The 105111-nt window shown below is 42.6% G+C and carries 91 protein-coding genes and 2 tRNA genes; 42 read left to right on the plus strand and 51 right to left on the minus strand.

The window, feature by feature from the left end; genetic code table 11:
* The first annotated feature begins 12 nt into the window (after positions 1–12).
* The 5 genes from M8998_RS15705 (at position 13) to M8998_RS15725 (ending at position 5256) form a co-directional block, all read left to right on the plus strand.
* The gene (locus tag M8998_RS15705; protein ID WP_249994542.1) at positions 13–984 is read left to right on the plus strand and encodes a polyprenyl synthetase family protein; all 972 of its coding nucleotides are present in this window, start codon (positions 13–15) and stop codon (positions 982–984) included.
* A gap of 2 nt (positions 985–986) precedes the next feature.
* Entirely contained in the window at positions 987–2051 is a 1065-nt protein-coding gene (locus tag M8998_RS15710; protein WP_249994552.1) for a TerC family protein, read from the plus strand.
* 63 nt (positions 2052–2114) lie between these two features.
* Complete coding sequence (locus M8998_RS15715; protein ID WP_249994555.1) at positions 2115–3299, plus strand: C1 family peptidase; 1185 nt, start codon at positions 2115–2117, stop codon at positions 3297–3299.
* 381 nt (positions 3300–3680) lie between these two features.
* Positions 3681–4766, plus strand: coding sequence for a hypothetical protein (locus M8998_RS15720; RefSeq protein ID WP_249994557.1), 1086 nt, complete (start codon positions 3681–3683; stop codon positions 4764–4766).
* A gap of 1 nt (position 4767) precedes the next feature.
* Positions 4768–5256, plus strand: a complete 489-nt coding sequence (locus M8998_RS15725) for a type II toxin-antitoxin system death-on-curing family toxin (protein WP_249994559.1) — start codon at positions 4768–4770, stop codon at positions 5254–5256.
* A gap of 157 nt (positions 5257–5413) precedes the next feature.
* Here M8998_RS15725 and M8998_RS15730 read toward each other — a convergent pair whose 3' ends face one another.
* Positions 5414–7564, minus strand: coding sequence for a prolyl oligopeptidase family serine peptidase (locus tag M8998_RS15730; protein WP_249995001.1), 2151 nt, complete (start codon positions 7562–7564; stop codon positions 5414–5416).
* A gap of 68 nt (positions 7565–7632) precedes the next feature.
* Between M8998_RS15730 and M8998_RS15735 the strand changes: the two genes are divergently transcribed.
* The 6 genes from M8998_RS15735 to M8998_RS15760 all read left to right on the plus strand — a co-directional run bounded on the left by M8998_RS15735 (position 7633) and on the right by M8998_RS15760 (position 11932).
* Positions 7633–8385, plus strand: a complete 753-nt coding sequence (locus M8998_RS15735; RefSeq protein ID WP_249994562.1) for a UDP-2,3-diacylglucosamine diphosphatase — start codon at positions 7633–7635, stop codon at positions 8383–8385.
* 171 nt (positions 8386–8556) lie between these two features.
* A complete protein-coding gene (prfA, locus tag M8998_RS15740; protein WP_249994564.1) occupies positions 8557–9630 on the plus strand; it encodes a peptide chain release factor 1 in 1074 nt (357 codons plus the stop codon).
* 72 nt (positions 9631–9702) lie between these two features.
* A tRNA-Asp gene (locus tag M8998_RS15745) sits at positions 9703–9779 on the plus strand.
* A gap of 24 nt (positions 9780–9803) precedes the next feature.
* Positions 9804–9877 (plus strand) — tRNA-Asp (locus tag M8998_RS15750).
* Between the two features lie 309 nt (positions 9878–10186).
* Entirely contained in the window at positions 10187–10780 is a 594-nt protein-coding gene (locus M8998_RS15755; protein ID WP_249994566.1) for an RNA polymerase sigma factor, read from the plus strand.
* 72 nt (positions 10781–10852) lie between these two features.
* Complete coding sequence (locus M8998_RS15760) at positions 10853–11932, plus strand: S1C family serine protease (RefSeq protein WP_249994569.1); 1080 nt, start codon at positions 10853–10855, stop codon at positions 11930–11932.
* Positions 11933–12034: 102 nt separating this feature from the next.
* Here M8998_RS15760 and M8998_RS15765 read toward each other — a convergent pair whose 3' ends face one another.
* From M8998_RS15765 to M8998_RS15775, 3 genes are all read right to left on the minus strand, one after another.
* The gene (locus M8998_RS15765; protein ID WP_249994572.1) at positions 12035–12670 is read right to left on the minus strand and encodes a peroxiredoxin; all 636 of its coding nucleotides are present in this window, start codon (positions 12668–12670) and stop codon (positions 12035–12037) included.
* 96 nt (positions 12671–12766) lie between these two features.
* Entirely contained in the window at positions 12767–14260 is a 1494-nt protein-coding gene (locus M8998_RS15770) for a PH domain-containing protein (RefSeq protein ID WP_249994575.1), read from the minus strand.
* Positions 14253–14798 carry a PH domain-containing protein gene (locus M8998_RS15775; RefSeq protein WP_249994578.1) on the minus strand — a complete coding sequence of 182 codons (546 nt, stop codon included), beginning with the start codon at positions 14796–14798 and terminating at the stop codon, positions 14253–14255. The genes M8998_RS15770 and M8998_RS15775 overlap by 8 nt, the downstream gene beginning before the upstream one ends.
* 141 nt (positions 14799–14939) lie before the next feature.
* Between M8998_RS15775 and M8998_RS15780 the strand changes: the two genes are divergently transcribed.
* Positions 14940–16076, plus strand: coding sequence for an acyl-CoA dehydrogenase (locus M8998_RS15780; RefSeq protein ID WP_249995008.1), 1137 nt, complete (start codon positions 14940–14942; stop codon positions 16074–16076).
* Positions 16077–16134: 58 nt separating this feature from the next.
* Here M8998_RS15780 and M8998_RS15785 read toward each other — a convergent pair whose 3' ends face one another.
* Complete coding sequence (locus M8998_RS15785; RefSeq protein ID WP_249994581.1) at positions 16135–16533, minus strand: hypothetical protein; 399 nt, start codon at positions 16531–16533, stop codon at positions 16135–16137.
* A gap of 182 nt (positions 16534–16715) precedes the next feature.
* Positions 16716–17750, minus strand: coding sequence for a glutamate 5-kinase (gene proB / locus M8998_RS15790; protein ID WP_249994584.1), 1035 nt, complete (start codon positions 17748–17750; stop codon positions 16716–16718).
* A gap of 113 nt (positions 17751–17863) precedes the next feature.
* Between proB and M8998_RS15795 the strand changes: the two genes are divergently transcribed.
* Entirely contained in the window at positions 17864–20872 is a 3009-nt protein-coding gene (locus tag M8998_RS15795) for a protein O-mannosyl-transferase family (protein WP_249994586.1), read from the plus strand.
* Positions 20873–21028: 156 nt separating this feature from the next.
* On the opposite strand, the gene M8998_RS15800 is transcribed toward M8998_RS15795, so the two are convergent.
* Complete coding sequence (locus tag M8998_RS15800; RefSeq protein WP_249994588.1) at positions 21029–22699, minus strand: glutamine--tRNA ligase/YqeY domain fusion protein; 1671 nt, start codon at positions 22697–22699, stop codon at positions 21029–21031.
* A 69-nt stretch (positions 22700–22768) separates the two neighbouring features.
* On the minus strand, positions 22769–22942 hold the full coding sequence (locus M8998_RS15805; RefSeq protein ID WP_249994590.1) for a hypothetical protein: 174 nt from the start codon (positions 22940–22942) through the stop codon (positions 22769–22771).
* A gap of 184 nt (positions 22943–23126) precedes the next feature.
* Between M8998_RS15805 and M8998_RS15810 the strand changes: the two genes are divergently transcribed.
* Complete coding sequence (locus M8998_RS15810) at positions 23127–24410, plus strand: sugar MFS transporter (protein WP_249994592.1); 1284 nt, start codon at positions 23127–23129, stop codon at positions 24408–24410.
* A 176-nt stretch (positions 24411–24586) separates the two neighbouring features.
* On the plus strand, positions 24587–25843 hold the full coding sequence (locus M8998_RS15815; RefSeq protein WP_249994594.1) for a hypothetical protein: 1257 nt from the start codon (positions 24587–24589) through the stop codon (positions 25841–25843).
* A gap of 91 nt (positions 25844–25934) precedes the next feature.
* Here M8998_RS15815 and M8998_RS15820 read toward each other — a convergent pair whose 3' ends face one another.
* Positions 25935–26582 carry a carbonic anhydrase gene (locus M8998_RS15820; RefSeq protein ID WP_249994596.1) on the minus strand — a complete coding sequence of 216 codons (648 nt, stop codon included), beginning with the start codon at positions 26580–26582 and terminating at the stop codon, positions 25935–25937.
* Between the two features lie 375 nt (positions 26583–26957).
* Here M8998_RS15820 and M8998_RS15825 point away from each other — a divergent pair, with 375 nt between their 5' ends.
* Positions 26958–27872, plus strand: coding sequence for a sugar phosphate nucleotidyltransferase (locus tag M8998_RS15825; protein ID WP_249994599.1), 915 nt, complete (start codon positions 26958–26960; stop codon positions 27870–27872).
* A 5-nt stretch (positions 27873–27877) separates the two neighbouring features.
* On the opposite strand, the gene M8998_RS15830 is transcribed toward M8998_RS15825, so the two are convergent.
* Positions 27878–29158 carry a replication-associated recombination protein A gene (locus tag M8998_RS15830; RefSeq protein WP_249994601.1) on the minus strand — a complete coding sequence of 427 codons (1281 nt, stop codon included), beginning with the start codon at positions 29156–29158 and terminating at the stop codon, positions 27878–27880.
* A 132-nt stretch (positions 29159–29290) separates the two neighbouring features.
* On the opposite strand from M8998_RS15830, the gene M8998_RS15835 reads away from it, so the two are divergent.
* Positions 29291–30373 (plus strand): tetratricopeptide repeat protein, encoded by a 1083-nt coding sequence (locus tag M8998_RS15835; protein WP_249994603.1) that lies wholly within the window; start codon positions 29291–29293, stop codon positions 30371–30373.
* 123 nt (positions 30374–30496) lie between these two features.
* Here M8998_RS15835 and M8998_RS15840 read toward each other — a convergent pair whose 3' ends face one another.
* From M8998_RS15840 to pgi, 3 genes are all read right to left on the minus strand, one after another.
* Entirely contained in the window at positions 30497–32611 is a 2115-nt protein-coding gene (locus tag M8998_RS15840) for a carboxy terminal-processing peptidase (protein ID WP_249994605.1), read from the minus strand.
* Positions 32612–32905: 294 nt separating this feature from the next.
* Positions 32906–34513 (minus strand): M20/M25/M40 family metallo-hydrolase, encoded by a 1608-nt coding sequence (locus M8998_RS15845; RefSeq protein ID WP_249994607.1) that lies wholly within the window; start codon positions 34511–34513, stop codon positions 32906–32908.
* A gap of 121 nt (positions 34514–34634) precedes the next feature.
* Positions 34635–36281 (minus strand): glucose-6-phosphate isomerase, encoded by a 1647-nt coding sequence (gene pgi, locus M8998_RS15850; RefSeq protein WP_249994609.1) that lies wholly within the window; start codon positions 36279–36281, stop codon positions 34635–34637.
* Between the two features lie 145 nt (positions 36282–36426).
* Between pgi and prfB the strand changes: the two genes are divergently transcribed.
* A protein-coding gene (gene prfB, locus M8998_RS15855) for a peptide chain release factor 2 (RefSeq protein WP_249994612.1) occupies positions 36427–37510 on the plus strand; the annotation gives its coding sequence in 2 pieces (ribosomal slippage) (positions 36427–36486 and positions 36488–37510; 1083 coding nt in all).
* 309 nt (positions 37511–37819) lie between these two features.
* Here prfB and M8998_RS15860 read toward each other — a convergent pair.
* Entirely contained in the window at positions 37820–37984 is a 165-nt protein-coding gene (locus M8998_RS15860) for an ATP-binding cassette domain-containing protein (RefSeq protein ID WP_249994614.1), read from the minus strand.
* A gap of 448 nt (positions 37985–38432) precedes the next feature.
* Between M8998_RS15860 and M8998_RS15865 the strand changes: the two genes are divergently transcribed.
* Genes M8998_RS15865 through M8998_RS15875 form a run of 3 tightly spaced genes read left to right on the plus strand, consistent with a single transcriptional unit; the run spans position 38433 to position 41259 of the window.
* Positions 38433–39299 carry a TauD/TfdA dioxygenase family protein gene (locus M8998_RS15865; protein ID WP_249994616.1) on the plus strand — a complete coding sequence of 289 codons (867 nt, stop codon included), beginning with the start codon at positions 38433–38435 and terminating at the stop codon, positions 39297–39299.
* 45 nt (positions 39300–39344) lie between these two features.
* The gene (locus M8998_RS15870) at positions 39345–40352 is read left to right on the plus strand and encodes a hypothetical protein (RefSeq protein ID WP_249994619.1); all 1008 of its coding nucleotides are present in this window, start codon (positions 39345–39347) and stop codon (positions 40350–40352) included.
* A 1-nt stretch (position 40353) separates the two neighbouring features.
* A complete protein-coding gene (locus tag M8998_RS15875) occupies positions 40354–41259 on the plus strand; it encodes a DMT family transporter (protein WP_249994622.1) in 906 nt (301 codons plus the stop codon).
* Positions 41260–41433: 174 nt separating this feature from the next.
* Here M8998_RS15875 and M8998_RS15880 read toward each other — a convergent pair whose 3' ends face one another.
* The 5 genes from M8998_RS15880 to M8998_RS15900 all read right to left on the minus strand — a co-directional run bounded on the left by M8998_RS15880 (position 41434) and on the right by M8998_RS15900 (position 47940).
* Positions 41434–43218, minus strand: coding sequence for an acyl-CoA dehydrogenase FadE (locus M8998_RS15880; protein WP_249994626.1), 1785 nt, complete (start codon positions 43216–43218; stop codon positions 41434–41436).
* Positions 43219–43245: 27 nt separating this feature from the next.
* Complete coding sequence (locus M8998_RS15885; RefSeq protein ID WP_249994630.1) at positions 43246–44421, minus strand: acetyl-CoA C-acyltransferase; 1176 nt, start codon at positions 44419–44421, stop codon at positions 43246–43248.
* A 146-nt stretch (positions 44422–44567) separates the two neighbouring features.
* Positions 44568–44927, minus strand: coding sequence for a four helix bundle protein (locus tag M8998_RS15890; protein ID WP_249994634.1), 360 nt, complete (start codon positions 44925–44927; stop codon positions 44568–44570).
* A gap of 76 nt (positions 44928–45003) precedes the next feature.
* Complete coding sequence (locus tag M8998_RS15895; RefSeq protein WP_249994642.1) at positions 45004–47430, minus strand: 3-hydroxyacyl-CoA dehydrogenase/enoyl-CoA hydratase family protein; 2427 nt, start codon at positions 47428–47430, stop codon at positions 45004–45006.
* A 54-nt stretch (positions 47431–47484) separates the two neighbouring features.
* Positions 47485–47940 (minus strand): MarR family winged helix-turn-helix transcriptional regulator, encoded by a 456-nt coding sequence (locus tag M8998_RS15900; RefSeq protein WP_249994659.1) that lies wholly within the window; start codon positions 47938–47940, stop codon positions 47485–47487.
* A 148-nt stretch (positions 47941–48088) separates the two neighbouring features.
* Here M8998_RS15900 and M8998_RS15905 point away from each other — a divergent pair, with 148 nt between their 5' ends.
* Complete coding sequence (locus M8998_RS15905) at positions 48089–49051, plus strand: isopenicillin N synthase family dioxygenase (protein ID WP_249994668.1); 963 nt, start codon at positions 48089–48091, stop codon at positions 49049–49051.
* A 486-nt stretch (positions 49052–49537) separates the two neighbouring features.
* Here M8998_RS15905 and M8998_RS15910 read toward each other — a convergent pair whose 3' ends face one another.
* Both M8998_RS15910 and M8998_RS15915 read right to left on the minus strand, forming a co-directional pair.
* Positions 49538–49903, minus strand: coding sequence for an MmcQ/YjbR family DNA-binding protein (locus tag M8998_RS15910; RefSeq protein ID WP_249994679.1), 366 nt, complete (start codon positions 49901–49903; stop codon positions 49538–49540).
* A gap of 41 nt (positions 49904–49944) precedes the next feature.
* Positions 49945–50496, minus strand: coding sequence for a thioredoxin family protein (locus M8998_RS15915; RefSeq protein WP_249994689.1), 552 nt, complete (start codon positions 50494–50496; stop codon positions 49945–49947).
* Positions 50497–50733: 237 nt separating this feature from the next.
* On the opposite strand from M8998_RS15915, the gene dnaK reads away from it, so the two are divergent.
* The 3 genes from dnaK (at position 50734) to M8998_RS15930 (ending at position 54954) form a co-directional block, all read left to right on the plus strand.
* Positions 50734–52638 carry a molecular chaperone DnaK gene (gene dnaK, locus M8998_RS15920; protein WP_249994699.1) on the plus strand — a complete coding sequence of 635 codons (1905 nt, stop codon included), beginning with the start codon at positions 50734–50736 and terminating at the stop codon, positions 52636–52638.
* Between the two features lie 166 nt (positions 52639–52804).
* Positions 52805–53512: a hypothetical protein gene (locus tag M8998_RS15925; RefSeq protein WP_249994709.1), complete on the plus strand. Its 708-nt coding sequence runs from the start codon at positions 52805–52807 to the stop codon at positions 53510–53512.
* 299 nt (positions 53513–53811) lie between these two features.
* Entirely contained in the window at positions 53812–54954 is a 1143-nt protein-coding gene (locus M8998_RS15930) for a BamA/TamA family outer membrane protein (RefSeq protein WP_249994721.1), read from the plus strand.
* Positions 54955–54988: 34 nt separating this feature from the next.
* On the opposite strand, the gene M8998_RS15935 is transcribed toward M8998_RS15930, so the two are convergent.
* From M8998_RS15935 to M8998_RS15975, 9 genes are all read right to left on the minus strand, one after another.
* Positions 54989–56050, minus strand: a complete 1062-nt coding sequence (locus M8998_RS15935; protein ID WP_249994725.1) for an AI-2E family transporter — start codon at positions 56048–56050, stop codon at positions 54989–54991.
* Positions 56047–56280 (minus strand): 4a-hydroxytetrahydrobiopterin dehydratase, encoded by a 234-nt coding sequence (locus M8998_RS15940; protein WP_249994739.1) that lies wholly within the window; start codon positions 56278–56280, stop codon positions 56047–56049. The genes M8998_RS15935 and M8998_RS15940 overlap by 4 nt, the downstream gene beginning before the upstream one ends.
* Before the next feature lie 85 nt (positions 56281–56365).
* The gene (locus M8998_RS15945) at positions 56366–56926 is read right to left on the minus strand and encodes a biliverdin-producing heme oxygenase (RefSeq protein WP_249994749.1); all 561 of its coding nucleotides are present in this window, start codon (positions 56924–56926) and stop codon (positions 56366–56368) included.
* Positions 56927–57363: 437 nt separating this feature from the next.
* Complete coding sequence (locus tag M8998_RS15950) at positions 57364–58317, minus strand: endonuclease/exonuclease/phosphatase family protein (RefSeq protein ID WP_249994759.1); 954 nt, start codon at positions 58315–58317, stop codon at positions 57364–57366.
* 6 nt (positions 58318–58323) lie between these two features.
* The gene (locus M8998_RS15955) at positions 58324–60639 is read right to left on the minus strand and encodes a GH92 family glycosyl hydrolase (protein ID WP_284040585.1); all 2316 of its coding nucleotides are present in this window, start codon (positions 60637–60639) and stop codon (positions 58324–58326) included.
* Positions 60640–60771: 132 nt separating this feature from the next.
* Positions 60772–61869, minus strand: coding sequence for a hypothetical protein (locus tag M8998_RS15960; RefSeq protein ID WP_249994764.1), 1098 nt, complete (start codon positions 61867–61869; stop codon positions 60772–60774).
* Positions 61870–61936: 67 nt separating this feature from the next.
* Positions 61937–62425, minus strand: coding sequence for a 6,7-dimethyl-8-ribityllumazine synthase (gene ribH / locus M8998_RS15965; RefSeq protein ID WP_249994770.1), 489 nt, complete (start codon positions 62423–62425; stop codon positions 61937–61939).
* Between the two features lie 63 nt (positions 62426–62488).
* Positions 62489–63160 (minus strand): tetratricopeptide repeat protein, encoded by a 672-nt coding sequence (locus M8998_RS15970; protein ID WP_249994776.1) that lies wholly within the window; start codon positions 63158–63160, stop codon positions 62489–62491.
* Positions 63161–63240: 80 nt separating this feature from the next.
* Complete coding sequence (locus M8998_RS15975) at positions 63241–65169, minus strand: polysaccharide biosynthesis protein (protein ID WP_249994782.1); 1929 nt, start codon at positions 65167–65169, stop codon at positions 63241–63243.
* A gap of 82 nt (positions 65170–65251) precedes the next feature.
* Between M8998_RS15975 and M8998_RS15980 the strand changes: the two genes are divergently transcribed.
* Together M8998_RS15980 and M8998_RS15985 are read left to right on the plus strand one after the other, a co-directional pair.
* Positions 65252–66463: an alanine dehydrogenase gene (locus M8998_RS15980; RefSeq protein WP_249994788.1), complete on the plus strand. Its 1212-nt coding sequence runs from the start codon at positions 65252–65254 to the stop codon at positions 66461–66463.
* Between the two features lie 71 nt (positions 66464–66534).
* Positions 66535–67044, plus strand: a complete 510-nt coding sequence (locus M8998_RS15985; RefSeq protein WP_249994792.1) for a TlpA family protein disulfide reductase — start codon at positions 66535–66537, stop codon at positions 67042–67044.
* A 2-nt stretch (positions 67045–67046) separates the two neighbouring features.
* Here M8998_RS15985 and M8998_RS15990 read toward each other — a convergent pair whose 3' ends face one another.
* Entirely contained in the window at positions 67047–68063 is a 1017-nt protein-coding gene (locus tag M8998_RS15990; protein ID WP_249994794.1) for a LacI family DNA-binding transcriptional regulator, read from the minus strand.
* A 50-nt stretch (positions 68064–68113) separates the two neighbouring features.
* Between M8998_RS15990 and M8998_RS15995 the strand changes: the two genes are divergently transcribed.
* Complete coding sequence (locus M8998_RS15995) at positions 68114–69646, plus strand: xylulokinase (RefSeq protein ID WP_349665667.1); 1533 nt, start codon at positions 68114–68116, stop codon at positions 69644–69646.
* Entirely contained in the window at positions 69643–70971 is a 1329-nt protein-coding gene (xylA, locus tag M8998_RS16000) for a xylose isomerase (protein ID WP_249994797.1), read from the plus strand. Before M8998_RS15995 ends, xylA begins: the two co-directional genes overlap by 4 nt.
* 77 nt (positions 70972–71048) lie before the next feature.
* Here the strand turns inward: xylA and secG are convergent, their stop codons facing one another.
* From secG to miaB, 5 genes are read right to left on the minus strand one after another with little or no spacing between them, the layout of a single operon-like run.
* A complete protein-coding gene (secG, locus tag M8998_RS16005) occupies positions 71049–71420 on the minus strand; it encodes a preprotein translocase subunit SecG (RefSeq protein WP_249994799.1) in 372 nt (123 codons plus the stop codon).
* A gap of 12 nt (positions 71421–71432) precedes the next feature.
* Positions 71433–72452, minus strand: coding sequence for a tetratricopeptide repeat protein (locus tag M8998_RS16010; RefSeq protein ID WP_249994801.1), 1020 nt, complete (start codon positions 72450–72452; stop codon positions 71433–71435).
* Between the two features lie 12 nt (positions 72453–72464).
* Positions 72465–72992: an LptE family protein gene (locus M8998_RS16015; protein WP_249994803.1), complete on the minus strand. Its 528-nt coding sequence runs from the start codon at positions 72990–72992 to the stop codon at positions 72465–72467.
* 10 nt (positions 72993–73002) lie between these two features.
* A complete protein-coding gene (locus M8998_RS16020) occupies positions 73003–74286 on the minus strand; it encodes a sigma-54 interaction domain-containing protein (RefSeq protein WP_249994805.1) in 1284 nt (427 codons plus the stop codon).
* A gap of 27 nt (positions 74287–74313) precedes the next feature.
* The gene (gene miaB, locus M8998_RS16025) at positions 74314–75747 is read right to left on the minus strand and encodes a tRNA (N6-isopentenyl adenosine(37)-C2)-methylthiotransferase MiaB (RefSeq protein ID WP_249994807.1); all 1434 of its coding nucleotides are present in this window, start codon (positions 75745–75747) and stop codon (positions 74314–74316) included.
* 120 nt (positions 75748–75867) lie between these two features.
* Here miaB and M8998_RS16030 point away from each other — a divergent pair, with 120 nt between their 5' ends.
* The gene (locus M8998_RS16030) at positions 75868–76710 is read left to right on the plus strand and encodes a DUF2911 domain-containing protein (RefSeq protein ID WP_249994809.1); all 843 of its coding nucleotides are present in this window, start codon (positions 75868–75870) and stop codon (positions 76708–76710) included.
* 100 nt (positions 76711–76810) lie between these two features.
* Here the strand turns inward: M8998_RS16030 and cdaA are convergent, their stop codons facing one another.
* Positions 76811–77605 (minus strand): diadenylate cyclase CdaA, encoded by a 795-nt coding sequence (gene cdaA, locus M8998_RS16035; protein ID WP_249994810.1) that lies wholly within the window; start codon positions 77603–77605, stop codon positions 76811–76813.
* Positions 77606–77716: 111 nt separating this feature from the next.
* Between cdaA and M8998_RS16040 the strand changes: the two genes are divergently transcribed.
* On the plus strand, positions 77717–78436 hold the full coding sequence (locus M8998_RS16040; protein WP_249994812.1) for a pyridoxine 5'-phosphate synthase: 720 nt from the start codon (positions 77717–77719) through the stop codon (positions 78434–78436).
* Between the two features lie 92 nt (positions 78437–78528).
* Here M8998_RS16040 and lepB read toward each other — a convergent pair whose 3' ends face one another.
* From lepB to M8998_RS16065, 5 genes are read right to left on the minus strand one after another with little or no spacing between them, the layout of a single operon-like run.
* Entirely contained in the window at positions 78529–79977 is a 1449-nt protein-coding gene (gene lepB / locus M8998_RS16045; RefSeq protein ID WP_249994816.1) for a signal peptidase I, read from the minus strand.
* 5 nt (positions 79978–79982) lie between these two features.
* On the minus strand, positions 79983–80726 hold the full coding sequence (gene dapB, locus M8998_RS16050; protein WP_249994826.1) for a 4-hydroxy-tetrahydrodipicolinate reductase: 744 nt from the start codon (positions 80724–80726) through the stop codon (positions 79983–79985).
* Between the two features lie 25 nt (positions 80727–80751).
* Positions 80752–81498, minus strand: a complete 747-nt coding sequence (locus M8998_RS16055; RefSeq protein WP_249994834.1) for a DUF5683 domain-containing protein — start codon at positions 81496–81498, stop codon at positions 80752–80754.
* 4 nt (positions 81499–81502) lie between these two features.
* The gene (locus tag M8998_RS16060) at positions 81503–82438 is read right to left on the minus strand and encodes a ParB/RepB/Spo0J family partition protein (RefSeq protein ID WP_249994842.1); all 936 of its coding nucleotides are present in this window, start codon (positions 82436–82438) and stop codon (positions 81503–81505) included.
* Between the two features lie 6 nt (positions 82439–82444).
* Positions 82445–83245: a ParA family protein gene (locus M8998_RS16065; RefSeq protein ID WP_249994849.1), complete on the minus strand. Its 801-nt coding sequence runs from the start codon at positions 83243–83245 to the stop codon at positions 82445–82447.
* 219 nt (positions 83246–83464) lie between these two features.
* On the opposite strand from M8998_RS16065, the gene M8998_RS16070 reads away from it, so the two are divergent.
* Positions 83465–83986 carry an NADPH-dependent FMN reductase gene (locus M8998_RS16070; RefSeq protein ID WP_249994855.1) on the plus strand — a complete coding sequence of 174 codons (522 nt, stop codon included), beginning with the start codon at positions 83465–83467 and terminating at the stop codon, positions 83984–83986.
* On the opposite strand, the gene M8998_RS16075 is transcribed toward M8998_RS16070, so the two are convergent.
* Together M8998_RS16075 and M8998_RS16080 are read right to left on the minus strand one after the other, a co-directional pair.
* Positions 83981–84811: a UDP-2,3-diacylglucosamine diphosphatase gene (locus M8998_RS16075; RefSeq protein WP_249994861.1), complete on the minus strand. Its 831-nt coding sequence runs from the start codon at positions 84809–84811 to the stop codon at positions 83981–83983. The genes M8998_RS16070 and M8998_RS16075 overlap by 6 nt on opposite strands.
* A gap of 61 nt (positions 84812–84872) precedes the next feature.
* A complete protein-coding gene (locus M8998_RS16080; RefSeq protein WP_249994867.1) occupies positions 84873–85409 on the minus strand; it encodes a 3'-5' exonuclease in 537 nt (178 codons plus the stop codon).
* Between the two features lie 167 nt (positions 85410–85576).
* On the opposite strand from M8998_RS16080, the gene M8998_RS16085 reads away from it, so the two are divergent.
* The 7 genes from M8998_RS16085 to M8998_RS16115 all read left to right on the plus strand — a co-directional run bounded on the left by M8998_RS16085 (position 85577) and on the right by M8998_RS16115 (position 92444).
* Positions 85577–85936 (plus strand): DUF8478 family putative metalloprotein, encoded by a 360-nt coding sequence (locus tag M8998_RS16085; protein WP_249994875.1) that lies wholly within the window; start codon positions 85577–85579, stop codon positions 85934–85936.
* A gap of 152 nt (positions 85937–86088) precedes the next feature.
* On the plus strand, positions 86089–88449 hold the full coding sequence (locus M8998_RS16090) for a TonB-dependent receptor (protein ID WP_249994880.1): 2361 nt from the start codon (positions 86089–86091) through the stop codon (positions 88447–88449).
* Positions 88450–88455: 6 nt separating this feature from the next.
* Positions 88456–88938: a thioredoxin family protein gene (locus M8998_RS16095; protein WP_249994893.1), complete on the plus strand. Its 483-nt coding sequence runs from the start codon at positions 88456–88458 to the stop codon at positions 88936–88938.
* Between the two features lie 69 nt (positions 88939–89007).
* Positions 89008–90414 carry a 23S rRNA (uracil(1939)-C(5))-methyltransferase RlmD gene (gene rlmD / locus M8998_RS16100; protein WP_249994900.1) on the plus strand — a complete coding sequence of 469 codons (1407 nt, stop codon included), beginning with the start codon at positions 89008–89010 and terminating at the stop codon, positions 90412–90414.
* A gap of 4 nt (positions 90415–90418) precedes the next feature.
* On the plus strand, positions 90419–90817 hold the full coding sequence (locus tag M8998_RS16105; RefSeq protein ID WP_249994905.1) for a hypothetical protein: 399 nt from the start codon (positions 90419–90421) through the stop codon (positions 90815–90817).
* Between the two features lie 110 nt (positions 90818–90927).
* On the plus strand, positions 90928–91647 hold the full coding sequence (locus M8998_RS16110) for a peptidase associated/transthyretin-like domain-containing protein (protein WP_249994911.1): 720 nt from the start codon (positions 90928–90930) through the stop codon (positions 91645–91647).
* A 104-nt stretch (positions 91648–91751) separates the two neighbouring features.
* Positions 91752–92444, plus strand: coding sequence for a YiaD family glycine zipper/OmpA-like lipoprotein (locus M8998_RS16115; RefSeq protein WP_249994916.1), 693 nt, complete (start codon positions 91752–91754; stop codon positions 92442–92444).
* Between the two features lie 84 nt (positions 92445–92528).
* Here M8998_RS16115 and M8998_RS16120 read toward each other — a convergent pair whose 3' ends face one another.
* Entirely contained in the window at positions 92529–93416 is an 888-nt protein-coding gene (locus M8998_RS16120) for a hypothetical protein (RefSeq protein WP_249994923.1), read from the minus strand.
* Positions 93417–93552: 136 nt separating this feature from the next.
* Positions 93553–95358, minus strand: a complete 1806-nt coding sequence (gene typA, locus M8998_RS16125; protein WP_249994948.1) for a translational GTPase TypA — start codon at positions 95356–95358, stop codon at positions 93553–93555.
* Positions 95359–95507: 149 nt separating this feature from the next.
* Between typA and M8998_RS16130 the strand changes: the two genes are divergently transcribed.
* Entirely contained in the window at positions 95508–96134 is a 627-nt protein-coding gene (locus tag M8998_RS16130; protein WP_249994956.1) for an SGNH/GDSL hydrolase family protein, read from the plus strand.
* Between the two features lie 136 nt (positions 96135–96270).
* On the opposite strand, the gene kbl is transcribed toward M8998_RS16130, so the two are convergent.
* From kbl to M8998_RS16145, 3 genes are all read right to left on the minus strand, one after another.
* Complete coding sequence (gene kbl / locus M8998_RS16135) at positions 96271–97461, minus strand: glycine C-acetyltransferase (protein WP_249994961.1); 1191 nt, start codon at positions 97459–97461, stop codon at positions 96271–96273.
* A gap of 142 nt (positions 97462–97603) precedes the next feature.
* Positions 97604–98014 (minus strand): DUF2147 domain-containing protein, encoded by a 411-nt coding sequence (locus M8998_RS16140; RefSeq protein WP_249994963.1) that lies wholly within the window; start codon positions 98012–98014, stop codon positions 97604–97606.
* Between the two features lie 101 nt (positions 98015–98115).
* Positions 98116–98790: a hypothetical protein gene (locus tag M8998_RS16145; RefSeq protein ID WP_249994969.1), complete on the minus strand. Its 675-nt coding sequence runs from the start codon at positions 98788–98790 to the stop codon at positions 98116–98118.
* 148 nt (positions 98791–98938) lie between these two features.
* Between M8998_RS16145 and M8998_RS16150 the strand changes: the two genes are divergently transcribed.
* A complete protein-coding gene (locus M8998_RS16150; protein WP_249994974.1) occupies positions 98939–99289 on the plus strand; it encodes a phage holin family protein in 351 nt (116 codons plus the stop codon).
* Between the two features lie 143 nt (positions 99290–99432).
* Here the strand turns inward: M8998_RS16150 and M8998_RS16155 are convergent, their stop codons facing one another.
* Positions 99433–100944, minus strand: a complete 1512-nt coding sequence (locus M8998_RS16155) for a SusD/RagB family nutrient-binding outer membrane lipoprotein (protein WP_249994981.1) — start codon at positions 100942–100944, stop codon at positions 99433–99435.
* Between the two features lie 11 nt (positions 100945–100955).
* Entirely contained in the window at positions 100956–104015 is a 3060-nt protein-coding gene (locus M8998_RS16160; RefSeq protein WP_249994988.1) for a SusC/RagA family TonB-linked outer membrane protein, read from the minus strand.
* Positions 104016–104110: 95 nt separating this feature from the next.
* On the opposite strand from M8998_RS16160, the gene M8998_RS16165 reads away from it, so the two are divergent.
* Complete coding sequence (locus M8998_RS16165) at positions 104111–104959, plus strand: helix-turn-helix domain-containing protein (protein ID WP_249994995.1); 849 nt, start codon at positions 104111–104113, stop codon at positions 104957–104959.
* Positions 104960–105111: the final 152 nt, after the last annotated feature.

Consider the following 105111-nt stretch of genomic DNA (forward strand, 5'->3'; position numbering starts at 1 on the left):
TAGAACCTATTCATGCTTACACTTGACGTAATACAAGAACCCATTTCTGAACATCTCAAACGCTTCGAAAAAACATTCAAAGCATCCATGCAAAGTTCGGTACCATTGTTGGATCGGGTTACACAATATATCCTGAAAAGGAAAGGAAAACAAATGCGGCCTATGTTCGTTTTTCTATCTGCAGGACTCACAGGTAGTATTACAGAATCGACTTACAGAGGAGCATCTTTGGTAGAACTATTGCATACCGCTTCTCTGGTACACGATGATGTCGTTGACAACGCCTATGAACGCAGAGGATTTTTTTCTGTGAATGCACTTTGGAAAAACAAGGTTGCCGTATTGGTCGGCGACTTTTTACTATCTAAAGGAATGTCCCTGTCGGTTAAGCATGATGAGCTCAATTTGCTCAAGATTATGTCTGATGCCGTAGAGGAGATGAGTGAAGGTGAGTTACTCCAAATCGAGAAAGCGCGCAAACTGGACATTAAAGAGCCGATTTACTTTGAAATTATTCGAAAAAAGACGGCCTCTCTGATTGCATCCTGTTGTGCCTGCGGAGCATCTTCTACAGACGCTTCTGAAGAGACCATCAAAAGATTGCATTTGTTTGGTGAGAAGGTTGGCATTGCCTTTCAGATAAAAGATGATCTTTTTGATTTTGGAATAGACGATGTGGGTAAGCCGGTCGGCAATGATGTGCGAGAGAAGAAAATGACGCTTCCGCTGATCTTAGCTTTACAGGGTGCAGATCAGAAAGAAAAACGCCGCATCATTAACTTAGTAAAAAACCACAATGAAGACCGTGAGAAGATTGCGGAGGTGGTCCAATTTGTGCGGAGCAGTAACGGGTTGGAGATGGCTACCGAGCGTATGCTACAGTATCAACAAGAAGCGTTTGATATTTTGGCAGAATTTCCAGATAGCGTCTACAAAACGGGGCTGGAGCAATTAGTGCGATACACGACAGAACGTAACAAATAAATATGAGCCACGAATTGCTATTTTTTGGAGGATTTATACTTTTTATTATCCTCATGTTAGCCATAGATCTAGGTTTATTCGCGAAGGACAACAAACCGATCAGCCTGCAATCTGCTACCATCATGAGTTTGGTATGGATCACATTCGCTTTGGGTTTTGGCCTCATTCTCTATTTCTGGGGGCACGAGCTACATAGTATTACTGACTTTGCTTCGCTAAAAGAGGTCATTAATCGACACTCGCATAATATCGAAGTGATCGAGAATAACTTCGATCAGAGTATTGCATTATACAATCGCAACCTGAGTTTAGAGTACTTAACAGGCTATGTGGTGGAGTATGCACTTTCCGTAGATAATATCTTCGTGATGGTGCTCTTATTTTCTTCTTTCGGCATTCCGGAAAAATATTACCACAAGATCTTAGTTTGGGGTATTATCGGCGCTATTCTTTTACGCTGTATATTTATTTTTATTGGCGCAGCACTTATTGCCAAATTTGGATGGATACTATACCTCTTTGGTGCATTCTTGGTTTACACAGGAATCATGATGTACATCAAGCGGAACGAAGAGGAAGAAGTGGATCCTAAAAGCCATCCGGTGGTGAAATTCGCTTCCAAATACTTTAAAGTCACTCACGAAACGGAAAGCGGCAATTTCTTCGACATCAAAAATGGGGTACGGTATATGACTCCATTGTTCTTAGTATTGCTTGTAATCGAATTTACGGATTTGATCTTTGCTGTAGACTCCATTCCTGCGATTTTTTCGGTAACGCAAGATCCGTACATCGTGTTCTTTTCGAACATATTCGCTGTATTAGGATTACGTTCTATGTTTTTCCTGTTGGTCAATATCATTCACAAGTTTCATTACCTCAAAGTGGGATTGGCTTTCCTATTGGTTTTTATCGGTGTAAAGATGTTGCTACACGACTGGCTGCATAGTTGGGGATTCGAAACGATTCATTCCTTAATCGTCATTATAGGTATTCTAGCTGTCAGCATTATAGCTTCATTAGTATTTCCGAAAAAAGTCGAAGGCAATCCGATGAGCAGGCCATAAAACAGGTTTATAGTTTCGTTCATAATGTATAAATTCGTGCTTATTACTAAACACGACTAAACCATGAACGTAAACAAATCGATTGTTCTGTCGCTAGGCCTATTTATAGGCACATTAGGCGTTCAGGCACAAGACAATCTGATCAATTCCATTAAAGGCAATGCCAGTGAGAATAGCAAAGCTGGATTTCAATTTACTGAGGTCATCAACCTGGAAAATACGCCGATCAGAGATCAAGGATCAACAGGCACCTGCTGGTCTTACTCTGGAAATTCATTTTTGGAATCCGAGATGCTCCGTATGGGCAAGCCTCCAGTTGAGATCTCCCAGATTTATACTGCTCGCCAAACCTATATAGAAAAAGCAAAGAATTACGTCCGCCTGCACGGCGATCAAGCGCAGGGTGAAGGTGGTCAGGTACACGATGTGTTGACCATTTTCAAAAAGTACGGCGCCGTTCCTCAGGAAGTGTATAGCGGATTACAAGAAGGCCAGACACGCAACAATTTCGGCGATATGACTCCGATCCTGCACAACATGGCCGAGAATGTCGCAAAATCTAAAAAGCCAAGTCCCAACTGGATAGAAGCGTATACCGGCATCTTGGATGCTTATTTAGGAAAAGTACCAGAAAACTTCAACTATCAGGGTAAAAACTATACTCCACGGACTTTCGCTGATCAGGTCATCGGCATCAAACCTGCAGATTACGTAGCGATATCTTCCTTCGAAGCCTATCCTTATTATGAGTCTTTCGTGTTGCTTATTCCAGACAACTGGTCTTTCGAGAGTTTTCATAATGTTCAGATCAACGATATGACGGATATCATCGATCACGCGTTAAGCAAAGGTTATACGATTGCGTGGGCGACCGATGTGTCGGAGAAAAGCTTTAGCTGGCGCAATGGTGTGGCTTACGTTCCAGAAAAAGCGGTGGAAAAAATGACAACGGCGGAGCAGGCAGATATGTTTAACGGTCCAAAGACAGAGCCTACCATCACACCAGCACAACGTCAGGCCGCATTCGACGACTACTCTACCACAGACGATCACGGTATGCACATCGTTGGCTCGGTGAAAGATCAAAATGGCAAGGAATACTACACCGTGAAAAACTCTTGGGGCGAGTCTAACGACTACAAAGGTTATATGTACGTTACTAAAGAGTTTGTACGTTATAAAACCATTTCTTTATTGTTGCACAAAGATGGATTAGCGAAGGATATGAAGAAAAAGCTCAGCATCTAAGCTTCGTTAAAAGAAGACTTGCGAACAACAAAGGGCTGGATAGTTTTGACTATCTGGCCCTTGTTCATTAATAAATACTGATCCGACAGTTAAAAATAAACCTCCCGCGAAGGCCAAATGGACTCTAAGAACTTTCCATTGAAAGGGTATAGGTGGTAATATGCCTCTTCTAGCGACTGACTATCTGGAAATGCCATAAGCTGGAAACCGACTACTATTTCATGTCAATAATTCGTGGAGGGTATATACTTATTACTACCCACACTTAAATAAACTCACTTCTTCGTAACAATCCTAAATATCGAAAACAGAGTCGAGCCTGTACTTGGCTACTGAAAAAATCTAAAATAAAACTCCAACTAAAATATCGTAATTTTAGATATGCTGAAGGATTTAACAAACTCTGATTTAGATAGAAAAAACATATTAAACAACCACGTTGCTATACAGGAATTATATCAGCACATAGGTTTTTTTGGATTTAAGCACGACGGTAAGTTTAGATTTACTAAACTACAGGTTGCAGAGTATTTTGAGGTGGACATTCGCACTGTTGAAAGACTTGTAGAAAATCACAAGGAAGAGGTAGTAGAAAGTGGCTATGAAATTTACACCGGATTTAAGTTAAAAGACTTCAAGGATAGAATTGTCGCCTTCATTCAAAAAGTAAATGAGGGCAGCTATGTTCCCGACATACATGTCGGGAACATGATAAAATCATTTGAAAATGAACTAGATAGCTTATCAAGAACTCCACAATTAGCTGTTTTTACCTATAAATCATTCCTAAATATCGGCATGCTTTTGATCGGGTCGGAAAAGGCTCAAAATCTTCGTTCTACCATGTTGGATGTAGTCATCGATGTATTAAATCAAAAACTAGGTGGGAAAACAAAATTCATCAATCAAAGGGAAGAGGAGTATTTATCTAGTGCGATTAGAGAATACAACTATCGGCAAGAATTTACCAATGCCCTAGACGCTTATATTACAGATAACAAATTCAAATATGCACAACTAACAGATAAGATCTACAAAAGCATATTTAACGAAAATGCAAAGGAATATCGACAGGTCTTGAGACTAAATGCAAAAGAAAGTGTCCGGAACACGATGTACTCAGAAGTACTTGATTTAGTAGCAGCTTACGAAAATGGTTTCTCCAAATTTTTGAAAAACGAGTATGAACAGCTTGGGAAAAAACTAAGTCTTTCCGAAGCACATATAATATACTCAAAATATGAGCAAATCACAGAGGCCACTTTAATGCCGCTAAGGGAAAAAGCGAGAAGTTTGATGGCAAGCAGAGATCTAGCCTTTAGAGATTCATTACATGAGAAACTGAAGGAATACATTAATGAAGTCAGTTCAGATGATTACGATAAGTTTTTAGGGGATCGGAGTATGGATTTGGAACAACGCTTAGAGGAAAACAAAGATGTATTCAGGAGATTAAAAGAAAGGTAATATGGCATTCCATTTTTTCAGAGCTAATGATGCTATAAAAATTCATGACAAAATCATCGAGATATCGGGAGGCAGAGCTGGAATTAAAGATTATGGAAATATTGACAGCCCTTTAGTTCACATTCAAAATGACGATTATTATCCAACTTTTGAGAAGAAACTAACACATCTAATTTTTGCATTTAATAAGTTTCACGCTTTTAATGATGGAAATAAAAGGACGTCGATCGCCATGGGAGCTTTCTTTCTTGAAGTAAATGGGTTAGACGTTATCGTAAATAAGTTCATTATTGAAATGGAGAATATTGCTGTAGCCATAGCTGACAACGCTATTGGAAAGGATCTGCTTTCAGAAATAGTCTCCTCTTTATTAAATGAGGAAGACTACAATGAACAACTAAAACTGAAAATAGTTAATGCACTTAAACTCATGGGGCCTGATAATAAACACGTCAATTTAGGAGAATATTTTTCTGATGACATCTATTAAAACAAAGTAACCTTATCTCTATGAGAAAAAGTTAATGTATCCCAGCTAATTTATCGCACCCCAGCTCACCCCAGAATAAAAACGAAAAAAAGTCGGACGATATTCATCGTCCGACTTTTCTGTTTAAGAGCCCGCTACGCGGGCTTCGACAAATAATTTACTTAATCTCCTTAAAAGGCAAGTTCATATTCTGAAACATAAATGCCCATTTATCTACCTGCTCGGCAATTACCATTTCGGTCGACTTTCCGGCGCCGTGACCGGCTTTGGTTTCAATACGGATTAAGACCGGATTATCTCCGGTGTTGTACTGCTGCAAACGCGCGGCAAACTTAAAGGAATGTGCTGGCACTACACGGTCGTCGTGATCTGCGGTCATCACCATCGTAGCCGGATAAGCCGTATTGGCTTTCAAGGCATGGTATGGAGAGTATTTATGCAGGTACGAAAACATCTCTTCGCTATCTTCAGCAGTACCATAATCGAATGCCCAACCAGCACCAGCGGTAAATTTATTGTAGCGTAACATATCCAACACGCCTACCGCCGGAAATGCCACTTTGAATAATTCTGGACGTTGCGTCATCGCCGCACCAACTAAAAGACCCCCGTTGGAACCTCCCGCAATTGCCAGACGATCCGACGAAGTGAATTTCTCATTCACTAGGTATTCTGCTGCCGCAATAAAATCGTCAAATACATTTTGCTTTTGCAATTTAGTGCCTGCCAAGTGCCATTTCTCGCCATATTCACCGCCACCACGAAGGTTAGCCACGGCGAATATCCCGCCTTGCTCCAACAATAAGATATTGCTAGTGCTGAATGATGGTGTTAGACTAATATTAAAACCACCGTATCCATACAATAAGGTCGGGTTGGTACCGTCTAGCTTCAGACCTTTCTTATGCGTAATGATCATCGGCACTTTCGTGCCATCTTTCGAGGTATAAAAGACCTGCTTTGACTCATATTTGTCCGCATCAAACAATACGCCTGAGCGTCTGTATTCTTCAGATGTTCCTTCCGTGATATTGTACTTAAAGATGGTCCCTGGATCCACGTACGAAGTGAAAGAATAATATAAGGTTTTATCCTCTTCTTTGGCTCCAAATCCCGACGCCGTACCTACTCCAGGTAGATCAATCTCTCTTTCCAACTTGCCGTTGCGATCAAATTGCTTAACTAGCGAGGTCGCATCTTTTAGATAGTTAGCAAAGATTTTTCCACCTCCGGTGGATGGTTGTAACACCTGTTCGGTTTCTGGAATCAGATCTTTCCACGCTGTCGTCCCCGGATTGGAAAAATCTGCGGATACCACACGGCCATTCGGTGCATTCAGCTCCGTGTAGATAAATAGCTTAGTGCCATCGTTATCGATCAGCGAGTGATTTTTGTCCATATTATCTACAATTGCGACAAACTTAGCCGAAGGATTGGTAAGATCTTTAATATACAATGCATTGCCAGACGTAGTATTGGCTGCACTAGCAATCAGATAACGATTATCTTCCGTAACTCCTGCACCAATATACCGGCGCGGAAAGGTAGATCCGCCTAAGATCAATTCATCATCTGTTTGCGGGGTGTTCAGCTTATGAAAAAATAATTTATGCTGATCAGTCATAGCAGACAGTGCTGACCCATCTTTCGGTTTATCGTAACTGCTGTAGTAGAAGCCATCATTGCCTTTCCAAGAGAGGCCGGAAAACTTAACATTGATCAACGTATCCCCTACTACGGATTTATCAGCCGCGTTCAATGTGATCACTTTACGCCAGTCGGATCCACCTTCAGAAATCTGGTAAGCTACCAATGAACCGTCCTTGCTGAAGCTTACACCTGCCAATGAGGTGGTGCCATCTGCCGAAAATTTGTTCGGATCCAAGAACACCTCTTCTTTATCCTTGTCGCCTTTTTTACGATAAAGTACATATTGATTTTGCAGACCGTCGTTTTTATAAAAGTAGGTAAACTCTCCTTCTTCAAACGGTGCTGTCACCTTTTCGAAATCCCACAATTTCTGTAACCGCTCACGCATGGCTTCGCGAAACGGGATCTGACTTAAGTAGTCATTCGTCACTTCATTTTCTGCCGCCACCCATGCTTTTGTTTTGTCGGATAAATCATCTTCCAACCACCGGTACGGATCTTCTACCGTCGTACCAAAATAGAGATCTTTCTGATCTGCTTTTTCCGTTTGAGGATAGGGCTTCAATGTAATGCTCTCTGCGGGAGCGATCTCCTTAGATTCATTACAGGCTACGAAAGCTATTGAAACTATTAAATAACCAAATCTTTTATTTACCATCATGTTCTATCTGTTTCTACAAAAAATAAATATTCTAACATAATATAAAATTAGGTAATTTCGTCGATATGTCTACGAAAACGACGGTGTATTTTGCTTCAGACTTTCATTTGGGAGCCCATCCGCTTTCCGCATCTAAGCTGCGGGAAAAGCACATTGTCTCTTGGCTTGATCACATTAAGCAGGATGCGAAAGCACTCTATCTAATGGGCGATATCTTTGATTTCTGGTTTGAGTACAAGACCGTAGTACCGAAGGGATACATACGTTTTCTGGGCAAGTTAGCAGAATTAGCCGACCTAGGCATTCCCATCATCTTTTTTAAAGGCAACCATGATATGTGGATGTTTGACTATCTGAAAGAAGAATTAAACGCAACGATCATTGACGATGAACAGGTTCTGGAACTAGATGGAAAACAATTTTACCTGCACCACGGAGACGGATTGGGGCCTGGCGATCGGAAGTATAAATTTCTGAAGAAAATATTCCGAAGCCCTTTATGCCAATGGCTATTTGCCCGACTCCACCCTAACTTAGGGGTCGGCATTGCGACATCTTGGTCAAAGCACAGTCGGTTGTCAAGCGGAGAAAATGCTGCATTTCTAGGCGAGGATCAAGAATGGCTGTACCAATACGCATCATCTGTAGAGGCTAGTAAGCATTACGATTATTATATTTTCGGACATCGTCACCTGCCTTATGATCTGCCGATCAAAGATCTTAGCCGAATTATCAATCTTGGTGAGTGGGTGAATTACGAAACATATGCCTCCTGGAACGGTCAGGAATTGAAGCTTCAGAGCTGGAAAGACCAATAACTCCTACGCGATAATTGGTCGCTTATCCGGCCTTTAAATATCTCCAATCACACGTTAAAGCAAAGTTTTTTAAGTACTTTTGTGCACTTTTACAATACGTTCGCACGAGCGAGCCATGGCTCCTGTAGCTAGGCATCACGTTGCTGAACCCTATACAATAGGACATACATTATGTTAGAGAAATTACAAGCAATAAAAGAGCGCTGGGAAAGTGTTGAGGCCGAACTTAGCAGCCCAGATATCATTAGCGATATGAAACGTTTCGCTAAATTGAATAAGGAATATAAAGATCTTTCGAAAATCGTAGAACAATACCATATCTATAAGAACATCGTTAGTAATATCGATGCCAACAAAGATATTCTTGCCAATGAAAAAGATCAGGAACTGCGGGAGATGGCCAAGGAAGAAATGGACACCTTGTGGACCCAAAGAGAAGAAAAAGAAGAAGAGATTCGCTTAATGCTGATCCCGAAAGACCCAGAAGATGCGAAAAATGCTATTCTAGAGATTCGTGGTGGTAGCGGTGGTGATGAGGCCGCACTTTTTGCGGGAGACTTATACCGCATGTACACCCGCTACTTTGAAACTAAAGGCTGGAGAAATGAGGTCATGGATGTAACCGAAGGCACTTCTGGAGGCTATAAAGAGGTGGTGTTGAAGGTTATCGGTGAGGATGCTTATGGGCAACTAAAATATGAATCTGGCGTACACCGTGTACAGCGAGTACCAGATACTGAAACACAAGGCCGTGTGCATACATCCGCTGCCTCAGTAGCCGTACTTCCGGAAGCGGAAGAAGTCGATGTGGAGATCAACCCGGCTGACGTGGAATTGCAAACTTCTCGTTCTGGTGGTGCTGGTGGACAGAACGTCAACAAAGTGGAAACGAAGGTACAGCTAACCCACAAACCTTCCGGTATTGTGGTGGTTTGTCAGGTAGAGCGTTCACAGTTGGCCAACCGAGAGCTGGCTATGGAAATGCTACGAAATAAGCTGTATGAATTGGAAGTACAAAAGAAACATGGCGACGTTGCTGCTAAACGAAAAACAATGGTATCTACCGGAGACCGTTCGGCAAAAATTCGCACCTACAATTATCCACAGGGTAGAGTCACTGAGCACCGCATAGGCCTGACTATGTATAACTTGCCTGCGGTAATGGATGGCGCCATTCAAGATATTATCGATGCCTTGCAGTTTGCAGAAAATGCAGAAAAGATGAAGGAAGGTACCGTAGAGTAGCTTTTTTGAAAAAAGTACTAGCGGATATAGAAATAAACACTATATTTGCACACCTTCTAAAAGAGGGGAAATGGTCTGGTAGTTCAGCTGGTTAGAATACATGCCTGTCACGCATGGGGTCGCGGGTTCGAGTCCCGTCCAGACCGCCATTATTCTCAAGTACTTTTTTATTAGGTCTGGTAGTTCAGCTGGTTAGAATACATGCCTGTCACGCATGGGGTCGCGGGTTCGAGTCCCGTCCAGACCGCGATTGTAAAAAGGTCTTCATCTTGTTAGATGAAGACCTTTTTTGGTTTAAGGCTTTTTTTAGGATTTGCTGGCTGTTAGTAGCTTTGAAACAAATGCCATAAAATAACGTTTAAAGTCCTAGATGGATCGACATTACCGCATGTGCTAGATGAATTAAGCATCAAAAAATAAGCTCATTGTCAATCACATAGCGAAAAGAAAAACAGAAGGAGATGCATTTCATAAAAAATCTACTACGTTTGACATTATTTTTATAAATTAAGTTCATATCAACGGGTTACTATTGAGGCTAACAACGTATTAATAGGTGAGTAATATTAGAAACATATTGCCAAAAGAGATCGACGATCTATCTCTCCTGAAAGGCATAGCCAATCGGGATAATCGGGTGATTTTGCAACTTTATAAGTTGCATTACCCTTATGTAGAGCGGATGATCCTGAATAACAACGGATCGAAAGACCAAGCAAAAGATGTCTTTCAGGAAGCGGTTATGGTGTTATACGATAAGGTTACCGGACAAGGCTTTGTATTAGAGAGCAAGCTGAAAACATTTCTCTATGCAGTAAGTCGCAGGCTGTGGCTGAAGCAGTTGAGCAAAAAATCGAACAACCATTACTCAATTGAGCAAGATGGATTCGAAGAAAGCCTAGATCTAAATGAAGATCTACAGTTGCATGAAGATCAGGAACGGCAGTTTGAGAAAATGGAAAGTGCTCTTCAAATTTTGGGAGAACCTTGTCAAAGTATATTAACGGATTTTTATCTCCGGAGTAAGTCGATGCAAGACATTTGCGAAAAATTTGGGTATACCAATACAGATAATGCAAAAACCCAAAAATATAAGTGCCTGCAAAGACTAAAAAAATTATTTTTCAGCGGAAACCCGCACGATGCCTAGCTCCCATTATAGCAATGCATTCGGGCGATTCTGACTGAATGTTGTGTTATAGACCTTCAAAAAAATTGGAAGATGGGAAAATGGACCCTACAAGAATTTCTGGAACAAGCTGACAGATACCTAGCCAACGAGCTCAGTACGGAGGAGCGTGCTACGTTCGATCAATTCCGCCACGAGAATCCTCTTTTTGAGGAGAAGTTTGCGCAGCATCAAGTGCTGATTAGTGAGATAGAGCAGTATCAGCGACGAGCAGAATTTAAGGATACATTAGAAGAGGTATTCGACCAAGACTATCGCAGTACTACGGTTGTTACCAGATTGTGGAATGTACTTCGCATCAATGGTGTAGCTGCTGCAGTGGTAGCGATCTTATCCTCACTAGCGACTTTGTACAGCACCGGATATTTTTCTACCATCAAGAGAACAACCTCGGATTACAGTGCATTGCGTCGCGAGGTAAATAACGTGAAGCGTAATGTCAATGCACAGCATACTGCCATCAAAAACATTAATAATAACCAAAGTGAGCAACCTGCAATACATTATGGTGCAACTGGGTTTTTATTGAACAAGAATGGTTATGTAGTTACTAATTATCACGTAGTGAATGGAGCCGATTCTGTGCATTTGCAAAACCGCCAGGGCCAATCCTATAAAGCAGACATCATCTATAAGGATATGTCAAAAGATTTAGCTATTCTGCACATCAGCGACAGCGAATTCACGCCGAATAAAAATGTTCCCTACTCGTTTAGACGTCAGAATTTGGATTTGGGCGATGACATCTTCACCATCGGATACCCACGCGATGAAGCGGTATACGGAGAGGGTTACTTAAGCTCTGCTACCGGTTATGCCGGCGACACCTTGGCGTATCAAATCTCTATTCCTGTAAACCCAGGAAATAGTGGCGGACCAGTATTCGACCATTATGGAAATATCATTGGAATTATCTCCGGAAAACAAAAGGGCATAGATGGTGCAGGGTTTGCGATCAAGACAGAAGCTTTAATGAATGCCCTTAAAGAGATTCCTGCAGATGTATTAAGAGGTGACGTAGATTTGAGCGAAAAGAATTCCATGAGCAGCTTAAGTCGTACCGAACAAATTAAACGATTACAGGACTTTATCTATATCGTGAAGGTGTACTAAAATCTTGTCGTAGTTTAAATAAACCCAAAAGGCATGGCATCATTGATACCATGCCTTTTGGGTTTATTTGCCCGACCTATTCTTTAAAATTCAACTAGTCGCCTAGATATTTGGCTGAGGCGTCGTGCGTAAATAGGGCTTTATCTCCTTGTGTCCTTTTGGAAACTTAGCTGGAATATCTTCCGTTTTGATAGCCGGTACGACAATCACGTCTTCTCCATGTTTCCAATCTGCTGGTGTAGCTACTGAGTACTCCGCCGTAAGCTGTAGTGAATCAATCACACGCAGGATTTCCTGAAAATTTCTTCCAGTAGAAGCCGGATAAGTCAACGTCAATTTCACCTTATGGTCTGGTCCAATAACGAATACCGATCGTACGGTAGCGGTTGCCGACGCATTAGGATGAATCATATCGTACAATTCTGCGATCTTACGATCCTTATCTGCAATTACCGGAAAATCTACTGTGGTATTTTGCGTCTCATTGATATCCTTAATCCACTCGTGATGATCTTCTACAGAATCAACACTCAAGGCTAAAACCTTCACGTTACGTGCCTCAAACTCTTGCTTTAGCTGTGCAGTACGTCCTAGCTCTGTAGTACATACTGGGGTGTAATCGGAAGGATGGGAATACAAAACAACCCAACTATCTTTTGTATAATCGTAAAAATCAATTTCTCCAACAGTCGTTTGTGCCTGAAAATTAGGGGCATCATCGCCCAATCTTAAACTCATATCTTAAACTCCTTTCTTTGTGAACATTTCAATATCTACTAATATACTAGATATTATAATCATAACAAAGCAGACTGCGGAGTGTTTTGTCAAAAATTACTCTCTTTCAACACAATACAATAATTGATTGGATAAATCGACCAAATCTTGGCGATCGAAATGACGAAAAACAACCTCTCCAGAAGCCGTACTAATATGCAAATTAGCCGTTTGTGGAAGTCGTTGCCACAACGTTTGCGATACGGTAATTGCTACTACCCGATCAATCGGCAGAACTACCTGCTTTCGATCCCAAACACCATCTTCCTTGACCAGGCAGTCTGGGAATATTTTAAATGTATAAGAGCGATAATAAATGATATTATATAGGCTCAATAGCATAAAAAACAAGCAAATCCCCCATAATCCAACAGCTGCCCCATCTTTGTAATACCAAAATAATGCGGTAGCCAATGCAATTAGCGTGAGCTTCACCATCCGACTGATGAACATTCCTATTTTGGGCTTTTTCCTCTGCTGTGCAGCTTCAGATAGTGATCTACCGAAGACCAACTGCCACACGGCTTCTCTCGCTGATGTGTTTATTCCAGGAATATGAATAGTGCCTTGCTCTCTTTGCTGAGGATCGGTATTGACCTGATGAAGCGACAACACACCCACGTCCATTAATCGCAAAATACGGTTTTGCACAAAGGTCATCATCTGGATCTTCTTTCGGTTAAAAATAACCTGTTGTAGCTGAAACAGTCCATAATTCATCATAAAGTCTCCTTTACTATTCTTTTTGAGAGAAAAGCTGAAGTAGCCAAAGAAGTATTTAACCAGATTGATGAGGATTGGGATCAATAGAATAACAGCGAAAATGAGCAATAGCTGCCCAATAAAATTCATCCATTGAGACTGGTAGTCTTGGTAATATCCCTCGTAATCTAGCTTAGGGATGAAATCACGAAAGGCATCAAACAAACCGATGATAAAGGTGAAGAACAGCAGCAGCCCCTGTTTATAATTAGTAAATAAACTCACCAACAGGATAGACACATTTGGAATCCGGAACAATAGTTCATCCACCACAGGATCGTGTTGTACCGAACCGTCTACACTCTCCGTTTCCGATAGATTTTTGGCCACCAAATAATCGCGCAGTGCTAACGCTGTCGGCTCACTCAGCGCATACAAATGTACTTCTTTCTCTTTGCTTCCGGCCGAGTCGATTTCTAGACTATACAAATCCAGTGCTTGCTGTATCACGTTTTGGCGCACATTAACCTGTAGAATATTTTCAAATTTTAATACCACCTTACTCTTATTGAGCAGCCCGCTACTCAATACAAAAGTCTGTGACTCCTCATCCACATAAAATATAAAATTACGATGTCGAAAATAGGAGTATACAAAATGTAGCGTAACCAACCCACCCAAAATTGCCCAGAATTGCCAGGTAAGGAAAAGATGCCCGCTCTTTAGGGCGATAAACACCAAGGGAAGCGCCAGAGAGCGCAAAATCCTTCCAAAAGAAAGCAAACCTTCGACAATAAACCCTCCCGCATCTAATCGGTTGGGTTTTGAAAAATCGATTGACTTATGCATCTTTCAGGGAAGATTGTTGGTCAATAGTGGATACCCGTTCCGACAGGTGTTGCTGCAAGGCCAATGCATGTTGATTGTCCAAACCTGCAATATGCATGTCTTTTCCTGCGCCAGCGGTAAAAAGCTCGACGGATACTAAACCAAGTAATCTGCCAATAACGGAAGTTTTCACTTTGATGTGCTGAATATGCTTGATAGGAATGACTACCGTGTACTGGGAGAAGACGCCTGCTCGGTATAAAACATCATGCTGACGAATGGCATAACCACGACGCCGAAAAGAGATCAGGTTGAAAACCAAATATACACCGCATAATAACGTCAAAAAAATCGAAGTACCGATCCAAACCTGCTTGTCCATACTTCCTTCGTCTGAGGTGACGACCACAATGGCTAAAATAGCCAAGGCCAGTAACCAAATAAGCACGGTATTGGTCACGATCAAGAAACGATACTTTTTGGAGATGTTATAAAACGATACCGTTTCCCATTGAGGAAGCATGTCTAAATCTATTGGGTCATTTTCAAAACTTTTCATACAGGTGCTTGCTGGGTCTTTAGATAGTAATGATATCCAAAAAATAGGAAAATCCACTACATTAATAAATAAAAAGACCGTCATTTATTATGCTAGCATAATAAATTAATTTATATTTGGGTAACCAAGGTATACGATATGATGAACTTTAAGTTATCCGAAGAGCATAGTATGATCAGGGAAGCAGCTCGTGAATTTGCCCAAGAGTTGAAGATTGGCGTGATCGAACGGGATGAGAAAGCTCTTTTTCCACATGAATTCATGAAAAAAATGGCAGATTTAGGTTTTATGGGACTCATGGTGCCAGAAGCGTACGGCGGAGCGGGGTTAGATACGCTAGCTTATGTATTGGTGCTGGAAGAGATTGCAAAAATTGACGCTTCAGCTGCCGTAATCTTATCCGCACATAATTCCCTCGTTTTGTGGGGGCTAAATGAATACGGAACAGAAGAACAAAAGGAGAAATACTTGCGACCTTTGGCGACTGGTGAAAAACTAGGGGCCTTTGCCTTATCAGAACCAGAGGCAGGATCCGATGCTTCATCACAACACACTACAGCGGAAGATAAAGGCGATCACTATCTTTTGAATGGCACGAAAAATTGGATTACAAATGGTGGGAATGCAGATATATATCTGGTGATTGCACAAACGGATGCTGCTTTAGGACATCGCGGAATCAATGTATTGATTGTAGAGAAAGGAACACCGGGGTTTAGTATTGGTCCAAAAGAGAACAAATTAGGCATCCGTAGTTCGGATACGCATTCTTTGATGTTCTCAGACGCAAAAGTACCTAAGGAAAACCGCATCGGAGAAGATGGATTCGGATTTAAATTTGCCATGAAAACTCTGGATGGAGGACGGATCGGCATCGCTGCACAAGCCCTAGGCATAGCGGCTGGCGCATACGATCTGGCATTGGCTTATTCACAAGAACGCAAAACCTTTGGCAAGCCTATCAGTAACCATCAGGCAATACAATTCAAGTTGGCCGATATGGAGGTAGAAATCGAGGCGGCGCGCTTGCTAACTTACAAAGCGGCATGGACCAAAGATGAAGGCCTGCCTTACGGTAAAGAAGCTGCGATTGCAAAACTGCACAGCTCAGAGGTGGCGATGAAGCACACCGTTGAAGCAATACAGATCCATGGTGGATATGGCTATGTGAAGGAATACCACGTGGAACGACTAATGCGAGACGCGAAGATTACCCAGATTTACGAAGGCACCTCAGAGATACAGCGACTGGTGATTGCGCGGGAAATTTTGAAGTAAAGAATCTTTAGCTACAGTCAAATAAAAATCTACATTGTCAGACTTTCCAATCCACTATTTAGCCATGCTTCAGCGTGGCGTCAATCTTGGCTAAGTGATCGAAATCTTCGAAGGAGAAACTTCCTGTTTTGGCGGCATGATACTCCAGTAAACCCTTTGCTTTTTCCAACAAAGATTTATCAGTAGTTAGCAATCCGTCGTACATAAGCAGTAATGCTAACGGCCGAACCTGTTCTGATTGTAAGGTTTCATCGGTATAAGCTTTCAATCCAGTAATATCCAGGGATTGAAAGTAATCCCGTCCTTTGCCAAAATAAGTGATATATCCCTCAGCAACTTCCTCATCTTTATCAGAAGTGGATAAGCCACTCTCCCACTTTTCCACGACCAAACGCAGAAATTTTCCCATTTCATTGATCCAGTTCAGGATCGTATCTTTCTCTACTCGTATTCCCATTGTTATTATTTAAACGCCATGATTCCAGAACCAATAAGGTCTTCCCTCAGGCATATTTACACTAACTGTTGATCTCACTGCAATCCAAATTATTTCATTGTTTTGCCATGTAAATATAGTATTAAACGCGCTATTCTTCACAATAGATAAGCAACTGCATCATGTAGAAAAATAGGCCTTATCTACAATAACACAATATCGTCCGCATGTGCAACTTCCAGGTTCTTCTTTCCAGCCTGCATCCGAAGCTCCGACGAATCAATACGGGCTTTGGCAACCGCATGAACGACCTGTTGCTCATCGACCAGCTGGAAAATTTCTCCAGAAACAAAATCTCCGATAATCTGCCGAACACCTACGGCCAACAGGCTCTTTCTCGCCTTTAGTGCTTCGATCGCACCTGCGTCTACCTCCAACTTTCCCGAAATCAAACTTCCGGAAGCCATCCATTTGTGGCGTGATGATATCCGTTTGCCCTGCGCGCGGCATACGGTGCCCGTTTCGCCTTGAATCGCCTTCAGAAGGCCATCTTCTGTCTTCATACTAAAGATAACGGATTCTATGCCCATCTGGCTGGCCAACCGTGCAAAGTTGAGCTTCGACGTCATTCCTCCCAGACCTACGGCCGACTTATCTTTGCGGGCCAACCCGAGTACTGCGCTATCAATTTGCACAATCTCGGGCACCACGTTTCCCTGCGCATCCAACACACCTGGAACAGAGGTACTAAAAAGCAATTTCTCGGCACCAAAGCCCACCGCAATTAATGTTGCCAGTTCATCATTATCTGAAAACTTCAATTCCTGATTGCTGATCACATCATTCTCATTAGCGATCGGTATTATTTGGTTACGCCAAAGCGTTTCATAGGTGTTTTTCAATTGCAAAAACTGATCGCGATTGGCAAAATGCTGCCGCTCGCACAGACTTTGCGCCAGCGCAATTTGGAAAGGCTTAAAATAAGTGGCATAGGTCTGCAACAAGCGCGGGTTACCTATGGCCGCGGCAGCCTTCCGCTCGGAGAGCGTACCACGATAATGGGGCAGAAATCGCTTTCCGGCTGCCACTGCTCCCGACGACACGAGCACCATATTATAGTGTTGTTGCAATTTGCTGGCTTGCCGGGCAATTTCCAGAATGATGCGTTCATCTACGTCTCCCTGCTGGTCAGTGACCGCAGCAGAGCCAAACTTAATAACCAGTATGGGCTTCTTCATAACAAAGGTAAATTAGGGTAAATTTCTTGTTAACGCAAGTTTGTTAAGATTTGTTAATCATCCGGTTAGCCTGCAAATAATTCCTACTTTTAGAACGATTAAATTGCCTTATTATGAATTACAACAAATGGAACAACCTGACAGGGTGGGTGTGTGGCCTACTGGCGACGCTAGTGTATATATTCACCGCGGATCGCACCACCAGCTGGTGGGATACCGGCGAGTTTATTGCTTCGGCATACAAGCTACAGATTGTACATCAGCCGGGTGCGCCACTATTTCTCATGATTCAAAATATTTTTAGCAATCTCGCTGGGGGCGATGTCACGCGGGTCGCATTCTGGATGAATATCGGTTCAGCGATCTGTAGTGGCTTCACCATTGTCTTCCTTTGTTGGACCATTACGGCACTGGTGCGTAAAGTTTTGATACAGCGCGGCTCGGAACCTACCCATACGCAGCTTTTACAAATAATAAGCGCTGGCGCCATCGGTGCATTAGCCTATGCTTTTACCGACACGTTCTGGTATTCTGCCGTGGAGTCCGAAGTGTATGCCATGTCTTCTTTATGCACCGCAGTCGTGCTTTGGCTGGCTGTAAAATGGATGCATCGTGCCGATCAACCCGATGCCAACCGATGGCTATTACTGATTGCCTATGTCATGGGCTTATCCATCGGCGTACATTTGCTCAACCTGCTTACCATTCCAGCTATTGCTTTACTAGTCTATTTTCAGCTGAGCCAGAAAGCACATTGGAAAGGCGTGTTAAAAACCTTGCTAATCGGTGTAGCAGTACTTGGATTTATTCTTTGGGGAGTCATTCAATACACCGTGAAACTAGCCGCTTATGTAGATCTCACTTTTGTAAACACCTTCCACTTGCCTTTCGGTAGCGGGATCGTCTTTTTCTTTATGCTCTTAGCAACGGTGCTCATCTACGGATTGATCGTCTCCAAACAGCGTAACAAACCGATCTGGAATATCGCTATCCTGGGTACCTGCTTTGTTCTTTTTGGCTATAGCTCGTACACCTTTCTGCCCGTCCGTGCGCAAACAGAAATCGCATTGAATAATAATAATCCAGACGATGTATTTTCCCTATATGGCTACATCACCCGAGAGCAATACCCTTCAGAACCTTTGCTGAAGGGCCCAACATATAATGCGAATGCAATTGATGTCAATGAACAAACATTCTACCGAAAAGATCCTGCGCAATACACCGCAATCTCCTCAGGAAGATCCTATCAGTACGATAAGGAAATGCTATTTCCAAGGGTTTGGAGTGAGCGACATGCTTCCTATTATCAAAATTATCTAGGTTTGGCCGATGGACAAACACCTACCCAGGCAGATAACTTGAGTTTTTTCCTAGGTTATCAACTCAATCACATGTATTGGCGCTATTTTATGTGGAATTTTGTCGGCAGACAAAATGATACGCCTAATCCCATGGTTTCTTCTTTTAATGGGAATTGGCTATCTGGAATTACGCCAATCGATGAGGCACGTCTGGGTGGGCAACAAGCGTTAGATACCTTTCTGAAAAAAGATCCTTCGCGCAACACCTACTTCTTTCTGCCTCTGTTGATTGGTGTGGCTGGACTAATTTGGCATTTTCGGAAGAGTAAACGAGATGCTTTGGTCATTACCTTGCTTTTCTTCTTTACCGGGATCGCCATTGTCCTTTACCTCAATCAATCTCCATTGCAACCCCGAGAACGTGATTACGCATACGCTGGCTCTTTCTATATGTTCTCCATCTGGATTGGTATGGGAGCTTTGGCCATTACAGAAGTATTACGCAAACGGATGGCTTTACGCTGGGCTGCGGGTTCAGCAGTAGTCATCGGTATTTTGGCTGCACCAATTTTGTTGATGGTAGAGAACTGGGATGATCATGATCGATCAGACCGCATCATGGCGAAACACATGGCATACAATTACCTGGAATCCTGTGCACCTAATGCCATCTTATTCACCTATACAGATAATGACACGTTTCCATTGTGGTATCTACAGGAGGTGGAGCAAATACGACGTGATGTACGCGTGGTTAATATTGGATATTTACAATCCGACTGGTACCTCAAACAGTTGGTGCAGGATCAGGCCGATTTAAAGGCTTTGCCCATTGATATCGAACCACAGAAAATTGCAAAAGGTGTGCGCGACGGTTTGATGTTCGTAGATATGCAGATTGATGGGCATGTGGATGTGAAGACTTTATTAGACATTCTGCTTTCGGACGACCGTAGTAATCAGGTGCAAATGCAAAGCGGAACGTATGCAAACGTGCTACCCACCAAAAACTTCCAACTAGCTATTGATAAAGATGCCGTGATTGCGAATAATGTGGTTCCAAAAGCCTGGGAAGATAGCATTCCAGATCAATTGGAGTGGACTTACAACAAAAATTATGTATCGAGAGCCGAGCTCGGGCTGATGTCTTTGCTGGTGAATAATAATTGGGAACGTCCGGTGTATTTCTTTTCCAGAATGCCCGAAGAGCATACCATGGGGTTAGACAAATACTTGGTCTCGGAAGGGTTGGTGCATCGGTTAATGCCGGTAGAGCGTGGCCAATCCGTAGAACAGCCAACTCTGGTAAACATAGATACGCTATATGAAAATATCACGAAAAAACTGCAATGGGGAAATCTGAATACATTGGCACATTTGGATACGGATTCTCGCTTTATTTATGAGAATTTTCTATATCCAGACGTGCTACATCTGGCATTACAGGAATTGCGGCAACAGCATGCGATGGATAAAGCCGGTCGAGTAGCTGCTATCGCCTACAGAGAAAGACCAATGCAAGTACACAACCTTAGCCAAGTGTATCAAAACACATTGGTGATTGATACTTTATACAAAACGAAGCAAGCTGATGAAGCTAATACCATGTTGCAGCAAAATCTAGCATTTTTGGCAGCCGATATGGATTATAAAGCAGCAGTGTACGTGGATAAACAAGAGCCCGATGTACGGAATATTCGACTGGGGATGACGACTTTGGCGATGTATACCGAGATGTTGCAGGATGAAAAGTACCCTAAGTTACTAGCAGAGGTACAGGCTCTGGATGAGAAGTATCAGCGCATCTTTGGTCAATAAAACAGAAAGAGCGGGTGAAAAACAGCCTTTAAGATCAAAAAATCGTCATTGCGAGGAAGCCTGACGAAGCAATCTGCATTTTTCGAATATAAGATTGCTTCGTCGTCGTTCCTCCTTCTCGCAAAGACGTTTATGCTTTGCATATTGGGCGATCGTTTATCCCTTTTTCACTTCCTTCGCCCACGAATCTCGCAGCGTCACTGTACGGTTAAAGACCAGATGTGATGGCGTAGACTTGGTGTCTAAGGTATAATATCCCATCCGGATAAACTGGTATCCTCTACCCGGCTCAGCAGTTGCCAGATCGGGTTCTACATAAGCCTTTTCTACGATTTGCAAACTTTCTGGGTTGATTAAGGTCCGAAAATCTTCCGACGCGGCGGGATTTTCGTCTTGAAACAAACGATCGTATAATCGAACCTCTACCGTCTTGGCATGTGGTACCGATACCCAATGAATCGTTCCTTTCACTTTCAATCCTGAGGTATCTTCCCCAGATTTTGAGTTAGGTAAATAATTAACATGCACCTCGGTCACTTTCCCAGACTCGTCTTTCACGAAATCGTGACATTCTACAATATAGGCGTGTTTCAAACGCACCGATAAGCCTGGCCCTAACCGGAAGAATTTCTTTGGCGCGTTTTCCATAAAGTCTTCTCGCTCTATCCAAAGCTCACGGGAGAAGGGAATATCACGTGATCCTTCACCACCTTCTACCTCTGGATTATTTTCACCGACTAATATTTCTTCCTGTGCTTCCGGATAGTTGGTGATCACTAGTTTTATAGGATCGATGACGGCCATACGTCTCCAAGCCGTTTTATTCAGATCTTCGCGGATACAGAATTCCAATAAGCCCACGTCAATCATGTTCTCTCGCTTCTGTACGCCTATACGATCGCAGAAATTACGGATACTCGCAGGCGTGTAGCCACGACGGCGTAATCCTGAAATAGTAGGCATCCGTGGATCGTCCCAACTTTCTACCAAACCTTCGTTGACCAGTTGCAGCAACTTGCGTTTGCTCATCACGGTATAATTCAGATTCAGGCGCGAAAACTCGTATTGTTTAGAAGGGAAAATCTCCAATTTATTGATCAACCAATCGTATAGTGGACGATGTGGAATAAACTCCAAGGTACAGATCGAATGCGTGATTTTCTCAATCGCATCGGATTGTCCATGTGCAAAATCATACATGGGATAGATCTTCCACTTGTCGCCCGTACGATGGTGGTCCGCGTGTTTAATACGATATAACAAAGGGTCGCGCAGATGCATATTTGGATTCGCCAAATCAATTTTAGCGCGCAATACCTTTGCGCCATCAGGATAGACACCGTCACGCATTTCCTGAAATAATTGCAAGTTTTCCTCGATCGATCGATCGCGGTATGGCGTAGGCACACCAGGTTCGGTAGGCGTACCTTTAGCAGCTGCAATTTCCTCTGCCGTACTATCATCCACGTAAGCCAATCCCTGGCGAATCAACGACACCGCAAGTTCGTAAAGCTGATCGAAATAATCAGAGGTGTATAATTCATTTGCCCATTGGAAGCCTAACCACTGAATATCCTGTTTGATGCTTTCTACATATTCCGCATCTTCGGTTACCGGATTGGTATCGTCGAAGCGTAGATTAGTTTGCCCCTTATACCTGTTGGCTACCGAAAAGTTTAAACAGATAGATTTAGCATGACCAATATGCAGGTAACCATTCGGTTCCGGCGGAAAACGGGTCAATACACGTCCATCGTTCTTACCTTCCCGAAGATCCTCTTCGATGATTTCTTCGATAAAATTCAGTGATTTTTCTTCCTCTAACATCTTGCAAATTTAGGGAATTCAATGAGATTAACGCTATACCCTAAACAAATGAAATAACAGAAAATAGCGTTACAGATTACTTTCTAATGCCGACACTTCTCCTTTATATAGTTCGATTGGTCCGTCCAGCAGTAGCGCAATAACGGTTACATCAGGATCTAATCTTTCTTTTGGTATATCGACATATACAATCCCTGGAATCGAACTCCAATACAATTTGTCGAATATTTGATGCGCAAGCATGGATCCCTCTCTAACAATACAAACACGAGCGATAGTATTTTTTAGCTCTAATTATAAAATCGGAACATCCAGTAAGCGACTAAAAAATGCACACAAACGATTGATTTTTTGGAGAGGGGGTATAGACTTCAAAATATTTCGTAATCTTACCACTTGTATATAGCAAATCCAGATTACACTTCGTATGAAAATTATACCTACACAACAACCCTCATCGACTTTAGGTCCAATGATTATTATCGGGTCACTATTTTTTATCTTTGGGTTTGTCACTTGGCTAAATTCCTTATTGATCCCATACCTAAAGATCGCCTGTGAGCTTAGCGAGACACAATCCTACCTGGTCACCTTCGCTTTTTATATCTCCTACCTCGTCATGGCTCCGATATCAGCAAAAGTCCTAAAGCGATATGGGTTTAAAAAAGGCATGGGTATCTCTTTGGCTATCATGGCTTTGGGCGCTGCACTATTTATTCCGGCGGCTTTTCTCAGAGCCTATGAGCTATTTTTGCTGGGGCTATTTACGATTGGAGGAGGTCTGGCCATCCTGCAGACAGCGTCCAATCCATATATAACCATCCTAGGGCCGGTAGAATCGGCGGCAAAGCGTATCTCTATCATGGGTATCTTCAATAAGCTCGCTGGCGCTGCTGCTCCAATTGTGCTTGGTTTTTTCTTGAACTTGGACGAAGCAGATAAAATCGCGAGTCAGGTTAATTCGCTTAGCAAATCAGAACACAAGGCAGCTTTGGATGCGGTAGCGCTTCAGGTGGTGCATCCATACATGGGTATTGTGCTGGTTTTGGCAATCCTAGCCTACTTTATTATTAAATCTAACCTACCAGAAGTAGAGCCTCCTGAAGAAGAGGTTGAGGATTCTCTTTCAGAAGCACCAGAGAGAAACAGCATATGGGCTCATCGGCAAATTGTGCTGGGTTTTATTGCTTTATTCATGTACGTAGGCGTTGAGGTAATTGCCGGAGACACTATTATTGCTTACGGCAAGTCCTTGGGGATTCCACTCTCCCAAGCCAAATTTTTTACTGGATTGACCATGAGCGCCATGATTAGCGGCTATCTAATAGGAATATGGGCGATCCCAAGATTTATCGCGCAGGAGGTGGCTCTAAAATGGTGCGCCATACTAGGTATGATTTTTACAGTTATAATAGTCAGCACTACCGGTATGGTGTCTTTGGCTTTTGTCGCTATGCTAGGTCTGGCCAATTCCCTGGTATGGCCAGCGATATGGCCTCTAGCGTTGAGAGGAATGGGCCGGCTGACACCGTCAGCATCTGGACTCTTGGTCATGGGTATTGCCGGAGGGGCTGTTCTACCTTTAGCTTATGGCCAATTATCACAACTTATTGGCAATACACAAGCTTATTGGATTGTCTTTCCAAGTTATTTGTTCGTCCTTTATTACGCTACACTTGGGCATCGCACTAGTCATAAACAACGTCCTTAGCAATGATATGTCATTGTACAAAAGCATTAACAGTAAAGATTGATCTAAACACATTTTTGCAACCTGGAGCGGTTCGGGTTTTTAGGGAAAACTGAAAGTTAAACATCAAATTCTACATGCAAGCTTGAATAGGTCAGTATTAATAGTGAACTTTATTTCTCTAAAATAAAACGTTTATGAACTGGAAGCTATTGTTGTTGGCTTGTTGTATTCTGCCTGCCGCATTATTTGGACAGCATAAGCAAAAGAAGCCTTTGCTATTGGTATATGGTGAAGGGGCGGAAGCCTTTAGCGCGGCCTTGCAGAGTGCACTTTCGAATGTCCCTACCATTTGGGTAACACCTGGGGATGCACATTCGGCAATGAATACAGATGAGGCATGGAGCATTCCATCAGACTATCACTTGGATGGCGGCATCTGGATGAAGCTATTGATGGAAACGGGTCAACACAATGAACCGAACGATAGCGTAGCAGCGCTCGTCAAAAAGCATATTACACCTGGGCAATTGTGGCAGGCTGCTGAAGTCTTGCTACAAAAGGTGCCTCAACTTACGATTTTCCAACAGACAACTGTCAACAAGATTTCTTTGGGTCGGAGAGGATGGCAAGTACTGTTAAGTAATCGTAAACGTTATGACTTACGATCCATCGTTGATGCTTCAGAAAAGCAAACATTAATGATTAGGATTCCAACACTGGACAGGCAACAAGAACATACTGAAGAGGGCCACATGGGTAATCTACAAACGACACGTACTATCCTAGCCGTAGGCGAAGATCGAGGAGAGATACACCTATTAACTGCAAAACAGGTGTTCGATAACGTTAAAAATAATTTTTTCACCCTATATCCACTACACGCGTTAGCGTCAAGTCCCGAAAACATCGGCTTACGCATGCAGTTTGGGCAAGCTATAGGGGCTGCAGCAGCATATACTGCTTTTTTTAGAACAACTGTAGATAAAATAGATCTCCGCAAATTGCAATCGGAGCTACTGACTTACCAAAGCCGCCTATTCCCTGCTGTAGATGTGGCCACCGAAGATCCACATTTCAATAGCTGGCAGAAAATCTATCTAACCGGATTATTTGCACTGGACGATCACCGTTTTAAACCACAGAAAAAGGTGCATTATGCAGAAATCCAACCGGTGCTGGATCAGCTTTACTCCCGTAGCCAACTTTGGTTCATCGATCATGGTGGAGAAGAGTTATTGTGGAAAGATGCCATAGAGTTAGTAAAATTTCTGGGAGTCCGTGGTCAGGAGGTCAACAGACAGATTGCGGAAGAATGGAGCAGAAAACTTCAATTTGAGGGTTCATACGACCCTGAGCGTCCAATTACTCGTGGGGAACTCTCGGTACTATTAGATCAATTTGCTAATCCTTACGGCATATCCGTAACCCATAGCGGGGAGGTTAGAAGATAAAAGAAGAGGCTGTCTAAAAAGAAGGACATTGAAGATAAAAAATGCTTCTTTTAGACAGCCTCGTTATGTACATTTCAGGAATTCAATGAGCCTATTGGTAGGCAAATACTTTACCTAAATCCTCATTAGAATCAAAGGTACATTCCTGATTAATCAGTTCCCCAGTTCCGATGTTCACCACCATACCGTGAACCGCTAGATCCTGTCCGTTTTTCCAAGCATTTTGAACAATCGAAGTCGTGCATAAGTTAAATACCTGCTCTTTCACATTTAGCTCTACCAAACGATCTACCCGCTTTTCTTCGTCCGTTATACCATCAATCTCTTCCGAATGGAGGCGATATACATCTTTTATATGACACAACCAGTTGTCAATGATACCAAATTGTTTGCGACTTAAAGAGGCTGCCACACCACCGCATCCATAGTGGCCTGCAACGACAATATGTTTTATCTTTAATACATTTACGGCGTAATCCAATACGGAAAGCATACTCATATCGGAGTGTACGCACATATTAGCAATGTTGCGATGTACAAATACTTCGCCGGGCTTACGACCCGTAATTTCGTTGGCAGGAACCCGACTATCTGCGCAACCAATCCATAAGATCTCTGGACTTTGCCCTCTCGATAATTGATCGAACCGTCCGGATGTATCTTTGCTGACAAAGTCTACCCAACCCTTGTTACCTTCTAAAATTTCATTAAACCCTTGCTCTAAAGCTTGATTTCCCATAATATTTGATTTTATTGATATCTCTAATTATATGTGTTATCGTTATTCCACCCTTAAAGGCATCATCGCCCCTAAGGAGCGATGCTATCCCTTTCTATCTAACTAGTTACGTTTGAAAGAGCGGAATGTTTTAGGCGAGTATGCCTAATTTGTTTAATCTTCTACTGTACCATTCTACACTAATAGTCAGTGGAATCGTTAGGATCTTCTCTCCTTACTTATCTATCTAGCAAAATTTCCGCCAAAGACGTTTAAACATCTATCTATATGGCCTATTCATAACAAAATTAACAAAATTTATATGTCATGATATAATGTTTTATCTTTGGCACTTTGCTTGAAGATAAAGTTTAATAAAAGAAACAAAGGCAACTCATGAACAAACCCACTCTCGTAGTACTAGCAGCCGGAATGGCTAGCCGTTATGGCTCTCTGAAACAAGTTGACGGCTTCGGCCCACATAATGAGACGATCATAGACTATTCTATCTTCGATGCTATCCGTGCTGGCTTTGGTAAGGTCGTTTTCGTAATCCGCGAGGAGTTTGAAGAAGTGATGCGGAATACCTTCGACGAAAAGTTGCGTGGCAAGATTGATGTTGCTTACGCTTTTCAAAGCTTTGACCTTCGCCGATTTGGTATTGAGCGTGAAATCGAGCGCACGAAACCATGGGGTACGGCGCACGCTGTTATGTCTGCGAAGGAGCAGGTTCAGGAAAACTTCTGTGTTATCAACGCCGACGATTTTTACGGATTTGATGCCTTTGATAAAATGGCTAAGTTTCTTACAGACGATGTATCAGATAGCAATATGGCATTGATGGGCTTCCAGTTAGGGAACACGATGTCTGATTATGGATATGTTTCTCGTGGTGTTTGTGAAGTGGATGCAGAAGGTAATATGAAGTCTGTAACAGAGCGTACTAACATTTATTATGTGAAAGGCGAATCCGACAATACCAAGATTGTATATGAAGAAGACAATGTGCAATATGAGCTACCATTCGACACGCGTGTATCCATGAACTTTTGGGGTTTTACTCCGCATATTTTCAACGTTCTTCAGGAGTTGTTTCCTGATTTTGTGGAGCAGAATGCCGACAATCCCAAATCAGAATTCTTTATTCCAACCATCCCCGATTACATGGTGAAACGTGGCCTGGCAGATTTCAAAGTAATACCAACCTCGTCTAAATGGTTCGGCGTTACGTATAAGGAAGACAAACCCATTGTACAAGAAAGTATTTCCGAATTAATTCGGTTAGGTACCTACCCGGAAAAGCTATTCTAAGCAGGCTAATACCGGTACTTACCTTTCCACTTATCGCGCAACGATTGACGCACTTTATCCTCGGCCAAATTATGGCCGGGGTCATATAATTTCGTGCCTGACAACTCCTCTGGCATAAATTCCTGATTTACAAAATTGCCAGGAAAGGCGTGTGCATACTGGTATTCTGTACCATAGTCCAATTCCTTCATCAATTTTGTCGGTGCATTACGCAGATGGAGCGGAACGGATAAATCTCCCGTACGTTTGACCAATGCCTGCGCTTGGTTAATGGCCTCGTAAGATGCATTGCTCTTCGCAGAGCTGGCCAGGTAGGTAACGGTTTGCGATAAAATTATTCTGGATTCTGGCCAGCCAATCACATTCACCGCCTGAAAACAGTTGTTCGCCAGTAACAGCGCATTCGGATTAGCATTACCAATATCTTCTGACGCTAAAATCAGCAAGCGACGGGCGATAAATTTCGGGTCTTCCCCTCCAGCAATCATTCGTGCCAGCCAGTATACCGCAGCGTTGGGGTCGCTACCGCGAATGGATTTTATAAATGCAGAGATGATATCATAATGCTGTTCACCGGTTTTATCATACCGAGCCATATTTTGCTGTACTTGTTTCAGTACAAAATCATTATCAATTACTACTTTCTGTTGATCCGCAGCCTGCGCCACCAATTCTAATACATTGAGCAATCGACGGGCATCTCCTCCAGACAATCGCAGCAGGGCTTCATATTCTTTTATCTCGAGCTGTTGTTCGCGAAGTGTCTCGTCGGTACTCAATGCGTGTTGAATAATCGATACCAATTGTTCTTCAGAAAGTGACTCCAACACATACACCTGACATCTGGAGAGCAAAGCGCTAATTACTTCGAAAGACGGGTTCTCTGTGGTCGCACCAATTAGCGTAACTAGTCCTTTCTCTACAGCACCTAATAAGGAATCTTGCTGTGACTTCGAAAAACGGTGGATCTCATCAATAAACAGGATTGGTCGCTCTTGATTAAATTCAAAAAGTTGACGCGCCTTTTCGATGACCTCCCTTACTTCTTTAACACCGGCTTGAATTGCACTTAAGCTAAAAAAAGGCCGATCAATCTCTTTGGCAAAGAGTAGCGCTAACGTAGTCTTACCCACTCCCGGTGGGCCCCAAAGAATCATGGAGGGAATGTTTTTCTGCTGAATTGCGTTGTGCAGTACTGCTCCTTCACCTACGATATGACTTTGCCCGATGTAGTCGGAAAGGTGTTTTGGACGCATTCGTTCTGCTAAAGGTATCTTCGTTGTCATCTTCTCTTCCTATGCTTTTGAGCGCTACTTGTGCCTGCCTAAGTTAACAGATTTTCATCTGAATTGTGCATTTTGTTTCTCATCAAAACACTGCTAACTTACTCAATACTTTTGTACCTTAGCTTAAGAACGATGAAGCACATACAGAAAATATTTGTTACGGTCGGCTCGCTTTGCATCATAAGCGGCGTACATGCTCAATCGGCAAAACCGATAGGCGAAGACCTAAAATACAATCGCGCATTTGATGGAATTGGGCCGAAGGCCTATTTTCTTCCTGCCCCGCGTACAGAAAAGGAAATTTTAATAGACGACTATGCCGATAAGAAATCTTTTCAAGACTCTATCGAACGTGCTATGCAGTTTCAGGATCTGCTTACCGAATTTCGGTTTACCAGCAAAAGGCCTTTAGTGGGTCAACTCTATCAGCCTTTACCTGCTAATAACGAAGAGTGGAACAAAGCAATACATCAGGAAACTTCACTTGGCAATACGGCACTGGCGGCCGCGCTCTTGAATGAGTATGCCTGGCAATCTCTTAACAAGCGTTACGTACCGCAGGCTGTGGGCTTGTTGATTGGTGCCGTTGATCTAGAAAATGGCGCTGTAATGGAGGGTGATTTTTCAGCTTTGCAACGTAATTTGGCAGATGTATACCTATTTAATCGCAACTATCGCGAAGCAGCTGCTTTGCAAGAGCGCTTGTTGGCTAAATTGGACAAGCGTGCATCAATGGTGGAGCAGGCAAACAGTTGGATGAAAATCGCCTTAGTACAAGCATATCTCAAAGATTACAAACTAGCCGAAAATTCTATCATCCGCAAAGCGATTCCTTTGTACAATCGCGCGAAAGATCCGCAGAGTAAGGTATTGGCTTGGCAGCTACTCGCTACCATTTATCAGATGCATGATAAGCATACCGAAGCGCAGTGGTTCTTAATACAAGCCCGGGACCTGGCTACAGCCAGAAACTTCCGGCAGGATCTTGGCAAGATTGAATACATGCTTGCCTCTTCCAAACTTGCACAAAAAAACTACAAAATTGCTTTATTGGAATTTGCTAGAGCAGAGAAGTTGGCGGTTGATGATCAAGATCCGCTGCTAGAATTAGCGATTCGTGATAAGAAAGGCGAAGTTCATATTGCATTATCCCAATTCGAAGAGGCCAAAGAAGAGCTAGTGCAATACTGGAAATTGCGAGAAAAGCTATTTTAAGTTGCGCCAGTCTTAATAAGACTACTTGACAAAGACAAAGCGCTTCTCAAATTATTTGAGAAGCGCTTTGTCTTTGCACTATATCTGATTCATTGCGCTTCGCGCAATGAGATGTAACACGTTTTATTTCTTCAAGCGGATGTAATCTGTCATCACTGTCAGGCTTTCATCCAGAATGAAGTCGAACTCATGCTGTGGCTGTGGCTTGCCTTCTTCCCACAATGGCATACCTAGGTAAGCTCTCTGTTGGTTAATACGGTCTCGATTATCTTTTCGGAATTTATCCCGCTCGGCTTTCAACTTGACTTCATTCAAACTCACTTTAGGAATGGAATCTTCTTCATTAAACTTCTTGATATCTTCCATAAGAAAGCCATATGCAGGAGATTTCTCAATGCGTTTTTGATGCTTTTCGTTCAAGGCTTTATTTACCGTTTTTAAATCAGCCACCGGCTTAAATGGAGCCATTTTAATGGAATCCCAAGGCAACGCAGATGGCTCAGAGCTTTCGCCAAATTTATCTGCAGAGAACTGGGATGGGAATGACACATCCGCTTCTACGCCACGATGCTGTGTACTGCTTCCACTCACACGGTAATACATACCCATTGTCACATTGATCTGACCGAACTCGGGCGCACCCGCTGGAATGTTTTCATTTTTGCTTTCACTCGCATCCGATGCTTTCAGCAACAGACGGCTGGTGGTACTGATAAATCGAGACATATCTAAAGCAGACTGCACGGTACCTTTACCAAAGGTCGTAGAGCCTAAGATTACGCCTCGCCCGTAATCCTGAATAGCACCAGCGAAGATTTCTGAAGCCGACGCCGAGAACCTATTTACCATGACTCCTAGCGGACCATCCCAAGAAACACCTGGCTCACGATCGCTATTGATCTCTACGCGGTTGCGTACATCCTTCACTTGTACCACAGGACCCTGATCAATAAATAGACCAGTCAGCTCGATCGCTTCTTGCAAAGAACCACCACCATTATTTCGCAAATCCAACACGACTGCCTGCACATCTTTTTGTTTCAACGTATCCAGTATATACCGAATATCTCGCGTAGCGCTCTTATAATTTGGATCACGACGACGCAATGCCTCAAAATCAATATAGAATTTTGGCAAGCTGATCACGCCAACTTTGTAGTTAGCACCGTCATCGCCTTTTACCTCTTTGATTTCATATTTTGCAGATCCTTCTGCCAAGACAATCTTATCCCGAGTAAGCTCGACAATCTTCGGCTGTGCAGTCAAATCCTGACCTGCCGGGATTACGCGCAAACGAACTACCGTTCCTTTAGGACCTTTAATCTTCGATACCGCAGCATCCAATCGCCATCCTATGATATCTTCAAAATCTCCATCGCCTTGGGCAACACCAATAATACGATCATTGATCTTCAGTCGCTTATCTTTAAAAGCTGGTCCTCCAGCGATTATGTCAGTGATTTTAACGGTCTCATTCTCCATCATCAGCTGGGCACCAATACCTTCTAGCGTGTTAGACATACTTTCGTTAAATGCTTGTGCAAAGAATGGATTGTAATAAGTAGTGTGAGGATCTACCGCATCGGTTAATGAACCCATCACCACTTGAAACACCTCATTGGAATCAATCTTCTTAGCTTGAGAGATTAGGTTTTTGTAGCGAGATCGCAACACCTCTTTATGCTTATCCATGCTAGTGGTGTCACTACCGATAAGCTTTAGGTTTAGCAGGTCATACTTCACACGTTTACGCCATTGGTCTTTCAGCTCATCCTGAGTTTTGAACCAACCCAGCTTCTCCCTATTGTTGATATATTCTTCTTCTATGGTAAAATCATGCTCCACATCTACTTGAGATAGCGCATATTCCATACTCTCAATATAGCGCTTTGCATATTGATTAAACATATAGAAGGGGGCGGATAAATCGCCGTCTTTGAAATCCTGACTGATAGAATTGCGAAACTGTTCAAAATCATCGATATCGGATTGTAGCAAGTACACCTTGCCCATATCTACGCTATTCAATAAGTTGGTATAAACGATATTCGAAAGAGAATCGCCCATAGCTACTTTCTTGTAACTGATATTCTCCAAAATATTGGCAACCTCTTTGGCAATAACCTCGTGCTGCGCTGAAGGTTTTAAGGCCTCCCCCTCATTCAGACTTACTCTAGGTTTCGATCCACAGGCCAATACCGACACTAACACCAACGAAACTAATAACTGTTTAAACATATATACTGTCTGATTTAAATGTATCATTCTAAGAATTAAAATCCGAACCTTTTGCACGCACTATCTTTCACCAAGATAGGAAACATTTTGCGATGTGCCGGGGGATTACTTGTGTAAATTTAATGAATTATCTACCAAGTAAGCTTCCATTTAAGATTTATTAACTAATTCCCAAATCTTACCCCGGGTGCATTTTCGAGCTGATGCCATAATTCATTTACTCGAAAAGGCTGCACAGTATCCTGAACAGCCTCCTGGGCAAAATGTTTGCGTATCAGCTACACATGATTCTTACTAATAACCTACTCCAGTACGTCTTGGCTGGCGAATCGTTGGCCAAGGGTTTGGCTGCCCGTTACGTCCTGCAGGCATCACACGTTGCTCACGGTCGACCAATTCGGGCTCTTCAGAGGCCTTATAAGCCATGGTGGCCGTCAGAATAACATTGCTCCTCAAATCATCGAACACCAATTTATCATAGGTATCGAGATTGGTATGCCAGGTAATGCTAAAATACCCCCAAGATAGAGAACTCAGCATAAAAGCCGGAATGCCAGCCGCCACAAAGGAGGCATGATCTGAGCCGCCCCCGCCCGGATTTCCAGGAAAGGTAGTTTTAATTTCTTTAGTAATATTACTCGGCACGGCAGATAACCAACGGCCTAGATAGTCATAAGAGTGCACGAAACCCGATCCGTCGATATTAACCACACGCCCGGTACCATTATCTAAATTAAATACCGCTTGTGTTTTTTCTACGATATCTGGATTATCAATAACGAATGCGCGAGAACCATTCAAGCCCTGCTCTTCGCTACCCCATAATCCGATCAAAATGGTACGCTTCGGATTCGGCAAAATCTTCTTCAGCACACGGGCGACTTCCATCATGGTGACCGTACCTGTACCGTTATCAGTCGCGCCAGAACCTCCCTCCCAGGAGTCCAAATGCGCCGATAGGATCACATATTCATCTGGAAATTCTGTCCCTTTGATTTCCGCAATGGTATTGAAAGATGGTACTACGCCCAAAGACTTCGAAGCGGTTTCGACCTGAATTCTTGGTTTATGTCCGCGCTCGGCCAGTCGATGTAGAATACCGTAGTCTTCTAAGGAGATATCGAGTGAAGGTACCATTTTAGAACGTGCACCAAAGATTTTGTTAGCCCCAAATTCCCAGGACCAGTAGCTTGTAAGAATACCTACTGCACCCGCCTCTTCTAGAATCGACGGTAAGGAGTTCGCAGAAAAACCAGTTTTGGCTACATTCGCATTCCAAATCGTCGTTAAAGAATCGCGTTGAGATTTCATTTTTGCGATGGACTCTGGTGTTCCATATTCTGTCCAGTTATAATCCGGGCGGCCGGTGGGCTGCGGTTGTGAAATCATCACATATTTACCTTTTACTTGTGGCAACCATTTCCGGAAATCCAACGAATCTTTCCACTGAGGCATGGTGATTACCTCTGCCTCTACCGCTTTGCCGTTCGTACTTGGGCTCCAAGCTAATTGTGTTCCGGCCAAAGTTTTGACACGAGGATGCACCATATCAATATGTGAAATGCCACGTTCCCAACCATGCCATTCGCCAAATTGTTGTTTTTCGGCCTTAATTCCCCAGCTTTGAAATTTCTCGACAGTCCAATCATTTGCCTTAGTCATCTGTGGCGTACCCACCAAACGGGGGCCAACGACATCCAGTAATTCGAAAGCCAAATCCTCCAACTGAGAATTATTATTAGCTTCGTTTACAATTTGTTGGATAATTGGATCTGTAATTGGCATTTCTGCTTGTGCACGACCGCGCTGTGCGTGTCCAACAGAAATACCTGTCAGCCATATCGCGCCAACTAGCAAGCGTGCGCCATTGTTTTTAAGTTTTGACCTCAAGGGGCTTTTCATAATGGTAATGTTAAAGGTTAAAAGCAGCGAACTCATGATTTTCGTCATGAGTTCGCTCTAAAAGTCGGAAATAGCGACCACAATAAGAACATTGTGTCTTTATTTTTACAATAATTCTGTCTTAGCGCCACTTTTTATACTGATTAATCAGGCCATTTGTAGAACTATCGTGTGAAGTGATGTTATCTTCACTGTTTAACTCCGGTAATATCTGATTTGCCAGTTGTTTACCCAATTCTACCCCCCATTGATCGAAAGAGAATATATTCCATATAACACCTTGCACAAAAATTTTATGCTCGTAGAGCGCAATTAGGGCTCCCAAAGTATGCGGTGTAATTTTCTTGATCAAGAATGAATTACTCGGTCGGTTTCCTTCAAACACTTTGAAAGCCTTCAACTTCTCTATATCTTCTGCGGACTTTCCTGCCTTCTGCAATTCTGCCACCACCACATCTTCTTCCTTGCCATTCATCAACGCTTCGGTTTGAGCGAAAAAGTTGGACAACAGTAGCGTATGGTGATTACCAATCGGGTTGTGCGATATAGCGGGTGCGATAAAATCACAAGGAATTAATTTCGTTCCCTGATGAATGAGCTGATAGAACGCATGCTGCCCATTGGTGCCTGGTTCTCCCCAGATAATAGGGCCGGTTTCATACTCCACACGCGCGCCATTGCGATCCACATATTTCCCGTTACTTTCCATATCACCTTGTTGAAAGTAAGCAGCAAAGCGATGTAGATATTGATCGTAAGGCAGGATAGCATGGCTCTCCGATTGGAAGAAATTATTATACCACACACCTAGCAAGGCTAAGATTACAGGGATATTCTCTTCAAAATCTACTTTCTGAAAATGAACATCTGTCTCGTGTGCTCCAGCCAATAGTTCTTCGAAATGATCAAAACCGATGCTTAATGCAATGGATAATCCGATAGCAGACCATAGAGAGTAACGTCCACCAACCCAGTCCCAAAAGGCAAACATATTGTCGGTATCGATACCAAATTCTGCTACGGCAGATGCATTCGTGCTCAATGCCGCAAAGTGCTTCGCTACGTCTGCCTGTGACGCTCCTGCTGCCAAAAACCATTCTTTGGCAGAATTAGCGTTCGCCATCGTTTCTTGCGTCGTGAATGTCTTGGAAGCGATCAGAAATAAGGTCGTTTCTGGATCTACTTTTTTCAGCACCTCTGCGATGTGCGTGCCATCAACATTAGATACAAAATGGGAGTTGATCTGCGTTTTGTAGGACTTGAGCGCTTCGGTAACCATTACTGGTCCTAGGTCAGAACCGCCAATACCAATATTAACGACATCGGTAATCTCCTTACCCGTAAACCCTTTCCAACTGCCAGAATGTATTTGCTCGCAAAAAGCTTTCATCTGTTCTAAAACAGCGTTCACCTGTGGCATCACATCTTTTCCGTCTACCAGCACCGGACTATTACTGCGATTGCGCAATGCTGTATGCAGTACCGGCCGACCCTCTGTCTCGTTAATAGTTTCGCCAGAAAACATCGCCTTGATAGCTTCCTCCAATTTACACTCCCGAGCTAGCTGAATCAGTAGCGCTTTCGTCTCATCGTTGATCCGGTTTTTAGAATAATCTAACAAGATATCTCCAAAATAGATGGAGAACTTACCGAAGCGATCTGCATCTTGCGTGAAAAGGTCTTTAATAGTATGTTTATTAATATCTATAAAGTGGTCTACAAGATATTTGTACGCAGTGGTGGTTGTAAAATCAATTTTAGGTAGCATAAACTTTATTCTTTTATTATAGCCAAACTTACGTAAAAATGGGCAATTATTGGTGGGTTTTGGTATTGCTCCAACCCTTTGGTCTTACTTCTTTTGATTTTCGTACCTAAATGAACATCTTTGTACTCTTGTAAAACGCAAAAGCATGACAAAAGAACAAATTCAAGACTTGAGGGATCGTGTTACGTCCCTAAGGAGGCATCTTTGACATTGATGTCCGAAAAAAATCAGTAGAAGAAGAGACCGAGATTACGCTACGCCCAGATTTCTGGGATGATAGTAAGGCTGCCGAAAGGGTACTCTTGTCTATTAAGAATACCAAGGTATGGACGGATCAGTTTGATGAAATGTCTGCTGCAGTAGATGATACAGCAGTAATGTATGATTTTTTCCAGAGTGGTGATGCGACGGATCAAGAGCTTGATGAGCAATATCAAATTGCCTTGGAGAATGTCGAAGAGCTGGAATTCAAAAATATGCTAAGCGCCGAGGAAGATCAGCTGGATGCGATCTTGCAGATTACAGCGGGTGCCGGTGGTACCGAAAGCTGCGATTGGGCAGCGATGTTGATGCGTATGTACATTATGTGGGGTGAGAAACATGGCTGCAAAGTCACGGAGCAAGATTATCAGGCCGGCGATGTCGCCGGTATTAAATCGGTCACCTTACAATTTTCCGGCAACTTCTCGTATGGCTATTTGAAAGGAGAAAATGGCGTGCATCGTCTGGTACGGATCTCTCCGTTTGATTCCAATGCAAAGCGACATACGTCTTTTGCTTCTGTTTATGTGTATCCATTAGTGGATGATAATATCGAAATCGACGTCAAAGATTCAGAAATCGAATGGGATACTTTCCGGGCCGGTGGTGCTGGAGGACAAAACGTGAACAAGGTAGAAACAGCTGTGCGATTGCATCATAAGCCGACAGGTATTATTATCAAAAACCAGGAAACACGCTCTCAATTACAGAATAAAGAAAATGCCCTTCGATTGCTAAAATCTCAATTATACGAAATTGAAATGCGCAAACGCGAGGAAGCTACTGCTGTGATAGAAGGTTCGAAAAAGAAAATAGAATGGGGATCGCAAATTCGAAATTATGTGCTTCACCCCTACAAGCTAATTAAAGACCTCCGAACCAACAAGGAAACATCCAATACGCAGGCCGTGTTAGATGGTGAGCTGGATGAATTCCTGAAAGCGTATTTAATGGAGTTTGGAGGATAAGATCCAAAAAATAAGTTTAAGAGAGGTCTATACTTATGCATAGACCTCTCTTTTTGATGTTGAAGAGCAAACCTGCTGATTTATGGAAATCACGTGTACTTTATTTGCTCGAAAAACTCTGTTTTTGTGTGATACCCAACCCCTCCACAAAGACAGAAATGATATTCAACCTCACCCTGAAGAATATCCGTGCAGCGCCCTAAGCTTAGGTTGTACTCCCAGCGCTTCCGCTACCGTCTAATTGATCAAACTGGCCAACGTGCTAAGGAACCAAATAAACCTGTTTGCCCATTGGATGATCTTTCCTTCCTAAGGTTGGATCTTTTTATTCATCACACTCAACAGCAATGATTTCCCAGCCCCGTTTTTGCCGACGAGGCCAACTTTTTCATGAGCAAGTAAGGTGAGGTCTATTCCGGACAGCAGCGCGTTGCCGTCGGGCAATGTGTAGGAGATATTCTTTAATTTGAGCATAATTTATTTTTCATAGCTAAGGATTGTATGCCTCATTGCAGAGGACATATTTTTCCAAGCAGAAACACGTTGTCAGGCTCTTTCTAGATATAATAACGTACCGCTGTTGCATGCCGTTTAAATTTACACCTCCTTCTGTATTCACATTATTAAGAATATATTAATTCTTCGAAAACCTACACAAGTGTCGATTTTTTTTAAATAATTTTATTCTACACTAATTAATTTAAAAAAATAGTCGCTGATCTGTGAAAAAGTGGCGTGATTTTGATACCATATTTTGAGTAATGGCACTGATATTAAACTGTGCGGTTCCACTCACCCGGCTGGCCCAAGATTGAAAAATAATCAGCTGGACATAATATTGAAACCTGTCAAACTTTACATGCACAGTTGAAGACTTTTTCGAATAAACAACGGATCTCTGTTCTTACCTAAAAATAACATTATGAAAAAAATTGTGGAAACACTGGAGTATGAAGGGGCTAAAAGTTTCGGGATTTCTCGTCGATTAAACAATATCGGCATTGAAATCAATGGCGTCGATTTAAAGGAATTAAACGCAGATGAAATTCAATTTATCAAACAGCTATTGGCTCAGGAATCTCTGATTATTTTCCGAAATCAAGCATTGGACGATAAAGATCTAGTAAGTTTTGCCGAAAAAGTTGGCAATGGCAAACTGGAACCGTCCGCAAGTAAAATTAACCACGGCAGGCAATATAAGGAAGTTGGTTATATCACTAACTTAAAAGATCAGGATGGAAATTATATAGGTTTTCATAATAACACAACCGATTTTTGGCATTCTGACCAAGAATTTCGTGAAAATCCGGCATCAATAGGTGTTTTATTTTGTCTCATCCCTCCTGAGATCGAGGGCCAGACGAGCTTCGTTAGTACGACTACCGATTTTTTTAGTCAGGAGTTTATAGAAATGATGCGACCCCTTTTGAGTTCCAGATTACCTGCCACGTTTCATGATAATATCCTGCATCAAAAAATTGCGCATCCTGTTATATTGACAAACCCACTTACCCATAAAGCTTACGTATACGTCAGTGAAAACACCATCGATTTATTAGACTCCGATTTAAATGTACAGCCCCACAAGAAAGAGGAATTGTTAGAGGTGATATTACATCCTGACAATATCTATAAACACGATTGGAAGAGCGGTGACACGATATTATATGATAATACGCAACTCTTACATAGACGAGAATCCTATGGTGGGATTCGGTTTTTAAAAGCGTTAAAGATCTATCCAGATCCCGAATTTCACACAAAAATAACTGGCCGTGTGATTCTGTAATTTAACATCTCTACATAAATTGTTTTATCATTAACCATAAATCTTATGTTGACCAGAGACATAGAACAATTAATGCTTCCCAAGCATCGTTCTGAACAAATCACTTCCCTGATTCAGGAAAGCAACGAAACGTACATCCCTCAACGTGCTTTGAAAGCTCCCGACGGAATACCTATCCGGGTAGGCATGGCTGGCGGATTGCCAAACAATAGCATTACTAGCGACTTGGTATCGGGTTGTCTGTCTGCTAAACAAGCCTGTTATGGAACGTGCTTTGCCGCCAAAGCATTCTGGGGGCAGGGTATAGATTTTGGTGTGCGCGTAGAAAACACATTAAATAAATCGCTTGTTGAGCAGGATATTGATAAATTGCCGACTACTCAAAGGTATATTCGAAATGGTTGGAATAGTGATCCGTCCTGGAATTGGGAAAAAGGCCTTGAGCTAACACGAATCGTCCGAGATAAAGGGTTATTAATGATTTTTATATCCAAAGCATTCCGTGCAATAGATGAGTCTTTAATGAAAGGCTTTGTCGAAAATAAAGCAGAAATGCGTATTTCGTTGAGCGGCTTGGACAATAATGCGCAATTGAAAAAAAGATTGGAATTTATTTTAAGCTATCGAGATGCCGGAGGAGTGGCGATTCCTGTGATCATGTCTGCGTGTTACAATGATGAAGAAATGAATAAGCGACAAGAATTTCTGGTTGACTGGGTATTGAAAAATGATTTTCCTGCGGCAGAAAACAGCCTTCGCTTTCCGATTGATGCTCCGGTAACTTCGTTGATTGACCTTCAAAAAACTCAATTTATAAAGGATTCAAATGATGTATGGAGCGGCCGATTATTTTCAGATCGTTTGTTGTTTCCGACCACCACAAGTATGCCGGATGACTATGATGGATTGTCTTCGGGATATGCATCCCAGATTGACAAAAGTCAATTAAAAGCACTTTTCGTGGATCCCGTTAAAACCCATGATCAGGTGATGTCTAATCCAGATGGTTTTGTTCCCCCTCAGAAAAGTGGAGTTCCAGAATATCGTACTTAACATGGGGAATTCTTTTTCATTATGGCAAAAAATTAAACAAAACCAGACACTACATGGTGTTTTCTGGATGGCTGTGTCTTCGTTTTTATATGTTGCACAGGAGGCGATAGTAAAGATGTTGACCACAGAATTGAAACCGATTGACATCGTTTTTTTCAGAAATACGTTTGGCTTGGTATTCATGTTACCCTTAGTTTTTAAACATGGTATCATGTCTTTAAGAGTGACGAACAAAAAGTTATTGATGCTAAGAGCGGTATTCGGCTTAGGAGCGATGCTTACCTATACCTATGCGCTAAAATATGAAACCTTTTTAACGGTCGGGACAATCAGCTTATTGGTGCCTGTTTTGGCAGCGATATTGGTTCCCCTATTTTTACCGGAACGGAGCAACCTGTTAAGCTCTATCGCCCTTGTTGTTGCTTTCATAGGAGCAACTTTAGTCGTTCAATCGCAAGGACAAGGCGCCGTATTTAATTGGAGTTATGGAACATTGTTTGCTTTTGCCTCTGTTGCTTTTAACGCTGGAATTTTTGTTATTATCAAATTATTAACCAAAACAGAGTCGAATATATCGATTTCCGTCTGGTTGTGTCTGACTCAGCTGGTAATAGCCTTTCCGTTCGTACTCTCTGATTGGAAATGGTTAGATTGGCCGACCTTAGGTTTGCTTGCTGTTATCGGTAGTCTTACGGCTCTGGCACAAATGGCCTTTGCACAAGCTTTAAGGTCCGATCAAATTCAATCTGTTATACCTTCTTCCTTTTTCCGCTTGGTATGGATCTTATTAATAGGCGTGTTCTTTTTTAAGGAGAGTTTCTATCTTCTTTCCATGTTTGGTGCTGTTTTAATTTTGATAGCAAACTTGTCTATTGTATTTCGCAGTTCTAAGCAGACGAGTCATTAAGCAGGCATTTGTATAACCTATTTCAGCATAAGTAACTCAGTTTATAAACACCGATCAAGACCAAGCTATCTTTTGAAAGTAAGAATACGGATTACACACAACAATTATTGTCAAAAACCCTCTGTATGATTATTATACAGAGGGTTTTTGACAATAATTAAAAGGTTGCTTAAACTAGAAAGCGTACTTATTATCGTCTATCAATTTGCGTGCAATACGTTGGCGAGCTTCCTTCATGTTAAACGGCTCTGCTTTGGTAAAGCGCTTCAATCCGACCAACATCATACGTAGCTCATCGCCTTCACCGAATGAGTTCAATGCTTCTTTACCAGCGACCGCCACCTTATCCAATACCGAATGAAGGTATACGCGTGCCATATCGTATGGTAATGCGGCAGCTTCTGCCCCTTTGGTATGGTGGATTTTCTCCACCCGTAACAATACAGACTCCGCTACATAGACGTATCCGATAATGTCCGCGATGTTCATTAAAATTTCCTGCTCTTTTGACAAAGACATCATCAGTTTTTGTACCGCAGCTCCCGCCACCAATAGGCCTGCTTTTTTCAGGTTAGCGATGATTTTCTTCTCTGCTGCAAATGGTGTCGTGTCTTCTTCTCCGAAGTCTGGGATTGCCATCAATTCGTTGGCAACCGCGGTAGCTGGTCCCATCAAATCGATTTCGCCCTTCATAGCGCGTTTCAAAAGCATATCTACAACCAGTAGGCGATTCACCTCATTGGTCCCCTCAAAAATCCGGTTGATCCTGGCATCGCGGTAGGCTCTTTCCATTGGTGCATCTGCCGAATAGCCCATACCACCATAGATCTGTACGCCTTCGTCTACAACATAGTCGAGCATCTCCGAACACCACACTTTAATGATAGCACACTCGATAGCAAACTGCTCTACTGATTTCAATTTAGCCTTTGCTTCATCCATGCCATCGGCAATCAATGCATCGTAAGCATCATCAATGTTTTGTCCAGCGCGGTATGCAGCACTCTCATTGGCATATAGCCGCGTGGCCATTTCTGCCAATTTGTAGCGAATAGCACCAAACTTAGAGATCGGCAGATTGAACTGTACACGTTCGTTCGCATAGCGAATAGACGCATTAATAATGGAGCGCGACGAACCAATTGTTGCAGCACCCAATTTAATACGGCCAATATTCAGAATGTTTACCGCAATCTTAAACCCATTCTCCCGATCGGAAAGCATATTTTCAACCGGCACGGCACAATCATTGAAAAACACTTGTCGTGTAGAAGATCCTTTAATACCCAACTTATGCTCTTCGGGATTCATCGTGATGCCGCCGAATTCACGTTCCACAATAAAGGCTGTTAGGTTTTTATCGTCGTCCACCTTGGCAAAAACAATAAAGACATCTGCAAAACCACCATTGGTAATCCACATCTTCTGCCCATTCAGGATATAGTGTGTGCCTTCTGGGTTTAATTTCGCAGATGTGCGTCCAGAATTAGCATCCGAACCAGAGTTTGGCTCTGTGAGGCAATAGGCAGCTTTCCATTCTCCGGTGGTCAATTTAGGAATGTATTTATCCTTTTGCGCATCATTACCATAGTACAGAATGGGCAAAGTACCAATACCAGTATGAGCAGAGAGTGCTACGGCAAAGCTATGGCCTCCACCAACCGCATCGGTTACTAACATGGAGGTATTGAAGTTTTTGCCAAATCCACCGTATTGTTCTGGAATAGATACACCAAGCATACCTAATTCTCCGGCCTTGTCTAGTAGCCCTTGCATTAGCCCCTCTTCTTGCTTATCGATACGATCCAGATTGTTCAAGACTTCTGCATCCAGGAAGTCCAAACAAGTCTGGCGGATCATTTTTGCTTCTTCATCAAATTCTTCCGGGATAAAAACATCTTGATAAGATGTTTCACGGATCACGAATTCTCCGCCCTTTATTGCTTTATTATTGCTCATAGATTTATAATTTACCTTTGGAACTTATTAGGATAGCATTTCAAATATACCGGCAGCTCCTTGCCCCGAACCCACACACATCGTAACCATGCCATATTTATTTTGACGACGCTTCATTTCATGCAATACCTGCACGGTAAGCTTTGCTCCGGTACATCCGAGTGGATGTCCAAGTGCGATGGCACCTCCATTTACGTTAAGTTTGCTGGTATCCAAACCTAGTTCACGGATGATCGCCAAAGACTGAGAAGAAAAAGCTTCGTTGAGCTCAATTAGGTCGATATCGTCTTGTTTTAAACCAGCCATTTTCAACGCTTTCGGAATTGCCTCAATGGGACCAATTCCCATGATGCGCGGTGGAACTCCGGCTACGCCGTAGCTTACCATTCTTGCAATAGGTGCCACATTCAGCTCTTTTAGCTTCGCTTCAGAGACGACTAATACAAAGGCAGCACCATCTGAAGTTTGGGAAGAATTTCCTGCCGTCACGACGCCATCGGCTGCAAATACTGGCTTCAACTTATTCAACACCTCTAAAGAGGTATCTGCACGCGGGCCTTCATCGGTATCAACCACGTAATCCCGTGAAGCGATTTTATCGTCTTTCACGTAATTCTCCGTCACTTTAATAGGCACAATGCCATCTTTTAAATGACCGTTCTTGATCGCAGCTACTGCCTTCTGATGCGATTCCAGCGCAAAGACATCCTGATCTTCACGAGAAACCTTATATTCTTTGGCAACTGCTTCCGCAGTTAATCCCATACCCCAGTACCAATCTGGGTTTTCTTTCGCGACCTTGGGGTTTGGCACCAGTTTCCATCCGCCGAATGGCATACCAGACATGACCTCGACGCCTCCGGCAATAATACAATCGGCCATGCCAGATTTAATTTTGGCGACCGCTGTAGCAATCGTATCCAAGCCCGATGCACAATATCTGTTTACGGTAACTCCAGGGACTTTATCTGTGTTTAATCCCATTAGAGAAATCATCCGCCCAATGTTGAGTCCTTGCTCGGCTTCAGGTGTTGCATTACCCACAATCACATCGTCAATTTGCTCCACATCCAAATTAGGAATGGTAGACACCATGTGTTGGATTACTTCGCTAGCCAATTCGTCTGCGCGCATAAAACGGAATACGCCTCTCGGCGCTTTACCTACTGCGGTACGATACCCTGCTATAATATATGCTTCCATGTTTTTTAGATTTGTGATGTGCGTATTGAGTAGTGAGATAGAAAGTTCGCTGAATCAATGAGCACCTCTATTTTTTAGATTTGTGATGTGCGTATCGAGTTGTGAGATAGATAGTCCACTAAATCGATGAGCACCTCTGTTTTTATTTATCCATTTTTTGCTTTCAATGTCTGCTGCAGTTTGTAGTACATTTTTTGAATTTCATCAATTTTGTCTAATATTCCGTCCAATTCTAGCGCACATAGATTGAGGCTTTTCGCGATCATCAGTTGCGTTTGCAACTCATAGGCCGAACCATTGGCTATGCCCAAAAAATGAATAAATTCTCCATTTGTGTTTCGCCCTGCTCCCTCGGCAATATTGGAGGGTATAGAGACGCATGATCTGCGGATTTGCGAAGTCAAACCGAATCGCTCATCCGCTGGAAACTGCGAGGATATTTCGTAAACCGAAACACACAAGTCCAAGGCTTTATGCCATATTTTCAAGTCCTGAATTTTATGCATTTATTTTTTGTTTTCGATAAACAAGATTACTGAAGATCCCTCTCTTATCTCAATACGCTGATCGCTCTACTTCAATCTAATTCCTCAACGGCTTCCCTTTGGTCAACATATGCTGTATACGTTCCAAGGTCTTTCGCTCTCCACATAGTTCCAAGAAAGCTTTACGCTCTAAATCCAACAAATATTGCTCAGAAACCTCTGTTGGCGCCGATAGATCACCTCCACACATTACCCAGCCCAGCTTTTCGGAGATTTTTTTGTCGTGCTCCGATATGTAATTTCCGGCATGCATCGAAGCTGCTCCGGCGTATACTACGCCCAGTCCTTGTTTTCCCAGCACTTTAATATCCTTGCGCGGTGCCGGTTGCAGGTATCCTTCGTTCGCCAGTTCCAGCGCTTTTGCTTTGGCATCGGCCAATAGGCGTTTGCGATTCATCGTGATGGCGTATTTCCCTTGCTGCAAATAGCCCAACTCGTAGGCCTCTACAGCAGAGGTTGACACCTTCGCCTGCCCGACCGTCAGAAAGCGATCTTTCAACGTGTTTTGCACGATCTGATCATCTTTGAATTCGTCCGAAGCGCGTAGCGCAAACTCTTTGGAGCCACCTCCACCTGGGATCACTCCAACGCCGAATTCTACCAAGCCCATGTAGGTTTCGGCATGAAGTTGTACAAAATCGGCATGCATGGAGAACTCACAGCCTCCACCCAGTGTAAGCTGAAATGGGGCCACCACCACTGGAATCGACGAATAACGGAGGCGCATGGCTGTATTTTGGAACATACGCACCGCCATATTCAGCTCATCGTAATCCTGCTCTACCGCCATCATGAAGATCATACCGATATTGGCACCGGCAGAGAAGTTTTTACCCTCATTGGTGATAACGAGGCCACGGTACTCTTGCTCTGCCAAGTCGATCGCTTTATTGACCCCCTGAATAACATCGCCGCCGATAGTATTCATCTTTGTATGAAACTCACAGTTGATAATGCCATCGCCGAGATCCGTAATCGTAACGCCAGAGTTCTTCCAGATCGTTTGTTTATCACGAATATTATCCAATACGATTAAATCCTCGGCTCCCGGTATGGGTTGATACGATTTGGATGCAATGTCATAGAAATTTTTGACGCCATCAATGACCTTGTAAAAGTGTTCATTGCCACCGTCCAGCATTTCGTGAACCCAAGAAGCCACCTCGCCCGACTGACCAGGCAACCGCTTCTCTTCGCTCTTAATCTTTTCAATGGTTTCGCGTACGCCTAATGCATCCCACACTTCGAATGGCCCCAACTCCCAGCCAAATCCGGCACGCATGGCATCGTCGATACGGTAGAAATCGTCTGTAATCTCTGGTACGCGATTGGACACGTATTCAAATAAAGGATAATGCATTGCGCGGAATAATTGAGCCGCCTTATCAGTACCTTGCTCGTAAACCTTCATCCTTTTGCGGATGTCCTCTACGGGCTTGGTCGCTTCCAGTGTGCTGGATTTTACCTTTTGTTGTTCGCCGTATTCTAGTGTTTTCAGATTTAAGGATAATATGTTCGAATTTCCTTTATCGTCTTTTACCTTTTTATAGAAACCTTGTTTTGTCTTCTCTCCAAGCCATTTTTTCTCGGTCATCTGGCTGATATAGGAAGGCAATTCAAATACACCTTTGGCTTCATCATTCGGTGCATTTTCGGTTAGCCCATTCGCTACATTTACTAAAGTATCCAAACCCACTACGTCGGCAGTGCGGAATGTCGCCGATTTTGGATGACCCATCGCAGGGCCTGTAAATTTGTCTACTTCTTCTACAGTAAGCTCCAGCGGGTCGACCAGATGCGTTAGTGCCAGCATAGAATACACCCCGATACGATTACCAATAAAAGCAGGCGTATCTTTACATAATACGACGGTCTTACCCAATAGCTTGTCGCCAAAGTAGGTTAAGAAATCGATCACTGCAGGATCGGTATGTTTTGTAGGAATGATTTCGAAAAGTTCCAGATAACGCGGTGGATTAAAGAAATGCGTACCACAAAAATTCTTTTTGAAATCATCGCTACGCCCTTCTGCCATCAAATTAATCGGAATTCCAGACGTATTGGAGGTAACTAATGTCCCTTCTTTACGGTGCTTCTCTACTTGATCGAATACCGATTTTTTGATGTCCAACCGTTCTACCACCACCTCAATTACCCAATCGTAGTGGGCAATATCTTTCATGTTGTCGTCGAAGTTTCCGGTTTTGATGCGGTTGGCATACCGCTTACTGTATATGGGAGAAGGATTTGTTTTGAGAGCCGTATCTAAGGACGTGTTCACAATTCGATTGCGTACCGCTTTGCTTTCCAGGTTTAGTCCTTTCGACTCTTCCTGAGGCAGAAGCTCTTTTGGAACAATATCCAGTAAGAGCACTTCTACACCAATATTTGCAAAGTGGCATGCGATCCGCGAGCCCATTACGCCCGAACCTAACACGGCTACCTTTTTGATATTTCTTTTCATACCATCTTATTTTAGATTTATTATGTGCGTGCTACCGACGGTCGCCGGCAGACGCTAAACTTCTACTGTTGATTTCTCTGTATTTGGATCATATTTCGAAACGAGGTCATTGATCTTCGACAAGGTTTTTATCAGTTGCGCTCGATCCTTAGCGGAAAGCTCATCGTCCAAAAAATTGTTAAAATCGCGCACCACATTTTTGGCTATGTTTCTTTTCTCCACACCCAATTCGGTGAGGTACACCTTGACAGATCTTTTATCCGTCGTGCTGGCTTCCCTATAAATAAAGCCTAAAGACTCCAAATTGTTTAGCACGCGCGATAAGCTCGTTGTCTTTACTCCTGTGGAGTTCGCGATGTGCGATACGGGTGTACCATCCCGATGAATATTAATCAAGATATAACCGGCAGCCTGCGTGAATCCATGTTGAGCAGCAATTTGGTTATATTTATTAGCCAAATTTTGCCAGCAGGCCTTCAAAAAATAATCTATTGTGTTACTTTGACTCATAATTAATTGCCTCTAATTGCTATGCCAGCATATCAAATTTAACAGATGTTTGGCACAATCCAAAACTTTTGACAGCTTATTTGTAAAAAATCGCACTACGCAATACGGGTAATATCATTTAACTTTGCTTATCATAAAAATATGTCGCATGGCAGAAATAAACATACCTAGACTAGATTTGTTGCAGTACACCGAAGGGGATGATGCGCAACGCAAACAGTTTTCGCAAGATATTGGTAAGGCATTTAACGAAACAGGATTCGTTACGATCGCTAACCATGGATTGAGCCAATCGTTGATTGACGAGCTTTATCAAGTGGTAAAAGACTTTTTTGACCTGCCAGAAGACGTGAAAAACGCTTATCAATTCCCGGAATTGGCTGGACAGCGAGGCTACACTTCTAAAGGCAAAGAAAAAGCGAAGGATGCTAACACGCCTGACCTGAAGGAATTCTGGCAACGCGGACAAACCATTGTAGGTGAAGAATATTCAAAAGCAGACTTTCCTGATAATATTATCGTATCGGAATTGCCTCGTTTCAACGAAATCACGGCAGAGGTTTACAAACGACTGGAAGATGCTGGTAGAAACATCCTGCAAGCCATTGCGATATATCTAAACCTAGAAGAAGACTATTTTGAATCTTTTGTGATTAATGGAAATTCCATTCTTCGCGCAATACACTACTTCCCTATCGAAAATCCGGATGCCATCTCAGCGGATGCGGTACGCGCCGGAGCACATGAAGACATCAACCTTATTACCTTATTAATTGGTGCGAGTGCGGATGGCCTAGAGGTGCTTACGAAAGACAATGAGTGGTTTCCAATCAAAGCTAAAGGAGAAGATATTGTCGTGAATGTGGGCGATATGCTACAACGCCTGACGAACAATAAACTGAAGTCGACTACCCACCGTGTGGTCAACCCGCCTCGCGAGCTGATGAAAACATCGCGGTATTCCGTTCCATTTTTCTTACATCCAAAATCGAGCATGAGCTTGGCCAGTCTGGATACTACCATCTCGGACGAATATCCAAAATTGTATGAAGACTATACCGCTGGACAATACCTGGATGAAAGACTTCGGGAAATTGGCTTGAAAATGTAACTCGTATTGAGCTTGCCCTCAAGCCGGGCGGGCTCTTCCTTTTTTTCCGAAAAAAAGATCAGCAAAAACCACGAAGTGATCAGCGAAGCTAAACTCGCCGCTGACCGTATTGGCACAACGTTCGTGCATCCTCGTACTATTGCCAATCCGCTGAGGCGGCATTTAAAGAAGATGAAAAGTTGGTGCAGCGTCATAAATTTGTAAGATCGCTTCACCAACGTCCTTCAGGCTCGCGACGATGTTTCCCTTAAAAAGCTATTTAATACCTATCCACTCATGTCCTAGCGTTCTGGCTGCGGGCATCTGACCGAAAGTAAATCCGTTAAAAACAAAAATCTGATCGAGCGCAGTGAGTTCATTTTTGTTTAGGGTTTCTTTTGGGTAGATAGCAGTAAGGAATGCAGACTTGATTTTGCCAAACTTTTATCAAGAAAAGTTTGAGACCTTTCACATCTCAGATGGAAACAAAATTATAAAATCGGGAGGTTACTCCGCGTCTTGTATTTCTTCCTGCTGCTTCCTAGGCAGCCCACGATAAACCAGCTCGTAAGAATGATCAATCCACTCTTTGAGCAGATGATCGCCCGCCTCTCGATTTGTAAATACGGTATTCCAATGCTTTTTATTCATATGGTAGCCCGGATACACCGTTTGTGAAAACGATTCGCGTAGCTCCAATGCCAATGCCGGATCGCACTTCACATTAAAACTCAGTGCATCAATCTGATCTAGTCCGACCAGGAGGAAGATTTTTAACCCTACCTTGAACACTAAGGTATCCGGCCCAAAAGGCATCTCTTCAGACACTCCTTTTTTTTGCAGGCAATAAAGACGTAAGCTCTCGATGTCCATAAATATTGATCGCTATATGGTAGTCAACGTTGTGATGGCTATTATGTGAGTAAAGCCAGTAATTCGTCTTGTATAGCGACTCCTTTATCATCATTGTACCATTTCTGCAATGTTTCTTTGATATCTGAAAATGGACGGCTATCTGCTTTCATCGTTTCAAAGATACGTTGTAAAGGTTCTGGACGAGGGCCCCACACAGCTTTGTCGTGCCCAACCTCATTACGAATAATTAGCTTGGGAATAGATTTACCACCATTCGTCAAATAATCATCAATCAAATAGGGTTCGCTATCGCGAAGTTGTATATCTAAGTCTATTTTTGGGTTATCCTTTACCATCTGGTAAATCTGTGGTACAGAATGCGCGGCATCGCCACACCAAGGTTCTGTAATAACGATCCAGTGTTGCTCTTCTGTAATACCGTCTACATAACGCTTCATGGCTTCGCTTGGTTCGAAACGTTTTATCCAACGGCTCATACGCGTCCAGTTCATCTTTGCATATTGCAGGTATTCCTCGTCTTTGTAACGTTCGTATTTTTCAGGTTGTGCAAGTATGTCACCAAAATGTATCAGGTACTCGTCAAAAGTCATAAATCAATAATTTGGGGGCTAAATTACGCAATTTTATCCAGCGCACGTTCGGCTCATCGTGTCATAATTTCGCCATGGTATAGCTATGCATAATGCATAAAATGACAGGATGTCACGCTAATTTGACATCAACAAGACACATTGTACAGATTTATGACGTCTAGAATGCATTATCAACATTGGCACAACGGTTGATATAGGATAGGAAATTAGGATTAAAGAGAAACAAAATAAGATATGTCAAAAATAATAGGTATAGATTTAGGAACCACGAACTCATGTGTTGCCGTAATGGAAGGTAATGAGCCGGTGGTTATTGCGAACAATGAAGGTAAGCGTACAACGCCATCTGTTGTTGCATTTGTAGAGGGTGGAGAGCGCAAGGTAGGTGATCCTGCAAAACGTCAGGCTATCACAAACCCGCACAAAACCATTTATTCCATTAAACGCTTCATGGGTACTTCTTTCGGCGAAGCAGAAAAAGAAGTATCTCAAGTGCCATACAATGTGGTAAAAGGCGACAACAATACGCCACGTGTAGAGATTGACGACCGTAAATATACACCACAGGAAATTTCTGCCATGATTTTGCAGAAAATGAAAAAAACAGCGGAAGACTATTTAGGTCAAGAAGTATCTCGTGCAGTAATTACGGTACCGGCATACTTTAACGATGCACAACGTCAGGCAACTAAAGAGGCCGGCGAAATTGCAGGTCTTAAAGTAGAGCGTATCATCAATGAGCCGACTGCTGCGGCTTTAGCCTACGGTTTGGACAAAGCGAATAAAGACATGAAAATTGTCGTGTTTGACTGTGGTGGTGGTACACATGACGTTTCTGTTCTTGAGTTGGGCGATGGTGTTTTTGAAGTAAAATCTACAGATGGAGATACCCACTTAGGAGGTGATGACTTTGATAATGTAATCATCAACTGGTTGGCTTCAGAGTTTGCTAACGAAAACAATGGATTTGAGCTGAAAAAAGATGCAATGGCTTTGCAGCGCTTGAAAGAAGCGGCTGAAAAAGCAAAAGTAGAATTATCCTCTACTTCTTCTACAGAGATCAACTTGCCATACATCACCGCTGACGCGACAGGACCTAAGCACTTGGTGCGTACGTTGTCTCGTGCAAAATTCGAAAGTCTTGCAGACGATTTGATCAAACGTACAATCGAGCCTTGTAAGACTGCGTTGAAAAATGCAGGTTACAGCACTTCAGACATCGACGAGATTATCTTAGTAGGTGGTTCTACACGTATTCCTGCTATTCAGGATGCGGTGAAAAGCTTCTTTGGAAAAGAGCCATCTAAAGGTGTTAACCCAGATGAGGTCGTAGCATTAGGAGCGGCTATTCAAGGTGGTGTATTGACTGGAGAAGTGAAAGACGTTTTATTGTTAGATGTAACGCCTCTTTCTCTAGGTATTGAAACGATGGGTGGTGTATTGACCAAGCTTATTGAAGCAAATACAACGATTCCAACTAAGAAATCAGAAGTATTCTCTACGGCAGCAGACAACCAGCCATCTGTAGAAATTCACGTACTGCAAGGTGAGCGCCCAATGGCTGCTCAGAACCGTACTTTAGGTCGTTTCCAATTGACGGATATCCCTCCTGCACCACGCGGTGTTCCTCAAATTGAGGTGGTATTTGACATCGATGCGAACGGTATCATTAAAGTATCTGCAAAAGACAAAGCGACAGGTAAAGAGCAAAATATTCGCATTGAAGCTTCTTCTGGTTTGAGCGATGAAGAAATTCAAAAGATGAAACAAGAAGCGGAAGCGAATGCTGAATCCGATAAAAAACTGAAAGAAGAAGTGGATAAAATCAATGCTGCTGACGCATTAGTTTTCTCTACTGAGAAACAGCTAACTGAATATGGAGATAAAATCCCAGCAGAGAAAAAATCAGTTATCGAAGCCGGTTTAGAAAAATTGAAAGCAGCACATGCTGCTCGTGATTTCGCTGCGATTGATACGGCTTCTGAAGAGTTACAAACGGCATGGAATGCTGCTTCTGAAGACATGTACAAAGCCTCTCAAGACGGTTCTGCTCAGCAACCTCAAGGTGACGCAGGTCAGGCCGACAACAATGGTGGCGGCGACGATGTTCAGGATGTAGATTTTGAAGAAGTAAAATAATCATACCTCGCCGCAAGGCGAATTCGAAAAAGCTCCGACAGAGAAATCTGTTGGAGCTTTTTTATTTAGCAACTTTATTGCATTTGAAATAATGATGTTTTATATTTGCCACATTGTTGCAATAATAATACTCAACATTGGACATTTTAATCTAAACATCATACACATGACATCACAAAAACAAAACAAATTTTTCAGTGCTATCCTTGCGTTTGGCCTCATTGCCTCTTTCGCTTCATGTAGCAGTAACAATACAGTAGAACCTGTACAAGAAGGAATACAAAAAGCAGAATTGACTTTTACGGAAGTAACTGGAGCAGGAGTATACCCTCATGGGGATCACTTTCATGGTTTGGCCGGCGCAACAGACGGAACTGCAACAGTCGTAACCTTCAACGCGCAAGGAGCAGCAACTGCCAACGGTCACTTGCATTTAGATGCCGAAGCCGTGTACCGCATCGATTTAAAAGCTTGGGATCATACAGGTCGCGAAGTGGCTGCAGACTTTATCGCTAATGAAGCCGCAGCCGCGAATTACAAAGCATTCCTAATCGGCGGAGATTACATTCTGAACCCAACTACCACCAATGAGACAGGTGCGATCTTCCAACCTAGAGAGACAGTCTATGGCGACGGAGCAGCAGTAACCGGCCCAGCTGGAACCGGGACTACTGGTGTCATTTCCTATTTCTCAGCAGGTCATGATAATGCAGAAAAATCCAGAGCGGTTACTTTTATCATGCGAAGACTTCAATCGGGTGTAAAGGGAAACATTACACGACTAGACTGGAATAAAAACGATTATGCCAGTCTTTTTGCTGGTGAAAATGTTCTGGAGCTTCAATTCGAAATTCATGCAGAACACGATCATTAATCGCAAAGAACCTTTTGTACAAAATTTAAAAGAGGGAGTGCCGCTATCGACACTCCCTCTTTCATTTCAAACTAAATGTGGTAACACGTTTATGTAATAACAACGTCAACTTTGTTCGGGAAGCATAGTATGCTATTAAATTTGACCATTTTTGAAAAATAATCAAATAAATGATTATTTGATTCGATGTGCTGTCTAATTAGGCACTCATATTGCGAGAAGAATATATATGAGTATAATAAAGTGTAGCTGTTTTCTTTACAACAGTAGGTGTTTCGAGATTCAAGGATGTATGAAAGATGCTTAGAGTTGCTCTTCTATTGTCTTTATTCTTATATGTTTCTTATGCAAATGCACAGTTTGCGAGAGGTTTACGCAATGGATGGGCAGGACGTTATATAAACTCCATTATAAACGATACTACTGCCGTAGAAGCAGCCACTTTTACAGTATATCCAACATTTGCCAGTTCGCCTGAAACGGGGGTAGAATTAGGCCTGTCTGCCCTAAAGTTATATTATGCCAATGGCGATACACTGAATCGACTCAGTGAAATGCAAGCATTTACTTTTTTCACTTTTAGAGGTCAATACGGTTTACAGCTGGAAAATGCTTTGTACGGCGATAAAGACAAATGGTTCTTCCTTGGTGAAACAAAGATTCAACGTTTTCCACTATCCTATTATGGCATTGGCCCAGGCACATCAGAAGAGAATCCCGCAACAGTAGATGCCTTCCAGGTATCTGCCAAACAACGCGTTTTACGGAAATTGGCAGACAACTTTTTTGCGGGTCCCGAAGTAGACTTTCAATTACTTTCTGGCGTAGATTTCCGTCAGCCAGAAGAAGGAGAACCATTTTCCATTCCGCGTGGTGGGGAAGGCACCAAAAACTTAGGCGTAGGCTTTGGATTTGTCTATGATACACGTCATAATGTGTTAAACGTACGTAAGGGTCTATTTGGGGAATTAGCTTATCTCAAAACCTTTGAGGGATTTGTAAGTGATTTTAATTTTGGAACGGTCAATCTGGATATCCGGTCTTTCCACACCGTTCGTAAGAATGACGTGTTTGCCTGGCAGGTCGTCGGACAGTTTGTTCACGGGGAACCGCCATTCAACCAGTTAGCATTATTAGGAGGAGATCGCATGATGCGCGGTTATTATTTAGGTCGCTACCGAGATAGAAATATGTTTGCCGCACAGGCAGAATATCGCATACTACCTTTTTCTTTCAGTAAACGATTAGGTGCGGCTGTCTTTGGATCTGTCGGAAATGTCGCCCCCGATATTGGTGCCTTTCAAATGCGCAATATGCGCGTAGCAGGTGGAGTTGGCCTGCGCTTCTTACTTTTTCCGAAAAAAGATATTTACTTACGCTTTGACCTAGCATTCACCAGAGAAGGTACAAATATTTACATCTTTAATGGCGAAGCATTTTAGGCTTTTTTAACCTCTTGTATCAACTCAAAAATCGTCAATCCCCTATGAGGTAGCCATAAGGCTTGAGCGATTCTACCTGATCAAATATTACTTTAAAGATACCCAGCAGAGGTATGAATAAAACCATACCAGCTGTGCCCCATACCATACCCCCAAGTAATAAAACCATGATTGTGAATAGCGGACCTAGTTGTACCTGACCTCCTGTAATCTTTGGGGTGAGCAAGTAGCTATCTAGTTGCTGTGTAACGGTAAAAAAGATGGTCACAATAATCGGTACGCTTAGTGTATCTCGTGTAATCAAGGTATACAACACAACAATACCACCACCAGCAACAGATCCTATATAAGGGATAACATTAATTAGTGCCGCGATGATGGAGAAGAAAAGTGCATTCTCAATGCCAATAATCGTTAACCCGATAAAATAGATCACCGAAAGAATTAGGACAACAAGAAAAATACCAGCTACATATCGACTGGAAACACGGGTAATCTTATTGACGATCTCCTGCGTATGCCCTACTTCGTTGTGGCCTGCATATTTATCTACGATCTGCAACACAAAGCTTTTGATTCTTCTGCGATAAATCAACATCAAAATAGTGTAGACGGTAATGATTAACAGATTTCCCAAAATCGTCACAACGGAGAAAAGCACCCCACCAAGTAATTTTCCGGCAGAGCTGGACCAAGTGGCTACCTGTTCTTGTAAATACTGCTTTTGTTTGGAAATCGATACATCAAAATGCTCAGAAACTAAACTATGCCCTTGTGCAAACATCGTGTTGAACTTTTCACCGATAGATTCCATTTCTGCTCCTAGCTCTACTAATTCATTAACGAGCACATACATCACACCAACAATAAGTAAAAGGGTGGATAATACCGCTATGACAGATGCTATACCGCGACTTACACCCCAACTTTCCAGTTTACGGCAAACCGGCAACAGCAGCATCCCCATGAGGCCGCTGATGGCAATCGGAACCAAGAAGGCCTTGGCAAAATATAAAATAAGAAAAAACAATACGATGAACGCAAGTACTTGATTAAATCCACCCAAGGCGGTCATTTTCGTAGGGGTTGTCTTCATAGAGCCAATCTATCTATCGCTTTTGCCATCTGGCGGTCTTTATCGGTTACTTTATTTCCGCTATCATGGGTCGTCAACCATATTTCGACCTTATTAAAGGTATTCTTCCAAGTAGGGTGATGATTACTCGATTCTGCAATCAGTGCTACCCGCGTCATGAAGGCAAATGCCTGAGAAAAATCAGTGAAGGTAAATTCACGGTACAAATGGTGATCAGTTTCTTGCCACATAAGATTTCTATTTTTACAAATATTTGCTACAAACAATGTTTTGTAAACAGGCTATATGACCTGATTGTTTTTACCGATTGCCGCTTTAACGATCTACCGGGGTACTTAGCAGCTCTTGAAAATGTGCAAAAGTTTGATTCGCCTTATCTGCACTACGCTCATAAGTAGCCGGATCATTACCGACCCTGTTCAACGCTTGCAAAAATTTTTCCCACATTTGCGCAGACTCCTCTCTATATCCGGAAAAGAAACTGAAACCTCGTTCAATACCATATTTTTTCAGCATCTGTACAATATACGGACCGCCCATTATCGACCCTTCAAGCACATACAATGCACTAAGTGCATCAAGCGAGTGATGTAATGATGGCACGGATACTACTCTATTCTGATCTACTTCCGCACCCAAAGTTTCAATATCTTCTTGAATATGCTGAGAATTTCGGCGCTCATTGTAATCGGGCAAAATATCGCCGGTCATGTAAGGTTGTATTTCTCGCTCCACAGCCATGAAATAGCTGTAGAAATTTTTAAGTATGCTGGCGTAATCTTCTTCATTACGTATGGCTTTTAATTGCCGTACGACAATGCCTTCCAATGCCTGATGGCTCTCCTTCGTATGTTCTTTGATGTATTGACTCAACATAGTGCTTTATTCTTGATCACAAAATGTACTATGACCAATATAGCCGTTTATAAATGAAATTGCCAAAAAAATTAATGTTACAAAGGGATTGGATTATCCTCCGAAATAGTAAATATTCTACTTTGGCTTACTTTTTGTATAAATACAAATCCGAGGGTTTAGCTCCTTACGAATTGCAAGAGATAATACAGATCCATAGGCACTCGGACGCACTTACAAAAAAATAGATATCATGAATATCAGAAATTCTATCAGTAGACAACCAAAGGCGATACGCGATGTATTGGGTAATATATCCATGCTTGCGTTGATTATTTTGCTACTTTTTGTGTTAGAGTACACCGTAAACTAAGAGCAGGATCGTCTTAAGTTCCTGTAAGACACATCCCCGTTGCGAGCATCTTTTGAAAGATTATTGCAACGGGGATGCGAGTTTCTTAAAGTACCGGAATTGTTAACTCAGCAACTACCGGAAAGTGATCTGATGGCAACCTCGCCTGATAATTCTTAAAAGACAGTTCGCTCGGAAAATCTCCCTTTTTAACATCTTTCTGATCTTCTGCGCTACGATATGTATCTAGCAGGACAGCATATTTTTGTACAGAAATCCTATTGCTTACAAAGATATGATCGATTCTGCTTTCGGTCCATAGGTTTGGGTCAAATGCGTTGAAGGTTCCATTGTGGGCATACCGTAGCACGGCCTGCTCATAGGCATCAGCCACATAACCAGACCCTTGTATAATCTGATAAATCGAATTGCTCTGGTCCACATTGAAATCACCTGTCCACAATACATCGTCATTGCCCACAACATTACGCATACGCTGTAAAACTAACTTACAACTTTCCTCACGGGCTTTCAGACCGACATGGTCGAGGTGCAGATTGAAGAACCACAAACGCTTGCCGCTAGCCTTATCTTCCAATCTTGCCCAAGTACATATCCGTGGAAGTGCTGCATCCCAACCTTTGGAAGGGATATGTGGTGTTTCCGAAAGCCACATCACGCCTGAATCCAACAAAGAGAACCGATCGGATTTAAATACAATTGGCGCAAACTCACCTTCCAACTTGCCATCATCACGACCCACACCTATAAAGGTATAATCTGGCAACTGTTGTTTTAGATCTTCAAATTGGTGCGCCAATACTTCTTGACAACCAAGGATGTCAAATGCGTTGTATTTAATTAACGACGCAATGACCGGCAATCTATTTTCCCAAGCATTGCCATTATCCCGATCTCCTTTATTGTCATACCGGATGTTGTAGCTCGCCACTTTCAATGCAATAGAATCTTGAGCTTGCGTAGTAAACGCCGACATCATAAGCCATACAAATACGCCTAATAGGATATATTTCGAATAACAATTTCTGCTTTTCATCATGTTCTTTTATTTTTTAAGTTCATTGGTGAATGAGTAAGGTGCGTCTTCTGGTGCCGTACCACGTTGCTGATTAGGCTCCGGTGCCATATCGAAGCTGAGCTTAGCACCCTTCTGCAAGGTAGGAATATCCAAATAGTTCTTGGTGTATTTCTTACCATTTACTTTAAGGCTATTCACATATACATTTTCTTTTTGCTGGTTCGCAGCCGTGATGACTACCTTTTTACCGTTTTCCAGATGCAATGTAACCTTTTTAAACTGCGGTGACCCTAATGCATACTGATTGGTACCTGGAGCTACGGGATAGAATCCTAAGGAAGAGTAAACGTACCATGCAGATGTCTGACCATTGTCTTCGTCTCCACAATAGCCATCTGGAGTTGGCAAATACAAACGATCCATAATCTCGCGAACCCAATATTGACTTTTCCACGGCTCCGCCCCATAGTTATACAGATAAGGCATATGCTGAATGGGCTGATTGCCGTGCGCATACTGTCCCATATTCATGATCTGCATTTCTCGCATTTCGTGAATCATGCTACGACTTTTCATACCTTCGTAACTCGGGATGACAAAGACCGTGTCTAACATGGCTGTAAATGCTTTGTTGCCCCCCATTAAGTCAATCAGTCCCTGTGGATCATGAAACACACAGAAACTCCAATGCCAGGCATTCCCTTCGGTGTAATCTCTGGACCAAGCGCTTGGATCAAACGGTGATGTGAAGGTACCGTCTGAGCTACGAGCGCGCATCAATTTTGTAGAAGGGTCATACAAGTTTTTGTAATTCATAGACCGTTCTTTGTATACTTGCAACTCCTCTTCTGTCTTCCCTAATGACTTGCCAAATTGATAGATGGACCAATCGTTATATGCGTATTCTAACGTGCGTGCTACGTTTTGCGTGATTTTGCTATCTGTCGGAATATAACCCAAATCATTGTAAAATGTATAACCAGCTCTTCCTGTGGAAGAATTAGTGGGGTGTACGTTGTTAGCACCATGCTTTACCGCTTCCCATAATGTATTGTAGTCGTAATCTCTTAAACCTGTCCTATAGGCATCTGCTACTACAGAGGCAGAATTATTGCCTATCATCGACGCGCGATGTCCTGGACTGGCCCATTCTGGCAAGAAGCCGCTTTCTTTGTATGCGTTGACCAAACCTTCTTGCATCTGTGTGTTCATCGAAGGATACAATAAATTCAGCAAGGGAAACAAACTGCGAAAGGTATCCCAAAAGCCAGTATCGGTGAATAAAGGGCCGCGTAGCACCTGCCCATTGTAGGGACTATAATGCCATTGTTTCCCTTCAGCATCCCATTCCGAGAAATCACGAGGGAAAAGTGTAGAACGGTATAGACAAGAGTAGAATGTGCGCAACAAGTCTACGCGATCATCTTCGATCTCTACTCGTCCCAACACCTCATTCCAGCGATCTCGACCAGCCTTGGAAACCGATTCGAAGTCTTGATCCTGCACTTCTTTCAAATTGATTGCTGCTTGATCAAAACTAATAAAGGAAGAGGCAACTTTGGCAGTGACTTCTTCTCCTCGTTTGGTTTTAAAACCGATGATAGCACCAGCGTGATCCGTGGTAGTTGCCTTTTTGTTACCCATCAATTTTCCATTCTCCACGATCTGGGAATAGGTGAATGTTTTGTCAAAAACGATAATGAAGTAATTCTTAAAATTTTCGGCAACACCGCCACTGTTACGCGTAGTGTAACCTTTTATCATGCGTTGCTCTGGAAAAATTTCGACGTGAGATCCTTTATCAAAAGCGTCAATCACGATGTAGGCACTATCTGTTTTTGGGTAGGTGATCCGAAAAATTGCTGCTCGTTCTGTTGGTGTTAGCTCAGTAGTGACGTCATGATCCGCTAAATACACACTGTAATAATAGGGCTTAGCCACCTCTGTTTTGTGCGAAAACCAACTCGCTCGCTCATCCTGATCAAAAACAGGTTGACCGGTGATGGGCATTAACGAGAATTGTCCGTAGTCGTTATTCCAAGGGCTGGGTTGATGCGTTTGTTTAAACCCTTTAATTTTGTCGGCAGTATAAGTATACACCCAACCATTGCCCATATCGCCCGTTTGTGGGGTCCAGAAGTTCATTCCCCAGGGTCTAGCAATCGCTGGATAAGTATTACCATTGGAGAGTTCGTATTTCGACATGGTGCCGATAATAGGGTCGGCAAAATCTACTGGCTCAAAGGATTTTGGTTTTTTGCCCTGTGCAAATCCTGTGCATACCAATAGCAGCATGATCAGGCATAAAGCACAGCTTCGCATTACTGAATTCAATATCATCATAGTATCTTTTAGGTTATTAACTAAAATTAGCTAACACGTTTTAGCAATAATAATAAATATTACCTGAAACTGTGACTAGTTGCTCAAAGATTGACAAAGATGTAATAGGGATTTTACAGTACTTTAATGACTTTACTTTAATCGGGTATTTTTCAAATTACGGATAAGTTTATCTACTGTGCTGGCGTCAAACTGTAGTCGGTCATTTCTACCGGCACGTTCCAGAATAGTAGAAATTTGGTCTACATAATTATTAAAGGACGCTTCGAAAGCACTCTGATCTAGGGTCATCTCGGGAGATGTATTGATCAAACGGATGGCCTTAGCTACTTCCGGCGCGTCATTAATCCGTCGAAAGTCTGCTGCATTGAGCTTCTGGCGCTCCGTATATCGAAAAAGATGGTTAACGGCCGCCTCTGCTGTCTGCGTAGATTGCAAGGCGTTCAACAAGCGTTCTTCATGCTTGAGCAAAGACTTATCGAAGATCATCAATTCTCTCCGGTAACCCAATAGCTCGTCTTTGAATGTCACAGTAGCCTGATCTAGGCTGTAATAAAAGTCGGTATAAGGTTTAATGCTATTTAGAAAGTCACGAAGATCTTTGTCCTGAATAGCATTATCTCCGTAGGCAACGGCCTGATCGTATACACTCTTCACCAATGAAGTGATTGGATTAGCATCTACTATAGTGCCCACTAAGGGAATGCTAACCACACGGCGTATGGTTTCCGAAAAGCGACTTTTCTGGTTGCCTTTCAAACCGCGACCTAAGATAGCGTCTGCATTTTCTAATAATACCTTCGAAAAACTCGTCCCTAGTTCTGCGCTCGTTGGATTATTAAGCTGGCTGATAAGTGTGCCAGCAAAAGTTACATCCAGCAATCGATTGTAGTTTCTTACTTGTTGTTTCACCGCAGCGATATCCTGAAAGGTTTTCAACAAAAGATTGCGATTGCTTTCATATAGCTGGCGTTGCTCTGCAAGGCTCACTTCATGCGACTCGGCCATCATTTGCCGAATACTATCATTGGTGCGTAGTAAACGGGAGGATTGATCCTTAAGCACTTCGTAGGAATTACGCAATGTTTCCAACTCGCGATTGGTTTGTTCGAGGTGTTGCTGCGTCTTCTGCATGGACGATAATGCGGTAATAGCAGTATCCTGAGCTAAAACATAACTACAGCTTCCACACCACAGCATCAGCGCTATAAAATGAGGCTTTACGTTCATAAGATTGGTTAATTAATCCCTTCAAATCTACGAAAAATAGCAGAATCAAAAACGCTAATGAGCGATATTAGAACCGACGACTGATGTGCGCCATCTGAATAGCCGTAACAGCAGCTTCGTCTCCTTTATTACCATGCTTTCCACCAGCTCTGTCAATTGCTTGCTGTTCATTATCGGTGGTGAGCACACCAAATATAGCCGGCTTATTGTATTTGAGCCCTACGTTGGCAATCCCATCGGCTACTGCGCTACATATAAAATCAAAATGCCGGGTCTCACCTTGGATTACACAACCTAAGCAAATAACCGCATCAAAACCTTCGTTGCGAAGCGCAATATCTGCCCCAGAAATCAATTCGAAACTTCCAGGAACCTGAATCACCTCCACGTCTTGCTCTGCCACACCATGTGCCAACAATTTATCGACCGCGCCTGATAATAAAGCGCCTGTGATGCTAGCATTCCATTGCGCAACAACGATCGCGAAACGTAAACCAGCTGCATTTTGCACATCCAAATGAGAGAAATCCGATAAATTTTTTAGACTACTTGACATAAAGCAAATATACAAAAAAGGGCTACTTCTCAGTAGCCCTCGTATCTTATTTATAACGGCGCGTTAGTTTTTCGCCTGTACACGCGCGATGTAACCTTCAATGCCTGAAGCTTCTGTGCTTTCCGGGAAATCATTCAAAATTTTTGTATAAGCAGATTCCGCGTTTTTGAAATCATTTTGCACTTCATACACCAAACCTAGTTTTTTTAGGAACAACGGGCTTGTATACGAATTGGTTGATTTTTCAGCAGCTTTCTTGTAGAAGTTAGCGGCTTTATCATATATTTTCTCTTCCGAGTATGCATCCCCCAACAAACCGATGATCAACGGATCCAACACTTCGCTGCCTGTTTCCGAATATCTTTCCAGATAATTAATGGCTTCTTTAAAGTTTCTTTGTCTTAAGTACAATCCTCCTAAGTAAGCGTTAGCCATATTTGCTGAGGCCGTGTTAGAATATTCGTCTGCAATCTCTTTCAACCCGATTAGGGAACCATCACCCGTAATCGCTTTTTGCTGCAAGGAATCAATAGCGGCATATTGCTCTGCCTTGTACATTAAGCTAGCTGCTTTTTCTGCTCTAGGCTTTAGATACAAGTACTGGTAACCAATATAAAGTACAATTAATGCTGCAATACCAGCAACAATAAATACGAGGCTTTTAGAGTTGTTTTGTAGAAAAGAACCTCTATTTAATGGGGTTTTTTCTGTATTCTTAATTTCACTTGTTGACATCAGTTCATACTATTTTGGAACGCAAAAATACACTTTTCAAAATTACATGCAACAAAATAGCCTATAATTTATAAACTAATTTAACCCAGCACGTTATCTTGTTGCTCCTTATCGAGCTGCTCGTATACAGAGTTTTTACTAATGAATTCGGGAACCATACGTTTCATCTGTCGCACGACCTCCGTTTCATTCTGCGTCTGTAGCTTTTCGAAAAGGTTTTGGAAAGATTTCTCGACGACCTCAATATCATTCTCCCGCACCTTCGCAATCATGATTTTGCTATGATGCGTAGGCATGGTGTTCTCCAGGTCGTTTAATAATTCTTCGTAGAGTTTTTCGCCGGGCCGTAGGCCGGTAAATTTTATTTCTATTTCTTTGTATGGAACTCTTCCGGACAGCTTGATCATCTTCTCGGCCAAGTTTACAATCTTAACAGACTTGCCCATATCGAAGACAAATATCTCCCCACCAACACCCATATTCCCTGCTTCAATAACAAGCTGACATGCTTCAGGGATGGTCATAAAATACCGGGTAATATCCGGATGCGTTACGGTAACTGGCCCACCTCGCTCAATCTGATCTCTAAATCTTGGAATCACAGATCCGTTGGATCCCAATACATTGCCAAAGCGTGTAGTGATAAAGCGCGTGCGACGGTCGTCCTTGGATCTAGCCAGCTTCTTATCCAATGTCTGCACATAAATCTCGGCAATACGTTTAGTAGTTCCCATCACATTGGTTGGGTTCACCGCTTTATCTGTCGATACAAATACAAATTTTTGCACCTCAAATTCTACAGACAGATTAGCCAAGTTGTACGTACCTCCTACATTCGTGCGCGCCCCTTCAATTGGGTGGCTTTCTACCAAAGGCACATGCTTATAAGCAGCTGCGTGGTACACTACATGCGGTCTGAAGATTTCAAAAAGCATTCGCATGCGACTTTGATCCCGCACGTCTCCGATATAGGTATGGTAAATCTGATCTTTATAGAGGTCTTGCAAATCCAGCTGCAGGTTGTGCAAGGGCGATTCCGCTTGATCACAAAGCACGATCATCTGTGGTTCGAATTTCCCAAGTTGCTTGGCGATTTCACTACCAATGGATCCTGCTGCACCCGTTACCAATACACGCTTACCTTTTAGCTGGTGTAAAATATTTTCATTGGAGATCTGTATAGGCTTCCGTTCCAACAGATCCTCGATCTTAACCTTCTGGATTTTTTTAGCTAAAAGCTCTCCATTCATGATCCGATCAACAGGCGGAAGGGTCAAAACATTCACACTATGTTCCAGACATATATCCACGGTTGCCTGTTTACTCTCAAGACCGATTTTCTGAGAAGCAAATATCAGCTCATCTACCTGATATTTACTGATCATTTTATCTAATTCGGCCGATCGGTAAATCTTTATCCCATCAATAGACTTTCCTACTTTCTTTTCGTCATCGTCCACATAGGCTACGATTAATTTATCGGCATAAGCATCGTGATCGAATGTACGTTTTACGGCTAACCCCAAGTCACCAGCACCATAAATAACAATATTTTTGATTTTTCGCTTCGCGAATTTAGTGTACTGAAAAAATATCTTAATACAGGCGCGGTAGATGGTGAGTCCGGTAAATAAAAATAAACCATAGAGGATCACCAGTGTAATCGGCAATACCGCAAGTCGATCAAGTGAGACCGCCCATAGAAACTTAGCTACTAGAATGACAATTACGCTAAAGAGTACAGCAGAAAGAATGCGTATAGAGTCTGTAGCGCTGGTATAGCGTACGATGCCAGAGTACAATTTGAAATAGTAAAAAGCCGCAGCAGTAGCTCCGAGAATCAGAAATGCTTCCCAAAACACAATCGTGTGCGCCATTTCATCCATTTTGAATGAGCTGTACACCAGATAACTTAAGAGGAAGGCAATGACCGCAACGGCCATATCGAAAAGAAATATGATCCACCTAGGAACGATCCTAAAATGCTTAAACGGATTGAAACTTGGCATATACCCTACTGACTTATCTAAGATTGATTGCCAAGTTAGTTATTTATTCCTATTTTTAATTGTATTAATGAGGGAAAAAAGGATGAGCAGCATGGCGAAGATAGCCCACGAAGCTATTTTTCAAACAAAGGAATCGACCGCTATGGCGGGAAAACAGAAAAATTCTTTAAAAATCGGAATTCTGAAGGAGATCACCTTTCAGGAAAATAGGATAGCGCTCACACCACTTTCGGTAGGCCTATTGGTAGAACACGGGCATGAAGTCATACTAGAATCTGGCGCAGGTGATGCATCCAATTTCCTAGACCATCATTATAGCGAACAGGGTGCGCAGATCACCCACGACACGCGCTCGGTGTACCAGTCCGATATTTTAATCAAAATTTCCTCCCCTACGCTGGCTGAAGTCGAATTGATGAAACCCCGGCAAGTGTTATTCTCTTCGCAACAACCTTCATTATTAGACATTAATGTCTTAAAAAGCCTAATGCGTAAGCAGATCACCGCTTTATCTTATGAATATTTGCAAGATGAGGGGTGCCATCTTTCTGTGGTTCGTGCTATGAGTGAGATTGTAGGAGCTACATCTGTATTGATTGCTGCGGAGTACTTGAGCAATGTGTTTGATGGCAAAGGTTTGATGTTGGGTGGTGTGACTGGTGTGCCTCCGACCGAAATGGTAATCATTGGTGCAGGCACAGTTGGCGAGTTTGCTGCACGTACGGCCATTGCCTTAGGCGCACAGGTCAAGGTATTCGACAGTTCTGTTTTTCGACTACGCCGACTTCAAAACAATGTTGGCAGCCGGGTTTTCACGTCCGTGATTCAACCTGTGGTATTGAACAAGGCGGTACAGTCCTGCGATGTGGTAATCGGTGCCATGCGTGCCAAGAACGGTCGCGCTCCTTGCCTTATCTCCGAAGAAACCGTTTCTAAAATGAAACCTAACTCTGTTGTCATTGATGTTAGCATCGATCAGGGTGGTTGTTTCGAAACATCTGAGGTGACTACACACGACCAGCCTGTATTTCGTAAGTACGATGTTATTCACTATTGCGTGCCTAATATTGCTTCAAGAGTGGCAAGAACAGCAACTTACGCGCTAACTAATATATTTACGCCCATCCTGCTCGATATAGGAGAAAGTGGCGGTATGAATAATATGATCTGGGCCAACCCTGGTATTCGCAGCGCCATATATCTGTATCATGGAAACCTTACTAATAAGGATATTGGAAACAAATTCAATATGCCATCGAAAGATTTAAACCTGATCGTCGTATCCAATCTATAACAGCTCTTTGCCCAAACCACACTTCAATAGAAACTAATCTTAATAGATTATTTTTTCAAATAGCACCTCACATGAAATACATTCTCTTATTTAGCATTTTATTATTAACCGGATGGAACTGCTCCGCTCAACGTTGGCACACGGAGGTTGGGAAGCAGGTACCATACTTTGAGATTGACACCAAAGACGGCACGAAGAAATCGACAGCAACATTAGCAGGAAAAGTCGTGTTGATCAACTTTTTTGCCACTTGGTGCCCGCCTTGCAGACAGGAGCTTCCCGAAGTACAAAAAAGAATCTGGGATAAGCACAAGGATCGGGAAGATTTCGAAATAGTGGTGCTCGCCAGAGAAGAAGGTTGGGACAAGCTTAACCCATTTCTAGCACAATTTGGGTACACATTTCCTTTTTATCCAGATTTGAACAGAAAGATTTATAGCCTGTTCGCTACTGACACGATTCCCAGAAATGTAATTATCGATCGCACTGGCAAAATCATTTACCAATCAATAGGGTACGAACCCGAAGAATTTGAGCAAATGGTCGACCTCATTCAACTCCACTTAGATCAGCCATATTGATCTTATTTCTTCGTAGAATCTCGAACGATAAGAATGGGATCTAATACGATGCGGGTATCGGACAATACGAGCGGATCGGCGGATTGTAACATCGCTAGAAATAGTCTTGCAGACTCTTCTCCCATCTTCTCCGCTTGTTGATCAATCGTCGTCAATGAAGGATTGATGTAAGCAGAGAATGTTTGATTCGCAAAGCCCACAACACCGATTTCCTTGGCGTCAATCTGCTGATCATGCAATACGTTCAATATACCTAAGGCGGTAAAGTCATCGCCTCCAATAATCGCATCCGGGCGAGCAGACAAATCTAATAACTGGCGCGTAGCGCGAATACCGGATTCTATGGACATTCCCTCGCGGATAATTAGACGGGAATCTATAGCGAGACTATGCTCTTGAAGCGCACGCGTATATCCCAAAAACCGGTCTTCAAAAATTTTTATGGTGCTGGCAGTCGATACGTAGGCGATACGTTGGTATCCCGCATCGATCAAATGCGCCGTCGCAAGATAACCAGCACGTTCATCATCGATAGCGACTTTGGGCGCATTGACCCGATCATCTATTCGATCAAAGACTAGCAAAGCCTTGTGTTCTTCGTGCACTTTATTAAGATGACTAAAGTCCGTTGTTTCCAGCGAAGGCGATATAATAATACCATCTACTTGCGCCTCCAACAAAGTCGCAATACCATTCTGCTCGGACAAAACCGACTCATTACTTTGATACAAAATAATGGAGTAGCCAGCACGCTTAAAAGACAACTCCAAGCTAGAAATAAAAGAAGAAAAGAAATGAATCTGCGCACTAGGCACAATCACACCTATGATATAGGTCTTACCTGAACTTAATGATGAGGCGACCTTATTTGGACGATAATTAAGCTCTTCTGCCATTTTACGTACCGAATCTTTCGTCGTTTCGCTGATCAGATCAGAATTATTCAATGCGCGGGATACGGTAGAAATCGTCGTATTTAACGCTTTCGCGATATCATAAATCGTGGTTCTTTTTTTCACCAGAGGTTTTTTAGAAATAATTGTAAATATAAAATAATCTAACTAGATTTATGCAAGCGCTTGCATTAAACCTAATTCTTTACAATATGCTTTTACTTGGTATAGACCTTGGTACGTCCTCCATCAAAATTTCAGTCGTAGATCACGAGAGTCAGAAGACCTTGACAACAGTGAGCTACCCGGAAGAGGAAAGCCCCATTCACTCCCCACAGAAAGGTTGGGCTGAGCAAGACCCAAACACCTGGTGGGAACATATTAAACTCGGCATACGCAAAGCGCACGATACCGGCTTATATAACCGCGCAGATATAAAATTCGTTGGAATCGCGTATCAGATGCATGGATTGGTGCTTTTGGACGACAGCGGACAAACCTTGCGCGACGCCATTATCTGGTGCGATAGTCGCGCAGTACCTATTGGTCAGCAAGCTTTCCGTGATCTGGGAGAACAAGAGATACTACGTACACACTTGAATTCCCCGGGTAATTTTACAGCCTCCAAATTCAAATGGGTTAAAGAAAATGAACCAGAAATTTATCGGAAGTGCCGACATCTTCTCCTTCCTGGTGATTTCATATCTCATCGGCTCACTGGAGAATATTGTACGACCAATAGTGCTTTGTCAGAAGGTGTGCTATGGGATTTTTCAAAAAATAGTTTATCTCGGACTGTCCTTGACTATTATGAGTTGGATTCGTCCGTCATACCTGCTGTTCACACCGTTTTTGAAGACCATGGCCGTATCCTTCCACAGGTAGCGGATGAACTCGGATTATCGCATGACGTACATATCACGTACAAAGCGGGAGACCAACCGAATAATGCCCTTTCCTTAAATGTAATGCAGGCCGGGGAAGTAGCCGCTACAGCAGGTACATCAGGTGTGATTTACGGCGTGAGCGACCAGCTGGTATACGACAAGCAATCTCGCGTAAATACCTTTGCTCATGTCAACCATAGTGCAGATGTGACACGTACTGGAGTACTACTTTGTATTAATGGTACTGGAATTCTATACAAATGGCTAAGACAGATGGTTGGCGCTGGGCTCTCTTACGATGAGATTAATGAGCTGGCTGCCACGGCTCCGATTGGAGCACAGGGTTTACGCACTTTTCCATTTGGCAACGGCACAGAACGCATGCTCAACGACCGGCTAATACAAGCTTCTATCACAGACATTGACTTCAACCGACACGACAAAGCTTCCCTGTTTCGTTCTGCTCAGGAAGGTATTGCTTTTGCCTTCCGCTATGGCTTAGACATTATGCGGGAGAATGGCATGACGCCGAAGGTAATTCGTGCTGGGCATGCTAACCTATTCCGAAGCTCGGTATTCAGATCGTCTTTCGTCGGTACGACTGATACACCCCTGGAGCTGTACCAGAATGATGGTAGTGTAGGCGCCGCTTTGGGAGCGGGAATAGGTGCACAGGTTTACCGCAATGCAACCGAAGCTTTAAGTGGCCTGCAGGTGATTGCAGATTTCGTTCCTGAGCCCGCATTATCCGAGCAATACGAGGAATTATATCAAGACTGGAAAAACCAACTAAATCAAAAATTAAATACAGAGACAATATGAATGTGTTAACAGGAGACAAAGAATTTTTTAATGACATTAAGCAAATCCAGTACGAGGGATTAGAAAGTGACAATCCACTATCCTTTCGTTGGTACAACCCCGATCAAGTAGTCGCTGGAAAAACCATGGCCGAACATTTTAAGTTTGCCTGCGCGTACTGGCATTCCTTTAATGGTGATGGTGGCGATCCGTTCGGTGGCGCTACACATATCTTCCCGTGGGATCGGCAGAGCGACCCATTATCACGTGCTAAAGATAAGATGGATGCCGCCTTTGAATTTATTACTAAGCTACAGATTCCTTACTACTGTTTTCATGACGTAGATCTTGTTGATTTCACGAATGATGTGGTGGAAAATGAAAACCGTTTACAGCAAATTGTGGCTTACGCCAAACAGAAGCAACAAGACAGCGGTGTGAAACTATTGTGGGGTACAGCAAATCTTTTTAGCCATCCTCGCTACATGAATGGTGCGGCTACCAACCCGGATTTCCATGTGCTTGCTCATGGAGCCGCGCAGGTAAAAGCGGCAATAGATGCGACTATCGCCCTTGATGGTGAAAACTACGTTTTTTGGGGTGGAAGAGAAGGCTACATGTCCTTGCTCAATACCAATATGAAGCGGGAACAGGAGCATCTTGCGAAGTTTCTGCACATGGCAAAAGATTATGCTCGTAAGCATGGATTTAAAGGCACGTTTTTTATAGAGCCCAAGCCATGTGAACCTTCGAAACATCAATACGATTACGATGCGGCGACTGTGACCGGCTTCTTGCGTCAATATGATTTGTTAGACGACTTCAAGCTGAATTTGGAGGTGAATCATGCTACTTTGGCTGGACATACCTTTCAACATGAGCTGCAGGTAGCGGTAGATGCTGGATTGCTTGGTTCTATGGATGCTAACCGAGGAGATTACCAAAATGGTTGGGACACCGATCAGTTCCCTAATGATATCACGGAGCTTACGGAATGTCTTTTGATTATTTTGGAGGCAGGTGGATTTCAAGGTGGCGGGGTCAATTTCGACGCTAAAATACGACGCAATTCCACTGATTTGGCCGATCTTGTACATGCCCACGTGGGCGGTATGGATTTGTTTGCCCGAGCGCTAGTAACAGCAGATCGTATCTTGACAGATTCAGACTATCGTAAAATTCGTCAAAATCGCTACGCTTCTTTTGATGAAGGTGCGGGTGCTACTTTCGAGCAGGGTGGTCATACCTTGGAAACGCTCCGTGATTTTGCGGCGGCTAATGGAGAACCGCAACCTACAAGTGGAAGACAGGAATTCTTGGAAAATCTGATTAACCGCTATATTTAGAAACACGTATGTACAAAGAAAGCGGGCTCCATCTAGATGGAGCCCGCTTTTGTATCATTTAAATTAGACATTCCTTCTTAATTAGCACTGGTGTCGCCCGTTGTTGGCGCAACAGTCGGTGCGGCAGTACCAGCAGGAGCTTCATTTGTTGGAAGGTTCAATCCAGGATTGTTCTGCATTGGAGCTTCCAACTGATCATTTAATCTGTCTGATGAGGAAGATGAACCCCCAGGCCCAACCATATTAAGACCCAAACAGAAAATCATCAGTGCGATTGCTAATGTCCAGGTTCCTTTTTCTAAGAAATCTCCGGTACGTTGCACACCCATCAGGTTAGAACCACCTGCGAAACCAGAGGACAACCCCCCACCTTTAGGATTTTGTATTAACACGATTAAACCAAGTAAAACACTGGCTAATACAATTAAAATAATGATCAAGGTAACCATACTATATAAATATTAAAATTTTTGCTCTAATTCTTCAATTCGGCTCGCAAAGTACACTTTTTTTTCTGGATTAATCGAAATTAATTTCCGAAAAACATCTATCGCTTTTGGATAAAGACCCTGCTCGATATAGATATTAGCCAGGGTTTCTGTGACCAACGAAAAATGATCTTCCGCGCTCTTTCTAGCCTTGTTTTCATTGTTCACTATATCCGGTGTCGGTGGAGTTATTTGGGGCTCTTCTCGTATAAAACGTTCGATCACTGCATCCGTCTTCTTTGGCATCGCCACCTCTACGGTTTTCTGCCTAATGGAGTCGCTTAGCTTATCTTCGGGATCTTGTAGATGGAATATATTCTCTCTGATTTGATGATCCAATATCGTTTCATCAAATTTTGGTGGCACGAATTGTCCGTCTGCCCGTGTACTTAAAGATTGGATACTCACAAAAGGCTGATAAGTATTTGCGTGTTTCAGTCGCGTCTTGTACAACCACCAGCGAAAACTATAAGGCATTAATTCATCGTCGTATACACTCAGATCTTCTTCACTTTCGCCTGCCTCGCTTACAGCTACCGGAACAACAGCTGTGATTTCTGAGGTGTGTACTTCCCTATCAGTTGCTTTTTCCAGCGCAAAGTAGTCAACCGCTTGTACCTGTTCCAAAATTAAATCCGCCAGCTCATCTTCAGGCTGCTTGGATAGCACCTCTTCCTCCGGTGTTTCTAATGGCGCCGTTATTTCATCTTGCTCCACATATTCACTCGGTATTTCTTCCACATGCTCTCCCACCAGATCACGAAGCCAATAACGATTATCTGTGTGTAACAAGGCTTTTTGTACGGTTGTATTATCTGTGCTAGTGCTACGTACAGAAGTAGTATTCCGTCGCTGATAGGCAAATACCAGCGACTGTGCAAAAGGATATTCAGATAAAAGCATTTGAAAGTCTGCCTCCGAAATAGCATTCGGATCTCTCAGTGCTTGTGTGAATACATGTCTTATATCAGGCGTGGTAGCTGCGTTGTTCATGACGGATTTGACTTACCAGTTATTGAATGTCCGATTATAAATATCCTCTGTCAACATCAGGATGATTTCTCTGGTCAGTTGTAGCTCGGTAGCTGAATTCACCATTCCTCTAAACTCTCTGAATTGTGTAAAAGAATCCTCATAGTCACTTTCGCCAGATTCATCTTTCCTATTGGTGTATTTTACCTTCACCGTTATAGATAATCGATTCAATGCTGCCAGATTTGTATTGGCCTCGACTCCAGAAGAGGAGATGGCATAGTTGGTGATCACTCCCTCAAAGATAGCATCGCCATTCTGGTCTACTTGATTAAGTCTGGATTGTGTCCTTATCCGTTCTTTTAAACCCTCTGTGAAGTCCTGACTGAGAGATGGAATCACCATAGCAGCAATATTCTCGAAAAAATCTACCGTATAGGTATTCATATTCTCCGGAATACTTCCGCCACTTAAGCTATATTTCACCCCGCAGCTCTGTGTCGTGAAGATCAACAGCACACAGGTAAGAATGGAGGTAAGAATCGTTCTATGGTTATTCATGCAAAAAGTCTTAATCTAAGTTCAAATCTTTAATCTTCCGGTACAATGTACGCTCGGAAATGCCTAATTCTTGTGCAGCAGCTTTACGCTTACCTTTATGCTTTTTCAATGCACGCTTGATCAGATCAGACTCCTTATCCACCAACGACAAGGATTCTTCTACCTCTTCGACATCCTGCGCGTTATAACGGTATTCTCCGTTAGCGGGCTTTGGCCTATTAGGATTATGGATGGTCAAGGTCGCCGGAGAAGGCAAGCCATATTCATCGCTCATCCGAGCCGCTACATTGCCATTGTTATTATCGATGTCTTTGTACAATTGATTGATCACAGGAGAATTTTGTTCGTACGTGCCTGCGTTAATTCCGTTTTGGATCAGCTCCACCACCAATTTCTTTAAGTCTACCATATCCCGCTTCATATCAAACAGCACTTTATACAGTAGATCTCTTTCGGAGAAATCTTCCTTATTTTGCTCATTAACAAAAACAGGGAGATTGGATTGCTTGGCATCTGCCGGAATATAGTTGCTAAGGATGGCAGCATTAATGGTTCGTTCTCTTTCCAAAACGGCCACCTGCTCAGCGATATTTTTAAGCTGACGTACGTTGCCCGGCCAATTATAGCTCACTAACAACTCCTGCGCATCTGGCAAAAGTTGTATACTAGGGGTGCGGTATTTATCAACAAAGTCTACTACGAATTTTCGGAACAATAAATAAATATCCTCTGGACGCTCCCGCAAAGCAGGGATTTTAAGCGGCACTGTATTGAGTCGGTAATAAAGATCTTCGCGAAATTTATTTTTTTGCACGGCCGTATACATATCTACATTGGTAGCAGCGACGACCCGTACATTGGTCTTTTGTACTTTGGATGAACCCACCCGGATGTACTCTCCTGATTCTAAGACACGCAATAAGCGCGCCTGCGTACCTAGAGGCAACTCACCGACTTCATCTAAGAAGATCGTACCTCCATCTACCACCTCAAAATAACCTTTACGGGCTTCCGTGGCTCCCGTAAACGATCCTTTTTCGTGCCCGAACAATTCAGAATCTATCGTTCCTTCTGGAATGGCACCGCAATTCACCGCAATAAAAGGTCCGTGTTTGCGTGCGCTGAGCTGATGGATAATATGCGAAAAGACCTCCTTACCAGAACCACTTTCTCCCTGGATCAATACGGAGATATCTGTCGGCGCTACTTGGCGTGCAATGTCGATGGCACGATTTAGCAAGGGCGAATTGCCGATGATTCCAAATCTACTTTTTATATCCTGATGATCGACCATGGGTTCAATTTAGCTTTTAAGCAATTGTTAATTGACGATTTTTCCAATTAATGTAGCTGATGTGCAACTTTCTCCCAGTACATCTACATAATCTCCGGCTTTGTAACGGGCATCTATCGGAAAAACCAACATAGCATTCTGGTCATTACGGCCACAATAATGCTGATCCGAGCGTTTGGATAAACCCTCGATCAGTACGCGATGTACTTTTCCAACATAATCTTGTATCCGTTCGTGACCATGTGCTCTTTGCAAGGCTACAATTTCGGTTAAACGACGTTTTTTTACTTCCTCTGGAATATCATCCTCAAACCGTTTGGCAGCCAATGTTCCTGGCCTTTCGGAATAGGCAAACATGTAGGCAAAATCGTATTTTACATATTCCATCATAGAAAGCGTCTCTTGATGCTCTTCTTCGGTTTCCGTACAAAATCCCGTAATAACATCAGTCGATATAGCGCATTTAGGAATGATTCGGCGGATTGCATCGACGCGATCTACATACCACTCCCGGTCATACGTCCGATTCATAATATCTAGGATACGCGAGTTGCCCGACTGCACTGGCAAATGGATGTAATTACAAATATTCTCGTATCGAGCAATGGTGTGCAACACTTCGTCGGTGATATCTTTTGGATGGGAAGTAGAGAATCGCACACGCAACAGAGGATTTACATCTGCCACCATCGCCAGTAGCGTTGCAAAGTTTACGGTCGCTTGCGTTTCGCTACCATCATCACTTTTTTCTGCATGCTTGTAGGAATCCACATTCTGTCCTAATAGTGTAACCTCACGATATCCCGCTTCGAAAAGATCCTGGGCCTCTTTTACAATAGAATACGGATCGCGGCTACGCTCTCTGCCGCGTGTGAATGGCACAACGCAGAAAGAACACATATTATCACAACCACGCATGATGGATATAAATGCTGCTACGCCATTTGAATTCAGTCTCACCGGACTGATATCTGCATAGGTTTCCTCACGAGACAGCAATACATTGACCGCTTTGGCGCCATCGTCGACCTTTTCTATCAAATTAGGAAGATCCCGGTAGGCATCTGGCCCAACCACCACGTCCACTAGTTTTTCTTCTTCCAAAAATTTGGCCTTAAGACGCTCAGCCATACAGCCCAGCACACCCACGATCATTCCAGGGTTTCGAGCCTTAGCCGACTCAAATTCCTTCAGCCTGTTCCGAACACGTTGTTCGGCATTTTCGCGTATAGAGCAGGTATTAATAAATACTACGTCTGCATCCTTAAAATCTTTCGTGGTCTCAAAACCATGATCGATTAAGATAGATGCAACAATCTCACTGTCCGAAAAATTCATCTGACAACCGTAACTTTCAATGTAAAGTTTCCGCCCGTTGCTGGCACCTGTAGGCACCATATCAAGTGCCTCGCCTTGACGGGTTTCATCGTGTGTTTTGGTTGTGTGTAATAAGTCTAACATGTCCATTTCTCAAAGAGACAAAGTTAAGAATTAAATCTTAGAATGCGTGACAAGATGTCATCTGCATCAAGATCTTGCATATCCTTATAATGTTTAATACTTTAGCAAAAAACATCCCTTATGAAAAAGTTATTATCTCTATTTGTTGCCATGGCAGCGATCTTCTCTGGAGCCTCTCTGGCTCTTGCACAGGCAAAATTACCGCCTGCCAGTAGCACACAGCAGGTGTCTCAAGGACTGGGCATCAGCAAGATCTCACTAACGTATCAACGTCCAAATGCAAATGGTCGAACTATTTTTGGCGGGTTAGTTCCTTACGGTGAAGTATGGCGCACAGGTGCTAATAATGCAACGGCTATTACATTCGACAGCGAAGTGATGATTCATGGAAAAGCAGTTCCTGCCGGAACATATGGCTTGTTTACCATTCCAACAAAAGGCGACTGGACAATCATCCTAAACAAAACTTCTGAACAATGGGGCGCATACACGTACAAACAAGAAGATGATATTCTTCGGTTTACGGTAAAGCCAAATCGCTTAGCTAAGAAGGTAGAAACCTTTAGCATCAACTTTGAAAACGTAACCACAAAAAGTCTAGATGTGGTATTAAGTTGGGAAAATGTATCGGTTCCATTTACGGTTTCTGTAGACCAGACCAAGGAAATTATGGCATCGTTGGAGACCGCAATGAAAGGGGAGAAAAAACCTTATTTTCAAGCTGCTCAATACTATTTCCAGAACAATCTTGACATGAAGAAGTCGGCAGAATGGATTGAAGAAGCAGACAAAGGAAATACAAAGGCTGCACACGTTAAATACTGGAAAGCCAAAATCCTAACAAAAGCGGGAGACAAAGCTGGTGCTGCGAAAGCTGCTCAGGAAGGAATTGATATGGCAAAGCAGGCAAACAATGTGGAGTACATCAAATTGAACACAGAAGCACTAAAAGCTGCGAAGTAATCGAGATAGAATTTCTCTAGCCGCCTGGGCGGGTGCCGATCGCGTGCGCCTTACCAGGCGGCTTTTTATGCACTAGTGTTTTTTATGTTCTATTAGAATGCTAAAGCTCTTCTTTGAGAATGGCCTCCAGTTCGTCGGCAGAGAGATTCATATTGACATTCCCATCTTTTGCGAAAGAAATCTCGCCGGTTTCTTCTGATACGATAACGGATACTGCTTCCGAAACTTCGGTAACGCCAATCGCTGCGCGATGGCGCAAACCAAATTGCGGGGGCAAGTCTTCACTGTCTGACAAAGGCAATACCGAGCTGGCTGTCATGATCCGAAAATCCACAATCACCACCGCACCGTCGTGAAGCGGTGAATTCTTAAAAAATATAGACTCCAAGAGCCTCTTGGAAATAGGCGCATCAATATATTCGCCACTGGATTGATAGTATTCTTCATCAAAATGCCGGGAAAACACCAATAAAGCACCAGTTTGAGACTTAGATAAGCTGCGACAAGCTTCCACAATAGGTTTGATGAGCTCCGATCGATCTCCTTCTACGGCGCGTCGTGCGCCAAAAAAAGACCAGATAAATTTCTTCCGGCGCATGGAGATATTCTTACCAATATGCAGTAGGAAGCGTCGGATTTCTTGTTGAAATACCACAATCAGTGCGATAGACCCCACAGAGATAAATCCTCCAAAAATTTCTGTCAACAGCCGCATCTCGAGCTGTTTTACCACCAGGTAAATACCATAGAACAGACCAACTCCTATTAATATATTGACGGCTATGGTTCCTTTTATCAAACTATAGACATAGTAAATAATAATAGCTACCAGCAAGATGTCGATAAAATCGAACCATCGAAAGCCACTGAGAAGATTGAAATCCAGTCCTTGCATATACTCTGCAATTTAATGAATATTCTTCAACCTGTACTATTGGCAATGCATAAATAAGCCGGTAGCAGCGATTTTTATTGACTATATTTGTGAGACAACAACCTATCGCAAATGACAAAATTATCTGTGAATATCAATAAGATTGCTACGCTTCGCAATGCGCGTGGGGGCAATATTCCGAATGTACTTACTACGGCGGTTGCGTGTGAGCGTTTTGGTGCACAAGGAATCACCGTACATCCACGGCCAGATGAGCGGCACATACGCTATCAGGATGTCTTCGACTTAAAGAAAGAAATACAAACGGAATTTAATATAGAAGGGAATTGTCAGGAACAGAAATTCGTGGAGCTCGTATTGGCAAACAAGCCTACCCAAGTAACGCTGGTACCGGATGCGAATGAGCAAATAACCTCCAACCACGGGTGGGATACCGTTAAAAATCAGGCTTACTTACGCGATATGGTGAGCCGCTTCAAGCAAGAGGGCATTCGCGTTTCGCTTTTCGTAGATCCCGTAGAAGAAATGGTGGAAGCAGCTGCACAAACCGGGGCTGATCGGGTAGAATTGTATACCGAAGCTTATGCTGCTGAGTTTGGATATGATAAGGAAAAGGCGATTGAGCCTTATTATAAAGCAGCCATAAAAGCACGTGAAGTAGGCTTAGGTCTGAATGCAGGTCACGATCTTGATCTCCATAATTTAGCCTATTTCAACCAGCACATACCAGGTCTTTTAGAGGTAAGCATTGGACATGCGTTGGTGTCAGATGCCTTATTTCTTGGACTAGAAGAAACAATTAAACGATATTTGGCGGCTCTTAAAGCATAAAGAACCTTGCTCAACAACAACAAAGGCGTACAGATTAAATCTGTACGCCTTTGTTGTTGTTGAGCAAGGTACCGTGGTACCTTCAAATAGTATTAATTAATGCCTCTAAAGATTCTATTCCAACGGATTTTGGACAAGAAGCTTCCATCTTCATCATAACTCATGAAAGTAAGCAGGGCTTTACCCACGATATGATCTTCTGGCACAAATCCCCAGCCTCGAGAATCTAAAGAATTATGTCTATTATCACCCATCATCCAGTAATAATCCATATTAAAGGTGTAGCTATCCGCACGTTTTCCGTTAATATACATGCCATCCGCACGTTCTTCTAAGGTGTTTCCTTCGTAAACAGTAATCGCACGACGATACAACGGCAGGGTTTTACTATCCAGTTTTACGGCCCATCCTTTCTTAGGAATGGTGAATGGGCCAAAGTTATCGTAGTTCCAGACGGTACCGTCCTGATAGAAAGGAAAGGCTTGTACCATTTCCGAATTATCATCCGGGCCATACACTTGCTCGATTACTTCTTTCACATTGCTCCATTGACGCACCTCTTCTGCTTCTTCCCGAGTAATGTGCAATACATACACGCCTCTCGAAGGATCGTTTAGATAAGTACTTAACTCATAGCGCTTATCGATCAGACGATTCAAGTCTAAACCGTATGGTTGCTCCGTAATCACAATGAAGCTTGGCTGCATGTTTTCACTCTCGTAACCCAATTCACCGTTTACAAAAAGCTGTGCGCCTTTCATTGTTAGCACATCTCCGGGCATGCCTACACAACGCTTAATATAGTTTTCACGTTTATCCACGGGTCTTTCAAATGGGGCATCGGCATCCATCGGATAGTTAAAGACAACGACATCATTTCTTTTAATTTCCTGAAATCCTGGAAGGCGTTTATACGGGATTTTAATCCACTCCGAATAAGCCTTTCCACCAGTGATCGGCATGGTGTGATGTGCAAATGGAAATGCTAGGGGCGTCATCGGAATTCTGGCACCATAGTTCAGCTTACTCACAAATAAAAAATCGCCGATCAACAAACTGCGCTCCATCGATCCGGTAGGGATTACATAAGGCTCAATCAGAAAACTTCTGATCAAGGATGCGGCAACAGTTGCAAAGATAATGGCATCAGTCCACTCTCGTACAGCAGATTTCTTGTAAGGATATTTTCTCTTAAATTCTTCTGTATTGGACGGACCAAGGTATTTAACGGTAGCATCCTTTCCCCACATAGGTAATACGATGAAAGGAACCAATACCGCAGCAGCAGTTTCCCAAAATCGACGTTTCCCAAAGCTTTTTAATAAATCGAAGTACAACCCAAAAAACACAAAAACATTGACGATAGGCACTAATAACCAAAGCACCCACCAACGAGGCCGTGCTACTAGATCAGCAAATATCACCTCCCGATAGAAGGGCACAAAAGCCTCCCAACCTTGCTTGCCTGCTTTTTTGAACAATAAAGCTAGACCGTACCAAGATACAATTAGAAATAGGGCAAATAAAATATAATAGATCATATCTACTAGTTATTAAAATCAAACATTTCGGTAACCTGATAGAATCCTTTTCTACCAACTAACCATTCTGCAGCTACCACTGCACCCAAGGCAAAACCATCCCGACTATGTGCAGTATGTTTAAACTCAATTTGGTCTACTTCTGAGCTGTATACTACAGTATGTGTACCAGGCACCTCTTCCAGACGCAAACTTTCAATTAACAGTTCGTTCTTTGCCGGAATTACCTCTTCACCCGATCCTTCTAGGCGATTTACCCATTCATTTTTTTCTGCATAAGCGTCTAAAATGCCTTCCGCAATAGTGATGGCTGTACCACTTGGTGCATCCAATTTATGAATATGATGTATTTCTTCGACTTGTGCATCGTATTGTTTATAGGGACTGATAGCCTTTGCCAACAACCTATTGATATGAAAAAACACATTGACACCAATGCTAAAGTTAGACCCATACAGCATCGATTGATTAGCCTCCAAACACGTAGCCTTAACTTCTTCTAATTGTTCATACCAGCCGGTAGTACCTACTACGATCGGAAGATCATTTTCGAAACAAAGGCTGATATTGTCTAATGCGGCATCAGGGGTACTAAAATCTATCGCGATATCTGCTGAAACCAAATCTTCTGCGGCTATGTTTTCCCGGTTATTGGCATCAATGATCCAGGCAATTTCATGACCTTTTTTGATGGCATATTGCTCGATAAGCTGGCCCATCTTGCCGTATCCTAATAGTCCAATTTTCATTTCTGTACTGTAATTGGTTAATATTTTAATTCAAGTTTAGCGTTAACTTTAATCCGGGTGTAAATAGGGATGATACGCCTAAACGCGAATTGGCAGCCATGCCACTCGGATAAGTAGGTATCACCGTCGGGGTTACTCTAAAAGAAAGATCATCGCTGATATTCCAACGATTACTCAGCATAGAATTTACATACGCTTCCACGACATTCAACCCATACCACCCTAATGTAACTAAGACCGTAATATCCCGGTTGCGTCGCGCAAAGTCCCGTTGTCTAATCAATGATTGGTCATTGAAATTCGGATTTCCTAACGGTCCGTCGGATGGTTCGCCATTATTATTGAATCTAAACTGCAACTCGGTCTGGTATTCTCGATAGAAGTAATTCCAATAATCAAAGGTGAGGTATCCGGCGACAAAGCCTCCATAAATAACAGGCACTTTGATCCACCACAAGCCGCCATTGGTGTACTGCCCCCAACCAGGCACAAACAAGGATCGCCTCCAGGCCACGCGTGAGATACGCTCAATCTCTAATCGAGCCGAATCTTTCAAAATCCCTTTGAAATAATACTTATCTCGTTCTTTTTCTTCTCTGGTACGCACACGTCGCTCTGCACGACTTTCTTTCTTCTCAATGTTTGCTTTGACAGAATCAGCTAGCACGGTATTAATCATGCTATCCGCTGTGCGGATAATACTGTCCCGATCTTGCGCTTGCAAGCTTCCCCAGCACAAAAAAGTGAGCAATAAAGCGCCTAGGTACCGCATAGAACTACCAGTCAAGCAACTCCAAAATACGCCCCAAATCATCTTCAGAATCAAATGGAATTTCAATAGCTCCCTTTCCTTTATTACTTTTTAGATTCAACTTTACGCGTGTGGCAAAGCGAGAAGCCAAATCATCTTCTATCTTCTGATATTGAAAATTGAGGGCTTTTTTCGTGCTTTCTGCAGTTGATTTCTTATCGTCTTTTGCTTGTTGTATCGCACGAACTAATTCTTCCGTTTTTCGGACAGACAACCCCTGCTCTACGATCTGCTGAAACACAAACATCTGCTTTTCTTCCTCTCCGATGTTAATCAAAGCACGTGCGTGCCCCATCGAGAGTTGACCATCTCTTATTGCGGCCTGTATAGCCGGAGGTAGTTTCAGTAGACGCAGATAATTGGTGACAGTACTTCTATTTTTAGACACCCGGTCACCCAACTCATCGGGCTTCAGGTTACATTCTTCGATCATTCGCTGAAAACTTAATGCCACTTCAATAGCATTCAAATTTTCACGTTGTATATTCTCGATCAACGCCATCTCCAGCATCTGCTGGTCGTTGGCCGTACGCACGTAAGCTGGTATAGCCGTGATGCCAGCCGACTTAGAGGCGCGCAAGCGACGCTCTCCACTGATCAGCTGATAAGCGTCTTTACTAACCTGCCGTACCGTAATTGGTTGGATAAGCCCTTGCAACTTGATAGAATCTGAAAGCTCTTGTAATGCGACCTCGTCAAATTCTGTACGCGGCTGAAAAGGATTGACCGATACCTGATGTACTTCTATGAAATTAATGCCACCGACGGGCTTCGAATCTGGCTGCTTAGTAGCGGCATCTGCGCTCGCCTTTGCGGTAGATTGTCCTCTGTTGATATCTTCGTCCTGAAGCAAAGCACCTAAACCCCTACCCAAACCTATTTTTCGCTGTTGTGCTGCCATATCTCTCTATACTGTAGCTGACTCTTTGTTTTCTATAGACAGAAGACCGTTTTTCTGTAAAATCTCCCGTGCCAAATTCAGGTAATTGATAGCCCCTTTGCAAGAAGCATCGTGCATAATGACCGATATGCCATAACTTGGAGCCTCGCTCAATCGGGTATTGCGCTGAATAATGGTATCAAACACCAAATCGGTAAAGTGTGTACGCACCTCTTCCACCACCTGGTTAGATAAGCGAAGTCGTACATCGTACATGGTAAGCAGGATACCCTCGATTTCTAACTCGGTATTTAGCCTGTTTTGAACGATTTTGATGGTATTAAGCAATTTCCCCAATCCTTCCAAAGCGAAATACTCACATTGCACCGGGATGATTACAGAATCGGAAGCCGTAAGAGCGTTGATGGTAATCAAACCTAGAGAAGGAGAGCAGTCGATGATGATGAAGTCATAATCGCCTTTGATCTGATCAAGTACATTTTTCATCCGGTACTCCCGTTCGTTGAGATTGATCATCTCAATCTCCGCTCCTACCAGATCAATATGTGCCGGAAGAAGATCCAGATGTGGTGTCTCTGTTTGTCTAATGGCATCATGAGGAGCTAAATCATTCACCAAACACTCATAAACACTTGTCTTTATCTCACGCGGATCAAAGCCTATGCCCGATGTGGAATTTGCCTGCGGATCGGCATCGATTAGCAGGGTTTTATATTCCAATACTGCCAGACTGGCGGCAAGATTAATGGCGGTCGTTGTTTTCCCAACGCCCCCTTTTTGATTTGCAATGGCAATGATTTTTCCCATATTGATGATAACCTATAACTGAGTATGAACCTAATTATTCCACAGCTACATGCCAGCAAGATAACATTCTCCTAATTTTGATCCTACTTAAAACATGTTAAATTTGCTACTTTTGTTAGCCCAGAATGGCTTCAAATCTCAGGACGCTAAGTTAGCAAAAAATTAGCTGTAGTCCGATATTTGATTAGTGCATTTACCGGCGAAAAGTATAGATAGAAAATGGATTTAATCATCGTAGGAACTAATCGTCCAAAAAATAATTCGACTCGTGTCGCCCAATACTATCAGCAGGAATTGAGTAGAAAGGGGCAGGATTGGAACATTCTTTCGCTAGACAGCTTACCTAGCGACATTATCGTCTCTGATCTTTACGGCCGTCGTAGTGATGCTTTTGCTCCCATTCAGCAAAGTGTTTCTGAAGCAAGGCGTTTTATATTTATCATCCCAGAGTATAATGGTAGTTATCCGGGCATACTGAAAGTTTTTATGGATGCTTGCGCTTATCCGGCTTCATTCTACCATAAAAAAGCAGCTTTGGTTGGTATATCGACTGGAAAGTATGGCAATGTGCGGGGTATAGATCATTTTACGGGCGTGTGCCATTACATGCGTATGCATGTGATGGCGCTGAAAATTCATCTTCCCCACATACAGAATGAACTGAATGAGCAGGATCAATTTTCAGATCCACTCACCGAAAAATATGTTCAGGAGCAATTGGCCGACATCGAACGCCTATAAATCTCCTTTGATAATACTGGTTAGCAGATCTTCGATCGAATGCTTGAATTTGTACTCATCAAACACTTGCTGATTGAGCAAGTGACTGTTTTCTTCATACAAAAAGATGCTCCAGGCATTATTTTTATATTCTAGGGCAGATAGATTTTCGATCCAGTCACCCGAATTCATGTACACGCAAGATCCTTTTTTGGTTTCCACTTGCTGTATAGTCGGATGGTGAATATGGCCACATATCACATAATCGTAGTGATTTTCAATGGCAAGCTCCGAAGCAGTTTTTTCAAAGTCGGAGATAAACTTGACGGCTTTCTTGACGGAGTTTTTAATACGCTTGGAAAGTGAATATTTTTCCCTACCCATCCTTACTAGGATAGTATTGATCAGAGTGTTCAGCTGGATAAGTCGATCGTAGCCCCACCCACCGAGCTTAGCGATCCATTTGGAGTGCTGTATAGAGGCGTCGAACACATCTCCGTGAAATATCCATGTTTTCTTTCCTCCAACATCTAATAGCAGTTTGTTGGCAAACTGAATTTTGCCAAAATGCATGGAACCAAATTTCCGAAGCATTTCATCATGGTTACCGGTGATATACACGACTTGACAGCCTGCGTACGCCATATCTAGCAGGCATTTTAGCACGCGAAAATGGGATTCCGGAAAATAGCTTTTCTTGAATTGCCAAATATCAATGATATCTCCATTGAGCACCAAATAATTTGGTTTAATCGAGTGAAGGTATTGAAGCAGCTCATCTGCTCTGCAACCATGGGTACCTAAGTGAACGTCGGATATAACTGCAATGTCTACGGCTCTTCTCATGTAGTGTTTTTACAAAGAAACAACCACACTATTAAGCCATCATTTTCAAAGAGTTAAGCTTTTATAAAGAATCTATCAGGCTGCGTTCCCATTTTTCGGGAGCCTCTTCTCGCTGTAGGTATAACATCGCAGTAGCACGTGCATCCGACAAGGGATCATGATGCTGTAATGGAATCCCCATAATCTTACAACATACGTTTAGTTTAGTACGGGCAAATCCCAGCTGCTGGTACAGCACACTTGTACAAAGCCATTGATCACTAATATCCAGCTCTTCGTAGCGCAAGCCATAATGTTTCATGGTCTGCTTGAGTACAGACCGATCAAATTTCTCGTTATGTGCAATCATGTCGCGACCTTTTAGCAGCGGTGCCAAATCTTTATACAGCACATCAAATGTAGGCGATTCTGCCGTGTCTTTGGGTTTGATTCCATGTACGCGTGTGGTCTGCCACATATATTTATTATTAGGTGGCTTCACTAAACTAAAAAATTCCTCGGTAATCACTCCATTATCAACGCGTACGACACCTACAGCACAAATACTATTGTAATCCGCAGTCGCCAATTCAAAATCGATCGCTGTAAAACTTAACATAAACTATTTTTCTATTGCAAAGATAGGCGTTTTTCCACGAAACAACTAGGTATTGCGCCGTGGCTCCGCCTGTTATTTTCCCATTTGCCGCGTAATTTAAATCCGTCTTACCTTATTATTTACTATCTTAGCACCCGAAAAAGCACCCTTGTGCTGCATCATTACAAATGAAGACAAATCGTTCATTCCTCGCCTATTTTCAGTTGGTACTTTTATGTGCCATCTTGACGAGCAATGCGCTATTTATGCACAGCCACGTGGCACACGGTCACTTGGTGATGCACATGCACCCTTTCGCACTCGACGAAAAAGGTGATGTAGCAACGCATGAGCACAACGACGACGAGATGGTCTTCTACGATTTTCTGGCTCATCAGGGAATTGTGCATGTGGAGCCAATCTTAGGCATCACTGATATACTTACCATTGCATTTACTTCCTACCAGGCTCCAATCTGTGATGAAGAGATTGTGCGATATCCATATCATGATGCTCCGAGCCTCCGAGGGCCGCCCAATTTTTCCTAATCAAAATATTTAGCAAATCGCTGTATTTATCATTGGTATTGCACCTTTTGGTGCATATCTACCCTACTTGTGTGCATATATCACATGAGTAGCCATTGTGCCATCGCGCACAAACATCACTTTTACTCAAGCTTAAAAGCAATACATTCTACATGGAAAAATTTTTCTATATCGTCCTTCTGACTTTATTATCATTTAATATATATGCGCAAACTACGGGCAAGCTAACCGGCACGATCAACACAAAAACAGGCGCAACGACTGCTACTGTCCGCATCGAAGGAACGACATTGGCGACTACCACAGATGAGGGCGGCCACTTTGTATTAGCAAATGTACCGACAGGAAACCGTCGCATATTAGTCGATGCTATCGGTTATGTCCCTTTTCGGCAATCTGTATCAGTTCTTGCCACCAATACTCCACCACTTCAGATAACACTTGAAGCAGACCGACTTAATCTCAATGAAGTAGTGGTGAGTGCTACCCGGTACGATGTAAACCGGAAACAATCTCCGGTAATCGTTAATGTAATTGGCTCCAAGCTGATCAATGCGACACAAAGCGTGGCGATGTCGGAGACCCTAAACTACCAACCAGGCGTACGCCTGGAAGTGAATTGCCAAAACTGTGGATTCACTCAAGTAAGAATGAATGGACTGGATGGTGCTTACTCACAAATCTTAATGAATAGCCGCCCTATATTTAGCGCATTGAATGGCGTGTACGGGCTGGATCAAATTCCTACTAGTATGATCGAACGGATCGAAGTGGTGCGGGGTGGTGGATCGGCACTATATGGCTCTAATGCTATTGCGGGCACCATCAATGTTATCACCAAAGATCCAGTGATCAACAGTTGGGAAGTAGCCAATAATACCGGATTAATCGATGGAAGAAGCCTAGACAACAACTTAAGTTTCAATACCTCCGTGGTGAGCGAGGACCTGACACACGGGGCAACATTTTACGGCGCTAAAAGAAGCCGACAAGCGTATGATGCTGACGGGGATGGCTTTACAGAGATTACTGAATTAGAAAGCACTGCTTTCGGTTCAAAGGCATTCTTCAAGTTCTCCGAATTAAATAAGCTTACGATAGATTTTAGTGCGATCAAAGAGTTCCGCCGTGGCGGTGACCGATTACATTTGGCGCCACATTTCACAGATATTACCGAGCAGCTAGATCATAATACCTTTATGGGCGGATTGACCTTTGATCAATATAGTAAGGATTACCGCACAAAATATAGCGCGTATGCGTCTGCTCAACGCACAGTAAGAAAAAGCTACTATGGTGGCTTGGGTGGGGAGCGTACGGCAGCTGACAGTCTGCGGGCTGCCAATGCCTATGGCACAACCAAGGATTTTGCCTTTGTTGGAGGCGGACAGCTCGCGCATACCCTGAAGAATGAAGATGTATTTACCACGGGTATTGAATACAATCACAGTCAAGTAGACGACGAAATCCCAGGATATAACCGAGCAATTGAACAAAAGGTAAACAGCACCGGTATTTACGCGCAATACGAGTGGAAACCTACCGATCGCTTCAAGGCTTTGCTTGGCGGGCGTTTTGACCATGTGAACGTGTCTGGAAGTTATTTCTTAGGAGATATAAACCGAGCTTCCGACGTATCGGTGTCCGCATTTAGTCCGCGTATTACCTTATTGTACGACATTGATGAGGTTTTTCAACTTCGCGGCGGATATGCTCGTGGATTCCGCGCACCTCAGGCTTTTGACGAAGACATGCATGTATCTTCTGTTGGTGGCGATCAGCAGTTTATATTGATGGGAGAAGATTTGCGCACAGAGTTTTCCAACTCTTACACCGCGTCTATTAACTTCACCAAAGCCATTGCATCTACCCAAGCCAACATTTTGGTAGAAGGTTTCTTTACGGATATCAGAAATCCATTCACATACGTTTCTCAGGGTGTGATAGGCGACAATATACGCTTACAACAAATGGTAAACGGAGCAGGGCTTTATGTAGCTGGAACAAACGTAGAAGTGGGTATCGCACCATCTGATCGTCTGACTTTTCAATTTGGCGGCACAATCCAAACGAACCGCTATCGCGAAGATCAGGAATTGTTTAAGGGAGAAGACAAAGTTGACGGCGACCCAGCTGTATTTACACGCAACTTAGTGCGTACGCCAAATAGCTATGGTTACTTAAACACCAACTGGCGCGTAACGGAGGATTTTGGCGTAGATGTGACCGGTGTATATACCGGATCTATGATTGTTCCTCACGTAGTGCGAGAATCCGGATTTCTGGATTTGGTACAGTCTAGAGAGTTTATGGAGATAAACCTACGTTTATCTCGCATGATTCATGTAAACAACAGTTTTTCCCTAGAACTAAGTGGTGGCGTACAGAATATTTTTAACAGCTATCAGAATGATTTTGATAGAGGGGCGCATCGTGATTCGGATTATATTTATGGACCAGCCAGACCACGCACCTATTTTGTGGGTGTGAAGATTGGCAATTTCACACACTAAGAAAATATGAAGACACGATTCTATTGCTGGATCTTCCTGTTTTGTTCATTTCTTCCTGCGCCGTACACCATGGCGCAGGAAGGATTGAAAATACACTGGCTATCGTTCGAAGAACTAGCAGATTCTCTGGCAAAGGAGCCTAAAAAAACATTGATTTTTTTTCAAGCAGACTGGTGTGTTTATTGTAAAAAGATGGAACGAGAGGTCTTTACAAATCCAGCTGTAATCACTCGAATCAATCAATATTATTATGCGGTTCAGCTGGATGTAGAAACAACAGATAGCATTTTCTTTGACGGGCAGCTGTTCACCAATAAATCCGTAAAAAAAAGAAGGGGCCAATACCACGATCTGGCCGTGTTGCTGGGCGCCAGGAATGAACAACTGGTGCTACCAACAACCCTCATTCTGGACAAAAACTTCTTTTTAGAACAAAGGCACTTTGAGTATTTACACAGCAAAAAGTTGCTCCAGTTGCTGAAACCATAAAGGCACATCCTCGCCTTAGGCATTTCCCGACAGTCACATATAAAATTAAAAGCGTATTTTTGTGCCCAAATGGGAAAGAGAATACCTCAGGACAAGAAATTTGTCTCTGATATAGAGATAATTGACATCGCCGAAGAAGGAAGAGGCGTGGCGAAACAAGACGAACTGGTAATGTTTATTGAGAAGGCAATACCAGGTGATATCGTTGACGTAGAACTGCTTCGCAAGAAAAAGAATTTAGTAGAGGGAAAAGTTACTGCTGTAAAGACGCCGTCTCCACATCGGGTAGAGCCTTTCTGTCCACACTTTGGCGTGTGTGGTGGTTGCAAGTGGCAGCACATGAATTACGAAGCACAGTTGCACTTCAAGGAGAAATATGTAAGTAATGTGCTGAGCCGTATTGGCAAAGTGGATACTTCTTCGATGGAAACCATATTGGGCTCTCAAGAGACTGCCTACTACCGCAACAAGTTAGAATATACTTTTTCCAACAAACGTTGGCTGACAAATAAAGATGAGCAGGTCGATGAGCAGGATATGAATGCATTGGGCTTTCACGTACCTGGCCGTTTCGACAAGATTTTGGATATAGACCATTGTTTCTTACAAGCCGATCCTTCCAATGATATCAGAAATAGCATTCGTGCTTATGCCGTAGACCACGGAATTTCTTTTTACGATCTACGGGCGCATCAAGGGGCACTTCGAAACGTCATTATTCGCACGGCTTCTACCGGTGAAGTAATGGTAATTGTTGTATTCGCTTATCCGACACAAGAGCAGATCGATCAGTTGATGGAATTTATATCTGTTAAGTTCCCAACACTTGCATCGCTCCTGTACATCGTAAACCAGAAAGGTAATGACACGATCTTTGATCAAGAGATTATGCTTTATCGCGGTCGCGATTTCATTTACGAAGAGATGGAAGGGCTGAAATTTAAGGTAGGGCCAAAATCATTCTACCAGACCAATTCAGCACAAGCTTATGAATTATATAAAATCACGCGTGATTTTGCCGATCTTACTGGCAAAGAGACAGTATATGATTTATATACAGGTGCTGGCACCATCGCCAACTTTGTAGCACGTAATGCACACCAAGTGATTGGCATAGAATATGTACCATCTGCTATCGAGGACGCAAAGATCAACTCGCAACTTAACGATATCAACAACACAAAATTCTACGCTGGTGACATGAAGGATGTGCTGACCATACCATTTGTGAACGAGCACGGTAAGCCAGATATTATCATCACGGATCCGCCGAGAGCAGGCATGCACACGGACGTAATCAAGTGCTTGTTGGATGTAGAAGCAGCAAAAATCGTATATGTAAGTTGTAATGCGGCGACGCAAGCACGTGACATTGAGTTGCTTTCTGGGAAATATCAAGTCGAGCGCATTAAGCCGGTAGACATGTTCCCACACACGCAACACGTAGAAAACGTGGTTCTTTTAATCAGAAAGTAGTACCATGAATATAGAAGAATTACTGGCAGAACCTTCGGGGAATGGCAACGAAAAAGGTAAGAGCAACAGTCCTTTGGAAAGCCTTAAAATAGATCTGAATTTTTACAGCGATGCAATTAAAGAGGTTTCCGCCGATTTGGTCTCGGAGCAATTTTCCGCACATCCGATCTTCGTTGCGCATCAACATAGTGTGAAAATTGGCGAGGTGATCCTAGACAAAATGGAGTTGAATACTTCCTGGACTATCAATGTAAGTTCGCTCGAAGAATTCGTTGAGCGTGGCATCATCAAGGAAGACCGCAAGGATTATTTTATCAAACAGTTTAAACCTGTTGATCAATACATGTGTCTGTTTGTTGTAGTTCCAGAAGGGGCAAATTTTGTGTTTTACCCTTTCAAATAGAAGGTTTAGCGTTATTTAACATACGTTAATGATGATCTTTGGTTAATTTAGATTTTTACATGACCCGCTTATTTTCATATATTATTTTTGCCTTTTGCATATTTCTTGCGATGAGCCAACGTACATCTGCCCAGTCTGGCGCGGATGAGCGCAGGAATATCTCTGGTATGATATTGGAACGTGGTACAAACAATACGCGCATTGCAGATGCGAATGTCACTAACCTGAATTCGCAACAAAAGACGCGAACGTCTATGCAGGGCATCTTTACGATTCCTGTGGCTATTGGCGATAGCATATCGATTGAGAAAATAGGCTACGGCACCATCAAAACGCAGATCAACACCGTGGAAGATATTATCCTGGAAATGCAATCTGGCTTACAGATCGAAACTGTTGTTGTATCCCGCGGCACGCGTGAATCCGAAATGCGCGGAATGTTGCGAGATTACGAACGCAAAGGGGTTTACCGCGGCGGACACAACTCGGTGGGCACGTACTTGGCCAGTCCGGCGACAGCCTTATATAACTTATTCGGTAAGGAACCCAAAAATGCCAGACGCTTTGAGGAGTACATGAACCAGGAGTTGGAAGAGACTAAAATTGACCGTATTTTTAGTAAGAGTATCGTAACGGAGCTGACAGGTCTAGAAGGAGAAGATTTACAATCTTTTATGGATTGGTACCGGCCGTCTTTGTCTACCGCGGAGCGTTGGGGGCGTTACGATCTGATGGTGTATATCAACAAGTCTTTCGAATCTTGGGAAGCCGAAGGGCGACCTAAATCTCAAAAATTACCTAAGCTGGAAATCCCCAAACAGGAGAAATAACTTCCTCAGGAAGAGCCATGTGCCTTCTTTTATCCATGATAAATTTATTTTGGCATTTACTTTGTTTATATTCTATTCAGAAGTATACATTTATCTTTTAGGTTATGACAATTAACAAAAAATTATCCGTTTATGGTTTGTCTTTAGCGACATCAGCAATGTTATTTGCGAGCTGTTCTACCATACAAAATACAAGTAGCACAACTAAAGGTGCGGTGATCGGCACGACAGCCGGAGGTGCTTTAGGTGCATTGATCGGTGGAAAAGCAGGTAATACTGCTGTAGGTGCTATCGCTGGTGCTGTGATCGGTGGAGCTGCAGGAGGGTTAATCGGTCGTAAGATGGATAATCAAGCGAAGGAAATCGAAAATGCCGTTGCAGGTGCTGAGGTAATCAAATCAGATGAAGGTATCATTGTGAAGTTTGATAGCGGTATCCTCTTCGACTTTAATAGCACACAGTTAAAAGGTGATGCAAAGACAAATATTGCCAAATTGGTAGAGACCTTAAATAAAGAGCCTGACACAGAGATTTTGGTGATTGGACACACAGACAATGTGGGATCTATGAATGCCAACCAAAAAGTTTCTGAAGGTCGCGCTAAATCAGTACGTGATTATGCTGTTTCTCAAGGTTTAACAGGTGGTAGAGTGAAGACGCAAGGAAAGAATTTTTCCGAGCCAATTGCAAGTAATGACACCGATGCAGGACGTGCAGAAAATCGCCGTGTAGAGATCGTTATTGTAGCTAGTGAGAAAATGCAACAAGACGCAAAACGCGAAGCAGGAACTAACTAAGACTATATATATCGTATAGCAATAACAGAAAAGCTCCGGAAGATATGATCTTCCGGAGCTTTTCTGTTATTAGGGTTCTTTGTATTATTTGTATATCGGTTCCGCTAAGACACTATAGCGTGCTGGACGTCCGTATTCAATAAGTCCTTTGACTAATGCAATATTAGCGGTAGGCGTGGACCAAATTTTGACAACTTCTTTGTCTAACAATGGCGTCAGAAATAATGCTTTATAAATTGATAAAACATCCACACTTTCTGAAGAATATTTCTCCGGCCCATACATCGAAGTGATGTAGTTCACTAATACCGTTCTCGCTTGCTCTGGTAGATCCGCAGGTGCTGATTTATAGGCTTCGCCATTATACTTATCGTAGAAGAGATTTAAAGAAATTGATTTAATCCCATCTCTCAAACCAGATACTGTACTAAAATGGTATTCCTCTGTATTATTATTAACATAACCGATATGGGCAGTTAATGGCGCTACTATCTCAGACCAAGAGAATTGTAAAAAATCTTTATCCTTAGGGGTATTAACGAGCACCAGAATGGAATCATTGACCACCTGATTACCTTCGCGATAACCTTTAAGGTATGTTTTGTATTCTCCTGGTGCATAAAAATTATGTCCCCATTCTGTTTTGACACCGAACCCACTTTCATCATGCTCAACAAGATGTACCTTATTTGTCGCGCCTTCTACATTCCAAATCAGAGAATCCAATACCTTATATTTTAAAAAGGAAAAAAAATTACCCTCATCTTTTGCAACCGAATCAATTAATTTGAAAGTTACTGCTTGAAATATATCTACCTCTATGTTGTCTACCCTCAATGCAAATGGAAAATATTCAATTTCTTTTTGTTCTGGTTCAGGAGATTCCTCTACTTCTACCGGTAGCTCCAAAGTATTTTTCGAACAAGCTACGGTTAAAATGAGTACAGATAAAAGTGAGTAAAAAAATTTCATAATTATAAAAATATCTCAAATGTATGAAAAATATATAAAACACCTTCCTATAATCTAATAAAAAAAGCTGCTATCAGGTCTGATAGCAGCTTTTTTATGGATAAATAGAATCCTTCGAAAGGAAACTAATAGAATCTTATTGGAATTTCTTCGCGTTCACTCTACGATCGCCTTCCGTCAAATAGATTTTACGTAAACGCATGCTTTGAGGCGTTACTTCAATGTACTCGTCGGCTTGGATATACTCCATACACTCTTCCAAAGAGAATTTGATCGCTGGTGCAATACGAGCGTTATCATCTGAACCAGATGCACGCATGTTAGTCAACTGCTTTCCTTTGGTTACATTAATCGTTAAATCATTGTCACGAATGTGCTCACCCAAGATCTGACCTTCGTAAATATCCACTCCCGGATCTACGAAGAAACGACCACGGTCTTGTAATTTATCAATAGAATAAGCCGTTGTAGAACCTGTATCCAAAGAAATCAATACTCCTGCCAAGCGACCTGGGATCGGTCCTCTCCATGGCTCATACCCTTTCAGACGGTGCGCCATTACAGCCTCACCAGCTGTAGCTGTCAATACGTTATTACGCAAACCGATAATACCACGGGAAGGAATTGCAAACTCTAAATGTTGCATATCGCCTTTGGCTTCCATAATTAAAAGCTCGCCTTTACGCTGTGTAACTAGCTCGATTACCTTACCAGAAACTTCTGCAGGAACGTCTACTACCAACTCCTCGATAGGCTCACATTTAACACCGTCGATTTCTTTTACAATTACTTGCGGCTGACCCACCTGTAATTCGTAACCCTCGCGACGCATGGTCTCAATCAATACAGACAAATGGAGGATACCACGACCATATACTAACCAAGCATCCGGAGATTCGGTTGGTACTACGCGTAGTGCCAAGTTTTTCTCCAACTCCTTTTGCAAACGATCGTAAATATTACGAGATGTTACCAATTTACCTTCTTTACCAAAGAATGGAGAGTTATTGATCGTGAACAACATGTTCATTGTTGGCTCATCAATGCTCATCACCTCCAGTTGCTCTGGGTTTTCGAAATCAGCAATGGTATCACCAATATCAAATCCATCAATACCTACTACCGCACAGATATCACCTGCTTTCACCTCAGAAACCTTAATACGACCAAGGCCTTCAAATACTTGAAGTTCTTTCACACGAGATTTTACAATCTTACCATCACGCTTTACAAGCGATACTGGTTGATTTTCTTTGATAACTCCACGCGCTACACGTCCGATCGCGATACGACCAACGAAAGTAGAGTAATCTAGAGAAGTTACTTGCATTTGAAGCGTTCCTTCAGATACTTTAGGCGCTGGGATATGTGCTAAGATCGCATCTAACAAATCGGTGAAGTCTGTTGTCGGTTGTTTCCAATCTGTAGACATCCAACCTTGCTTAGAAGACCCGTATAATACAGGGAAGTCTAATTGATCTTCTGTGGCATCCAAGTTGAAGAATAAGTCGAATACACTTTCGTATACTTCATCCGGACGACAGTTTTCTTTGTCTACTTTGTTGACGACAACGATAGGCTTGATACCTAAAGCTAGTGCTTTACCCGTTACAAAACGTGTTTGAGGCATCGGACCTTCAAAGGCATCTACTAATAGAACAACGCCATCCGCCATTTTCAATACGCGCTCTACCTCACCGCCAAAATCGGCGTGACCAGGGGTATCAATAATGTTTATTTTAACATCCTTATAGGTAACTGATACGTTTTTGGAAACGATAGTGATACCACGCTCACGTTCCAAATCGTTGTTATCCAGGATGAGTTCTCCTGCGTTTTCATTTTCTCTGAACTGATTCGTGAAATAGAGAATCTTGTCAACCAACGTGGTTTTACCGTGGTCAACGTGAGCGATAATCGCTATGTTTCTGATGTTCTGCATGCTACAGCTTGTCGTGTAAAATTCTAAGGTGCAAAAGTAAAAAAATAAAAACAACTAATCACTACATTTTAAATGATATATTTGGAATAGTTGAATAATAAAGATTTCTTAATATGAAATGGCTTTTAACACTCGTAATATCCCTGTTTATGATGCACAACACTTCGGCGCAAAACAAGGCCGATTGGGCAAATTTTTCAAAATACGCAGCCGCAAACCCGCAGGAGAAGAGTGGACAAGTCGTGTTTATGGGTAATTCTATAACAGAAGGCTGGAAGAATTCACGACCAGATTTTTTTACTAAAAACGGGTACATAGGCAGAGGAATTGGCGGACAAACCAGTTCACAAATGTTGGTACGCTTTCGAAAAGATGTACTGGAACTGCAACCCAGAGCCGTCGTTATTTTGGCGGGCACCAACGACATCGCACAAAACCAGGGCTTCATATCTCTAGAAAACGTCTTGGGCAATATCATTTCTATGGTCGAATTAGCGCAACATCACAAGATTGAAGTGCTATTATGCTCGGTATTACCCGCTTATGAGTTTAGTTGGCGAGCAGAAATTCAGGATGCTGCCGATCAGATCATCCAACTCAATACACTTATTCGGTACTATGCAGACAGTAACGGCATTCCATTCGTCGATTACCACTCGGCACTGAAAGATGAGCGAAATGGGTTGCCGGAAAAGTATGCAAAAGATGGCGTACACCCTACTGCGGCCGGTTATGAAATAATGGAAGATGTACTACAGGCTAAACTTAAAAAATAGTAGTGAGTCATTTACTTGGATAAGAATTTAAACAACACATGCGAACCGAATGGTTCGCATGTGTTGTTTAAAACATTTTCTGTTACGGACCAATACGGTCAGCAACGAGTTCAATGATTACTTTTTAGGATTAGCTTTATGATATTACTTTAAGCTCTTTGCCTACCTTGGTAAATGCTGCAATAGCTTTATCTAGGTGTTCTCTTTCGTGCCCAGCTGAGATCTGTACGCGGATACGTGCTTTATCTTTTGGCACTACCGGATAATAGAAGCCGATTACGTAAATGCCTTCCTCTAGCATTTTGGCAGCAAATTCTTGTGCCAACTTTGCATCGTACAGCATAACTGGCACTATAGGATGTACGCCTGGCTTGATGTCAAATCCTGCGGCAGTCATTTTCTCTCTGAAATACGTGGTATTATCTTCCAGCTTATCCCGCAGTGTGGTGGTCTCGCTCAACATATCCAACACAGCGATAGATGCACCCACAATAGCAGGCGCCAAGGTATTAGAAAATAGATAAGGTCTGGAGCGCTGACGCAACATATCTATAATCTCTTTACGACCAGACGTAAAACCACCGGACGCTCCACCTAATGCCTTGCCTAACGTACCAGTAATAATATCTATCCTGCCCATTACATCACAAAGCTCATGTGTACCGCGGCCTGTTTTACCAATAAAGCCGGAACAGTGAGATTCATCAATCATCACCAACGCATCGTATTTATCCGCCAAGTCACAAATTTTATCTAAAGGCGCTACAGAACCATCCATTGAAAATGCACCATCGGTCACAATAATGCGGTGGCGCGCACCAGACGCAGCTTGCAGTTGCGCCTCCAGATCTTGCATGTCACAGTTTTTATAACGGAAACGTTGTGCCTTACACAGACGTACGCCATCAATAATCGATGCATGATTAAGTTCGTCGGAGATAATCGCATCTTCTGCACCAAACAAAGGCTCGAAAACTCCTCCATTCGCATCAAAAGCTGCTGCATACAATATGGTATCTTCTGTTCCCAGAAATTGCGAGAGCTTATCTTCTAATTGCTTGTGTGTATCTTGTGTACCGCAGATGAAACGTACAGAAGACATGCCGTATCCATGCGAATCAATCGCGGCCTTTGCGGCCGCTATCACATCAGGGTGGGAGGATAATCCGAGGTAGTTATTTGCGCAGAAGTTGATGACTTCCTGTCCGGTATTGATTTTAATATCTGCTCCCTGAGGTGTGGTGATAATGCGTTCTTTCTTATAAAGTCCGGCTTCCTGGATTTCCGCTAACTCTTTCTGTAGAGCGGCTTGCAAGTTATGGTACATATATCTTAATGCTTTTTTGTGCGTATCTATTCAAAGATACAACATTTTTGTGGCTCGCATGATCCATTGATGAGCGTACACTAGCGCAACAAAAAAAGGACAGTTTGCGCTGTCCTTCCTCTTTTTACCACTTCGTGGAGCTTTATTTAATACGTGTAAATACTTCGGTACGTCCAAGTAAGCTAACGCCTACAAAACCGCGTACTTCCAGCTTGTCTCCTTTGGGCGTCATCTTACAGCTGTAGGTTTTACCTGATTTCGGATCATAGATCTCACCACCTTCATAAGTATTGCCTTTTTTGGTAAAATTGGTTAAAATCTCCAATCCTTCAATTTTTCGATCTTGCTTACTTTTATCTGGATTTTTGACGTCCTTTTTCGATGAATCTTTGATCCAGTATAACTTGCCAAAGTACTTGTCTCCTCGTTTGAAAATCTCAATACGACCTTCTTTACTGGAGTTTTCCCATTTGCCTAAAATAGGATCATTTGATTGTGCAAACAACGCTATCGTCAATAGCATCGTCATACATGATAACATAAATTTCTCCATAGCTCTTGTTGTTTATAATAATAGTCAAGGTCAATATACGAATTATTTACTATGCCAACATAGTTTTATACACGAATATCTAACATGAATTGATTTTATCACTAGGTAGGGTTTAGTTCTAGTGCATCCATCTCTGTAACAACCCTTTTGAGCCCTTTGTCGAATACATTTACGAAAATAGTTGATGAGTAGGCCGTAACAACAAATAAGACACTTTGCACTATCGCTGGAAATTGATCGTCCAGCGAAATCGTAAAAATCTGCAAATTGATTATAAAAGAGAATAGAACAAAGCCTAAGCCTACAAATGATTTGTATGCTGTGTAATTTTTAGACACCGGGCGATGCTGCAACAATAGAATTGCGAATGCTATTAACATAGTAATACCAATACCGTAACGCACTCCCTCTTGGAAATCTTTATGAGTAGAGCGATATAGAAAGTATGCAAAAATTGTTAATAAAATCAATAGCAAGATACCACGAGTAGAAGAAGTATAGCCACGTGTATCTGCCTGGAGATTTTTCCAGTGCCACCGTTGTAATTTCCGCTGGTACGCATCTTCCATAGAGCTGAAGCCTATAGCCCCAAGAGCGGCATACGCTTTTTGAATCGCTTCATGCAACTCAACTTCAGTATCTTTAACTAATTCATCTTGTACCATTGGTGCAAAGTCTGCAAACATAGCCGAGCACATATCATTGTTCCGAAATCCTTTCTTTCCAATAAATTTTCTGACAGCCGTTGCTTCTTCGGCGGTTAGCTCTCTTTTCATACGTTTGGAGGATTTTACGCTTCACAGCTGATTGTGATGCCTTACAATTAGTTCATTATAAAAATAAAAAGTTAGCCAATAACAATCAAGTGATTTGGCATTTATTTTGCCCTGCATTTCATTGAATCACAACTTAACACCATTAATTATGCATTTTATACTTTCTTTACTTCTTACGGGGCTTATCATAGCAGGAGCATCGTATATTATCCCGGGCGTTTCAGTAGCCGGATTTGGTTGGGCTATTATCACAGGGCTGGTCATTGGCTTGGTAAACGGTATTGTGGGTGGTATTTTGAGACTATTCACTTTCCCTTTGAACTGGCTTACATTTGGCCTGGTTTCATTTATCATTACCGTCTTAATGATAATGTTAAGCAGTACTATCATGGGCAATAAATTTCAGGTAGATGGTTTCTGGTCTGCTTTCTTTTTTGCTATTGCTGTAGCTGTTATGGAAATGATTTTAGGCGCTATGGTCGCGCCTAAGAGCCAGTAGACCTTTAATACGTTGGAAAATAAATAATCCCACTACAGTGCTTTACAACACTATAGTGGGATTATTTATTATGGAAACGTTTCGAAATTAGTATTTGATCATACGCCGCAATCCTTTAAGTTAATTGCTTCACATACTTTTATCTATCTCACATCCCACCAGACTCTTCCCGTAAGCACTCCTACATCTCCTTGGCTGGAAGCATTTTGATTATTGGAATTTAATTCCGTTTCCGGGTACATGAAGCGACGTGGATATGCCCCCGGTGTCGGACTGGTTACTGATGCCGGAAACGCAGGTATACCTAGTCTTTTGTGATCGTGCCAAGCTTGGATGTTATTCAATCCACTTAAAGCCAGCCACTTCTGTGTGATTATACGTTCTATTTTATTTGGAGCGACATCTATATTGACACTTGGTTGCGCGATGTAAGTAGCAATATTATAGTTATTGACATTAAACTGATAGTTAAAAGAGGATTGGATCGCGCTGTTATATAAAGTAGTACTATTGGCTGAAATCCATCCTCTTTCTGCAGCTTCTGCCTGTAAAAAATAGGCTTCTGCCGAAGAAATCACCATACTGCCTTGATTGAAGCTTTTCAGTACTCCGGCTGGCGTTGCTCCATTTTCTACTGGCCCTTTCATGGCAGAGGTATTAGCCGAAGCAAATTCAGGCGATACTGTATTATCTCCAAATACGACACCTTGATATGCATTATTCACCGTGACAAAGTTTTGGCCTAGTCTTGGATCATTGTACTCAGCATATTTCGCTAATAGATAGCGTGTAGGGCGTATGTTGCCATAATTAGCTACAGCTACACCTGCATTATTACGGTAGTAGGTTTCAAAGAATGGATTCATTCTACCGGCTGTATTCAGGTATCCTGGATTTACCATAGCATTATCCAGCAGAAAACCAGAACCTTCTTGCACAATCTTCGCTACCTCTTGTGTAATATATCCACTCTGATCTGATACTTGGGATTGTCTTAACAATGCCCGCAGTTTGAGTGTATTTCCAAATTGCGCCCACTTGGTACGATCTCCCCGAAACAGAACATCATCTGCGCCAGGTGCATTGCTGGCCGACTTAATCTCGGCAATACCTTCAGTGATCAAATCCATCGACTTCTGGTATACATCTCTGCCCGGTTCATAAACTGGCTGTAAGTATAGGGATCCTTGCAGCGCCTGCTCAAATGGCACATTGTTATAGAAATCTACCAAAATGAAATAATGATAAGCGGTCATCACCTTGGCAATCCCTTCATAAAACAAAGACGCTTCCAGATCGGCCTGCTCCAGAATTTGTTTGTAGTAGAACAAATTCGTGTAAGTGGTCTCCCAAACTGGAATACCATCTCGCGTATCGCGAATACCTGGTCCATTATAATTTTTCAGGGTGGAAAATGAACTAGCTGCTTCGCCAGCTGTACCCCAATAGCCGCCCCAAAAACCACCAATTTGGTTTAACTGGGTTGCTTCGTAATTAGCAGAACTATTAAGCGCTGCAGAGAGTTTAACGCTCAGGCTAAGGTTATCATTAGTAGGTGCATTCGGGTTATCGTTTACCTCGAGAAAATCCTTACAAGAGATCAAACTAAATGATGCAACTATTAAAAGTCCTATTTTGATTATATATAATTTCATCTGTATCAATATTAAAACGCTACGTTAATGTTAAATCCGAAAGATCTTGCCGTCGGAATCTGCCGAAAGCTCGAATAACCATCCGTAGAATTGTATAAAGCTTCTGGATCACCAATCTGGTTAGAATCATGACTGATGATAAATAAGTTATTACCAACCAATCCCAGCGAAGCACCACGAATAACCTTTTGCCCAGCGAGTAGGCGAGCTGGAAGATCGAACCCGATGTAAAGCTCCCTTAATTTTAAGTAATCTCCTTTAGCTGCCGTTACAGTCTGCACTCTCCCATATGCATCCCACCAAGCACGATCTCCTCTGGAATACACATCAGTGTTTTCTACGAGTGAGCCATCCGCCGTACGGATCATAGTATTCGGCATAATAAATGGTTCTCTGTTGTACTGCGCTGTTTCGGCATGAGTTCCTGCTGTATACATCCTAGGAAGTACCTCCGAATACATCCACGCACCCAGACGAGCATCTATCTGGAAACCTAAAGTAAAGCCTTTGTATTTGAAGTTAGAGTTAAATCCAAAAAGATAGGGAGGTACCATGGTTCCCAAAATGGTTTCATCTTCACTTAATCGAATATTTCCATTTGGATCCAAAATTATCTTCCCTGTCGCAGGATCTCGGTCGAAATCACTCATCCTTAAGGTAGGATATTGCTCACCCACAATGGCATACTGCTGGCGGAAGATAGTGAATTCGTTACCTGTGAACAGATTCAATACTTCGGTTTTCGTATAGGTAAAGTTCAAACCTACATCCCAGCGAAAGTTAGTTCCGCGAATAGCTGCTCCATTCAAGGCGACCTCTAGGGTGCTGTTAACCATCTGTCCGGCGTTTACGGTTGACGTATTGAAACCTGTTGCTCTGGAGACTTGGCTGTTGAAGATTTGGTCTTTAGAGTCCGAATAGGCATAGGCAATGTCAGCATTTAATCGATTATTAAACAATCCCAATTGTGCACCTACTTCGAATGAACGTACAAATTCAGGTTTAATGAAGCGATTAGGTTCTACCGTTGACGGAATATAGCCTACCAAACTACCATAGGGGAAACCTGGCGCCTGATTATAGTTCAGATTAAGTGCATAAGGACTTAAGGTCACATTTCCTGTTCTATTGAATGAACTGTATAAACGACCGTAACTCAACACACGATTATCTCGTAATGCCGGGATAGCATCGGTAAAGACGAATGATGTACTTACTCCCGGAGAGAAATAGTTTCTATTTTCTGGATCCAGAACCGAAGTCTGATCGTTACGACCGGTAAAGGTTAAGAACAAATAGTTTTTATAGCTTGTCGTAAATTCGCCGTAAGTCGCCAAATAACGCTGACGCGTGATCGTAGAACCACCAGCCAATTCGCCAGTTCTAGATCCTTGATTGAAAAGATCATCAAACAATAGGTTATTGGCTTGCACATTAATGTCTTTTCTATTATCCATTCTTACGTTCTGGCCCAATAATAGTCGTGTAGAGATATCACCAAAACTTTTGTGGAAGTCTAAAATTAAATCATTGTTGAAACGATTATAGTCGCGGTGCGAATCATTCACCGTTCCGATGACGTTTCGTGTCGCCACCGATGAGTTCAACTGGCGGTTAGTCACTCTTCCTGGCTCCGACTGAATGTATAGACCTGTCCTATTGATCACATCTAGCCAGTCTGCAACTTCATAACTAAATTCCAAACGAGAATTGATCGTATGTTGATCGAATGTTTGGCGGTTATTGTCTGCCATGAAGAATGGATTACGCGCTGCAGCCAATGGCGAATACCAGTTCAATGGATGGTTCGGTGATGTTGGATCCTGCCAATTGCGTGCATCCTGATAATCAATATTAGCAGGCTGTGCATATACGGAGGCCCATGGACCATCTGAGGTAGTACTGTTCTTGAAGAAAACATAGTTCATATTGAAAGATGTTGTCAACTTATTGAAACGCCGCGAGCCATTAAAACGCGCACCTGTACGGCTAGATTCGTCTCCAGGAATTACACCTTTGATTCGTACATCTTGTAATGACAGGAAGTAGGAACTGTTAGCATCACCGCCAGAAAAGGAAACATCATTCTGCATCGTTACTCCTGTGTTGAAAAAATCTTTCCGATTATCTCTTCCAGGCGCAGCGAATAGCTTTTGTGGCTGCACACCATTGATTGGTAATCCAAAGTCCTTCATCTCCCCGTCGAAACGTGGCCCCCAAGATTCATTGGCCGTAGGGCTATACACGCCATTTTGGCCTTGACCAAATTCGGTCTGCTGCGGAGGCAGGAAAAATACATTGGAGAACATAGTGCTGTTGCTGTAGTTTACTGTACCACGATCCGATTTACCTGTTTTTGTTGTGATCATGATAGCTCCATTTACACCTTCTGAGCCATACAATGCTGCCGCATTCGCACCCTTTAATACGGTGATATCTTCGATATCATTTGGATTAATGCGTGTGATATCCGGTAATGGCACTCCATCTACCACATAAATTGGATCATTTTGATTACGATTTAATGACCTTGTACCGCGCAAACGTACTTGGACGCCCGGGTCTGTTTTTCCAGTTGTCAGATCAGTCGCATTGATTCGTAAACCGGCAACTTTACTAGAAAGTGCCAATAACGGATTCACCATCTTACCGAGATTTAATTCCTCATTATTCACGGACTGCGCAGAGGTACCTAATTCACGAGATGATCGCTTAATTCCTAAGGCTCCTGTGACCAATACTTCTGCTAGTTCTCTAGTGTCTGGAGTCAAGCTGATGATTAAATCAGTACGCTCCCCGCGAACAACGATGTCTGTACTACGATATCCTACAAAATTAACCCGTAGTGTTTGTCCGACATGTGCACGAATGGAAAATCCCCCGGATGTTCCTGTCACCGCTGCCCCAGAACGATCGTTCTCTAGTACTTGAATATTCGCCCCGACAATGGGTGATCCCGATTCTTGATCCACAACCCTGCCTTGAACAGTAATATGAACTTGTCCGATGGCAGTGTTGCTCACAATCGCAAGCACGATTGCGATAATAATTCCTAAGTTGAGCTTAAACATGCTTAATTGATAGATTAGTTTTCTATATTTACATCATTTAGACTTTGTCTAAATAAATTTAATGCGGCAAATATAGAACTAATCGAACCAAAAAAATGACGCGTTCGGAAAATAAGACTACAAAAACAGAAAATTATCGGGTGCTCTCTCACCTTCAGACCTACATCTGCTCAGGTTCTTTCTTCAAAAGGACACTGAATGATGAAATTATGTTCTCAGAAGCCTCCTGTTTGATTATATTAACAGCATCGTCTGCCAGAACGTTTTTAGTGGAATTGGATGGGACACAGATAACCATACCAGCAGGAAACTCATTCATTACGCATGTGGATAAGGGGGTATGCTTAAGAAGCTCCATGGGACGAGAAACAAGTGATTATATCGCACTAATATTATGCGAGCGATTCATCGCTAACTTTGGTTTGCAAAGCTTGCTTAACTCAGAATTTGGATCAACAGGCACTCGTATAGTAAGAACGACGAGTAGATCTACTTTTCTAATAAAGCAAATTGCGACTATTGATCAAGACAAAAACTCTCCACTAGATCAACTCCTTTTAAATAGCCGCTTATTCGAGTTACTTCACTGCCAATCGAAAGAAGTAGTTAGTGAAGATAGTCATATTCAATCGATACATTACGATAAGATGCAGCTAGCAAAAAGGGTTATTCATCAAGATTTATCCAAAGTCATCACGATTCCGGAATTAGCAAAGATCGTAGGAACGAATGAACAGTATTTGAAAAAATATTTCAAGGTATATAATGGGAAGACCATCGCTCAGTATACTATAGAGGTTAAGATGGATCATGCGCGCAAACTGCTTTCTAATAACAAACTACGTGTAACCGACGTTTCCAGGATGGTTGGATATAAGCATTCTACGCATTTTACCACCACCTTCAAGAAGCACTTTGGCTTTAAGCCCACATTGTTAAAGTAATAGCGTTACTTTCTTACCATTATTAGATTGGCTTCAAGTACGGCGTAATTTCTCAGAGCGAACAGATTGATAGGGATTAGTGATTTTACAGGACACCTATAAACGCAAAAAAGCCCTTGCAATTTTGTTGCAAGGGCTTTAGTATAAAATTA

The sequence above is a fragment of the Sphingobacterium sp. lm-10 genome (assembly GCF_023554555.1).
Classification (GTDB): Bacteria; Bacteroidota; Bacteroidia; order Sphingobacteriales; family Sphingobacteriaceae; genus Sphingobacterium.

What these genes read in the sequence shown, in the direction of transcription:
- M8998_RS16070 (WP_249994855.1), top strand. Translation starts at nt 83,465, where the DNA reads ATGGATTTAATCATCGTAGGAACTAATCGTCCAAAAAATAATTCGACT.
- M8998_RS15910 (WP_249994679.1), bottom strand. Translation starts at nt 49,903, where the DNA reads ATGGACATCGAGAGCTTACGTCTTTATTGCCTGCAAAAAAAAGGAGTG.
- M8998_RS15985 (WP_249994792.1), top strand. Translation starts at nt 66,535, where the DNA reads ATGAAATACATTCTCTTATTTAGCATTTTATTATTAACCGGATGGAAC.
- M8998_RS16090 (WP_249994880.1), top strand. Translation starts at nt 86,089, where the DNA reads ATGGAAAAATTTTTCTATATCGTCCTTCTGACTTTATTATCATTTAAT.
- M8998_RS16030 (WP_249994809.1), top strand. Translation starts at nt 75,868, where the DNA reads ATGAAAAAGTTATTATCTCTATTTGTTGCCATGGCAGCGATCTTCTCT.
- M8998_RS16010 (WP_249994801.1), bottom strand. Translation starts at nt 72,452, where the DNA reads ATGAACAACGCAGCTACCACGCCTGATATAAGACATGTATTCACACAA.
- M8998_RS15875 (WP_249994622.1), top strand. Translation starts at nt 40,354, where the DNA reads ATGGGGAATTCTTTTTCATTATGGCAAAAAATTAAACAAAACCAGACA.
- M8998_RS16055 (WP_249994834.1), bottom strand. Translation starts at nt 81,498, where the DNA reads ATGCGGTACCTAGGCGCTTTATTGCTCACTTTTTTGTGCTGGGGAAGC.
- M8998_RS16105 (WP_249994905.1), top strand. Translation starts at nt 90,419, where the DNA reads ATGAATATAGAAGAATTACTGGCAGAACCTTCGGGGAATGGCAACGAA.
- M8998_RS15785 (WP_249994581.1), bottom strand. Translation starts at nt 16,533, where the DNA reads ATGGGAATACGAGTAGAGAAAGATACGATCCTGAACTGGATCAATGAA.
- rlmD (WP_249994900.1), top strand. Translation starts at nt 89,008, where the DNA reads ATGGGAAAGAGAATACCTCAGGACAAGAAATTTGTCTCTGATATAGAG.
- M8998_RS16140 (WP_249994963.1), bottom strand. Translation starts at nt 98,014, where the DNA reads ATGGAGAAATTTATGTTATCATGTATGACGATGCTATTGACGATAGCG.
- M8998_RS16060 (WP_249994842.1), bottom strand. Translation starts at nt 82,438, where the DNA reads ATGGCAGCACAACAGCGAAAAATAGGTTTGGGTAGGGGTTTAGGTGCT.
- M8998_RS15950 (WP_249994759.1), bottom strand. Translation starts at nt 58,317, where the DNA reads ATGATGAAAAGCAGAAATTGTTATTCGAAATATATCCTATTAGGCGTA.
- M8998_RS16095 (WP_249994893.1), top strand. Translation starts at nt 88,456, where the DNA reads ATGAAGACACGATTCTATTGCTGGATCTTCCTGTTTTGTTCATTTCTT.
- cdaA (WP_249994810.1), bottom strand. Translation starts at nt 77,605, where the DNA reads ATGCAAGGACTGGATTTCAATCTTCTCAGTGGCTTTCGATGGTTCGAT.
- M8998_RS15760 (WP_249994569.1), top strand. Translation starts at nt 10,853, where the DNA reads ATGGGAAAATGGACCCTACAAGAATTTCTGGAACAAGCTGACAGATAC.
- M8998_RS15825 (WP_249994599.1), top strand. Translation starts at nt 26,958, where the DNA reads ATGAACAAACCCACTCTCGTAGTACTAGCAGCCGGAATGGCTAGCCGT.
- M8998_RS16165 (WP_249994995.1), top strand. Translation starts at nt 104,111, where the DNA reads ATGACGCGTTCGGAAAATAAGACTACAAAAACAGAAAATTATCGGGTG.
- M8998_RS15800 (WP_249994588.1), bottom strand. Translation starts at nt 22,699, where the DNA reads ATGTTAGAGGAAGAAAAATCACTGAATTTTATCGAAGAAATCATCGAA.
- M8998_RS15735 (WP_249994562.1), top strand. Translation starts at nt 7,633, where the DNA reads ATGTCTACGAAAACGACGGTGTATTTTGCTTCAGACTTTCATTTGGGA.
- pgi (WP_249994609.1), bottom strand. Translation starts at nt 36,281, where the DNA reads ATGCTACCTAAAATTGATTTTACAACCACCACTGCGTACAAATATCTT.
- M8998_RS15915 (WP_249994689.1), bottom strand. Translation starts at nt 50,496, where the DNA reads ATGACTTTTGACGAGTACCTGATACATTTTGGTGACATACTTGCACAA.
- kbl (WP_249994961.1), bottom strand. Translation starts at nt 97,461, where the DNA reads ATGTACCATAACTTGCAAGCCGCTCTACAGAAAGAGTTAGCGGAAATC.
- dapB (WP_249994826.1), bottom strand. Translation starts at nt 80,726, where the DNA reads ATGAAAATTGGACTATTAGGATACGGCAAGATGGGCCAGCTTATCGAG.
- proB (WP_249994584.1), bottom strand. Translation starts at nt 17,750, where the DNA reads ATGAAGAAGCCCATACTGGTTATTAAGTTTGGCTCTGCTGCGGTCACT.
- M8998_RS16020 (WP_249994805.1), bottom strand. Translation starts at nt 74,286, where the DNA reads ATGGTCGATCATCAGGATATAAAAAGTAGATTTGGAATCATCGGCAAT.
- dnaK (WP_249994699.1), top strand. Translation starts at nt 50,734, where the DNA reads ATGTCAAAAATAATAGGTATAGATTTAGGAACCACGAACTCATGTGTT.
- M8998_RS15705 (WP_249994542.1), top strand. Translation starts at nt 13, where the DNA reads ATGCTTACACTTGACGTAATACAAGAACCCATTTCTGAACATCTCAAA.
- M8998_RS15845 (WP_249994607.1), bottom strand. Translation starts at nt 34,513, where the DNA reads ATGAAAAGCCCCTTGAGGTCAAAACTTAAAAACAATGGCGCACGCTTG.
- M8998_RS15970 (WP_249994776.1), bottom strand. Translation starts at nt 63,160, where the DNA reads ATGTCAACAAGTGAAATTAAGAATACAGAAAAAACCCCATTAAATAGA.
- xylA (WP_249994797.1), top strand. Translation starts at nt 69,643, where the DNA reads ATGAATGTGTTAACAGGAGACAAAGAATTTTTTAATGACATTAAGCAA.
- M8998_RS15810 (WP_249994592.1), top strand. Translation starts at nt 23,127, where the DNA reads ATGAAAATTATACCTACACAACAACCCTCATCGACTTTAGGTCCAATG.
- M8998_RS15730 (WP_249995001.1), bottom strand. Translation starts at nt 7,564, where the DNA reads ATGGTAAATAAAAGATTTGGTTATTTAATAGTTTCAATAGCTTTCGTA.
- M8998_RS15765 (WP_249994572.1), bottom strand. Translation starts at nt 12,670, where the DNA reads ATGAGTTTAAGATTGGGCGATGATGCCCCTAATTTTCAGGCACAAACG.
- M8998_RS15860 (WP_249994614.1), bottom strand. Translation starts at nt 37,984, where the DNA reads ATGCTCAAATTAAAGAATATCTCCTACACATTGCCCGACGGCAACGCG.
- M8998_RS15865 (WP_249994616.1), top strand. Translation starts at nt 38,433, where the DNA reads ATGAAAAAAATTGTGGAAACACTGGAGTATGAAGGGGCTAAAAGTTTC.
- M8998_RS15895 (WP_249994642.1), bottom strand. Translation starts at nt 47,430, where the DNA reads ATGAAAAGAAATATCAAAAAGGTAGCCGTGTTAGGTTCGGGCGTAATG.
- M8998_RS15885 (WP_249994630.1), bottom strand. Translation starts at nt 44,421, where the DNA reads ATGGAAGCATATATTATAGCAGGGTATCGTACCGCAGTAGGTAAAGCG.
- M8998_RS16115 (WP_249994916.1), top strand. Translation starts at nt 91,752, where the DNA reads ATGACAATTAACAAAAAATTATCCGTTTATGGTTTGTCTTTAGCGACA.
- M8998_RS16160 (WP_249994988.1), bottom strand. Translation starts at nt 104,015, where the DNA reads ATGTTTAAGCTCAACTTAGGAATTATTATCGCAATCGTGCTTGCGATT.
- M8998_RS16145 (WP_249994969.1), bottom strand. Translation starts at nt 98,790, where the DNA reads ATGAAAAGAGAGCTAACCGCCGAAGAAGCAACGGCTGTCAGAAAATTT.
- M8998_RS15715 (WP_249994555.1), top strand. Translation starts at nt 2,115, where the DNA reads ATGAACGTAAACAAATCGATTGTTCTGTCGCTAGGCCTATTTATAGGC.
- M8998_RS16130 (WP_249994956.1), top strand. Translation starts at nt 95,508, where the DNA reads ATGATGCACAACACTTCGGCGCAAAACAAGGCCGATTGGGCAAATTTT.
- M8998_RS15820 (WP_249994596.1), bottom strand. Translation starts at nt 26,582, where the DNA reads ATGGGAAATCAAGCTTTAGAGCAAGGGTTTAATGAAATTTTAGAAGGT.
- M8998_RS16075 (WP_249994861.1), bottom strand. Translation starts at nt 84,811, where the DNA reads ATGAGAAGAGCCGTAGACATTGCAGTTATATCCGACGTTCACTTAGGT.
- lepB (WP_249994816.1), bottom strand. Translation starts at nt 79,977, where the DNA reads ATGATCTATTATATTTTATTTGCCCTATTTCTAATTGTATCTTGGTAC.
- M8998_RS16155 (WP_249994981.1), bottom strand. Translation starts at nt 100,944, where the DNA reads ATGAAATTATATATAATCAAAATAGGACTTTTAATAGTTGCATCATTT.
- M8998_RS15995 (WP_349665667.1), top strand. Translation starts at nt 68,114, where the DNA reads ATGCAAGCGCTTGCATTAAACCTAATTCTTTACAATATGCTTTTACTT.
- M8998_RS15815 (WP_249994594.1), top strand. Translation starts at nt 24,587, where the DNA reads ATGAACTGGAAGCTATTGTTGTTGGCTTGTTGTATTCTGCCTGCCGCA.
- prfA (WP_249994564.1), top strand. Translation starts at nt 8,557, where the DNA reads ATGTTAGAGAAATTACAAGCAATAAAAGAGCGCTGGGAAAGTGTTGAG.
- M8998_RS15775 (WP_249994578.1), bottom strand. Translation starts at nt 14,798, where the DNA reads ATGAAAAGTTTTGAAAATGACCCAATAGATTTAGACATGCTTCCTCAA.
- M8998_RS16110 (WP_249994911.1), top strand. Translation starts at nt 90,928, where the DNA reads ATGAGCCAACGTACATCTGCCCAGTCTGGCGCGGATGAGCGCAGGAAT.
- M8998_RS16065 (WP_249994849.1), bottom strand. Translation starts at nt 83,245, where the DNA reads ATGGGAAAAATCATTGCCATTGCAAATCAAAAAGGGGGCGTTGGGAAA.
- ribH (WP_249994770.1), bottom strand. Translation starts at nt 62,425, where the DNA reads ATGTCAAGTAGTCTAAAAAATTTATCGGATTTCTCTCATTTGGATGTG.
- secG (WP_249994799.1), bottom strand. Translation starts at nt 71,420, where the DNA reads ATGGTTACCTTGATCATTATTTTAATTGTATTAGCCAGTGTTTTACTT.
- M8998_RS15940 (WP_249994739.1), bottom strand. Translation starts at nt 56,280, where the DNA reads ATGTGGCAAGAAACTGATCACCATTTGTACCGTGAATTTACCTTCACT.
- M8998_RS15840 (WP_249994605.1), bottom strand. Translation starts at nt 32,611, where the DNA reads ATGTTTAAACAGTTATTAGTTTCGTTGGTGTTAGTGTCGGTATTGGCC.
- M8998_RS15870 (WP_249994619.1), top strand. Translation starts at nt 39,345, where the DNA reads ATGTTGACCAGAGACATAGAACAATTAATGCTTCCCAAGCATCGTTCT.
- M8998_RS15835 (WP_249994603.1), top strand. Translation starts at nt 29,291, where the DNA reads ATGAAGCACATACAGAAAATATTTGTTACGGTCGGCTCGCTTTGCATC.
- M8998_RS15925 (WP_249994709.1), top strand. Translation starts at nt 52,805, where the DNA reads ATGACATCACAAAAACAAAACAAATTTTTCAGTGCTATCCTTGCGTTT.
- M8998_RS16150 (WP_249994974.1), top strand. Translation starts at nt 98,939, where the DNA reads ATGCATTTTATACTTTCTTTACTTCTTACGGGGCTTATCATAGCAGGA.
- M8998_RS15880 (WP_249994626.1), bottom strand. Translation starts at nt 43,218, where the DNA reads ATGAGCAATAATAAAGCAATAAAGGGCGGAGAATTCGTGATCCGTGAA.
- M8998_RS15805 (WP_249994590.1), bottom strand. Translation starts at nt 22,942, where the DNA reads ATGCTTGCGCATCAAATATTCGACAAATTGTATTGGAGTTCGATTCCA.
- M8998_RS15725 (WP_249994559.1), top strand. Translation starts at nt 4,768, where the DNA reads ATGGCATTCCATTTTTTCAGAGCTAATGATGCTATAAAAATTCATGAC.
- M8998_RS16015 (WP_249994803.1), bottom strand. Translation starts at nt 72,992, where the DNA reads ATGAATAACCATAGAACGATTCTTACCTCCATTCTTACCTGTGTGCTG.
- M8998_RS15720 (WP_249994557.1), top strand. Translation starts at nt 3,681, where the DNA reads ATGCTGAAGGATTTAACAAACTCTGATTTAGATAGAAAAAACATATTA.
- M8998_RS15780 (WP_249995008.1), top strand. Translation starts at nt 14,940, where the DNA reads ATGAACTTTAAGTTATCCGAAGAGCATAGTATGATCAGGGAAGCAGCT.
- M8998_RS16120 (WP_249994923.1), bottom strand. Translation starts at nt 93,416, where the DNA reads ATGAAATTTTTTTACTCACTTTTATCTGTACTCATTTTAACCGTAGCT.
- miaB (WP_249994807.1), bottom strand. Translation starts at nt 75,747, where the DNA reads ATGTTAGACTTATTACACACAACCAAAACACACGATGAAACCCGTCAA.
- M8998_RS15930 (WP_249994721.1), top strand. Translation starts at nt 53,812, where the DNA reads ATGCTTAGAGTTGCTCTTCTATTGTCTTTATTCTTATATGTTTCTTAT.
- M8998_RS15900 (WP_249994659.1), bottom strand. Translation starts at nt 47,940, where the DNA reads ATGAGTCAAAGTAACACAATAGATTATTTTTTGAAGGCCTGCTGGCAA.
- M8998_RS15955 (WP_284040585.1), bottom strand. Translation starts at nt 60,639, where the DNA reads ATGATGATATTGAATTCAGTAATGCGAAGCTGTGCTTTATGCCTGATC.
- M8998_RS15795 (WP_249994586.1), top strand. Translation starts at nt 17,864, where the DNA reads ATGAATTACAACAAATGGAACAACCTGACAGGGTGGGTGTGTGGCCTA.
- M8998_RS15975 (WP_249994782.1), bottom strand. Translation starts at nt 65,169, where the DNA reads ATGCCAAGTTTCAATCCGTTTAAGCATTTTAGGATCGTTCCTAGGTGG.
- M8998_RS15945 (WP_249994749.1), bottom strand. Translation starts at nt 56,926, where the DNA reads ATGTTGAGTCAATACATCAAAGAACATACGAAGGAGAGCCATCAGGCA.
- M8998_RS15890 (WP_249994634.1), bottom strand. Translation starts at nt 44,927, where the DNA reads ATGCATAAAATTCAGGACTTGAAAATATGGCATAAAGCCTTGGACTTG.
- M8998_RS16080 (WP_249994867.1), bottom strand. Translation starts at nt 85,409, where the DNA reads ATGTTAAGTTTTACAGCGATCGATTTTGAATTGGCGACTGCGGATTAC.
- M8998_RS15905 (WP_249994668.1), top strand. Translation starts at nt 48,089, where the DNA reads ATGGCAGAAATAAACATACCTAGACTAGATTTGTTGCAGTACACCGAA.
- M8998_RS16040 (WP_249994812.1), top strand. Translation starts at nt 77,717, where the DNA reads ATGACAAAATTATCTGTGAATATCAATAAGATTGCTACGCTTCGCAAT.
- M8998_RS15770 (WP_249994575.1), bottom strand. Translation starts at nt 14,260, where the DNA reads ATGCATAAGTCAATCGATTTTTCAAAACCCAACCGATTAGATGCGGGA.
- M8998_RS15935 (WP_249994725.1), bottom strand. Translation starts at nt 56,050, where the DNA reads ATGAAGACAACCCCTACGAAAATGACCGCCTTGGGTGGATTTAATCAA.
- M8998_RS16085 (WP_249994875.1), top strand. Translation starts at nt 85,577, where the DNA reads ATGAAGACAAATCGTTCATTCCTCGCCTATTTTCAGTTGGTACTTTTA.
- typA (WP_249994948.1), bottom strand. Translation starts at nt 95,358, where the DNA reads ATGCAGAACATCAGAAACATAGCGATTATCGCTCACGTTGACCACGGT.
- M8998_RS15980 (WP_249994788.1), top strand. Translation starts at nt 65,252, where the DNA reads ATGAGCAGCATGGCGAAGATAGCCCACGAAGCTATTTTTCAAACAAAG.
- M8998_RS15710 (WP_249994552.1), top strand. Translation starts at nt 987, where the DNA reads ATGAGCCACGAATTGCTATTTTTTGGAGGATTTATACTTTTTATTATC.
- M8998_RS15830 (WP_249994601.1), bottom strand. Translation starts at nt 29,158, where the DNA reads ATGACAACGAAGATACCTTTAGCAGAACGAATGCGTCCAAAACACCTT.
- M8998_RS15960 (WP_249994764.1), bottom strand. Translation starts at nt 61,869, where the DNA reads ATGAACGTAAAGCCTCATTTTATAGCGCTGATGCTGTGGTGTGGAAGC.